Source organism: Acetobacter cibinongensis (assembly GCF_000963925.1).
GTDB lineage: Bacteria > Pseudomonadota > Alphaproteobacteria > Acetobacterales > Acetobacteraceae > Acetobacter > Acetobacter cibinongensis.
The window spans coordinates 57,672-169,795 of sequence record NZ_BAMV01000018.1 but is presented as its reverse complement, the minus strand read 5'-3'; the positions used below and the strand labels follow the sequence as shown (position 1 = coordinate 169,795).

118 protein-coding genes, 2 tRNA genes and 1 pseudogene (2 of these 121 cut by a window edge) are annotated in these 112,124 nt (G+C 54.1%); 69 read left to right on the top strand and 52 right to left on the bottom strand.

Annotated features, from left to right (window positions below):
• A protein-coding gene (locus tag Abci_RS11675) for a molybdopterin molybdotransferase MoeA (protein ID WP_048839335.1) crosses the window boundary here: on the bottom strand, positions 1–7 show its 5' portion. It extends 1,193 nt beyond the left edge of the window; the window shows 7 of its 1,200 coding nt (coding positions 1–7); its start codon is at positions 5–7; its stop codon lies beyond the left edge, outside the window.
• A 141-nt stretch (positions 8–148) separates the two neighbouring features.
• Here Abci_RS11675 and rpmG point away from each other — a divergent pair, with 141 nt between their 5' ends.
• Positions 149–316, top strand: coding sequence for a 50S ribosomal protein L33 (gene rpmG / locus Abci_RS11670; protein WP_003623017.1), 168 nt, complete (start codon positions 149–151; stop codon positions 314–316).
• A 232-nt stretch (positions 317–548) separates the two neighbouring features.
• On the opposite strand, the gene Abci_RS11665 is transcribed toward rpmG, so the two are convergent.
• The gene (locus tag Abci_RS11665) at positions 549–878 is read right to left on the bottom strand and encodes an FtsB family cell division protein (RefSeq protein ID WP_048839334.1); all 330 of its coding nucleotides are present in this window, start codon (positions 876–878) and stop codon (positions 549–551) included.
• 159 nt (positions 879–1,037) lie between these two features.
• Positions 1,038–2,315: a phosphopyruvate hydratase gene (gene eno, locus Abci_RS11660; RefSeq protein ID WP_048839333.1), complete on the bottom strand. Its 1,278-nt coding sequence runs from the start codon at positions 2,313–2,315 to the stop codon at positions 1,038–1,040.
• Between the two features lie 102 nt (positions 2,316–2,417).
• On the opposite strand from eno, the gene Abci_RS11655 reads away from it, so the two are divergent.
• The 5 genes from Abci_RS11655 (at position 2,418) to Abci_RS11635 (ending at position 5,713) form a co-directional block, all read left to right on the top strand.
• The gene (locus Abci_RS11655) at positions 2,418–2,981 is read left to right on the top strand and encodes a DUF3429 domain-containing protein (RefSeq protein WP_244877663.1); all 564 of its coding nucleotides are present in this window, start codon (positions 2,418–2,420) and stop codon (positions 2,979–2,981) included.
• A gap of 113 nt (positions 2,982–3,094) precedes the next feature.
• Complete coding sequence (thiO, locus tag Abci_RS11650) at positions 3,095–4,069, top strand: glycine oxidase ThiO (RefSeq protein WP_048839332.1); 975 nt, start codon at positions 3,095–3,097, stop codon at positions 4,067–4,069.
• Between the two features lie 61 nt (positions 4,070–4,130).
• On the top strand, positions 4,131–4,328 hold the full coding sequence (thiS, locus tag Abci_RS11645) for a sulfur carrier protein ThiS (RefSeq protein ID WP_048839331.1): 198 nt from the start codon (positions 4,131–4,133) through the stop codon (positions 4,326–4,328).
• A 3-nt stretch (positions 4,329–4,331) separates the two neighbouring features.
• Positions 4,332–5,108 carry a thiazole synthase gene (locus Abci_RS11640; protein WP_048839330.1) on the top strand — a complete coding sequence of 259 codons (777 nt, stop codon included), beginning with the start codon at positions 4,332–4,334 and terminating at the stop codon, positions 5,106–5,108.
• On the top strand, positions 5,105–5,713 hold the full coding sequence (locus Abci_RS11635; RefSeq protein ID WP_048839329.1) for a thiamine phosphate synthase: 609 nt from the start codon (positions 5,105–5,107) through the stop codon (positions 5,711–5,713). Before Abci_RS11640 ends, Abci_RS11635 begins: the two co-directional genes overlap by 4 nt.
• A gap of 66 nt (positions 5,714–5,779) precedes the next feature.
• Here Abci_RS11635 and recG read toward each other — a convergent pair whose 3' ends face one another.
• A complete protein-coding gene (recG, locus tag Abci_RS11630; RefSeq protein WP_048839328.1) occupies positions 5,780–7,921 on the bottom strand; it encodes an ATP-dependent DNA helicase RecG in 2,142 nt (713 codons plus the stop codon).
• Positions 7,922–7,988: 67 nt separating this feature from the next.
• On the opposite strand from recG, the gene Abci_RS11625 reads away from it, so the two are divergent.
• Positions 7,989–8,300: an FAD assembly factor SdhE gene (locus Abci_RS11625; protein ID WP_084597658.1), complete on the top strand. Its 312-nt coding sequence runs from the start codon at positions 7,989–7,991 to the stop codon at positions 8,298–8,300.
• On the top strand, positions 8,297–11,788 hold the full coding sequence (mfd, locus tag Abci_RS11620) for a transcription-repair coupling factor (protein ID WP_048839326.1): 3,492 nt from the start codon (positions 8,297–8,299) through the stop codon (positions 11,786–11,788). Before Abci_RS11625 ends, mfd begins: the two co-directional genes overlap by 4 nt.
• A gap of 145 nt (positions 11,789–11,933) precedes the next feature.
• On the opposite strand, the gene Abci_RS11615 is transcribed toward mfd, so the two are convergent.
• Complete coding sequence (locus Abci_RS11615) at positions 11,934–12,902, bottom strand: hypothetical protein (protein ID WP_244877662.1); 969 nt, start codon at positions 12,900–12,902, stop codon at positions 11,934–11,936.
• Positions 12,903–12,983: 81 nt separating this feature from the next.
• Between Abci_RS11615 and Abci_RS11610 the strand changes: the two genes are divergently transcribed.
• Positions 12,984–13,955 carry a bile acid:sodium symporter family protein gene (locus Abci_RS11610; RefSeq protein WP_048839325.1) on the top strand — a complete coding sequence of 324 codons (972 nt, stop codon included), beginning with the start codon at positions 12,984–12,986 and terminating at the stop codon, positions 13,953–13,955.
• 3 nt (positions 13,956–13,958) lie between these two features.
• A complete protein-coding gene (locus tag Abci_RS11605) occupies positions 13,959–15,425 on the top strand; it encodes a pyridoxal phosphate-dependent decarboxylase family protein (protein ID WP_048839324.1) in 1,467 nt (488 codons plus the stop codon).
• On the opposite strand, the gene cobT is transcribed toward Abci_RS11605, so the two are convergent.
• From cobT to Abci_RS11590, 3 genes are all read right to left on the bottom strand, one after another.
• A complete protein-coding gene (gene cobT, locus Abci_RS11600; protein WP_048839323.1) occupies positions 15,414–17,351 on the bottom strand; it encodes a cobaltochelatase subunit CobT in 1,938 nt (645 codons plus the stop codon). The genes Abci_RS11605 and cobT overlap by 12 nt on opposite strands.
• 26 nt (positions 17,352–17,377) lie before the next feature.
• Positions 17,378–18,385, bottom strand: a complete 1,008-nt coding sequence (locus tag Abci_RS11595) for an AAA family ATPase (RefSeq protein ID WP_048839322.1) — start codon at positions 18,383–18,385, stop codon at positions 17,378–17,380.
• A 97-nt stretch (positions 18,386–18,482) separates the two neighbouring features.
• On the bottom strand, positions 18,483–19,094 hold the full coding sequence (locus tag Abci_RS11590; RefSeq protein ID WP_084597645.1) for a J domain-containing protein: 612 nt from the start codon (positions 19,092–19,094) through the stop codon (positions 18,483–18,485).
• 44 nt (positions 19,095–19,138) lie between these two features.
• Between Abci_RS11590 and Abci_RS11585 the strand changes: the two genes are divergently transcribed.
• Both Abci_RS11585 and Abci_RS11580 read left to right on the top strand, forming a co-directional pair.
• Entirely contained in the window at positions 19,139–19,477 is a 339-nt protein-coding gene (locus tag Abci_RS11585; RefSeq protein ID WP_048839420.1) for a BolA family protein, read from the top strand.
• A complete protein-coding gene (locus tag Abci_RS11580) occupies positions 19,474–20,070 on the top strand; it encodes a LolA family protein (RefSeq protein WP_244877661.1) in 597 nt (198 codons plus the stop codon). Before Abci_RS11585 ends, Abci_RS11580 begins: the two co-directional genes overlap by 4 nt.
• Here the strand turns inward: Abci_RS11580 and lipB are convergent.
• Positions 20,042–20,737: a lipoyl(octanoyl) transferase LipB gene (gene lipB / locus Abci_RS11575; protein ID WP_048839321.1), complete on the bottom strand. Its 696-nt coding sequence runs from the start codon at positions 20,735–20,737 to the stop codon at positions 20,042–20,044. The genes Abci_RS11580 and lipB overlap by 29 nt on opposite strands.
• A 74-nt stretch (positions 20,738–20,811) precedes the next feature.
• Here lipB and Abci_RS11570 point away from each other — a divergent pair.
• From Abci_RS11570 to moaA, 3 genes are all read left to right on the top strand, one after another.
• A tRNA-Leu gene (locus Abci_RS11570) sits at positions 20,812–20,898 on the top strand.
• A gap of 295 nt (positions 20,899–21,193) precedes the next feature.
• Positions 21,194–22,078, top strand: a complete 885-nt coding sequence (gene galU / locus Abci_RS11565) for a UTP--glucose-1-phosphate uridylyltransferase GalU (protein WP_048839320.1) — start codon at positions 21,194–21,196, stop codon at positions 22,076–22,078.
• 163 nt (positions 22,079–22,241) lie between these two features.
• Positions 22,242–23,258: a GTP 3',8-cyclase MoaA gene (moaA, locus tag Abci_RS11560; RefSeq protein ID WP_048839319.1), complete on the top strand. Its 1,017-nt coding sequence runs from the start codon at positions 22,242–22,244 to the stop codon at positions 23,256–23,258.
• A 9-nt stretch (positions 23,259–23,267) separates the two neighbouring features.
• Here moaA and Abci_RS11555 read toward each other — a convergent pair whose 3' ends face one another.
• The gene (locus Abci_RS11555; protein ID WP_048839318.1) at positions 23,268–24,143 is read right to left on the bottom strand and encodes a methyltransferase domain-containing protein; all 876 of its coding nucleotides are present in this window, start codon (positions 24,141–24,143) and stop codon (positions 23,268–23,270) included.
• A gap of 50 nt (positions 24,144–24,193) precedes the next feature.
• Between Abci_RS11555 and Abci_RS14190 the strand changes: the two are divergent.
• The 6 genes and pseudogenes from Abci_RS14190 to Abci_RS11530 form a co-directional block, all read left to right on the top strand.
• Positions 24,194–24,427, top strand: a pseudogene (locus Abci_RS14190) (double zinc ribbon domain-containing protein); the annotation flags it as partial.
• Positions 24,428–24,565: 138 nt separating this feature from the next.
• Complete coding sequence (locus Abci_RS14185; RefSeq protein ID WP_244877669.1) at positions 24,566–25,003, top strand: ComF family protein; 438 nt, start codon at positions 24,566–24,568, stop codon at positions 25,001–25,003.
• Between the two features lie 65 nt (positions 25,004–25,068).
• Positions 25,069–25,329, top strand: coding sequence for a glutaredoxin 3 (grxC, locus tag Abci_RS11545; protein WP_048839316.1), 261 nt, complete (start codon positions 25,069–25,071; stop codon positions 25,327–25,329).
• A gap of 25 nt (positions 25,330–25,354) precedes the next feature.
• Positions 25,355–25,822 carry a DUF1178 family protein gene (locus tag Abci_RS11540; protein ID WP_048839315.1) on the top strand — a complete coding sequence of 156 codons (468 nt, stop codon included), beginning with the start codon at positions 25,355–25,357 and terminating at the stop codon, positions 25,820–25,822.
• 65 nt (positions 25,823–25,887) lie between these two features.
• Positions 25,888–26,364 (top strand): DUF2147 domain-containing protein, encoded by a 477-nt coding sequence (locus tag Abci_RS11535; protein WP_244877660.1) that lies wholly within the window; start codon positions 25,888–25,890, stop codon positions 26,362–26,364.
• 38 nt (positions 26,365–26,402) lie between these two features.
• A complete protein-coding gene (locus tag Abci_RS11530; protein WP_048839418.1) occupies positions 26,403–27,665 on the top strand; it encodes a lactonase family protein in 1,263 nt (420 codons plus the stop codon).
• 2 nt (positions 27,666–27,667) lie between these two features.
• On the opposite strand, the gene ubiG is transcribed toward Abci_RS11530, so the two are convergent.
• Positions 27,668–28,408, bottom strand: a complete 741-nt coding sequence (ubiG, locus tag Abci_RS11525; RefSeq protein WP_048839313.1) for a bifunctional 2-polyprenyl-6-hydroxyphenol methylase/3-demethylubiquinol 3-O-methyltransferase UbiG — start codon at positions 28,406–28,408, stop codon at positions 27,668–27,670.
• Between the two features lie 174 nt (positions 28,409–28,582).
• Between ubiG and Abci_RS11520 the strand changes: the two genes are divergently transcribed.
• The 6 genes from Abci_RS11520 (at position 28,583) to prfA (ending at position 35,938) form a co-directional block, all read left to right on the top strand.
• Complete coding sequence (locus tag Abci_RS11520; protein ID WP_048839312.1) at positions 28,583–29,836, top strand: aspartate kinase; 1,254 nt, start codon at positions 28,583–28,585, stop codon at positions 29,834–29,836.
• 4 nt (positions 29,837–29,840) lie between these two features.
• A complete protein-coding gene (locus tag Abci_RS11515) occupies positions 29,841–30,914 on the top strand; it encodes an NAD(P)H-dependent flavin oxidoreductase (RefSeq protein ID WP_048839417.1) in 1,074 nt (357 codons plus the stop codon).
• Positions 30,907–32,190: a helix-turn-helix domain-containing protein gene (locus tag Abci_RS11510; protein WP_244877659.1), complete on the top strand. Its 1,284-nt coding sequence runs from the start codon at positions 30,907–30,909 to the stop codon at positions 32,188–32,190. Before Abci_RS11515 ends, Abci_RS11510 begins: the two co-directional genes overlap by 8 nt.
• A gap of 132 nt (positions 32,191–32,322) precedes the next feature.
• Positions 32,323–33,483: a flavodoxin-dependent (E)-4-hydroxy-3-methylbut-2-enyl-diphosphate synthase gene (ispG, locus tag Abci_RS11505; protein WP_048839311.1), complete on the top strand. Its 1,161-nt coding sequence runs from the start codon at positions 32,323–32,325 to the stop codon at positions 33,481–33,483.
• 134 nt (positions 33,484–33,617) lie between these two features.
• Complete coding sequence (gene hisS / locus Abci_RS11500; RefSeq protein ID WP_048839310.1) at positions 33,618–34,883, top strand: histidine--tRNA ligase; 1,266 nt, start codon at positions 33,618–33,620, stop codon at positions 34,881–34,883.
• On the top strand, positions 34,880–35,938 hold the full coding sequence (gene prfA, locus Abci_RS11495; protein WP_048839309.1) for a peptide chain release factor 1: 1,059 nt from the start codon (positions 34,880–34,882) through the stop codon (positions 35,936–35,938). The genes hisS and prfA overlap by 4 nt, the downstream gene beginning before the upstream one ends.
• 21 nt (positions 35,939–35,959) lie before the next feature.
• On the opposite strand, the gene Abci_RS11490 is transcribed toward prfA, so the two are convergent.
• Positions 35,960–36,418 (bottom strand): hypothetical protein, encoded by a 459-nt coding sequence (locus Abci_RS11490; RefSeq protein WP_048839308.1) that lies wholly within the window; start codon positions 36,416–36,418, stop codon positions 35,960–35,962.
• Positions 36,419–36,451: 33 nt separating this feature from the next.
• Between Abci_RS11490 and prmC the strand changes: the two genes are divergently transcribed.
• Both prmC and Abci_RS11480 read left to right on the top strand, forming a co-directional pair.
• Entirely contained in the window at positions 36,452–37,327 is an 876-nt protein-coding gene (gene prmC, locus Abci_RS11485) for a peptide chain release factor N(5)-glutamine methyltransferase (protein ID WP_048839307.1), read from the top strand.
• Between the two features lie 253 nt (positions 37,328–37,580).
• Positions 37,581–38,036, top strand: a complete 456-nt coding sequence (locus Abci_RS11480; protein WP_048839306.1) for a DUF4167 domain-containing protein — start codon at positions 37,581–37,583, stop codon at positions 38,034–38,036.
• A 142-nt stretch (positions 38,037–38,178) separates the two neighbouring features.
• Here the strand turns inward: Abci_RS11480 and Abci_RS11475 are convergent.
• A tRNA-Met gene (locus tag Abci_RS11475) sits at positions 38,179–38,253 on the bottom strand.
• Between the two features lie 103 nt (positions 38,254–38,356).
• The gene (locus Abci_RS11470; RefSeq protein WP_048839305.1) at positions 38,357–38,815 is read right to left on the bottom strand and encodes an MlaD family protein; all 459 of its coding nucleotides are present in this window, start codon (positions 38,813–38,815) and stop codon (positions 38,357–38,359) included.
• 121 nt (positions 38,816–38,936) lie between these two features.
• Between Abci_RS11470 and Abci_RS11465 the strand changes: the two genes are divergently transcribed.
• Together Abci_RS11465 and Abci_RS11460 are read left to right on the top strand one after the other, a co-directional pair.
• On the top strand, positions 38,937–39,785 hold the full coding sequence (locus Abci_RS11465; protein ID WP_048839415.1) for an undecaprenyl-diphosphate phosphatase: 849 nt from the start codon (positions 38,937–38,939) through the stop codon (positions 39,783–39,785).
• A gap of 116 nt (positions 39,786–39,901) precedes the next feature.
• Positions 39,902–41,443, top strand: coding sequence for an amino acid permease (locus Abci_RS11460; protein ID WP_048839414.1), 1,542 nt, complete (start codon positions 39,902–39,904; stop codon positions 41,441–41,443).
• Positions 41,444–41,454: 11 nt separating this feature from the next.
• Here Abci_RS11460 and Abci_RS11455 read toward each other — a convergent pair whose 3' ends face one another.
• Complete coding sequence (locus tag Abci_RS11455; RefSeq protein ID WP_048839304.1) at positions 41,455–42,543, bottom strand: ATP-grasp domain-containing protein; 1,089 nt, start codon at positions 42,541–42,543, stop codon at positions 41,455–41,457.
• The gene (locus Abci_RS11450) at positions 42,540–43,115 is read right to left on the bottom strand and encodes a DedA family protein (protein WP_371861369.1); all 576 of its coding nucleotides are present in this window, start codon (positions 43,113–43,115) and stop codon (positions 42,540–42,542) included. The genes Abci_RS11455 and Abci_RS11450 overlap by 4 nt, the downstream gene beginning before the upstream one ends.
• Positions 43,116–43,333: 218 nt before the next feature.
• Between Abci_RS11450 and Abci_RS11445 the strand changes: the two genes are divergently transcribed.
• From Abci_RS11445 to Abci_RS11410, 8 genes are read left to right on the top strand one after another with little or no spacing between them, the layout of a single operon-like run.
• On the top strand, positions 43,334–44,344 hold the full coding sequence (locus Abci_RS11445) for a lytic murein transglycosylase (RefSeq protein WP_048839412.1): 1,011 nt from the start codon (positions 43,334–43,336) through the stop codon (positions 44,342–44,344).
• Positions 44,341–45,225 carry a septal ring lytic transglycosylase RlpA family protein gene (locus Abci_RS11440; RefSeq protein WP_048839303.1) on the top strand — a complete coding sequence of 295 codons (885 nt, stop codon included), beginning with the start codon at positions 44,341–44,343 and terminating at the stop codon, positions 45,223–45,225. The genes Abci_RS11445 and Abci_RS11440 overlap by 4 nt, the downstream gene beginning before the upstream one ends.
• 8 nt (positions 45,226–45,233) lie before the next feature.
• Complete coding sequence (locus Abci_RS11435; RefSeq protein WP_048839302.1) at positions 45,234–46,454, top strand: D-alanyl-D-alanine carboxypeptidase family protein; 1,221 nt, start codon at positions 45,234–45,236, stop codon at positions 46,452–46,454.
• A gap of 3 nt (positions 46,455–46,457) precedes the next feature.
• Entirely contained in the window at positions 46,458–47,096 is a 639-nt protein-coding gene (gene tmk / locus Abci_RS11430) for a dTMP kinase (RefSeq protein ID WP_048839301.1), read from the top strand.
• A 3-nt stretch (positions 47,097–47,099) separates the two neighbouring features.
• On the top strand, positions 47,100–48,047 hold the full coding sequence (locus Abci_RS11425; protein WP_048839300.1) for a DNA polymerase III subunit delta': 948 nt from the start codon (positions 47,100–47,102) through the stop codon (positions 48,045–48,047).
• Complete coding sequence (gene metG / locus Abci_RS11420; protein ID WP_048839299.1) at positions 48,044–49,582, top strand: methionine--tRNA ligase; 1,539 nt, start codon at positions 48,044–48,046, stop codon at positions 49,580–49,582. The genes Abci_RS11425 and metG overlap by 4 nt, the downstream gene beginning before the upstream one ends.
• Before the next feature lie 17 nt (positions 49,583–49,599).
• Positions 49,600–50,394, top strand: coding sequence for a TatD family hydrolase (locus tag Abci_RS11415; RefSeq protein ID WP_048839298.1), 795 nt, complete (start codon positions 49,600–49,602; stop codon positions 50,392–50,394).
• A gap of 18 nt (positions 50,395–50,412) precedes the next feature.
• The gene (locus Abci_RS11410) at positions 50,413–51,198 is read left to right on the top strand and encodes an MBL fold metallo-hydrolase (RefSeq protein ID WP_048839297.1); all 786 of its coding nucleotides are present in this window, start codon (positions 50,413–50,415) and stop codon (positions 51,196–51,198) included.
• A 45-nt stretch (positions 51,199–51,243) separates the two neighbouring features.
• On the opposite strand, the gene Abci_RS11405 is transcribed toward Abci_RS11410, so the two are convergent.
• Positions 51,244–52,122: a universal stress protein gene (locus tag Abci_RS11405; protein ID WP_048839296.1), complete on the bottom strand. Its 879-nt coding sequence runs from the start codon at positions 52,120–52,122 to the stop codon at positions 51,244–51,246.
• Positions 52,123–52,165: 43 nt separating this feature from the next.
• Positions 52,166–52,804: a pyridoxamine 5'-phosphate oxidase gene (gene pdxH / locus Abci_RS11400; RefSeq protein WP_048839295.1), complete on the bottom strand. Its 639-nt coding sequence runs from the start codon at positions 52,802–52,804 to the stop codon at positions 52,166–52,168.
• Positions 52,805–53,086: 282 nt separating this feature from the next.
• On the opposite strand from pdxH, the gene fabI reads away from it, so the two are divergent.
• On the top strand, positions 53,087–53,926 hold the full coding sequence (gene fabI, locus Abci_RS11395) for an enoyl-ACP reductase FabI (protein WP_048839294.1): 840 nt from the start codon (positions 53,087–53,089) through the stop codon (positions 53,924–53,926).
• A gap of 10 nt (positions 53,927–53,936) precedes the next feature.
• Positions 53,937–55,007: a chorismate synthase gene (gene aroC / locus Abci_RS11390; RefSeq protein WP_048839293.1), complete on the top strand. Its 1,071-nt coding sequence runs from the start codon at positions 53,937–53,939 to the stop codon at positions 55,005–55,007.
• Position 55,008: 1 nt separating this feature from the next.
• On the opposite strand, the gene Abci_RS11385 is transcribed toward aroC, so the two are convergent.
• On the bottom strand, positions 55,009–55,440 hold the full coding sequence (locus Abci_RS11385; protein WP_048839292.1) for an OsmC family protein: 432 nt from the start codon (positions 55,438–55,440) through the stop codon (positions 55,009–55,011).
• Between the two features lie 260 nt (positions 55,441–55,700).
• Between Abci_RS11385 and Abci_RS11380 the strand changes: the two genes are divergently transcribed.
• Positions 55,701–57,200 (top strand): malate:quinone oxidoreductase, encoded by a 1,500-nt coding sequence (locus Abci_RS11380; protein WP_048839291.1) that lies wholly within the window; start codon positions 55,701–55,703, stop codon positions 57,198–57,200.
• Positions 57,201–57,256: 56 nt separating this feature from the next.
• On the opposite strand, the gene Abci_RS11375 is transcribed toward Abci_RS11380, so the two are convergent.
• From Abci_RS11375 to bioB, 4 genes are read right to left on the bottom strand one after another with little or no spacing between them, the layout of a single operon-like run.
• On the bottom strand, positions 57,257–57,790 hold the full coding sequence (locus tag Abci_RS11375) for a 6-pyruvoyl trahydropterin synthase family protein (RefSeq protein WP_048839290.1): 534 nt from the start codon (positions 57,788–57,790) through the stop codon (positions 57,257–57,259).
• Positions 57,783–58,520: a 7-cyano-7-deazaguanine synthase QueC gene (queC, locus tag Abci_RS11370; protein ID WP_048839289.1), complete on the bottom strand. Its 738-nt coding sequence runs from the start codon at positions 58,518–58,520 to the stop codon at positions 57,783–57,785. Before queC ends, Abci_RS11375 begins: the two co-directional genes overlap by 8 nt.
• Positions 58,521–58,523: 3 nt before the next feature.
• Positions 58,524–59,159 carry a 7-carboxy-7-deazaguanine synthase gene (gene queE, locus Abci_RS11365; protein ID WP_048839288.1) on the bottom strand — a complete coding sequence of 212 codons (636 nt, stop codon included), beginning with the start codon at positions 59,157–59,159 and terminating at the stop codon, positions 58,524–58,526.
• A gap of 28 nt (positions 59,160–59,187) precedes the next feature.
• A complete protein-coding gene (bioB, locus tag Abci_RS11360) occupies positions 59,188–60,198 on the bottom strand; it encodes a biotin synthase BioB (RefSeq protein ID WP_048839287.1) in 1,011 nt (336 codons plus the stop codon).
• A 174-nt stretch (positions 60,199–60,372) separates the two neighbouring features.
• Between bioB and Abci_RS11355 the strand changes: the two genes are divergently transcribed.
• The 15 genes from Abci_RS11355 to Abci_RS11285 all read left to right on the top strand — a co-directional run bounded on the left by Abci_RS11355 (position 60,373) and on the right by Abci_RS11285 (position 75,896).
• Complete coding sequence (locus Abci_RS11355; protein ID WP_084597644.1) at positions 60,373–60,657, top strand: putative hemolysin; 285 nt, start codon at positions 60,373–60,375, stop codon at positions 60,655–60,657.
• Positions 60,658–61,178: 521 nt separating this feature from the next.
• Entirely contained in the window at positions 61,179–61,865 is a 687-nt protein-coding gene (locus tag Abci_RS11350) for a phosphoadenylyl-sulfate reductase (protein ID WP_048839286.1), read from the top strand.
• A 49-nt stretch (positions 61,866–61,914) separates the two neighbouring features.
• Positions 61,915–62,709, top strand: coding sequence for a sulfate adenylyltransferase subunit CysD (gene cysD, locus Abci_RS11345; RefSeq protein ID WP_048839285.1), 795 nt, complete (start codon positions 61,915–61,917; stop codon positions 62,707–62,709).
• 25 nt (positions 62,710–62,734) lie between these two features.
• Positions 62,735–64,615, top strand: coding sequence for an adenylyl-sulfate kinase (gene cysC / locus Abci_RS11340; RefSeq protein WP_048839284.1), 1,881 nt, complete (start codon positions 62,735–62,737; stop codon positions 64,613–64,615).
• 100 nt (positions 64,616–64,715) lie between these two features.
• Positions 64,716–65,567: a sulfate ABC transporter permease subunit CysT gene (gene cysT / locus Abci_RS11335; RefSeq protein WP_048839410.1), complete on the top strand. Its 852-nt coding sequence runs from the start codon at positions 64,716–64,718 to the stop codon at positions 65,565–65,567.
• Positions 65,564–66,367, top strand: coding sequence for a sulfate ABC transporter permease (locus Abci_RS11330; protein ID WP_084597643.1), 804 nt, complete (start codon positions 65,564–65,566; stop codon positions 66,365–66,367). The genes cysT and Abci_RS11330 overlap by 4 nt, the downstream gene beginning before the upstream one ends.
• Entirely contained in the window at positions 66,364–67,416 is a 1,053-nt protein-coding gene (locus Abci_RS11325; RefSeq protein ID WP_048839282.1) for a sulfate/molybdate ABC transporter ATP-binding protein, read from the top strand. The genes Abci_RS11330 and Abci_RS11325 overlap by 4 nt, the downstream gene beginning before the upstream one ends.
• Before the next feature lie 127 nt (positions 67,417–67,543).
• The gene (locus Abci_RS11320; RefSeq protein ID WP_048839281.1) at positions 67,544–67,888 is read left to right on the top strand and encodes a DUF2849 domain-containing protein; all 345 of its coding nucleotides are present in this window, start codon (positions 67,544–67,546) and stop codon (positions 67,886–67,888) included.
• A 21-nt stretch (positions 67,889–67,909) separates the two neighbouring features.
• The gene (locus Abci_RS11315) at positions 67,910–69,604 is read left to right on the top strand and encodes a nitrite/sulfite reductase (RefSeq protein WP_048839280.1); all 1,695 of its coding nucleotides are present in this window, start codon (positions 67,910–67,912) and stop codon (positions 69,602–69,604) included.
• Positions 69,591–70,082, top strand: a complete 492-nt coding sequence (locus Abci_RS11310; protein ID WP_048839279.1) for a DUF934 domain-containing protein — start codon at positions 69,591–69,593, stop codon at positions 70,080–70,082. Before Abci_RS11315 ends, Abci_RS11310 begins: the two co-directional genes overlap by 14 nt.
• Positions 70,083–70,100: 18 nt before the next feature.
• Positions 70,101–72,113 carry a glycosyltransferase N-terminal domain-containing protein gene (locus Abci_RS11305; RefSeq protein WP_048839278.1) on the top strand — a complete coding sequence of 671 codons (2,013 nt, stop codon included), beginning with the start codon at positions 70,101–70,103 and terminating at the stop codon, positions 72,111–72,113.
• On the top strand, positions 72,110–73,105 hold the full coding sequence (gene lpxK, locus Abci_RS11300; RefSeq protein WP_048839277.1) for a tetraacyldisaccharide 4'-kinase: 996 nt from the start codon (positions 72,110–72,112) through the stop codon (positions 73,103–73,105). Before Abci_RS11305 ends, lpxK begins: the two co-directional genes overlap by 4 nt.
• Positions 73,102–74,022 (top strand): lysophospholipid acyltransferase family protein, encoded by a 921-nt coding sequence (locus Abci_RS11295; RefSeq protein WP_048839276.1) that lies wholly within the window; start codon positions 73,102–73,104, stop codon positions 74,020–74,022. Before lpxK ends, Abci_RS11295 begins: the two co-directional genes overlap by 4 nt.
• A 127-nt stretch (positions 74,023–74,149) precedes the next feature.
• On the top strand, positions 74,150–74,947 hold the full coding sequence (locus Abci_RS11290; RefSeq protein WP_048839275.1) for an inositol monophosphatase family protein: 798 nt from the start codon (positions 74,150–74,152) through the stop codon (positions 74,945–74,947).
• 94 nt (positions 74,948–75,041) lie between these two features.
• Positions 75,042–75,896 carry a lipid-binding SYLF domain-containing protein gene (locus tag Abci_RS11285; RefSeq protein WP_048839274.1) on the top strand — a complete coding sequence of 285 codons (855 nt, stop codon included), beginning with the start codon at positions 75,042–75,044 and terminating at the stop codon, positions 75,894–75,896.
• A gap of 40 nt (positions 75,897–75,936) precedes the next feature.
• Here Abci_RS11285 and mltG read toward each other — a convergent pair whose 3' ends face one another.
• The 10 genes from mltG to Abci_RS11235 form a co-directional block, all read right to left on the bottom strand.
• Positions 75,937–76,920 carry an endolytic transglycosylase MltG gene (mltG, locus tag Abci_RS11280; RefSeq protein WP_084597642.1) on the bottom strand — a complete coding sequence of 328 codons (984 nt, stop codon included), beginning with the start codon at positions 76,918–76,920 and terminating at the stop codon, positions 75,937–75,939.
• 42 nt (positions 76,921–76,962) lie between these two features.
• Entirely contained in the window at positions 76,963–78,249 is a 1,287-nt protein-coding gene (gene fabF / locus Abci_RS11275) for a beta-ketoacyl-ACP synthase II (protein WP_084597641.1), read from the bottom strand.
• Positions 78,250–78,335: 86 nt separating this feature from the next.
• Positions 78,336–78,575, bottom strand: a complete 240-nt coding sequence (locus Abci_RS11270) for an acyl carrier protein (protein ID WP_006557907.1) — start codon at positions 78,573–78,575, stop codon at positions 78,336–78,338.
• A 271-nt stretch (positions 78,576–78,846) separates the two neighbouring features.
• Complete coding sequence (fabG, locus tag Abci_RS11265) at positions 78,847–79,590, bottom strand: 3-oxoacyl-[acyl-carrier-protein] reductase (protein WP_048839272.1); 744 nt, start codon at positions 79,588–79,590, stop codon at positions 78,847–78,849.
• 20 nt (positions 79,591–79,610) lie between these two features.
• Positions 79,611–80,555, bottom strand: coding sequence for an ACP S-malonyltransferase (gene fabD / locus Abci_RS11260; RefSeq protein ID WP_048839271.1), 945 nt, complete (start codon positions 80,553–80,555; stop codon positions 79,611–79,613).
• Positions 80,556–80,760: 205 nt separating this feature from the next.
• Positions 80,761–81,252, bottom strand: a complete 492-nt coding sequence (locus Abci_RS11255) for a YdcF family protein (protein ID WP_244877666.1) — start codon at positions 81,250–81,252, stop codon at positions 80,761–80,763.
• A 52-nt stretch (positions 81,253–81,304) separates the two neighbouring features.
• The gene (locus tag Abci_RS11250) at positions 81,305–82,564 is read right to left on the bottom strand and encodes a class I SAM-dependent methyltransferase (protein WP_048839269.1); all 1,260 of its coding nucleotides are present in this window, start codon (positions 82,562–82,564) and stop codon (positions 81,305–81,307) included.
• 25 nt (positions 82,565–82,589) lie between these two features.
• Entirely contained in the window at positions 82,590–83,339 is a 750-nt protein-coding gene (locus Abci_RS11245) for a glycine betaine ABC transporter substrate-binding protein (protein ID WP_048839268.1), read from the bottom strand.
• 205 nt (positions 83,340–83,544) lie between these two features.
• Entirely contained in the window at positions 83,545–83,901 is a 357-nt protein-coding gene (locus tag Abci_RS11240; protein WP_048839408.1) for a hypothetical protein, read from the bottom strand.
• Positions 83,902–84,112: 211 nt separating this feature from the next.
• Positions 84,113–85,099 (bottom strand): lipid A deacylase LpxR family protein, encoded by a 987-nt coding sequence (locus Abci_RS11235; protein WP_244877658.1) that lies wholly within the window; start codon positions 85,097–85,099, stop codon positions 84,113–84,115.
• 441 nt (positions 85,100–85,540) lie between these two features.
• On the opposite strand from Abci_RS11235, the gene Abci_RS14305 reads away from it, so the two are divergent.
• Entirely contained in the window at positions 85,541–86,257 is a 717-nt protein-coding gene (locus tag Abci_RS14305) for a cold-shock protein (protein ID WP_052944825.1), read from the top strand.
• Positions 86,258–86,369: 112 nt separating this feature from the next.
• Here the strand turns inward: Abci_RS14305 and smpB are convergent, their stop codons facing one another.
• The 4 genes from smpB to Abci_RS11210 are packed head-to-tail and all read right to left on the bottom strand — an operon-like array spanning position 86,370 to position 89,404.
• Positions 86,370–86,867: an SsrA-binding protein SmpB gene (gene smpB / locus Abci_RS11225; protein WP_048839265.1), complete on the bottom strand. Its 498-nt coding sequence runs from the start codon at positions 86,865–86,867 to the stop codon at positions 86,370–86,372.
• Complete coding sequence (gene dapA, locus Abci_RS11220; RefSeq protein ID WP_048839264.1) at positions 86,867–87,757, bottom strand: 4-hydroxy-tetrahydrodipicolinate synthase; 891 nt, start codon at positions 87,755–87,757, stop codon at positions 86,867–86,869. The genes smpB and dapA overlap by 1 nt, the downstream gene beginning before the upstream one ends.
• A gap of 10 nt (positions 87,758–87,767) precedes the next feature.
• Positions 87,768–88,664, bottom strand: a complete 897-nt coding sequence (locus Abci_RS11215; RefSeq protein WP_048839263.1) for a prephenate dehydratase — start codon at positions 88,662–88,664, stop codon at positions 87,768–87,770.
• Positions 88,661–89,404: a 3-deoxy-manno-octulosonate cytidylyltransferase gene (locus tag Abci_RS11210; protein ID WP_048839262.1), complete on the bottom strand. Its 744-nt coding sequence runs from the start codon at positions 89,402–89,404 to the stop codon at positions 88,661–88,663. The genes Abci_RS11215 and Abci_RS11210 overlap by 4 nt, the downstream gene beginning before the upstream one ends.
• Positions 89,405–89,553: 149 nt before the next feature.
• Here Abci_RS11210 and Abci_RS11205 point away from each other — a divergent pair, with 149 nt between their 5' ends.
• From Abci_RS11205 to Abci_RS11190, 4 genes are all read left to right on the top strand, one after another.
• The gene (locus tag Abci_RS11205; RefSeq protein WP_048839261.1) at positions 89,554–90,066 is read left to right on the top strand and encodes a c-type cytochrome; all 513 of its coding nucleotides are present in this window, start codon (positions 89,554–89,556) and stop codon (positions 90,064–90,066) included.
• Positions 90,063–90,869, top strand: coding sequence for an inositol monophosphatase family protein (locus tag Abci_RS11200; protein ID WP_048839260.1), 807 nt, complete (start codon positions 90,063–90,065; stop codon positions 90,867–90,869). Before Abci_RS11205 ends, Abci_RS11200 begins: the two co-directional genes overlap by 4 nt.
• Before the next feature lie 87 nt (positions 90,870–90,956).
• A complete protein-coding gene (gene serA, locus Abci_RS11195) occupies positions 90,957–92,210 on the top strand; it encodes a phosphoglycerate dehydrogenase (protein ID WP_048839259.1) in 1,254 nt (417 codons plus the stop codon).
• 27 nt (positions 92,211–92,237) lie between these two features.
• The gene (locus Abci_RS11190; RefSeq protein ID WP_048839258.1) at positions 92,238–93,740 is read left to right on the top strand and encodes a YifB family Mg chelatase-like AAA ATPase; all 1,503 of its coding nucleotides are present in this window, start codon (positions 92,238–92,240) and stop codon (positions 93,738–93,740) included.
• Between the two features lie 17 nt (positions 93,741–93,757).
• Here the strand turns inward: Abci_RS11190 and metC are convergent, their stop codons facing one another.
• Positions 93,758–94,972: a cystathionine beta-lyase gene (gene metC / locus Abci_RS11185; protein ID WP_048839257.1), complete on the bottom strand. Its 1,215-nt coding sequence runs from the start codon at positions 94,970–94,972 to the stop codon at positions 93,758–93,760.
• A gap of 7 nt (positions 94,973–94,979) precedes the next feature.
• Positions 94,980–95,825 (bottom strand): sulfurtransferase, encoded by an 846-nt coding sequence (locus Abci_RS11180; protein WP_048839256.1) that lies wholly within the window; start codon positions 95,823–95,825, stop codon positions 94,980–94,982.
• Positions 95,826–96,051: 226 nt separating this feature from the next.
• Between Abci_RS11180 and Abci_RS11175 the strand changes: the two genes are divergently transcribed.
• Together Abci_RS11175 and Abci_RS11170 are read left to right on the top strand one after the other, a co-directional pair.
• On the top strand, positions 96,052–97,143 hold the full coding sequence (locus Abci_RS11175; RefSeq protein ID WP_048839255.1) for an AI-2E family transporter: 1,092 nt from the start codon (positions 96,052–96,054) through the stop codon (positions 97,141–97,143).
• Positions 97,140–97,844 (top strand): endonuclease/exonuclease/phosphatase family protein, encoded by a 705-nt coding sequence (locus Abci_RS11170; RefSeq protein ID WP_048839254.1) that lies wholly within the window; start codon positions 97,140–97,142, stop codon positions 97,842–97,844. Before Abci_RS11175 ends, Abci_RS11170 begins: the two co-directional genes overlap by 4 nt.
• Here Abci_RS11170 and cls read toward each other — a convergent pair.
• Positions 97,835–99,259: a cardiolipin synthase gene (cls, locus tag Abci_RS11165; RefSeq protein WP_048839253.1), complete on the bottom strand. Its 1,425-nt coding sequence runs from the start codon at positions 99,257–99,259 to the stop codon at positions 97,835–97,837. The genes Abci_RS11170 and cls overlap by 10 nt on opposite strands.
• A gap of 33 nt (positions 99,260–99,292) precedes the next feature.
• Between cls and Abci_RS11160 the strand changes: the two genes are divergently transcribed.
• Entirely contained in the window at positions 99,293–99,709 is a 417-nt protein-coding gene (locus Abci_RS11160; protein WP_244877657.1) for a YraN family protein, read from the top strand.
• A gap of 99 nt (positions 99,710–99,808) precedes the next feature.
• On the opposite strand, the gene Abci_RS11155 is transcribed toward Abci_RS11160, so the two are convergent.
• From Abci_RS11155 to purB, 9 genes are all read right to left on the bottom strand, one after another.
• Positions 99,809–100,117: a hypothetical protein gene (locus tag Abci_RS11155; RefSeq protein ID WP_048839252.1), complete on the bottom strand. Its 309-nt coding sequence runs from the start codon at positions 100,115–100,117 to the stop codon at positions 99,809–99,811.
• 71 nt (positions 100,118–100,188) lie between these two features.
• Positions 100,189–100,527, bottom strand: coding sequence for a Grx4 family monothiol glutaredoxin (gene grxD / locus Abci_RS11150; protein ID WP_048839251.1), 339 nt, complete (start codon positions 100,525–100,527; stop codon positions 100,189–100,191).
• A gap of 26 nt (positions 100,528–100,553) precedes the next feature.
• The gene (locus Abci_RS11145) at positions 100,554–100,784 is read right to left on the bottom strand and encodes a BolA/IbaG family iron-sulfur metabolism protein (RefSeq protein ID WP_048839250.1); all 231 of its coding nucleotides are present in this window, start codon (positions 100,782–100,784) and stop codon (positions 100,554–100,556) included.
• Between the two features lie 24 nt (positions 100,785–100,808).
• On the bottom strand, positions 100,809–103,007 hold the full coding sequence (gene purL / locus Abci_RS11140) for a phosphoribosylformylglycinamidine synthase subunit PurL (protein ID WP_048839249.1): 2,199 nt from the start codon (positions 103,005–103,007) through the stop codon (positions 100,809–100,811).
• Positions 103,004–103,705: a phosphoribosylformylglycinamidine synthase subunit PurQ gene (gene purQ, locus Abci_RS11135; protein ID WP_048839248.1), complete on the bottom strand. Its 702-nt coding sequence runs from the start codon at positions 103,703–103,705 to the stop codon at positions 103,004–103,006. Before purQ ends, purL begins: the two co-directional genes overlap by 4 nt.
• The gene (locus Abci_RS11130; RefSeq protein ID WP_048839247.1) at positions 103,702–104,076 is read right to left on the bottom strand and encodes a Rap1a/Tai family immunity protein; all 375 of its coding nucleotides are present in this window, start codon (positions 104,074–104,076) and stop codon (positions 103,702–103,704) included. The genes purQ and Abci_RS11130 overlap by 4 nt, the downstream gene beginning before the upstream one ends.
• Positions 104,073–104,315, bottom strand: coding sequence for a phosphoribosylformylglycinamidine synthase subunit PurS (gene purS, locus Abci_RS11125; protein ID WP_048839246.1), 243 nt, complete (start codon positions 104,313–104,315; stop codon positions 104,073–104,075). Before purS ends, Abci_RS11130 begins: the two co-directional genes overlap by 4 nt.
• Before the next feature lie 37 nt (positions 104,316–104,352).
• Positions 104,353–105,120 (bottom strand): phosphoribosylaminoimidazolesuccinocarboxamide synthase, encoded by a 768-nt coding sequence (purC, locus tag Abci_RS11120; protein ID WP_048839405.1) that lies wholly within the window; start codon positions 105,118–105,120, stop codon positions 104,353–104,355.
• 126 nt (positions 105,121–105,246) lie between these two features.
• Complete coding sequence (gene purB / locus Abci_RS11115; protein ID WP_048839245.1) at positions 105,247–106,596, bottom strand: adenylosuccinate lyase; 1,350 nt, start codon at positions 106,594–106,596, stop codon at positions 105,247–105,249.
• 159 nt (positions 106,597–106,755) lie between these two features.
• Here purB and Abci_RS11110 point away from each other — a divergent pair, with 159 nt between their 5' ends.
• The 4 genes from Abci_RS11110 to Abci_RS11095 all read left to right on the top strand — a co-directional run bounded on the left by Abci_RS11110 (position 106,756) and on the right by Abci_RS11095 (position 110,469).
• Positions 106,756–107,367 carry a YjbE family putative metal transport protein gene (locus tag Abci_RS11110; protein WP_048839244.1) on the top strand — a complete coding sequence of 204 codons (612 nt, stop codon included), beginning with the start codon at positions 106,756–106,758 and terminating at the stop codon, positions 107,365–107,367.
• Positions 107,368–107,448: 81 nt separating this feature from the next.
• Positions 107,449–109,443 carry a lytic transglycosylase domain-containing protein gene (locus tag Abci_RS11105; RefSeq protein WP_048839404.1) on the top strand — a complete coding sequence of 665 codons (1,995 nt, stop codon included), beginning with the start codon at positions 107,449–107,451 and terminating at the stop codon, positions 109,441–109,443.
• Positions 109,440–109,895 (top strand): phosphatidylglycerophosphatase A family protein, encoded by a 456-nt coding sequence (locus Abci_RS11100; protein ID WP_048839243.1) that lies wholly within the window; start codon positions 109,440–109,442, stop codon positions 109,893–109,895. The genes Abci_RS11105 and Abci_RS11100 overlap by 4 nt, the downstream gene beginning before the upstream one ends.
• A gap of 37 nt (positions 109,896–109,932) precedes the next feature.
• Positions 109,933–110,469, top strand: coding sequence for a CinA family protein (locus Abci_RS11095; RefSeq protein WP_048839242.1), 537 nt, complete (start codon positions 109,933–109,935; stop codon positions 110,467–110,469).
• A gap of 39 nt (positions 110,470–110,508) precedes the next feature.
• On the opposite strand, the gene Abci_RS11090 is transcribed toward Abci_RS11095, so the two are convergent.
• The 3 genes from Abci_RS11090 to lipA all read right to left on the bottom strand — a co-directional run.
• Entirely contained in the window at positions 110,509–110,874 is a 366-nt protein-coding gene (locus Abci_RS11090) for a hypothetical protein (RefSeq protein WP_048839241.1), read from the bottom strand.
• A 110-nt stretch (positions 110,875–110,984) separates the two neighbouring features.
• On the bottom strand, positions 110,985–111,461 hold the full coding sequence (locus tag Abci_RS11085; protein ID WP_048839240.1) for a type II toxin-antitoxin system RatA family toxin: 477 nt from the start codon (positions 111,459–111,461) through the stop codon (positions 110,985–110,987).
• Between the two features lie 2 nt (positions 111,462–111,463).
• Positions 111,464–112,124: the 3' portion of a lipoyl synthase gene (gene lipA / locus Abci_RS11080; protein ID WP_048839239.1), read on the bottom strand. It continues 311 nt past the right edge of the window; the window shows 661 of its 972 coding nt (coding positions 312–972); its start codon lies off the right edge, out of view — the gene reads right to left on this strand; the stop codon is at positions 111,464–111,466.

The window sequence follows — 112,124 nt, the reverse complement described above, 5'->3', positions numbered from 1 at the left end:
CCAGCATGTTTTTTTACTCCTTTTGGCTATTCTCGCGCATAAACGCTGTAAGAATACTTGACCTTTGGCTCTTGTATGCGCATTTTGCCCGCACTTGAACACCACCCGGGCGTTGTGCCCGGTATAATCATGCTCTGCTGAGGAAGCCATGGCCAAGACCAATGTTATCAAGATCCGTCTCGTTTCCACGGCGGACACCGGTTACTTCTACGTCACGAAAAAGAACGCTCGTGCGCACACCGGTAAAATGGAACTGAAAAAATACGATCCTGTTGCACGCAAGCACGTTGTGTTCCGCGAAGCCAAGATCAAATAATTCAGCCTAATTTTTAGGGTGAATTAAAAAACGGCGCCTTCGGGTGCCGTTTTTTTGTTTGTGCTGAAGGATAGAGGGTGGCGCGCAACGGTGCGCGGAGGCACACGTGCTTAGCCCATAGGCTTGGTCCGGCTGGCAGCCTCATAGCCCGCAGTAAGCGCGGGCCATGATAAAAATATCAGTTAGGGGCTACGGCTTAACCTCAGACGGTACGCCGGGTTTGCGCCAAGACTTAGTAGAGCGGGTCGCGCCGGTCGTAGGGCACAACAATATCGTTTTTGTCTGCCAGGTTGAGCATGGCACGGGCACGCTCATCCAGTGTGTCACGGTCAAGGGAGTGGTCACGCAGGCCATTGACCCGGCGGCGCCATGCGGCTTGTTCGGCCGATGCGTCCTGCTGGGCCTGTTTGGCCTGATCCAGCAAACCAAGCTGCTGCTGGTAGGCTTTCATGCCGTGGTCGCCCTGTGTGGCGTTCCAGCCGAAATATCCAGCGATTCCCAGAAAAACGAGCGGGGGAACAACGGCCCGTACGGCGCGTCTGATCATGCGACCCAATTTCACGTTCGTTTAATCCCTTCGCTACACTCAGCCATATCTAGCACATTAAGCGTGTAAATTTGTTTAAACTATGCAGATGCGTGCGCGTAAAGAGCAAAAAAGGGCCGCAGGGTTGCCCCTACGGCCCTTTGCTCCACTCCGGCGTGCCGAAAAGGAGAGCTGTTAGCGCTTCAGAATGCTGCGCCCTGCGTACTGGGCTGCTGTCGCAAGTTCCTGCTCAATACGGATAAGCTGGTTGTACTTTGCCGTACGGTCAGAGCGGGAGAGAGACCCGGTTTTGATCTGACCGCAATTGGTGGCAACGGCCAGGTCAGCAATGGTGGAATCTTCTGTCTCACCTGAACGGTGGCTCATAACGGCCGTGTAACCAGCCTTGTGGGCCAGCTCGATAGCCTGAAGGGTTTCGGTCAGTGTGCCAATCTGGTTGACCTTGACCAGCAGGGAGTTACCAACGCCCGCTTCAATGCCACGGCGCAGGCGCTCAGGGTTGGTCACGAACAGATCATCCCCAACAAGCTGAACTGTCTTGCCAAGAGTCTGAGTCAGCAGGCTCCAACCTTCCCAGTCATCTTCTGCCAGGCCGTCTTCAATGGAGACGATCGGGTAACGCTTGGTCAGGTCTTCAAGGTAAGCCACCATCTGGCCTGCATCAAAAACCTTGCCTTCACCTTTCAGGTTGTATTTGCCGTCGCGGTAGAATTCACTGGATGCACAGTCGAGGGCAAAGGTCACGTCTTCACCCAGACGGTACCCTGCGGATTCTACAGCGCGGGAAATGAAGCCCAGCGCGTCATCTGCAGATTTAAGGGCAGGGGCGAAGCCGCCTTCATCCCCAACGTTGGTGTTGTGGCCTGCGTTCTTGAGGGCTTTTTTCAGGTGCGCGAAAATTTCAGCACCCCACCGGATGCCGTCCGACACTGTTGGAGCGCCAACAGGCTGGATCATGAATTCCTGAATATCAATCGGGTTGTCTGCGTGTTCCCCGCCGTTGACAATGTTCATCATCGGGACGGGCAGGGTGTGGGCAAACACGCCGCCAACATAGCGGTAGAGCGGTACCTGAAGTTCGGCTGCTGTGGCTTTGGCAACGGCGAGAGACACGCCCAGAATGGCGTTGGCACCCATACGGCTTTTGTTGGGTGTGCCGTCAAGGTCGATCATCGCGTTGTCGATGTCGATCTGGTCTGAGGATTCGGCACCCTGAAGAGTCGGGAGAATTTCGTTCTCGATATTTTCAATGGCGTTCAGCACGCCTTTGCCGCCGTAGCGCTTGGGGTCGTTGTCACGGAGTTCAACGGCTTCATGTGCGCCAGTGGATGCACCGGACGGAACAGCAGCCCGGCCTTTTGCGCCGGAAGCCAGCTCTACATCGACCTCAACCGTAGGGTTGCCGCGACTGTCGAGGATTTCACGCGCAATGATATCTACAATGGCACTCATGCTTTTTTCATTCCCGTTTATAGCGCCGGATAAGCGTGTATCCGGCAGCGGTGTCTTGCTTTTTGTTATCGTGCTTCACGAAACATGGACTCTGCCGTTTCCATGTTGTTGCCTAGTGGCATCGTGTTGGGCTTTTCTGTCAACCGATCAGATGCAGGAAAACGTGCTGAGGAGGCACTTCTACCGCTTATGAAAAAACTTCCCTTCCTTGCAGTTGTGCTGACCATTGCAGGCTTGCTGCCCTTTATTTTTGGTGCGTGCTGCATTGTGTTCTTCAACTCCGGCGTGCCTGTGCCCAATTTGCTCATGGCTTTTATTTTCTATGGGGCCATGTGCCTAAGCTTCTGGGGGGCGGTACAATGGGGGCTGGCACTGGAGCCTGAACCCAGCATTGTAACGGCAACTACCGGCCAACTGGACACAACGCGCCTGCTGCTGGGGGTGGTGCCAGCAGTATTGGGCTGGCTTGCAGCCTATCTTGCTTTTGCATGGCAGCCCATCGCAGGGCTGGTAACTCTGGCCGTTGCGATTCCCGCCATTGCACTGGTTGAGCGCGCAGGGTGGCGGCGTGGGGCCTTGCCCACAGGGTATATGGGCCTGCGCTGGATAGCGACAGCCATTATGGAATGCTGTGTCGTGATTGTTCTGCTGTTGCGGCTGGTGTGACATCTGACCATGGCAGGACGGGATGACGCTGCCCCGAGGAATGTTATAACACCTCAAGGGCCACACAAACCCGGTTGGCCTTACGGCAGAGCCGGCGTGAGAGGATATGAGAGATGCAAGGCACACCGCGCATTCTGGTAAAAGGGGCTGGTGTTGCGGGCATGACCGCGGCTGTAACGCTGGCTAAGCGCGGTGGGCGCGTAACACTGTATGATCCCGGTGGCAGGGTAGGTGCCGGTGCATCATGGATGGCAGGCGGTATGTTGGCCCCGTGGTGCGAGGCCGAGTCAGCGCCAGAAGACGTTACGGCACAATCGGTTGCGTCGGTGGACTGGTGGGCTGCTCATGTGCCTGACGTTGTGCGGGCAGGGAGTCTGGTTCTGGCTCCGCCGCGGGATGTGGGCGAGGTTGCGCGTTTTGGCCGCCGGACGTCTCATTTTCAAACTGTTGATGGAGAGCAGATCGCTGACCTGGAGCCTGATCTGGCGGGGCGCTTTCACAAGGGACTGTTCTTTGCGGAAGAAGGGCATGTTGACCCGCGCAAGGCCTTGGTGGCGCTGCTGGAGAGCCTCAAGACCATGGGCGGTCAGGCCATCTTTAATGAAGCAGATGAGCCTGATGCCGCGGGCTTTGACTGGGTTGTGGACTGTACGGGCCTGAATGTGCGCAAGGCTTTGCCTGCCCTGCGTGGTGTGCGCGGTGAAATGCTGCTGCTGCGCTGCCCGGATGTCGCCTTACACAGGCCGGTCAGAATGCTGCACCCGCGTATTCCCATCTACATTGTCCCGCGTGCGGACCATGTGTTTATGGTGGGCGCTACCATGATTGAGAGCGAAAACGCGGGCGGCATGACGGTACGGTCCATAACCGAGTTGTTGAATGCGGCATGGGTTTTACACCCGGCGTTTGCTGAAGCGGAAATACTGGAAATGGGAACCGGTGTGCGCCCCTCTTTCCCCGATAACATGCCCCGCGTGATACAAGACGGGCGGACAGTGTATGTTAATGGCATGTACCGGCATGGTTTTCTGCTGTCACCAACGCGTGCGCAGGAGGCTGCCGACATTGTGTTTGGTACGGCAGGCTAAAAGCTTGCGTTGACAGCATAGAGTGCTTAGGTGCCGCTGCATGAGCAAGGGAGAACGGCCCATGAAAATCGTGGTTAATGATGAAGTGCAGGACGTTTCAGCCACCACGCTGGCCACATTGCTGGATGAACTGGGTTATGGTGGCGCACGCGTTGCCACAGCACTTAATGGAGATTTTGTGCCGGTAGCGCAGCGCATTCAGGCCCCGCTACATGAAGGTGTAAAGGTTGAAATTGTTGCACCCATGCAGGGAGGTTAACCTATGAGCAGACATTTTTACGGCACTGAACTGACCTCTCCGCTGATGTTGGGAACAGCCCAATATCCATCCCCCGAAATTTTAGGTGACGCCGTTCGGGCTGCTCAGCCGGGTGTGGTCACGGTCTCTCTGCGCCGGGAATCAGCCGGGGAGAGAGCCGGGCAGGCCTTCTGGTCGCTCATTAAAGATCTGGGCGTTCCAGTTCTTCCCAACACGGCGGGCTGCCATACCGTGAAGGAAGCTGTGACCACTGCCCACATGGCGCGGGAAGTGTTCGGTACGGACTGGGTCAAGCTGGAAGTGATCGGTGAGCTGGATACGTTGCAACCTGACGTATTTGGCCTGGTAGAAGCTGCCCGCATTTTGTCTGACGATGGCTTCAAGGTGTTTCCCTACACAACTGAAGACCTTGTGGTGGCGGAGCGACTGCTGGCGGCGGGCTGTGAAGTGCTCATGCCGTGGGGGGCTCCCATTGGCTCTGGCAAAGGGCTGAACAACATATTCGGCCTGCGTGCGCTCCGGGCGCATTTTCCGGATGTGCCTCTGGTTGTTGATGCCGGGATTGGTGTGCCATCCCACGCCACACAGGCGCTGGAACTGGGCTATGACGCCGTGCTGATTAATACTGCCGTTGCCAAGGCAGGCGACCCGGCAATCATGGCCGAGGCCTTCCGGCTGGCTGTGCAGGCTGGGGCACTTGCCCGTAAGGCTGACCCCATGGAGGAGCGCGATATGGCTGTGCCCTCTACCCCTCTTATAGGAAAGGCCATGCTGGCATGAGCGCACTCCCTCAGAAAATTTATCCGGTTGTTGATACGGCTGTCTGGGTTGACCGGCTGGGAGCCGCTGGTGCCCGCTTCATTCAGCTTCGCGTCAAAAATCTGGAAGGGGACGCCCTGCTGGCGGAAATTCGCAAGGCGCATGATTTTGCCAAAAAGCATGGCGTCTGCCTTGTGCTCAATGACTACTGGCAAATCGCGATTGAGGAAGGGATAGACTATATCCACCTCGGTCAGGAAGACCTTGATACAGCCGACCTTGATGCTGTGCGGAAAGCTGGCATACGGTTTGGCCTGAGCACCCATAGCCACGAGGAACTGGACCGCGCCCTGTCTTTCAAGCCGGATTATGTGGCGCTGGGCCCTGTGTGGGAGACCCGGCTCAAGAAAATGGCTTTTGGTCCGCAAGGTGTGGAAAAGCTGACCGAATGGAAAAAACTGATAGGTGATCTGCCGTTAGTAGCCATCGGGGGCATTACCTTTGAGCGTCTGCGTGCCTGTCTGGATGCCGGAGCGGATGGTGTTGCCGCAGTGTCAGATTTTACCCTGAATGCAGACCCGGAGGGGCAGGTGCAGCGCTGGCTGGCGGAAGCCGAGCGCGCCTGATTTCCCTCGGGTTTTCTATTTGCCCTACAAGAAAGCCGCGCCTTTGGGTGCGGTTTTTTTGTAAAACTAACCCCCTGTAAAAATGCGGGCCGCGTCTGTTTTGTTGAACAGGCTTAACAACACTTCGGCTGACAGAGGAAGGGTTGGGTCGGTCAGGGGGGCTGTATCGGGCAAAATGCGTTTTGCTTCGTCATGTGCTGCGTCCAGCAGCATATCCACCAACAGTTCAGAAGACATGCGGTAGTCAGGCAGCCCGGATTGCCTGCGGCCAGTAACATCCCCTCCACCACGCAGGCGGAAGTCTTCATCGGCTATCAAAAAGCCGTCTTCAGTTTCTTTTAGGCAGGTCAGGCGGCGGCGCGCGGTCTGGCCCAACCCGTCATCATGCAGCATCAGGCAATAGGAGGCCTCAGCGCCACGCCCAACGCGCCCTCTGAGCTGGTGCAACTGGGCAAGGCCAAAGCGCTCGGCATGTTCTATCACCATGATGGTGGCGGTGGGGATATCGACCCCAACCTCAATCACGGTTGTGGCAACCAGAAGGCGTGTCTCTCCTTGGGCAAAGGCCTCTAACGCCTCTTGCCGCACGGCAGAGTCCTGCTGGCCGTGGGCCAGACCTGCAATGGGGCCAAAATAGGCTGTCAATTCTGCATGGCGCGCCTCTGCCGCAGCAACGTCCAGCGCTTCACTTTCCGAGACAAGGGGGCACACCCAGAAAATCTGTGCGCCTTTTGCCAAGGCTCGGCGCAGGCCACTCAGTACTTCATCCATCGCACCAATGCTGTGCAGGGATGTGTGGACAGGCTTACGGCCAGCGGGTTTGCCTTCCAGCCTGCTGGTTTGCATGTCCCCAAACCGGGTGAGCAGAAGGGTGCGGGGGATGGGGGTGGCTGTCATGACCAGCATGTCAGCATCGTGCCCTTTTTCCACCAAGGCCAAACGTTGCTCCACACCAAAGCGATGCTGCTCATCAATTACGGCAAGCGCGAGGTCAGCAAATTGCACGGCGTCCTGCACCAGTGCATGAGTGCCGACCACTAGCGGAGTGGTGCCCTCGGCAATGGCTTGCAGGGTCTGTTTCCGTGCCTTGCCTTTGACGGCGCTGGACAGATAAGCAACAGGCACGGGGGAAAGCCGCTCAAATGTTTTGGCGTGTTGTCTGGCCAGAATTTCAGTGGGGGCCATGAGGGCTGCTTGTGCCCCACTTTCTGCCGCACGCAGCATGGCCAGTAAGGCGACCAGTGTTTTGCCTGCGCCTACATCCCCCTGTAGCAGGCGGCTCATGCGGTAGGGGGCAGCCATATCGGCTTCTATGTCTCGTAGTGCCTTTTTCTGGCCGGGGGTTGGGGTGTGCCCAAAAGCGGTTAAGGCCTGCTGCTGCAAATGGCCATCGCCGGTAATGGAGCGCCCAGGTCTGCTGCGGGCGGCGCGCTGGGCTATGCGGGTGGCAAGCTGGTCTGCCAGCAGTTCATCGCAGGCCAGTCGGGCATGGGCGCGGGTCTGTTCACCGCGCCAGGCATCCCCCTGTTCACTGTCAGGAATGGTTGCCGGAAAATGCATCCAGTGCAGAGCTGTTGTGAAGTCAGGCCAGCGGCGGCGCTCCAGCAAGGTGGGCGTGTGCCATTCCGGTAGTGTTGTGGGCAGGCGTGCGAGTGCTGCTGTCATGGCCTGCCGGACCTGCCCGGTAAACAGCCCAGCGGTGAGCGGCCAGACAGGGTCCAGCAACGGGATGCGGTCTGCTGACCGTGCGGGCAGCAGGTAATCCGGACTGGTCATGGTAAGCCGCTCATGAAACCGCTCAACCTTGCCTGAAACGATCAGAGATTCGCCTTCTACAACATTTTGAGCCTGCCATTTTGAAAAAAAAGCCAGCTCCAGCGTGCCGGTTGTATCTTCCAGTGTGACCCGCCAGGGTTGCCGTGTACGTGGCGCGGGCGGACGAATGCCGCGCACAATGCCGGTGACTGTTGCAATGCTGTCCTGTTTGAGGTCAGCAATAAGGGGCCGTGCGCGGCGGTCTGTAATGCTTTCAGGCAGGCAGAACAGCAGGTCCAGCACGCGGTTGCCCCCTGCAATACGGCTGAAAAGCTTGGCCCGTGCAGTGCTGACACCGGGAAGACTGTCCAGAGGTGCCAGAACAGGGGCCAGCAGGCTTGGGTCAAATTGACCCGCACCCGAAGCGGTTGTGATGGAAAAGGGACTGGACACCAAAGAAACTCAGGCCTTTGTTTGCGGCTGACAGAAAGTCGTCTGAAGGCTATAGGACACCATGACCATGCAAGACAATTTTAGCGCGCCTCCATCAGAAGATGATCCGCTTGCCGCACGCCGCCGCAGGCTGATTTTCCGTGCCAATCATCGCGGAACATTCGAGACCGATATTCTGATTGGCGGATTTGTGGAAGCCAATGTTGCAACCATGACGGATGCTGAGCTGTCGGACATGGAAGCTATTATGGAAATGCCGGACCCGGAACTGACGGACTGGCTATTTGGGCGCCTGCCATTGCCAGAAGAAAAAGCCACACCCATGTTACGCCGCATGGTGGACGCCAGCCGTGCAAAAGGAGCCGGGAAGACCGTATGACAGCAGAAACAGGCGTGGACAGTCGCGCACAGGGGCGCGTTGTTCCGGTTTGGGGTGTAACGGAAGGGTATGATGCCTTTTTGCTGGCCCGCAGAGCACGCGAACATAGCGGCCCCGTTGTGCATGTTGCGCGGGATGAAGCCTCCACGGTACGGCTGGCGGAAATGCTGGCCTATATGGCCCCGGACGTGGAGACACTGCGCTTCCCCGCGTGGGACTGCCTGCCTTATGACCGTGTCTCTCCCAACCCTGCTCTGGTTGCGGAGCGTGTTGCAACGCTCACCCGGTTGCTGGAACCTGCGAATGGTAAACCAAGACTGGTTTTGACCACCGTTGGGGCCATTGTGCAGCGTGTTTCACCCCGCGCCACATTTAAAGGGCAGTCCCTTACCGTCAGGCAAGGGGAAAGCCTTGATCAGGAATTCCTGATCGAACTGCTGATCGCCAATGGCTACACGCGCACGGATACGGTGATGGAGGCGGGTGAGTTCGCTACCCGTGGCGGTATTTTTGACCTCTACCCCGCAGGTGCGCCAGAACCCCTGCGGCTTGATCTGTTTGGCGATGAAGTAGAGAATATTCGCGCCTTTGACCCCGGAACGCAGCGTTCTACGGGCAAACAGACAGAGCTTACTCTCCGCCCTGTTTCTGAACTGTCACTGGATGCGGACAGTATCTCGCGGTTTCGCACGGGCTGGCGCGATGTATTCGGTCCGGGCGCTGCGAGTGACCCGCTGTACGAGCATGTTTCAGACGGGCGGCGCTATCCGGGGCTGGAACACTGGTTGCCGCTCTTCCACACTGAACTTGAAACACTGTTCGATTATCTGCACGGAGCCTCGTTCTCGCTCGATTATCAGGCAGAAGACGTCCTGAAAGGGCGTCTGGAAATGATAGAGGACCACTATCAGGCCCGCCGTCAGCCTGTGCGGGAGGGGGAAACACCGTATCGCGCCCTGCCGCCACACCTGCTTTATCTTGACCAGAAAGGTTGGGATGCCGCTCTGGCACGGGCACCGGTTGTAGCGTTCAGCCCCTTCGCCAAGCCAGATGGCGCGCAGGGGATGGATGTGGGTGGCCGCCCCGGTAAAATGTTCTCTAAAATTGTGCCTAATGGAGAGCGTGAGCAGGTTTTCCGCCTTTTGGGAGACCAAGTGCGGGAATGGGGTGAAGTTAACCGGAGGGCCTATATCGCCGCGTGGTCTCGCGGGTCGCGTGAGCGTATTGGCACGCTGCTGCGTGAGCACGGCGTTGCGACCCAGAGCTATGAGAACTGGAAAGATGCACAAAAAGCAAAACCCGGTACCGTTGCCCTTTTAACGCTGGAACTTGAGCGCGGCTTTGTTGCGGAAAATCTTGCTTTTGTGTCCGAGCAGGACCTTCTGGGCGAGCGTATTGGCCGCCCCCCGCGTCGTCGTCGCAGAGCGGATGAACTGATTGCCGAAGCCGGAGAAATTACCGCCGGGGATCTGGTCGTGCATCAGGATTACGGGATCGGGCGGTATGACGGGCTGGAGACAGTGAGTGTAGGCGTAGCCCCCCATGACTGCTTGCGCCTGTTATACGATGGCAATGAAAAGCTGTATCTGCCCGTTGAGAACATAGAGCTTCTGAGCCGCTTTGGTTCCGACCAATCTGGCGTACCGTTGGACAAGCTTGGCGGTGTTGCATGGCAGGGCCGCAAGGCGAGGATGAAGCAACGCATCCGGGATATGGCGTCTGACCTTATCCGGACAGCAGCAGCACGCGCCATGAAAGAGGCCCCGGTTCTGACCCCCGCAGAAGGATTGTGGGATGAGTTCTGTGCCCGCTTCCCGTTTGTAGAGACGGACGATCAGGCCCGTGCCATTGCCGATGTGCTGGATGACATGACATCCGGCAGGCCCATGGATCGTCTGGTGTGTGGGGATGTCGGGTTTGGCAAGACCGAGGTTGCCTTGCGCGCCGCGTTTGTGGCGGCAATGTCGGGCGGGCAGGTTGCTGTTGTGGTGCCAACCACTTTGTTGGCCCGCCAGCATTATCGCACCTTTGCCGCACGGTTTGAAGGCTTTCCGCTCAAGGTGGCACAACTCTCACGCATGGTCACAGGCAAGGAGGCAACGGCAGTCCGGAAAGGTCTGACGGATGGCTCCATAAACGTGGTGATTGGCACCCACGCCTTGCTGGCCAAAACAGTGCAGTTTGCGGCCCTTGAACTGCTGATTATTGACGAAGAGCAGCATTTTGGCGTGGCGCATAAGGAAAAGCTGAAAGCCCTGCGTGACGACGTGCACGTGCTGACCCTTTCCGCCACGCCGCTGCCACGTACCTTGCAGCTTTCTCTGTCCGGTGTGCGGGAAATGAGCCTGATTGCCACACCGCCAACGGACCGTCTGGCGGTGCGGACCTTCATTATGCCGTTTGATAGCGTGGTTATTCGCGAGGCAATACAGCGTGAGCGTTTCCGTGGTGGTCAGATTTTCTGTGTCGCGCCGCGCATTGAAGACCTTGACCGTCTGGCAGAACGCCTGAGCACTATTGTACCGGATGCCAAGGTGGTGCAGGCGCATGGTAGACTGAGCCCTACCGAGCTTGAACGGGTGATGACCGAGTTCTCGGACGGGAAATATGACATTCTGCTTTCCACCAACATTGTGGAGAGTGGGCTGGATATGCCTGCTGTAAACACGCTGATTATTCACCGCGCAGATATGTTTGGCCTCGGCCAGCTATACCAGTTGCGCGGGCGGGTAGGGCGCGGGAAGCAGCGTGGCTACGCATACCTGACATGGCCGCAAACCCATGTTCTTTCTGCCGCAGCAGAAAAGCGGCTTGAGATTATGCAGACGCTGGACACATTGGGCGCTGGCTTTACGCTGGCTTCTCATGACCTTGACCTGCGCGGTGCGGGGAACCTTCTGGGTGACCAGCAGTCTGGCCATGTGCGTGAGGTGGGCATTGAACTGTACCAGCAGATGCTGGAAGATGCCGTGGCAGATCTACGCTCTGATGCTAACCGCCGGAGCGCGGAAGATCGGGACTGGACGCCTAACATTATCGTTGGCCTGCCTGTTCTTATCCCGGTCGAGTATGTGCCCGACCTGCCGGTGCGGTTGGGTCTATACCGGCGCATCAGCGGCATAGCGTCAGACGCTGAGCTGGAAGCTATGGAAGCCGAACTGGTTGACCGCTTTGGCCCTGTGCCGGAGGAGGTCAAGAACCTGCTGGATATTGTGGACTTGAAGCGCCTGTGCCGCGCTGCTGGAGTGGAGCGTCTGGAAGCCGGGCCAAAGGGAATGGTGCTGCAATTCCGGCATAATCACTTCCGCAACCCGCAAGGGCTGGTGCAGTGGATGGCCCGTTGGAAAGACGGCACAGTCCGCCTGCGAACGGACCATAAAATGGCCGTTGTGCGGGAGTTGACCAACGTGCAGCGCATAGATCTGGCACGCCGGGTTTTGCGAGACCTCTCCAAACTGGCCCAGAAAGTACCAGCGGAAGCCATATAGAAACGGTTTACGCCGCAACAGAGAAAGGCACGGAAAGCTTCCCGCTCTCCGTGCCTTTCTGTTTTTAGGGTGTCCGTAAAGATTTGATCATCTGACCCGCACTCAGCCAAGCCGACGGGTGGCCGAGTGTGGATGTTCAGGGTGGTTATTTCAGGGGAAGAGGAAAACCGTTGACGGTCAGAACACCGCTGGACCATGTGGCATCCCACACGCTTGCGCCGTTCTGCGCATGGCTGACAAGGCGGGCCAGCACCATGCCTGCGGCCAGCTTCATTTGATTGGCGGCGCGCACTTTTTCAATCAACGTCTCAATATTAACCACTTCCAGATGGCCGGATGCTGACGTGGCATTCACATTACCTGTCAGAGTGGCGGTGCCATTGCCTTTCAGGTGGACCGTGTCACGCTGGGCGTCAAAGTTGGAGATGGTGACATGCACGGCCGGAGCCTGTTCCGCCTTGCCACCCACGGCTGCCATCAGCGCCGGGATTTCAGACGCAGGCAGAGAAAATGCGGCGTGAGCAGCCGTTGGTAACAGGTCCTGATTAGGAATGTTCTGGAAAGTAAGGCCTGTCATACCCAGCGTTGCAGCAGCATTATGCGCGGCGGTATCTCCCGCCAGTTTAAGGCTGGCACTCCCTATCCCAACATGGGCAGAGGCGTGAGTAACGGCAGCTTTGTTCCAGACTATGGAGTACGTGTTGCCAGCTTTCAGGCCACTGGCAATGCTTTGGCCCTGCTTGTTCAGCCATGCGGAGCAGGCCGGGTTATGGCGCCCGGTTAGTGCTGAGACCAGCAGCAAAGACGCGGCGTCTGCCTGGTCCTGCACGGAGTCTGCCGTACTGCCGGACGCTGTGGTTGTGTAGGTCATTTGCTTGATGGTCAGGGAGGTGCTGCCATCAGGCGTGCGGATACTCGTCGTATCAAAACTGACGTTCTGGTCCGTTACATGCGTACCACCGTGGGAGATAACGGCACAACTGGCTGGCGGGGCCGCCAATGCAGGCCGGGCGAATGCAGCGCTCACGAGCATGAGAGATGCGAGAGGGAGAATGGTGTGTGCTTTCATTTGCGCATAAAGGTGGCGTAAGCAGAGGCCCTGCGCAACGAACATTTTAATGCTGTATGAGCAGAAGGCCGTAAGGTCTCGTAAGGCCTGTGTGCGGGCACATGAACCACGAAAGAGTTGAGCACGATGTTTGGTCTGGACCCATTCCTTTTAAGCCTGATTGGAACTGTGGTGCTGGCCACATTTGTGCCGTGCCACGGTGCTGCGGTTCCGGTGTTTCAATGGTTGGCTATTATTGTCATTGGCATCATGTTTTTCCTGCAGGGTGCCAGATTATCCCGCAAAGCGGTTGTGGACGGCCTTACAGCGTGGCGGCTGCATCTGCTTATTTTGTGCTGCACGTTTGTTCTGTTCCCGCTTCTGGGGCTGGCGTTGCATCTGGTCTTCCCGGCATTGTTGCAGGATGAGGTCTGGCTGGGGATATTGTTCCTCTGCTGCCTGCCTTCCACAGTTCAATCCTCCATTGCGTTCACGTCTATTGGTGGAGGCAATGTTCCTGCGGCTGTCTGTGCTGCCACCGCATCCAATATTTTTGGTATTTTCATAACACCGTTTCTGGTCGGTTTGGTTCTGGCGCGGCATGGGGCACAGGGCGGTGGTGTGATGGCTATTGTGCTGCAACTGCTTCTGCCTTTTGTGCTTGGGCAGATCTTGCAGCCCTGGATTGGCGCCTGGGCCGTGCGAAACAAGAAAATTCTGTCGCTTACGGACCGTGGTTCCATTCTTATTGTTGTCTATCTGGCGTTCAGTGATGCCGTAATGCAGGGCTTGTGGCACAAACTGCCCCCGAGCCAGCTTGGCCTGATAGCGCTGGTAGATTTTATGCTGCTGGCCTGCGTGCTTATTCTTACGGCTGTAACAAGCCGTGCAGCAGGCCTGCCGCTGCGGGATGAAATTGCAGTGGTCTTTTGCGGGTCTAAAAAAACATTGGCGTCTGGTGTGCCCATGGCCAACGTGCTGTTTCCACCGGGTAGCGTAGGGCTTATTGTCCTGCCGTTAATGATTTACCACCAGATCCAGCTTTTTGTCTGCGCTGTGTTGGCCCGGCGTTTTGCTGCTCGGACAGCGCAGGACAAAAGCATGAGTGCAGGAGACTGATATATGGCTGGCCTTGACCCCAAAAACTGGGACGAAATGCGGGCTCTCGGCCACCAGATGCTGGACGATATGTTTGATAACCTAGAGCATGTGGCGGAAGGGCCGGTCTGGCAGCCCATGCCCGATGCTGTCAGGCAAGGCTTTGCCAAACAACCGCTCCCGCAGACCGGCACAGCGTTACCGGACCTTTATGGGCAGTTTACCCAAAGCGTACTGCCTTATGCGGTTGGTAACCGGCACCCGCGCTTTATGGGGTGGGTGCATGGTGGCGGGACTGTTCAGGGCATGTTGGCGGAAATGCTGGCCGCAGGCCTGAACGCAAACCTTGGCGGCAGGGACCACGCGCCGGTTGAAGTGGAGCGCATGGTTATCCGCTGGGCAGCAACCATGCTTGGTTTTCCCGAAACGGCGACAGGTGTGCTGGTAACAGGGTCTTCTCTTGCCAATTTTATTGCTGTTTTAACAGCAAGCCGTGCGGTCAAGAAAGGTCTCACCCTCCGTGCGGAAGGGCTCCACGGGCGCAAACTGGTGGGTTATGCCGCCCAGACTGCCCATGGATGCCTTGCGCGTGCGTTCGATATGGCAGGCCTTGGTACGGACGCGCTGCGCCGTGTGCCTGTTGATGCCGCATTCAAGATGGATATGGCAGCCCTTCGGACGCAAGTGGACGCTGATCTCGCCGCCGGTCTGGAGCCATTTCTGGTTGTGGGGACTGCGGGGACTGTGGACACGGGGTCTGTCGATCCGTTGCCTGAGCTTGCCGCTTTTGCGCAGGCCTATGGCCTCTGGTTCCATGTGGATGGAGCTTTTGGAGCCTTGGCACGTCTCTCCTCAACTTACGCGCCGTTAGTGGCGGGTCTGGAGTTGGCAGACAGTATAGCGCTGGATTTTCATAAATGGGCACAGACCCCTTATGATGCTGGATGCGTATTGGTGCGGGAGGAGGGCAAGCAGGCGGCAACTTTCGCGCAGTCACTTGCTTACCTATCGAGAGAGGATAGGGGGACTGCTGCTGGCGCACCTTGGTTCTGTGATCTTGGGCCTGATCTTTCACGTGGGTTTAGGGCACTTAAAGTCTGGTTCACGCTGGCCGGGTTTGGCGTTGAAGGGCTGGGGAGCGTTGTTGACGGGTGCTGTCGTGTTGCCCGTCATCTGGCGGGGCGGGTTGAGGCCCATCCTGATCTGGAAATGCTGGCTCCCGTTACCCTGAATATTGTGTGTTTCAGGGTGAGTGTAGGGGCGGACAACCTGGATGCTCTCAATGGTGAGCTTGTAAAAGATATGCAGGAGAGCGGGGTGGCCGTGCCCTCCGCCACCGTTGTGCAGGGCAAGCGGGCTGTTCGGGTTGCTGTTGTGAACCACCGCACAACAGAACAGGACATGGACATCATGCTCGAATCTTTGCTGGCTCTCGCGGCCAAGCGCACAAACCTTGACGTGAGTGCGCTGGCCGACCCGTTACCGGCGTGACATAACCCTGCGGCGTCCCGCTTTTGCGCGTTTGTCATCAAACAGTGCAGAGAGGGATTGCAGCATGGTGCCCCCCAGTTCCTCTGCATCGGTAATGGTGACAGCCCGCTGATAGTAGCGTCCTACGTCATGACCAATACCAATGGCGGAAAGTTCCACAGGGCTGCGGTCTTCGATCATATGGATGGTCTCGCGCAGGTGATCTTCCAGATAAGAGGGCGGATTGACCGAAAGCGTACTGTCATCCACCGGGGCACCGTCAGAAATAACCATCAGGATCTTGCGGGATTCCGGGCGGCTTTTCAGGCGTTTGTAAGCCCAGAGCAGGGCTTCACCATCAATATTTTCTTTGAGCAGCCCCTCACGCAGCATGAGGCCCAGGTTGGTTTTTGCACGCCGCCAAGGCATGTCCGCTGCTTTGTACACGATATGGCGGAGGTCATTCAAACGGCCAGGGTTTGCGGGCTTACCCTCTTTCAACCATTTCTCGCGGCTCTGACCACCTTTCCACGCGCGTGTCGTAAAGCCCAGAATTTCCACTTTTACGCCACACCGCTCAAGGGTGCGGGCCAGAATATCTCCGCAGGACGCGGCCACAGATATGGGTCGCCCCCGCATGGAGCCTGAATTATCCACCAGCAGGGTGACAACCGTGTCCCGGAACTCCGTATCCCGCTCCTGTTTGTAGGACAGAGAGAGTGTGGGGTTAACCACAATACGGGAGAGGCGCCCTGCATCCAGCAGGCCTTCCTCCATGTCAAAATCCCACGACCGGGTTTGTTGTGCCATCAGTTTACGTTGCAGCTTGTTGGCTAGACGCGAGACAACCCCGTGTAGGGTGGCGAGTTGAAGGTCTAGCTGGTGGCGCAAACGGTTGAGTTCTTCAGAATCGCACAGCTCTTCTGCGCGAACTTCCTCATCAAATTGAGTGGTGTAGGCGTGGTAGGTTTTGGCTGTTTCACCCGGTGGGATGTCAGAGCGTTTTCCCGGCCCTGCGGCTTCACCAGTTCCTTCTGAGCCGCTGCCTTCTCCTTCTTCTTCCTGCATGTCTGGTGAAAAATCACCTGACCCTGCCATTATTTGCGGTTCAGGGGCGGAGGGAGTGGGTTCTGGTTCCGGGGGGCTGGCCTCATCCTGCTGCTCGGGCGGGGAGGCTGAGTTCTGATCTTCAGAGTCCGATGTGTCGGACCCGTTTTCGTCTTCTTCTGTATCGTCAGAGGCAGCGTCGTCTTCAGTCAGGGCGCAGGCGGCCAAAATTTTGCGCGTGGCACGGGCATAGTCTGCCTGACTGTCTTCATGCGCCTTCAGGTGTGCAAGCGCCTGTTGTGCCTTCGCTGGCAAGGTCTGCCGCCATTTTTCCAGAATGGCTTGGGCAGAAACCGGTGCAGATTTACCTGTTAACGCCTCACGCGCCAGCAATTCCAACGCGACTGCGGGAGAAAGCTGATCTGGCGTTGTCATCTGCGCCAGACCAGCTTCCCGGCATTCAGTTTCCAGCCGGTAACGCAGGTTGGCCGCAACCCCCTGCATGTGGCGTGCCCCTAACGATTCAATGCGAGCCTGTTCCAGCGCATCATAAACCTCCCGCGCGACGGCTTCGGCAGGCAGGCTGTTCTGGTGCAGGCTACTGTCATGATGTTTGAGGCGGAGGGCTTGTGCATCCGCAGCGCCACGGATGCGCAAAACCTCCTCATCCTTCAGGCGGCGGGAGGGGGTGGAAAGGCGCGCTTTGCCACCAAGACTGAGGGGGGCAACCGGCATATTGCCAGTATGGAACGACACGTCAGCATCGCGCTGGCCACCCATGGCACGCAGGGTTGCCGCCGTGGCCTGCTTAAAAACGTCAACGCGGTTTTCTTGCTCGGCAGCCGTTGGCTGGTTGTGCCCAGCCGGGGGTGCCTGCGTGCCTGTCCTGCTGTCTGCCATCAGTGAAGCGCCTTCCCTTTTAAACCTTAAGCGCCCTGTTTGGCGTATGGGCTGGAGTTGAAGCAGCGCTGGTAATATTCCGCCACCATGGTGCGCTCAGCTTCGTCACATTTGTTCAGGAACGTCACGCGGAAGGCAAAGGCAGTATCTTTGAAAATAAGTTCGTTTTCAGCCCAAGCAATGACCGAACGCGGAGACATGACGGTGGACAGATCACCCGCCATGAAGCCTGCACGCGTCAGGTTGGCCAGGGCCACCATGTTTTCAATCATGCCGCGTTTGGCTTTGTCATCCGGGTTAATGGCAAGGCGGGACAGTACAATGCCAACTTCCTGTGCATGCGGCAGGTAGTTAAGCGAGGTCACGATGTTCCAGCGGTCCATCTGGCCCTGGTTGATCTGCTGCGTGCCATGATACAGGCCCGTGGTGTCTCCCAGACCAATGGTGTTGGCGGTTGCAAACAGCCGGAACCACGGGTGCGGTTTGATAACGCGGTTCTGGTCCAGCAGGGTGAGCTGCCCTTCTACTTCCAGCACGCGCTGGATGACGAACATGACATCCGGGCGGCCTGCATCGTATTCGTCAAATACCAGAGCGCAGGGATGTTGCAGACACCAGGGCAACAGGCCTTCCTGAAATTCCGTCACCTGCTGGCCATCCCTCACGACAATGGCGTCTTTCCCCACCAGATCAATACGGGAGACGTGGCTATCAAGGTTGATGCGGATGCAAGGCCAGTTGAGACGGGAGGCTATCTGCTCGATATGAGAGGATTTACCTGTGCCGTGAAAGCCCTGAACCATAACGCGACGATTGAACGCAAAGCCTGCCAGAATGGACAGGGTGGTGTCATGATCAAACAGGTAAGCTGGGTCCTGCGCGGGTACGTGTTCTGTTCTGACAGAAAAGGCCGGTACGGTCAGGTCCGAATCAATGCCGAAAACGTCTCGCACTGAAACTTCAAGGTCCGGTGCTGAAAGAGCAGAGATCGGTGGGAGGTCACCGGTGGAGACCGGGTTTGAAGAATCAGTCATTCTTTATCCGTCTTTGTCTGGTTTGTACGTGCAGAGAGAAAAATAAAAGCAGCCATGGTGCGGCTGCCAGTGAAGAGCGATGGGCAGGATGGCACGATCACCCTGCTTTTTCGAGCCCCTCAGAGGTAAGGTGTGTCCTCACAATTGTGAAGGCTACATTAATGACTTTAAGCCGCTCTTCGGCTTTGCGGTCCCCGTTATTTGTGTCCGGGTGGTGTTTGCGTGCCAACTCGCGGTAGCGCGCTTTGGCGACGTCCAGCGTTACGGGCCAGTCCAGACCCAGCGTGGCCAGAGAGTCTCTTAACCCTTCAGGCGCACGGGGGGCTGCGGCCTGACGTTTGCGCTCCGCGCGTGCTTCCCGGCTGCGGCCCAGAATGTCCAGCGGGTCGAGAATTTCTTCTTCATTGAACGTCTTGCGTTTTGCCTGAGCTGCACTTTGGCCAAAAGCCCAGGACGGCCGGTCCCACGCAATATCGGCCCGCAAATGGGCTTCAATCTGGCCGGGGGACATGCCTTTGTAATAGTCCCAGCGTGCATTATACTCCCGCACATGCTCTAGACAGAACCAGTAATACTGGTTCAGCGTCTCGCGGGAGCGGGGGGCGCGATAGCCAGCAGACTTTGTACATTCAGGCATGTCACAGCAGCGCTGCGGGGCGTCCGGATCTGGGTCGAACGCCCTGTGACGGGTATTCCTTCGCTTCATCATCAGGGTTATGTGCGCCCTGAGTGCTTCTGTGCAAGGGGGAAGATATGGCAACGGTTCGGAATTCAGCATCAACACACGCACCGCAGGGGCCGCGTGCCACACGGGTCAGGGACGTGCTGACGCAGACATTTACACCACTGAAAATGGATATTCAGGATGAAAGCCACCGTCATGCGCACCATGTTGCCATGGTACGTGGCCCGGAAGCTGGAGCATCTGAAACACATTTTCGGATTCTGCTGGTGAGCGGCGCTTTTGACGGAGTGGGCAGGGTTGCCCGGCACCGCATGGTGAATGAGGCTCTGAAAGCTGAGTTTGATGCCGGACTGCACGCCTTGGCGCTCACTTTGCGGACGCCGGAAGAGGACGCAAAAATTTCATGAAAAAACGGACAGAGTACAAGAGTGGAGCAGCCACCATGCAACGGCGAAGTCTGTTTTTGGCAGGACCACTTTTGTTGGCATCCTGCGCTGGGGGTGGAAAAGGTCTGACCAGTTCAGGCCAGAGTGACGTGGCGCGGGTTGAGGCTTATATGCGGGACGTGCAGTTAAATGCTGTGCCCTTCCAGCAAACCTGGCCTAATGGTGCTACTGGCGGTGGCGTACTGACTTATCATGCGGGGTATCTGCATCTGGTCTATACAGCGCCTCATAGTATGGATCTTGAGGCATCCGGCACACATGCAGTGTTCAAGGACTCTCGTACGGGGTCAGAAACCCGCATGGGTCTGGCTCATAATCCGTTAGGGGTGCTGATGGGTAACCCGGTGCATCTGTCGGGGGATGTTACGGTTACGGATATCCAGAAGCCGCCCGGTATCCTGCAAATTTCTTTGACCAAAACAAACAATCCGTCCCAGGGGCTGGTTACGCTTGTTTTCAAGGATACAGGGCGTACGCTCCGTCTGTTTGAAATGCGGTTGGTGGATGAGCGGCGGCAAACGCTGTTTATTCGGCTTCCACTTCCACTTCAGTAAAATTTGACGGCAGGCTACCAAACACAGCCTGCCAGTTTTCTGCCAACGCTGCATCTAACTGGTCCTGAAACACTGTGAGCCCCAGCTTTTCAAAACTGGTGACGCCATAGTCCCGAATGCCGCAGGGCACGATGCCTTCAAAGTCACCCATGTTGGGCCGAAGGTTGATGGAAATGCCGTGCCAACTCACCCAGCGTGAAACACGAACCCCGATAGCCGCAATTTTTTCTTCCTGACCGGTTTTCGGGTCGATAACCCAGACTCCCACGCGCCCTTCACGGCATTCCCCTTTTAACCCGAAGGCGGCTAGGGTGCGGATAACCCAGCTTTCCAGTCCGTGTACGTAAGCGCGTAGATCTCGCGCGGGAATTAGTCCGTGTGGCTTATGTAGATCCAGCATGACATAAGCGATTCTCTGGCCTGGGCCGTGATAGGTCCACTGCCCGCCGCGCCCGGCATCATAGGTAGGGTAGTGGTGCGGATTGAATAAATCCTCAGCTTTGGCGGAAGTGCCCGCTGTATAAAGGGGCGGATGCTCCAGTAGCCAAACACGCTCCACCGCTTCAGCTTGACGAATTTTTTGGGAAATTTCCTGCATTCTGGCGAAGGCAAAGGGGTAGGGAACAGGTTTTTTACTGATTTCCCATAAAAAATGCGCGTTGGTCATTGCCGCCTGATGATGGTTCGGTTATAGGGCTTCTCACCAAACGGTATCGCACTTTTTGATACTGGTTGTCACGGGCGGCCGTGGCGGAATGGTAGACGCGCAAGCTTGAGGTGCTTGTGGGGGAATACCCCGTGGAAGTTCGAGTCTTCTCGGCCGCACCATATTCAGCTCCAAGAAAAATTTGTTATAGTACGAATTCTTCTTGGAGCTGAATTTTTGGTAAATCCTTCAATTTAAAAATCATCTAACTGCCATATTCAGGCCGTTGTTCTGCTGTTTAAAATCTTCGTGATTTGCGCTAGCGTTCCCGACTGCTTTGGTGTGGCCTATTGTCTTGTGGTTTAAAGGCAATGGTGCGCAGCAGATGCTCTCGATTTGACGAAACAAGCTGGCTGATATTAGCTGGCTGGTGCGCAATGTGTTGAAACTGAAATTTTTATTAAAGGTGTTGTATTCGTGTCCAAGCCCAAGCCTTTACGTAAAGCGGTCCTGCCAGTAGCGGGGCTGGGTACGCGTTTTCTGCCTGCCACAAAAGCTATGCCCAAGGAAATGCTGACGGTTGTTGACCGTCCGCTCATCCAGTACGCGATTGATGAGGCACGGGAAGCCGGCATCGAAGAATTCTGCCTTATCACGGGTCGCGGCAAAGACTCCCTGATTGACTATTTCGATATTGCTTATGAACTTGAAGCAACCTTGCGTGAGCGGAACAAGGTGGACGCCCTTGCTGCGCTGGAGCCAAGCTCCATTGAAGCTGGGTCTCTGGTTGCAGTGCGTCAGCAGGAACCGCTGGGGCTGGGTCATGCTATCTGGTGTGCGCGTAGCTTTATTGGCAATGATCCGTTTGCCATCTTGTTGCCAGATGACATTGTGCAGGGGAAAACAGGCTGCCTGAAGCAGTTGGCTGATGCCTACTATCAGACTGGCGGGAGCGTTGTTGCTGTTACGGAAGTGCCGCGCGAGCACACCAACCGTTACGGTATTCTGAAAACTGGCGCAGATGACGGCAAGCTTGTTGAGGTCAAGGGCCTTGTTGAAAAGCCGAAGCCAGAAGAGGCTCCGTCCAACCTGTCCATCATTGGCCGTTATATCCTGACACCTGATGTTATGCCGCACCTTGCGAAGCTTGAAAAAGGCGCTGGTGGTGAAGTTCAGTTGACGGACGCCATGGCCAAAACCATCGGGCATGTACCTTTCCACGGGCTGCGTTATGAGGGCCGCCGTTTTGACTGCGGTAATAAGGTTGGCTTCCTTGAAGCGCAGGTTGCGTTCTCTCTTGAGCGCCCGGACCTGGCAGATGAAGTCAAAAGCTTCCTCAAAGAGTATGCCTCAAAACTTTAAGCCTGCTTGACGGTAGTGGGGTTATAGTCAGGCCCCATCTGCACAAAAAGCTTGTCAAAACAGCCAGTGGTTCTTGCCATTGGCTGTTTTTGTTTGGCAGGCCTCTTTAATCTGTGTGGTAGAATTTCGACACGATGCTAACGTTTTGCTATATAGTGGACCTATGTTGTCCTCTTTAATTGACCCCACGGGTCGGCATATTTCCTATTTGCGTGTTTCTGTCACGGACCGGTGCGATATGCGCTGCGTTTACTGCATGGCAGAAAGTATGCAATTTCTGCCACGTGAGGACGTGCTTTCGTTCGAGGAATTGCTGCGCCTGTGCCAGGTGTTTGTAAAACAGGGCGTGCGTCGCCTGCGGATTACGGGCGGTGAGCCTCTGGTGCGGCGGGATATAGGCCCATTCTTTGAGGCACTGGGATCCTGGCTTCATCGCCCTGAGCAGATGGGTGCATTGGATGAATTGACCCTGACGACAAATGGTAGCCGCCTGTCACATTATGCGGAAACTCTGTTTAACGCGGGGGTTCGTAGGGTGAATGTGAGCCTCGATACGTTAAACCCGGAGCGGTTCGCTCAGATTACGCGGCGTGGAAAGCTGGCCGCTACCCTGGATGGAATTTACGCGGCACGTAAGGCTGGAATGGCGGTGCGCGTGAATGCTGTTGCCATGGCCGGTGTTAATGACGATGAATTCGATTCCATGCTGGCATGGTGCGGAGAGGCGGGCGTTGACCTCTGCCTGATTGAAACCATGCCTATGGGCGATACCGGGGAAGATCGGACGGCAACCTATCTGCCTTTGTCCAAAGTCAAAAAAGACCTGATGCAGCGTTGGACATTGACGCCCTTGCCAGACCGTACAGGCGGTCCGGCGCGATATATGCGGGTGGAGGAAACGGGGCAGAGAATAGGCTTCATTACGCCAATGAGCCATAATTTCTGCGATAGCTGCAACAGGGTCCGGCTGTCGTGCACGGGGCGTTTATATACGTGCCTGGGACAGGAAGACGGAATTGACCTGCGTGAAATTATGCGTGCTGGTGGAGACGATCAGGCGATATTGGCAGGCATACAGGATGCTATTGCGCGGAAGCCCACAGGTCATTCTTTCCTGCTGGGGGATGTTTCCGGACGTGTCGAAGGGCCAGCACGGCATATGAGTGTTACGGGCGGTTAGTCCGCTCTCTCATTCTGGATCAGGCAGGTTTGTAAGAGTGGACGCTAAAGACTGCGTAAAGGCACCGGGTTGGAGCGGCTGAGGCTGGGTCTTATCAGGTGCCCATGCTGTCAGGATCGCCATTTGTAATGGCATGGTAAAAGACCCATCTGATGCCGTGCGTATTTCCGCCCCGGCCGCCGGGAACAACATACGCGGGGGTGGTGTATGGCTGCGCAGGGCCAGCGCATTTGTCTCACCCGCTGCGCGTAGGTCCTGTAACAGTCCTGCCAGAGAGGTGTAGCGGAGGGGTAAAACCTCAGCATCCACTACTGGCAGCGCAAACCCTGCGCGTTGAAGCAGACCCGCACAGCTAGGCAGTGTAGGAAGGGGTGAGACCCGGGGAGAGAGGCCGTCTGATAACGCCAGTTCAGCCATCTCCAGAGCCTGCTTCAGGGTTCTGAGCGTTGGCAGGATAGGCAGTGCTGCCAGAAAAAGACCATCTGGCTTTAGAATTTGGCGTATCTGCGCAAAAGTGCCCGGCAGGTCATTCACCCAGTGCAGTGAGAGGTTTGCGACAACCAGATCGAAGCTATGAGGCGCAAAAGGTAGAAACTCCTCATCAGCGCAAACCGTTTCTATGTTGAAAAAATGCGTTTTGCGCGCAAGGCTAAAGGCGCTTTCACATTGTACGACATCAATCCCACGATCGAGCAGGCGAGGGGCCACAAAGCCCCTGCCGCCAATATCCAAAGCCGTGTCAAATGTGCGGGTAACGTCAGCCAGACGTTCCATCAGGATGTCTGCTGCCGCCTCAAAAATAGGGGCAACTTTGTGTTGCGTGTATGCTGCACGATTGCGATGCTGGCGGACCGCTGCACGGTCAAAGATAATGGGAGCGTCCATGCTTTCAAACCTGCGCTTCTCTCGCCTGTTTGCCAAGGGTCTATAATGTAATGGTGGGGCAAGGCGGGCAGAGCTGGGTTTTAGGGCGGTTGTTTAAACAGGGCTGGGGGGTGGTGCTTGACGCGTTATACCCTCCGTCCTGCCTGTTATGCGGTGCAGAAACGCACAAGGCAGGCCTTATCTGCTCAGACTGTTTTGTGCGTGTGACGCCTGTTAGTGCGCCATTTTGCAAAAAATGCGGCACGCCACAACCTTCTGCGGCTTATCTGAATAGTCAGGGGGCATGTGCAGTGTGTGAGCGGCATCCACTCATGTGGTCTCAAGCTCGTGCGGCGTTTGTTTATGACAAAGCAATCAGAGAGCTTATCCTTCAGTTAAAATATGCAGACCGACAGGAGAACGCCTCTTTTTTGGGAGAGCATATGGCCCGCGCTGGGCATGGTCTTATTCACTTGGAGAGTATTATTACTCCGGTACCTGCGCATAAACGCCGGTTGCGGCAGCGTAGATACAATCAGGCGGCTCTCTTGGCGCAGGTTATTGCACGTAAAAGCGCGGCACACTATGTCCCTGATATGTTGGAGCGCACACGGGCTACCACGCGTCTTTCCGGATTTTCCCGTCGAGAGAGATATGAGGAAATGAAGGAGGCGATACAGGTCAGGCCACATATGCTGCGCCGCGTAGCAGGGCGGCATATCGTGTTGGTGGATGATCTTTTGACGACCGGTGCCACCGCATCCGTAAGTGCTCAGGCGTTGCTGGAGAACGGAGCGGCTTCGGTTTGTCTGCTTGTGGCGGCCTTAGTGCCCATGCAAAAAGAGATTGACCTTGATTCTCCAATAGCGGAAACCGCCTGACATGTATTTCAGGCATCACGGACCACTCTTTGGTGCCGGATCATTCAGGAAAGAGGGGAAATTCCATGCCATCCATCGAAATTTATACCCAGCCCGGTTGCCCCTTTTGCGTGCGGGCTGTGCAGCTTTTGCGGAGCAAGAATGTTGATTTCAAGGAAATCAATGCGCCCCGCGGCACAGCTGAGCGCCAGCAGGCTTACGAGCGTTCAGGCGGTGGAACCACTGTGCCGCAGACTTTTGTGGACGGGGAGTGCCTTGGTGGGTGCGATAACCTGATGGCGCTTGAGCGGCAGGGCAAGCTGGACGCTGCGTTAGGGCTCGCCTAGGTTAAACGCAGGGAAATAACGTGCCATGATCTGCTACCGTTTGCGGTGTCAGCATGACCATCAGTTTGAAGGCTGGTATAAGGACAGTGCAACATTTGCCATGTTGCAACAGAAAGGCCTGCTGGCTTGTCCAGAGTGTGGGGATGCAGAGGTACAACAGGCGCTAATGGCGCCTGCTATTGCCAAAAGCGGGGTGGTGGCACCACAGGCTGAGCGACCAGCTCCTCCGCCGGAGCCGGGAGGGCAGATGCCTGATCTGGGTAAAGGCATATCTGACCAGGCAGTGGTCGCGTTGCAGAAGATGCGGCAGGCGGTAGAGCAAAACTGCGAAAATATGAAAGACCAGTTTGCGCGGGAAGCTTTACGTATCCATCATGGAGAAGCGCCAGAGCGTGGTATTTATGGCAGTGCTACAGAGCACGAGCAGGATATGCTGCGCGAAGAGGGAGTAAATGTGCTTGCCCTGCCGTGGGTAAGGCGTGCAGACAGCTGACAATTATGAGGATCTGCTTGGCGGAGAGGCTCCTTCGGCAGAAATAGACAATGGAGAAGGCCAGAGTGAGCAGAAACATAAAGCGTCTTGCAGCATTTCTGTGCCTGTTTCTGGGGTGTTATACGGTTCTGTTTCCCGGTGCAGCTCATGCAGAAACACACCCGGAAGCTGCGTTTATGGGATACTGGCTGAGCCAGGGCCATGACGGCGTGTTCAAAATTGATCGCTGCGGTGACACGGTCTGTGGCCATCTGGTCGGCTTACAGTACGATGGCACAAACGTGCCGCATGACAAAGCGGGTGACACAATGTGCAACCTGCTGATGTTGACGGATTTTAAGGCTTCCTCCGACGATGCTGGTCGATGGAATGGTAAAATCCTCGATCCTGATACAGGGCATATTTATCAGGCGCAGATCTGGTCACCACGGCAGGATGTGCTGAAGCTGCGCGGGTATATTGGCCTGCCACTGTTTGGGGAAACCCAGACATGGACACGGTATAACGGAACGCTGGGTCCTGTATGCAAAATGCCGCACTAGGCAAATCTGGAACCAAGAAGAACAAGGCAGTTTCCTGTATGACGCACTCTCTTTCTCGCCGTCTGTTTGGGTTGGGGGGCATGGCCGGTGCATTGGTTGTGACAACCAATGCTGCCAGTGCTGCCGATGATACAGCCAAAGCACCGACCCAAAGTGAAGGACAGCCTAAAGAGCGTACATTCTGCTATGTGGGCGGCTACACAAAACATGGCCCACCTGGCGGGAATGGAGACGGCATTACGGTTTTTGAGATGGACCGTAAAACAGGCGGCCTCACCAGCCTGATGACGTTTACGGATATCGCCAGCCCTTCTTACATTGTTCTTTCCCCTGACCGCCGTTTTTTATATGCGGTGAGTGAAATTGATGATTTTGATGCAACACACAGTGGCTCTGTGACGGCATTTTCAATCAATCACTCAACAGGTGCGCTAACAAAGCTCAATACTGTTGCGTCAGGCGGGGCCAATCCTGCGCATTTGAGTGTGCATCCTTCCGGGCGCTACGTGTTTGTGGCAAACTATACCGGCGGGACGGTGGGGGTTCTGCACGTTCTGGCAGATGGTTCCCTGGGGCGCATGACAGAGCTTGTTCATAATAGTGGCCCAAGAATGCCAGATCGTGCGGCAGATAACCCGCCCGGAAATTTTGCGATCAGTGACCACTCCTCAGCTCACCCTCATATGGTCAAAAGTGACCCGAGCGGAAAATATGTGCTGGTGATGGATGCTGGGCTAGACCGGGTTTATGTCTGGAACATCAACAGCAATACGGGAAAGCTGACGCCAGCGGCTGTTCCGTTTACGCCCATGACTCCGGGGTCAGCTCCACGGCATTTCGAATTCGGGGCGGACGGCAAAAAGCTCTATCTGCTGTGCGAGCAGGACTCAAAAGTGGTAGTGGCGGATTTTGACCCCAAAACAGGCAAAATTTCACCCCAGCAGAGTGTCAGCAGCCTGACAGCCCATTTTCATGGGAGTACGCTTGCCGCAGGCATTCTCCTCTCTCCTGACGAGCATTTTCTTTACGTATCAAACCGCTTGGGGGATTCTCTTGCTGTTTTTCAGGTTGCCCAGGATGGCAGCCTGACTTTGGTGGACGAGATCTGGACTCACGCTGATTACGGGCGCGCTCTCATGTTCGATCCGTCTGGCAGCTATTTGTATGTTGCAAACCAGAGGAGCGATTCCATCACGTCTTTCCGTGTGGATAAAACAACAGGAAAAATCAGTTTTACATGGGACTTTACACCAATTGGTAGCCCCACCTGTTTTGAATTTCTGACCCTTCCTGCTGCCTGAACTCAGAGTTTCCGGAATGCGGCAATATAGTTGACATCCAGATTCCGGCTTTCTTTCCAGCCTGATAAGGATGGCACCATGCCAGCAATGGCCTGTATGGACAGGTTGGCATGGCGGGCGTAGCGCCCGAGTTCTGCCGGGGTGATGAATTTGCGCCACGTGTGTGTGCCAACGGGCAGAAGACGCAGCAAATATTCGGCCCCGATCTTGCCAACGGCAAGGGATTTCAGGGTACGGTTCATGGTGGAAACGATCACAACGCCGCCTGGCTCTACCAGATCAGACAGCATGGCCATAAATTGTTCAGGATCAGTGACATGCTCGATAATTTCCAGAGCAATCACGGCATCAAACTTACGCTGCTCCGTTACCAGTTCTTCAGCACTGCCGACACGGTAGGCAAGCGGGCCGGAGCCATCGGGTAGCGGGTTGTTTTCCAAGTGTGCACGCCCGGCCTGAATACCGTTGGGTGATGCATCCAGCCCCAGTACATCATGTCCTGCTTTTGCCAGGGCCTCGCTTGCAAGGCCTGCTCCACACCCAATATCCAGCACTCTCACGCGTCTGCTGTGCTGCCCCTGAAGGGGCAGATGCCGACAGGCCCAGTCAATGCGCAATGCGTTCATGGCGTGCAGGGGGCGCATGGGGCCGGAGGGGTCCCACCATTTTTCTGCCAGAGCACCAAAACGCGCAATTTCTTCAGGTGAGACGGAGGATTCAGCGCCGTGGCTGGAGGGTTGCATGGAACAAAATTCCTTATCCACTGATCTCCCCCGCTGGACGAGAGGGGGCCGACAGGGCTATGTGACGCGCCTTGTGGAGCTTCGCAACCGTCCTTTTGTACCTTTCACACTTGCAGGTGGAGCGGTAGGAGCAAAAAGCGGTCTGTTTACGGCCTGTTCTGGTGGAGAAAAAATATGCCCGGTTCCGTACCTCGGATCGTCATGAAGTTTGGCGGAACGTCCGTGGGGGATATTGAGCGCATCAAGGCCGTGGCCGCGCGTGTCAAGAAACAGAAAGACGCTGGCTGTGATGTGCTGGTGGTTGTGTCCGCCATGGCAGGGGAAACCAACAAGCTGGTTGGCTTTTGCGATGCCCTGTCAGACCTGCATGACCCCTGCGAGTATGACTCCATTGTGTCCACCGGTGAAATGGTAACCAGCGGCCTGTTGGCTATTGCCCTTCAGAAGCTGGGCGTGAACTCCCGCTCTTTTGCCGGGTGGCAGGTTCCCATTCGTACCGACTCGGTGCATGGCAAGGCCAGCCTGGATACGATTGATGGTGCTCATCTGCTGGGGTGCATGGCTGAAGGCACTGTGCCCGTGGTGGCTGGCTTTCAGGGCGTAGGCCCAGATGGCCGCGTAACCACGCTGGGCCGGGGCGGGTCCGACACATCCGCAGTGGCCCTTGCTGCGGCTATTAAAGCAGACCGTTGTGACATTTATACGGATGTGGATGGAATTTACACGACCGACCCGCGCATTGTGAGCAAAGCGCGCAAGCTTGAAAAAATTACTTACGAAGAAATGCTGGAACTGGCCTCTGTCGGGGCTAAGGTGCTGCAGACACGCAGTGTCGGGCTTGCCATGCGCGAGGGCGTGCGTGTGCAGGTTCTTTCCAGTTTTGAAGATGGACCGGCTCTGGTTGAAGGTGAACTCCCAGGCTCTCTGGTAGTGGATGAGGACGAGATAGTGGAAAAGAAACTGGTGACCGGCATTGCGTATTCTCGTGATGAAGCCAAGCTGTCTGTACGGCGTATTCCTGACCGTCCGGGTATTGCTGCCGCCATTTTTGGCCCTTTGAGTGAAGCCAATGTGAATGTGGACATGATTGTGCAGAGCACCGGGGCGGATGGCACCACAAACATGACCTTCACAACCAGCAAGACAGACCTGCCAAGGGCTATCAGCACGCTGGAAAGTGTGCGTGGCGCCGTGCAGTACGAAGAACTGGCAACCGATGCGGACGTGGTGAAAATCAGTGTTGTAGGGACCGGTATGCGGTCTCACGCAGGGGTGGCAAGCACCATGTTCCGGACGCTGTCAGAGCGCTCCATCAATATTCAGGTTATCTCCACCAGCGAGATCAAGGTGTCTGTGCTGGTCTCCGCCGAGTACGCCGAGCTTGCGGTGCGTGCCCTGCACACTGCGTACGGACTGGATGAAGCCTGAGATTATGACACAGCCCCTTACCACTGCCCCAACTGACGCAGAGAAGCTTGCCGCCCGTAAACAGTGGGATCACCTCTGCAAGCGCGGCACAGATTTTCTGGGTACCCAATACGCTATTCTCGCCGGGGCCATGTCCTGGGTGAGTGAGCGTCATCTGGTTTCGGCTATTTCCAACGCGGGTGGCTTTGGGGTGATTGCCTGCGGTGCCATGCAACCTGAGCGTCTGGCTGAGGAAATTGCTGCTACCCGCGCCATGACCGACAAGCCCTTTGGCGTGAACCTTATCACCATGCATCCGCAGCTTCTTGAGTTGGTGGATGTCTGCTTGCAGGCAGGTGTCGGGCATATTGTTCTTGCCGGGGGTATTCCGCCAGGCGCAGCCATCAAGGCAGCCAAGGACGGTGGCGCAAAAGTGATTGCTTTTGCCCCAGCGCTTGTTCTGGCCAAGCGGCTGATAAAAATGGGCGTGGATGCATTGGTAATTGAAGGGGCTGAGGCTGGCGGTCACGTCGGCCCTGTGTCTCTGACCGTGCTGGCGCAGGAAATTCTGCCGCATATTGACCAGGTGCCGGTATTTGTGGCGGGTGGTTTGGGGCGTGGCGATGCCCTGCTGGCTTACCTTGAGCAGGGAGCCGCTGGTGGCCAGTTGGGCACCCGGTTTGCCGCGGCCGCAGAAAGCATCGCGCATGAAAAGTTCAAACATACTTTTGTGCGAGCCAATGCGCGTGATGCTGTGACATCTGTCCAGTTGGATGAGCGTTTTCCAGTTATTCCTGTGAGAGGCCTTGCCAATGAAGGAAGCCGCAAATTTCTGGTGCATCAGGCCGATGTAATCAACCGCTTTCAGAGTGGTGTGGTGTCAAAGGAAGAGGCGCAACTGGAAATTGAACATTTCTGGGCTGGTGCGCTACGCCGTGCTGTAATAGAGGGTGATGTTGAGAGCGGGTCTGTCATGGCCGGACAGTCCGTGGGTTTGGTGAAGGCCGTTCAGCCTGTGGCTGAAATTATTGCAGACCTTGTTGATCAAGCTGTTGAGGCGCTGGTGCGCCAGAAACGGCGTATGGATGCTGATGGCTGAAACCGGTTCTGGCCCCGAGCAGGAGATCCCTGCGGCTTCTTCCTCACTACCTGATGCAGTTAGCCTAGGGGTAGGCAATGCGCTGCGTAAGCGGCGCGAGCAACTGGGCTGGACTCTGCCTCAGGTTGCTGCGTGGCTACGCATTCGCGAATCCTATCTGGAAGCATTGGAGAGTGGGCGGAGTAACGTGTTCCCGGCCGAAGCCTATGCTCTGGGTTTTTTGCGGACCTATGCGGAAGCCATAGGGTTTGATGCGTCCTTCATGGTGGCGCGCTACAGGCTTGAAGGGAAAGGGCTTGTTCGCAAGCCTGAACTGACTTTTCCAGCCCCGCCACCAGACAAACATATACCACCTGCTTTGACGGTATCTTTAGGAATCGCGGTTGTCGTGGGGGCTTATATGGGGTGGTATCACTTCATGGGCCATGCGCCGCCGGTGCCTGAGCATGTGCCGCCTGTTGCGGAGATTATTCCCGGCGAAAAAACGGCAAATGCACCATCACCGCAAGTGGCTTCGCTTTTGCCGGGGGCAGGGTCTTCGCCTTTGCCTACGCCCAAGCCTGTAACGCCGCCTGAAGCCAAGCCGACCGATACCAACGCACCTGAAAAGCCCGGTACAACTGTTCCGGCTGAAGCGTTGTTAGCAGGCGTACAGCAGACACAGCCTACGCAGCCGGTAGAAGCGCCGCCCGCGGCTCCAACAACCGCTGAAGAGCGTGCGGCGAGTGCCCGCCAGATGGCGGTCAAGGCAGACGCGGCAAGCTGGGTGCAGGTTAAGGACTCGACTGGTCGTGTGGTGTATGATCACATCATGCAGTCGGGTGACGTCTGGCTGGTGCCGTCAGAAAGTGCGCCTTACAGCCTGACTGTAGGGAATGCTGGCGGTATTGTTGTGAGTGCTGGTACACAGGTTACGCCGCATCTGGGCCGTAATGGCGCGGTAAGACGCAATCTGGTGCTAACGCCGGAAGTTGTGCTGGATGGTAGTTTGGCGGGCCCTCCAACAACTGCCGCTCTGCCAGTTCCAGTGCCACCCAGTGAACCAACTACGCCCAAGCCGCCTGCTACGGCGCAGAGTGTGGCTCCTTCTGCGGCTACGCCTGAAGCCGGAGTATCTCCTGCGGTGGCCCCTGTTGCTTCTGACGGGAGCGGTCAAAATGCTGCGCCACCTGTTCCGGCCAAGCCTCGGGCTCGTAAGGTTGCGCCGAAACCGGCACCGGAAATGAGTACGGATGATCTGAACGCACGTCAGCTTCAGGGCATAACAGGGCACTGAATGCCTCCAGTGTGCGCTTTCATGTAGCCAACGCACGTTGATTTTGGCAGGAAGGCAACAAACGTAATGGGTGACCGTGCTGCACGGTGCGGTTTGCTCGACTAAACTGTCGTCTCGACAAAAGGATGTAAGATGAGTGGCTACCGGCCTTACCAGCATATCGAGCGTCGGAAATCACGGAAGATCCATGTCGGCAAGGTAGCCGTCGGTGGGGATGCGCCGATTTCCGTGCAGACAATGACCAACACCCTGACCAGCGATGCGCAGGCCACGATCGAACAGATCCGCCGTGCGGAACTGGCTGGTGTTAATATTGTCCGCGTGTCCTGCCCGGATGAAGAAAGCACCGCGGCACTCAAAGAAATTGTACAGGAAGTGAATGTGCCCATCGTGGCTGATATTCATTTCCACTACAAACGTGCCATTGAAGCTGCCAAGGCTGGTGCTGCGTGTCTGCGTATCAATCCCGGTAACATCGGCAGTGCCGAGCGCGTGAAGGAAGTTGTGAACGCAGCCAAGGATTATGGCTGCTCCATCCGCATTGGTGTGAATGCTGGTTCTCTGGAAAAACACCTGCTGGAAAAATATGGTGAGCCCAACCCGGAAGCGCTGGTTGAAAGCGCTCTGGAGCACGCCAAAATTCTGGAAGATCATGACTTCCGTGAGTTCAAGATCAGCGTAAAAGCATCAGACGTCTTTATGGCTGTGGCAGCATACCAGCAACTTGCTGATGCCTGCGACTATCCGCTCCATATCGGTATTACCGAAGCTGGCAGCAAGCGGGCAGGGACAGTGAAATCCTCCATTGGTCTTGGCAATCTGCTGTGGGCTGGTGTGGGTGACACAATGCGTGTTTCCCTCTCTGCCGCGCCGGAAGAAGAAGTGCTGGTCGGGTGGGATATCCTCAAGTCTCTCGGGCTGCGTCATCGTGGTGTGAAAATCATCTCCTGCCCGTCCTGCGCCCGTCAGGGTTTCAACGTGGTTGAAACCGTACAGACGCTGGAAGACCGGCTGGCCCATATTAAAACACCGCTCACGCTCTCCATCATCGGGTGCGTGGTTAATGGCCCGGGTGAAGCCCTGATGACCGATCTGGGGGTGACCGGCGGTGGGTCTGGCCGTCACATGGTCTATTCAGCAGGCAAGCAGGACCACACGATTCCGGGTGCTGACATGATCGAGCATGTGGTTGAACTGGTTGAAGCCCGTGTGGCCGCAATTCAGGAACAGGAAGCCAAGGAAAAAGCTGAAGGTAAAGCGCCTGAGCTTCCTGAGATGTCTTCCGCTAAATAAAAAGCCGGTTGGAGAGTGTGCGGAAGAGTTAAACCGCACACTCACTGCGTTGTCTGAATGTTTTAGAATTTGGGACAGTACCATGCCTGTTATTTTTGGAATGATGGGTGTGGCGTTTAATCAGGGAAAAATCTGTGAGCACCATTCAGTCTGTAAGAGGCACACACGACCTTATTGGTGAAGATCAGCGGCGTTACAGCCATGTGGTGACAACCGCGCGGCATCATGCTGGCCTTTACGGGTTTGAAGAATGGGCTACCCCAATATTTGAAGATACCCGCGTATTCTCTCGGTCTTTGGGGGATACATCGGATGTTGTGTCCAAGGAAATGTATTCCTTCAGTGACCGGGATGGCGATAGCCTTACTCTGCGGCCTGAAGGCACAGCCGCTATCTGCCGTGCGCTGGTGACAAACGGGCTGACGCAATCCCTGCCACAAAAGGCTTTTTATGCGGGCCCCATGTTCCGCTATGAGCGCCCACAGAAAGGCCGCTATCGGCAGTTTCACCAGATTGGTGCGGAACTCATGGGTGCGGCCGAGCCTCTGGCGGACGCTGAGGCTATAGCTCTTGGGTACCAGATTCTCACAGCGCTGGGCGTTGCGGACGATGTAACGCTTGAGCTGAATACCTTAGGGGATACAGCCAGCCGGGATGCGTGGCGTGCGGCATTGGTATCTTATTTCTCCGGGTATAAGGACAAATTATCAGAAGATAGTCTGGCGCGTCTGGAAAAGAACCCACTGCGCATTCTGGATAGCAAAGACGCTGGAGACCGCGCTTTGGTGGCCAATGCCCCAATGATGGCCGAGTACCTTACACCGGATGCAAAAGCGTTCTGGCAGGACTTGCAGGCGACGCTGGATGGGTTTGGTATTGCGTATCAGGTCAACACCAGCATTGTGCGCGGCCTGGACTATTATAACCATACCACCTTTGAGTTTGTGACCCGTAAGCTGGGGTCACAGGGCACGGTTATGGCCGGTGGTCGTTACGACGGTCTGGTACAACAGATGGGTGGGCCAGAAGTACCGTCCATCGGTTGGGCTGCGGGCGTTGAGCGCCTGTCCATGTTGCTCCAGGCGGCACCTGTTGCAGCGCAGTCTGTTGTAATTGTGCCGGTTGGGTCACCAGATCAGGCAGCTCTGTTCCAGATTTTGCAGGGTTTGCGGCAGCAGGGTGTATGCACAGAAATCGGGTATCGTGGTTCCCTGCGCAAACGTATGGAGCGTGCAGGCAAGCAGAACGCAAGCCATGTCCTCTTCGTTGGTGAAGATGAACTGGCGCGGGGTGCTTTCCGCGTTAAGGTCATGGCGACAGGACAGGAAGAAGAAATTTCGCACGCTCGCCTTCTATCTGATGCCAAGGCGGTTTTTGCGACTGGGTCCGTCTCTCCATGACACTTGACGAACGGTTGGACAGAATTGTCAGTCGGGCTCTTGAATTGGAAGCCCTGCTGGCAAGCGGTATTAGTGGAGATGACTTTACGCAGGCCTCACGCGAGTACGGTGAGATTGAACCGGTTGTAGCGCAGATCACCGCGCTCCGGCAGGCTGAGCAGGAAGCGGTCCAGGCTGAGCAGCTTCTCAACGATCCGGAAATGAAGGAACTGGCCGAGGCCGAACTCTATGATGTTCGGGCCCGTTTGCCAGAATTGCACCAGAATGTCCGTCTTGCCATGCTGCCTAAGGATGCTGCGGATGAACGAAGTGCTATTCTGGAAATCCGCCCGGCGGCAGGCGGCGATGAGGCTGCTTTGTTTGCGTCCGAATTGTTTGATCTGTATCGCCGCTACGCTGACCTGAGAGGCTGGCGTTTTTCAGTCATGGAATATGACGAGAGCGAGTTGGGCGGCTTGCGTGTGGGTATTGCAGAAATTACGGGCAAGGGCGTGTTTGCCCGGCTGAAATATGAGTCTGGCGTGCACAGGGTTCAGCGTGTGCCTGCTACGGAAAGCCAGGGGCGTATCCACACTTCAACCGTAACTGTCGCGGTTCTGCCTGAAGCAGAAGAAGTGGACGTTACTGTAGCGGACACGGATTTGCGGATCGATGTGTATCGTGCATCCGGCGCTGGTGGGCAGCACGTTAACAAGACCGAAAGTGCTGTACGTATTACCCACATACCCAGCGGTATTGTGGTGGCCATGCAGGAAGAGAAAAGCCAGCATAAGAACCGTGCAAAAGCCATGAAAATCCTGCGGGCGCGGCTATACGAGCAGGAACGTGCACAGGCCCACGCAACGCGGGCCGCTGACCGGAAGTCTCAGGTTGGTACGGGTGATCGGTCCGAACGCATCAGAACCTACAATTTTCCACAAGGGCGGGTGACGGACCATCGCGTGAATCTGACGCTCTATAAGATCGATAAGATCATGCTTGGCGAGATTGATGACTTTGTGGATGCTCTGACACAGGAAGAGCAGGCTGAACTGCTGGCCGCTGAAGGGTTCTAGTCAGTCTGCGTGCTTGTTGGCCTAACTGACTGGCAGTGCGCACACACCTGAATGGGCTGTGTGGTGCTCGGCAGCGGTGGGGTCATCCGGGTCGAGTAGAAAGAACTCGGTAAAGTTTTCTGAGCCAATACCGTAAAAATGGTGGTGGTCGGGGTTATGCAGTGTGCCATCACTGCTGACCTCATGCGTTTCTACGCGGCCTTCAGGTGTCCGGATGGTGATCTCACCGCACAGGGTATAGCTATGGTCAACACGACCAAGTGGTGTGGTGATTATAACGGTTTTCTCCTGATGACTGTCATCAAGCTTGAAAGAGGCAGCAAGCTTTCCGTCCACATACACTCTGGTCAGTTCGGAAATCTCGGACTCTGCTTTAGTGTCGGTCACAGTGAACTCCCCAGCCCATGCAGGGTTGGGCAGCAAAGCCAACGCTGTAAGGAACAGCGTGGCTAAAGTAGAAAAACTGGTAAAACGGCTCATTGCCTCAGTACCATTCCAAACAAAGGTCACGTCGTGAGTAGAGCAGAAAAACAGAGTGAGTTCCAGCCGTTCGGGGCGCTTCTGGCAGAAGGGGCACGACAACTCGCAGCGGCAGGAATTGACTCGCCACGCCGGGAGAGCCGACTGCTCATGGCACATGCTCTGCACGAAAGTTTGGAACGCCTTATTATGCGCTCTCCGCAGGACCCAGTGCCAGCACAGGCCTTCCTGTCCTATGTCAAACGGCGGGTACAGCGGGAACCTATGGCATTTATTACCGGGGTACAGGGCTTTTGGACGCTGGATATAGGCGTGTCCCCCGCCACGCTTATACCCAGAGCGGATAGTGAGACCGTTATTTCCTGTTTACTTGATCATATGCCTGACCGTGAAAAGCCGCTCTCCATACTTGATCTGGGGACCGGTACAGGATGTCTGCTCCTTGCAGCGCTAAGCGAGTACAGGAATGCTTGGGGGCTAGGGATAGACTTAAACCCGGCTGCTGCGGGTCTTGCTGCTGAAAATGCCAAGCGATGCAAGATGTCAGACCGTGCTTTTTTTATGGCGGGCAGGTGGGATAACGCATTGGCCACGTATCAGTTTGATATTGTGCTCAGCAATCCCCCCTATATCCCGACAGCAGATTTGGCGGAGTTAATGCCCGAGGTCAGGGAGCATGAACCTGTTGCAGCTCTTGACGGAGGAGAAGACGGGATGGAAGCGTACCGTTTTCTGTGTAGTCGACTGCCAGAGCGTTTGACGTCTGAAGGTCTGGCAATTTTTGAAATAGGTATTCACCAGGGGCCAGCACTCAGCCAGATAGCGGAAACCGCTGGTTTTGACACTCTTGAAACCAGAGCGGATTTTGGTGGAATTCCTCGTGCTGTTGTTTTGCAGGGCAGGGTGTAGCGCACGGCATATAAAACAGGTTGGCTTTATGGTGCGAGCTTGCTATGGTTAGGCAGGCTTTTTCCGGATGCAATTGTTTTTATTGCTTGGGTAAAGCCTTAAGGGCCACTGAGTTCAGCACTGGTTTTTCCTATGCTGCAAAGAAGCCCGTCCAGACAGAAAATTCGGCTTTTAATCAGGAAATATGTCTTTTGAAGCATAAGACAGTTTCTTCATGCAGAACGCCATGAACGTGAAAGTGCTGCGATAGCTCATGAATGTAAAACGGATGCGCACCCGCAATCATCGGTCCGGTAGTGGGAACGGCGGTTCTTCCCGGCATTTAAACGGCCAAATCCCGATGAACCGCAATCATGTGTTTGACAGCCATGGTCCTGATGTTCGTGTAAGAGGTACGGCTCAGCAGCTTTTTGAAAAATACCTACAACACGGGCGTGACGCGACAAGTGCAGGTGACCGTGTTGCCGCTGAAGCCTATTTTCAGCATGCGGAGCATTATTTCCGTATCATGAATGCCATGGCCCAGGCTGCGCAGCAGAGCCAGCAGGAGCGGGCCGAGCGTCAGGCATCACGCCAGCAGCGTGTGTCCGCGCAGGATGAAGATGGGGAAGGCGGGCAGTATGCTCGTGCTGAAGACGGAAATGTTTCCGTGCGGGGCGATGAGCCTCAGCCAGACATTCAGCCTCAGCCAGAACTTTCTGAGGGCTAAAAACGGCAAATGCGGCTCTCGTCTGAGCCGCATTTTTTATATTGAGAGAACTATTGTGCAAAATTATGCACGTAACTATTTTCAAATGGCAGCTACATAAAACTGTTTTGCTTTACGTAATTTATTTTTGGGAAACCGAAGATGGTAGCGGCGGACGGATTTGAACCGCCGACCAAGGGATTATGATTCCCCTGCTCTACCGCTGAGCTACGCCGCCATCGTTCGGTGGGGCTGATCTACCCCGACCGGGGGAGGGCGTCAAGGCGCTCAGCACATTTTTTGTCACAAAAATAGAGATGCACCTGAAAAGGCTAGCTTTTTCACTGCTCCAGCGTTCCGCCACCAAAAATATAATTGCTGACCTGCTGCTCCAGACTGGAGGGCTCTATGGTGTGCGTAATGAGTGTGCCCGGAGCCAGATGTGTTTTGGATGCTCCAGGCTCAATTTGTAAGGCGTTATCTGCGGACAAGGTGCTGCTACCAATAGTCAGCACGCTATCTTCTGGAAGCGAGAGATCCGCATTCACGCTGAACTTGACAATGGCCATTTGTGAAACCGGATCAAGCGTGATGGACGCTACTCTTCCAACAGTCACACCTGCCAAATTAACATCGGCGCCCCGTGCGAGGCCGTTGGCTGAAACAAAGCGTGCAGCAAGGTCATATTGGGCGTGGCCTGGCGCCGAGAGCGTTGTTTTTGCATACAGGCCAAACGCACATGTTCCTGCCAGAACGGCACAGCTAAAGAGAATGGCGCCTGCGCGGCCTCGGGTGGTCATAACTGCGTCTTCTCCGTTCAAGGCGGTTTGTTGTGTGCCTAAGTGTGCATGAATGCTTGCAGCATACCGGCTCTTGGTGCAAGGACAGGCTTGGTCTGGCCAGATCTTGGGTATGGTGAGTATGTCTTTTTTTCAGGCGATTTTCATAGCAGTTCTACAGGGTGCGACGGAACTCTTCCCCGTCAGCAGTTTAGGGCATGCTGTTTTGGTGCCAGCTTTGCTGCATTGGTCTTACGACCTGCATAGCCTGTCATTTCTGCCTTTTCTGGTCATGTTGCACTTGGGCACATCTGTTGCTCTGCTGGTCTTCTTCTGGAAAGACTGGCTTGCGCTCTTCAAAGGTGCCGCTGGTGTGTTGGGGCCGCGTATTCAGGCGGAAAGTCTGTATATTCTTTTTCTGCTTGTTGTGGCCACCATTCCTGCTGTCCTTATCGGCCTTTTGTTCGAGCACATGATCCGTGATTTTTTCGGGTCTGCAACGCCAGTCGCCATTTTTCTGTTCCTGAATGGCCTGATGCTTCTGCTTGTTGAAAAGCTGCGCGGTACCAGCCCACGCAGGGGTGTTGCCACAGTGGCAGACATGACAGTAGCGGACGCTCTTATTATTGGTGCTTTCCAGTGTTTTGCTTTTTTTCCTGGTTTGTCCCGTTCGGGCGCAACAATCTGTGCTGGTTTGCTGCGTGGCCTACAGAGTGAGACGGCTGCTCGGTTCTCTTTTCTTATGGCGGAGCCTGTTATTCTGGCCGCAACAGTGAAGTCAGCATACAAAATGCGCACCGTACCGCTGGCGCCGGGCGAACTGCATCTTGCTATAGTAGGGGCTATTGTGTCCGGCGTTGTTGCCTTGGCCAGCACGGCCTTTCTGATGCGCTATTTCCGGAATCACGATAAATGGGCGCTTTCTCCCTTTGCATATTACTGCATGGGGGCAGGGGTAATATCACTTATCCTGCTTCATTTCTCACTCTAAAATCCGAAGTATTTTTGTGCCGCCACAGAGTGTGTGGCGGCTTATCTGCTTGAAGTTATATGAGCCGGTATCGTAATAATTACGCTGGCATCAGTTTGGAGGTTACACATACTCTCATGGGGATTTCATCCTGCCCGGAGAAGGGGCGGTCTCGTCGTAAATCACTTGAGAGAATCGAGCAGGAAAATGGTGCTCAACGTCTTTCTCGCTCGCTTGGCCCTCTTCAACTGACAATGCTTGGTGTTGGCTCCACTATTGGGGCAGGCATTTACGTCATGACCGGTACGGCTGCGGCCAATTACGCCGGGCCATCTATTCTGCTTTCATTTATTGTAGCGGGCTTGGCCTGCCTTTTTACAGCTCTGTCTTATGGAGAGCTGGCATCAGCAATGCCGGTATCCGGCTCAGCTTACACTTATGCTTATGTTTCCATGGGGGAAGCCTGGGCATGGGGGGTTGGCTGGCTTCTCTTGCTGGAATACGGCATTTCCTGTGCCGGGGTTGCCGCTGGTTTTTCCGGTTATGCCGTCAGTTTCTTGCAGGATTTTGGTGTTCATATTCCGCACGCACTCAGCACCACAGCCATGCAGGTCGTATTTGATGGCGCACATAGGCATGTGAGTATGCATTGGCAAGGGGATGCTGTCGGGGCGTTTTCAATCCTTGTCGTGACAGGGCTTCTTATTCTTGGTGTTAAAGAGTCTCTGCGCATCAACACCGCAATTGTGTTTCTAAAAGTTGGGGTGTTGGTTGTCTTTGTTGCGCTGGGATTATGGGCTATCCACCCCTCTTACTGGACACCGTTTATACCCAAGTATGAAGGTGGGTTCCGGTATGGACTGCCAGGAATTTTCCGTGCAGCCTCCATTATATTCTTTGCTTATGTGGGGTTTGAAGCCGTTTCCACAGCGTCTTCAGAGGCACGCAACCCACGCCGGGATGTTCCCATAGGCATTGTTGTGTCTCTGCTTATTTGCACAGTGGTCTATATTATTGTTGCTGCTGTATTGATTGGCGTTGTGCCATGGAAAACGCTTGACGTAGCTGACCCTCTGGCTATTGCCGTTAATGCAATGCAACAGCCTTGGCTGGCGGTTTTTGTAAAGATAGGGGCGGTTGTCGGTCTCTGTTCGGTTCTGTTTGGGCTTTTATATGCACAAAGCCGTATTTTTTTCGCTATGGCAGAAGATGGCCTGCTCATGCCTGTTTTCTGTAATTTGCACCCCAAGTTCAAGACGCCATGGATAGGGACTATTCTACTGGGAGCCGTGGTCGCGCTTGCAACGGCTTTGCTCCCTATTGATATCATTGGCGATTTGGTAAGCTTGGGCACGGCAACAGCTTTCGGTATTGTCTGTTTTACCGTGATATGGATACGCAACGTTGCGCCGGATAGCCCGCGGGCCTTTGCTGTGCCGGGTGGCGGTTTTTACATTAAAGGGTTTTGGGTAGGGTACGTGCCGCTGCTCGGCATGATATTTTGCCTGATAATGGCTGCTCCCCTCTTTATTGATATGGCCTTGGCACTCTTTGCAGGAGATCCGGTGCCTGCGCTTCTGCTGGCTACCTATATCGTTTGCGGATGGGCTTGCTACCGTTTTTACGGTCGCAAGCATTCCCGTTTGGGGCAAGAAGTCCAAGCCGGAGAGTCTGCCTGAAGGGCAGACTGTTAGTCATTCATGGGGTAGGACGCCAAAAGGCGCTTTTGTTGGCGCCATAGTCTGACCCCATGCCATAACCCGCTTGTTTTCCATCCGGCCTGACGTTTTTTTGCGCCAATACGAAACGTTTCTCCGTAGTGGAAAAACTGCGTTTTATAGGCTTCCTTAAGAGTGGTACGAGAATCCCAGATATGGATGGCTTCTGAGCCCACGCCATTAATTTCTATAATTTCGAATTTTTCGCCGTTCCTGAGTTCTTCAACGGATTCAAATTTCACATCCACCCTGCCAAAATGGAAATCAGGTATATCCTGCATAATTTCATCAATACGTTTGGTCAGGGCTGGTGTGATATCTGCCGCACCATTCCGGAATATTGCCCCCTTGCAGTGATTGCCCGTGAAAACCAAGTCAAGGGTTTGACCGTGTTCAAGAACTTCATGCAGTCGGTGCTCTAGGCGCGGAGTATATATGGAGAGGAGCAGGCTGGTCCGTGGGTCCTGTTTCAATAATTCCAGTACTGTACTGTGGCCATCCCCCACCAAGGCTGGAATATCTTTGAAAGTCAGAGAGGAAATAATGCCTGTGGCCTGATCTGGATGGCGGATGTAGAAAATGCCTGCTTCGTGCCGGTAGGGAATAAGCCTTTGCAGCATGAGCGTGGTGTTGCGCGGGAAAGCATCCAAAATTGCGCGGAGGTCATTCTCAGTATGGGCCAGCTTTACGCCCGTACCATTACAACCAACATCGGGTTTTACCACAATGGGAAGGCTCAAGCTCTTTTGAAGCAAGACTTCCTTTGCGCGTGCATAATCGTTCGAGCCAGTTTTAAGGAGCGCATAGGGCGCGATCCATTGGTTCGCAACCGGACCAGCCATATCCAGAATACTGCTTTTGCTTTCACCGCATAGCCCGCCTGTTTCAATGCGCGGGTTGGCGGCTGTTGGCAAGCTGAAATCCCGGTATCGGAGGCCTTGCAGAACCCAGTAAATGACAATTGGTGTGTAGAAAATCCACCCTGGCCAGAACTCGAAGCTTGAAAGAGGCGAGTTGTGTGTGGTGTGCGCGGAGTGTGGTGTGGTGGGCAGTTTGTTCATTGTCCCTGTTTCTGCATGCGGGCCGCCAGCCGACCCATGAGAATAATAACCACCACAAAACCGAGAATGCCAGCCCAGCGCCATGCACCCAGATGTGACAGGATAAAGCTTCCAATTTTCAGTGAGAGCACAAAAAGAGCTGTTGTCCAGATAAGCGTTGCGGCAATCGTGGCTAACGTAAAGGTACGCAGGCCTGCGTTGAAGAAGCCGCACGCAGTATAGAGCGGCAGCCGCGTGCCGGGAATGAACCGGCTGATAAACACAACCTTGAACAGTTTACCAGTTAGCCATTGGCGCTGTGCGTCCCGCTCTGGTGTTTGCACCCAGCGCCTTGCCTGTGGCCATCGAGCCGCCAGAAACCCCAGCCCGTATAGTCCGACATCACCCAGAACAATGCCGATATAAAGGGCGAGTAAGGCTTCAAGCGTGTTGAGAGTATGAAGTTTTACCTGAATGGCGGTCAGAACTGTTGCGGCATCTTCAAGGATGAATGTCGCAAGAATGACAATGAGCATCTGAGCGAGAGGCGATGAGGTGGTGGAGATAAGAAACTGCTCAAGAGAATGCATCATAGGTGTAAAAAACACTCCTTAAGCTCTACCGGAGGACGTGGGCGTAAGCATATGGGGTAAGGCTTACGCCTGTGTTGCGTGGGACACAACATGCGTGCCGGAGGGATAATCAAGAGCAGGTTAGGCGTAGAGAAACACTAAAATAGGTAGCGCGCCTTTTATAAAAGACGCTTATACAAGAAAGAAATGAACGCAAAAACCAACAGAACTGGTCCATGATGCTTAAAAGAAGAATGCTCGTCTGTGGTGCGGTGTCCAGCATGGCTTTGCCAGCGGTTGCCGGAAAAGCTGTTGCAAAGGCTCTTCAAAAAGCGCCTGCACCGGCTGCAACACAAAGCTATGAAACCTTTCTGGCTGGTGTACGGCGTGAGGCCATACAGAAGGGGATGAACGCCTCTATAGTGGACGACGCGTTGTCTTTGACCAGGCAGCCGAATGCATCTGTTATTAAGGCGGATCGGCACCAGCCTGAGTTCACCATGACATGGGCCAAGTACAAAGATCGCGTTATTACGAACAAAAAAATAACGGATGGTCAGGCCGCAGTTGCGAAACGGCGCTCCATTCTGCGTGCCATCAGTACTGAGTATGGGGTGGATGAAGCCGCTATTGCAGGAATATGGGGGCTGGAATCTGCTTACGGCGTGAAAACGGGCACATATCATGTGATCGATTCTCTTGCCACGCTGGCCTATGATGGTCGCCGCTCGGCGTTTTTCCGTTCAGAGTTGTTCAAAGCCCTCCATATTCTCAATCAGGGTGATATTACGCCAGCCGGTATGTTGGGCAGTTATGCTGGCGCTATGGGGCAGCCACAATTTATGCCCAGCGCTTATGAGCGGTACGCCGCCAGTTATCCCGCCGGTGGCCGTCGTGACATCTGGACAAACGAGCCTGATGTCTTTGCGTCTATCGCCAATTACCTTGCAAAGTGTGGGTGGCGTGCCGGAGAGCCATGGGGGGAGGCAGTTCGGGTTCCTGCGGCTCTGACTGTTGGGCAGATTGGGCGTACAGTTGTTAAGCCTGTGTCTTACTGGGCCGGGATTGGCGTTCAACCTGTTCTGGGTGGGCAGTTTGGTCATGCCGATATGGACGGCGCAGTGATATGCCCGGATGGCATAGACGGTGAGGCCTATCTTGTTTACCACAATTTTAACGTGATCCGTCGTTACAATCCCTCCGATTTCTACGCGTTGGGTGTGGGTCTTCTGGGAAGTGCCATAGTGTGAAAAAGGCTGTTCTTTTCTGCTGCCTGGGGGTTGCTGCGTGCTCCCCTCCTGCGCCCAATAAAGTTAAGCCTGCACCGCATTATGTGGTGGGGCAGGCGTGGCAACAGAGCGATGGCATCTGGGTCTATCCCCGCGAGGATTTTTCTTACCAGGCAACAGGCCTTGCAGTCAGGCAGCCGCCAATAAAGAAGGCTGCGCCTCTCACGACTGACGGAGAGGTACGTAGTGCTCTCAGCATGACGGCAAGCCATCCCACACTTCAATTGCCTGCCCTTGTAACAGTGACCAACCTTGAAAACGGTCGGGAGGTCAGGCTGCGCATAAATGACCGTGGCCCATCCCAGTCTGGTCGTATTCTTGGCGTGACCCCCAAAGTGGCGGACTTGCTTGGAATGGGGGCTGGCCCGGCACGCGTCAGCATTGTCGTGGATGAGCTTGCGAGCCGACATCTGGCGGAATTGCTCCCCGGTGGCCCGGTATTGCAAATCAATACAGCGCCGCTGGAGCAGGTTCAGCAGACTCAATTGACCGGTCCGCAGGCGCATATGGCTGCGGGGCAAGGTGGCGCTTCAACCCCAGTGCAAGAAACCTCCGGCGCTACAGCCGATGCGTCCCAGTTGCTTGCGGATCTGCCAGCTACGTGGCGGCAGGGTATGCCAAGGCAGACCCATTTGTGGGTTGAAACGACAGATTTTACCTCACGCTATACAGCAGCAAGGGAAGCCGCGCGTGAGGGCGCCACGGTTGTGGCTGCTTTTGTTGGTCAAGAAAAAATGTGGGCTGTGCGGCACGGCCCTTTTGCGACTATAAGCGAGGCGGATGCGGCCCTGAAGCGTTCTCTTGCTGCTGGTTTGACCGGATCTCATATCGTCGTTGAATAGGAAAGAACGTGCACACTCGCCGGTTTCTTCTTGCAGGGGGCGCTGCCCTTGTTTCCAGTGGTTCTGCTCTGACAGCTTATGCCCGTAAAGGGCATAAAGCTCCGGCGCATCCTGTAGCTGCGGCTGCTGCTCCCCCTGCGGCAGCGTCCACCGTGGCAGACGCCCCGGCATCTACGCCGGTCGGTCCGGTTGATACTGTTGCACGCTGGGCATGCATCCTGGATTATAACAGCGGTGCCACATTGCTGGAAAAAGCAGCAGATGAGCGTATGCCTCCTTCATCGTTAACAAAGATGATGACGGCGTATGTCACCTTCTCAATGTTGCGTGCTGGCCGCCTGAAGCTGGATCAGGCTTTGCCGGTCAGTGAAAAAGCATGGCGTATGCAAGGGTCACGCATGTTTGTGCCCCTAGGGCAGAGTGTGCCGGTTCAGGACCTTATTCAGGGTACGGTTATCCAGTCCGGGAATGATGCCTGCATTGTTCTGGCCGAAGGTATTTCAGGGTCTGAAGAGCAGTTTGTTGCGGTCATGAATGACACGGCAGCCAAGCTAGGCCTGCATAATACACACTTCATGAATGCAACAGGCTGGCCTGCTGATAATCATTACATGAGCGCGCGGGACGTTGCTTATCTGGCGCTGCGTCTGGTTCATGACTTTCCAGAATATTACCACTACTTCTCTGAAAAAGAGTTTTTCTTTAACAAGATCCGTCAGGAAAACCGGAACTCTCTGGTTGTTAAAGGTCTGGCTGATGGCCTCAAGACTGGTCATACAGATGCGGGTGGGTTTGGCCTGTGTGCGTCTGCCCTGCGTGACGGGCGGCGTATTGTTATGGCGCTGAACGGCATGCCCTCCGACCACGTCCGTGCGCGTGAAAGTGAGCGTCTGCTTGGGTGGTCATTTGCCAATTTTGAATCTGCAAAAATTCTTAATAAGGGCGATGTCATAGAGCAGGCTCCCGTGTGGATGGGGCAAAGCCAGACAGTCCCTCTGGTGGTGTCACAGGACCTGACGATGCTGCTGCCACATGGCTGGCGGAGTGGCACACATGTTGCCCTCGATTATCAGGGGCCACTCGCGGCTCCTCTCAAGGCAGGTCAATCCGTGGGGCAGGTGACGGTGACATTGCCCGGAGGGCGGCAGGCGTCTCTGCCCGTTGTTGTAGGGCAGGATGTTCCAGCACTGGGCCTGCTTGGTCGGGCTGCGCGCCGGTTGCACCTCTAGACCATGCAGAAAAGTTTATTCGTTACGCTGGAAGGGGGAGAGGGGGTTGGAAAGTCCACTCAGCTCAAGCTCCTTCAGTCAGCATTGCAGTCTTTGGGTGTCACTGTTCTGACAACGCGGGAGCCAGGAGGCTCCCCCGGTGCTGAAGATCTGCGGCAGGTTTTGCTGTTTGGCAAACATCCGCTCTCTCAGCGGTCGGAAATCCTGACACATTTTGCTGCACGGTATGATCACATTGACCAGGTCATTAACCCCGCGCTGGAAGCAGGCACGGTTGTTATCTGTGATCGCTTTACAGACTCGACAATGGCTTACCAAGGCTACGGGCGTGCCAATGGGCACGCGGAGACACTGGATTTAATCAACGCCTTGCAGGCTCATCTGGGGCGCGACCCAGACCTTACCTTTCTGCTTGAGGCCCCACGAGATGTTGCCCGGCTGCGGTTGGCTGCACGCGGCGCACCGACAGACCGCTATGAGCAGTCAGATGAGGCGTTTCATGCACGTGTGCTGCATGGGTTTCAGACAATAGCCGAACAAAATCCACACCGTGTGAAGCGCATTAAGGCGCACGGGGTGTCTCCAGAAGAGATAAATAGCCTTATCGTAAAAGAGATTCGCCAGCGTCTTCAGTCGGGTTAGGTCATGCAGCAAGACCCAAGGATTGCTTCTCTTGCCCTCCGGGGGCATCAGGCCGCATCAGGTGTTTTTCGTGCCGCTTTGGCATCAGGGCGCTTGCCACATGCTTGGCTGATTACAGGCGCTCCGGGAATAGGAAAGGCAACTTTTGCCTTTCGTCTTGCGCGAGCAGTTTTGGGCGGAGAAGACCCTTCAAGCCCAGAAGGGCGGCGCATTTCGGCTGCAACTCATGCCGATCTTCTGGTGGTTCAACGCAGTTACGATGAAAAAAGACAGCGCTACAGAGGGGAGATTGTGGCCGACGATGTTCGGCCTATCACGGCTTTCCTGCACCGGACTGCGGCTGAAGGCGGGTGGCGCGTTGTCATAATTGATGGTGCAGAATGGCTTAACCGCAGCGCCGCCAATGCGTTGTTGAAAATTCTGGAAGAACCACCGCCCAAGGCCGTATTGTTGCTGACGTCTTCCGCCCCCGGCCGCCTGCTGCCAACGATCAGAAGCCGCTGCCGCCGATTGGAACTTGCTCCCCTGAGTACGGAAGATGTTCGGCATATTGTAAGGCAGGCTGTCCCAGATATCGCGGACGATGAGTTGCAACGGAGTGTAGCCGGAGCACACGGTGCGGTCGGGAGAGCTTTGGCTCTGTTAGCGGACGAGGGAGGCCGTATGGCCGCACTGGTCGAGAAAATTCTTTCCGGTGTTTCTGTCGGCCAGTCTTACGATATTGCTGAAACTGTTTTGCGTAAGGAAGACGGTTTTAATTTATTTTTCAGCCTGTTATCAGACACACTTCAAGAGTGTGCTCGAACTGCGGCCCGAAGGGGCAACGCTGAAGCTGCCCGTTTTGCTCAGGCATGGGAGGCCATTATGCGCCTTCAGAGCGAGACGGAACGCTTCAATCTCGATAAACAGGAAACTCTTCTCGAAGCCATGACCATCGCGAGTAAAGCATGACCGCCCGTTTTTATGTTACGACCCCCATCTATTATGTGAATGGTGCGCCCCATATCGGGCATGCTTACACGTCTATCGCCGCGGATGTTCTGGCACGTTTCCATCGCCTGTCAGGGCATGATGTATTTTTTCTGACCGGTACGGATGAGCACGGTCAGAAAGTAGAACAGGCTGCCCAGACAGCAGGTGTTGAGCCAAAGGCTTTTGTTGACACCATCTCTGCCAATTTCCGGGATATGGCAGACAGCATGGCCATATCCTACGATGACTTCATTCGTACGACCGAGCCACGGCATATCAAATCAGCCCAAGCCCTCTGGGAAAAAGTTGCAGAAAGCGGCGCAATTTATCTGGGGGCCTATGAAGGCTGGTATGCACTGCGCGATGAGTGTTTCTACGGTGAAGATGAACTTGTTTCCGATGCGCAGGGTAATAAGGTCGCACCGACAGGTGCGCCTGTAGAGTGGGTGAAGGAGCCTTCCTACTTCTTTAAGCTGTCTGACTATCAGGACAAGCTGTTGGCTCTTTACGAGGCACACCCAGAATTTCTAGGCCCGACCGGGGCGCGACGGGAAATCATCAGTTTCGTCAAGCAGGGGCTGCGGGACCTTTCAGTCAGCCGCACCAGCTTCAAATGGGGCATCCCCGTTCCGGGTGACGAAGCACATGTGATGTATGTGTGGTTTGATGCTCTGGCAAACTATCTGAGTGCGCTGGACTACCCGAATACAGATGCACCCAAAGCCGCTTTTTGGCCCGCGAGCCTGCATCTGGTTGGTAAAGATATTGCGCGCTTCCATGCCGTGTATTGGCCAGCCTTCCTGATGGCTGCTGGCATTGAGGTGCCTAAAAAGATTTTTGCGAATGGCTGGTGGACCGTAGAGGGCCAGAAAATGAGCAAATCTTTGGGTAATGTTGTTGACCCGCGCGATCTTGTTAAAGAATTCGGGCTGGATGCCGTACGCTTCTTTCTGTTGCGTGAAGTGCCGTTTGGCGGGGATAGTGACCTGTCACGCAAGTCCCTGATCATGCGGAACAACGTTGAGTTGGCCAATGACCTTGGCAATCTTTGTCAGCGCACCCTGTCTCTGGTCGCGCGTAACTGTGGCGGTATCGTGCCAGAACGCCGCACCCTGACGGACGAAGACAGCCAGATACTCGGTCAGGTTGCCCTTCTGCCTTCCCTCATGGCCACGCAAATGGAGCGCTGTGCTCTGACAGACGCGCTGGAAGATGTCTGGAAGGTTATCCGTGCCGGGAATGCGTATATTGACCATCAGGCCCCCTGGGCCCTCAAGAAGACCGATCCAGAGCGCATGAACGATGTGCTACGTGTGTTGCTGGATGTTTTGCGGGGTATAGCAACTGTTCTGCAGCCGTTCATGCCGCATAGCATGGAGCGTATGCTCACTCAGCTTGGTGTGACGGACAGTGAACGCAGCTTTGCCGCACTGGAAACGCTCCTGCCTGCCGGGCGGGAACTCCCTGCGCCGCAGGGTATTTTCCCGCGTTATGTTGAAGAACAGACTGCCTGAGGCTTAAGGACGTGGTTATGCCAGAAAAGGGTCTGATCGACTCACACTGCCATCTTGATCATTTCACGGATGAAGAAATCCCTGCTCTGCTGGCAGCCGCGAAGGCGGGCGGGGTGACCGGTATGGTGACGATCGGCACCCGCTTGGCCCGTGCTCATCAGCAGAAAGCCTTGACGCGTTATTCCAGCCCGGATGTGCGTGTATGGTGTACGGTTGGTACACACCCAGATCATGTGGAAGAAGCGCCTCTCCCGTCAGTCGAAACTATTGCCGAGATCGCGCAAGCGCCTGAAGTGGTTGGGATAGGTGAGAGCGGTCTGGATTATTTCCATGGCGCTGAGGCCGTTCGTCCGCTTCAGCAGGACAGTTTTCGTCGGCATATTGATGCGGCGCGGGAACTGAATATCCCTATAATTATTCATGCGCGACAAGCAGATGAAGATGTAGCGCGTATCTTGCAGGAAGAGGTGGCCAGAGGGCCTTTCCCTATTCTTCTCCACTGTTTTGCATCAAGTGCCGCTTTGGCGCAGAGCGTGGTTGAACTGGGCGGATATGTCAGTTTTTCCGGCATTGCGACATTTCCTAAATGTGGTGAGTTTCGTGACGTTGCACGTGCGTTGCCGTTAGAACGCATTCTGGTGGAAACGGACTCGCCTTATCTTGCTCCGGTTCCAAAACGGGGTAAGCGTAACGAACCCTCTTATGTTGCCTATACGGCAGCCTGTCTTGCACAGGAGCGGGGGCAAAGTCTGGAAGACTTTACGCAAACGACAACAGACAATTTTTTCCGGTTATTCAGAAAGGCTGCCTGATAGCAGCACGGAGTGTTTATGAAAGTCACCATTCTTGGGTGCGGTGGGTCTGCTGGTGTGCCCATGCTTGGGGGCGAAGAAGGCCACGGTATTTGGGGAAATTGTGACCCGTCTGAACCAAGAAACCGGAGGAGCCGCGCCTCTATTTTTCTGGAAATGCCGAATGGTGAGAATATTCTGGTTGATACCGGGCCGGACATCCGTGCGCAGTTGTTGGCAAACGGTATAACTCAGTTCCGTTCTATTTTTTACACACATGCACACGCAGACCATATCGCTGGGCTTGATGAGGTAAGGGGTATTAATCGGATTATAAAAGGTCCGATCACTGCATACGGTTGCCCAGATGTTCTCGCTGAAATACAGACCAGATTTGATTATGTGTTCAAGCCATGGACCGGGCCGAGCTTTTTTAGAGCTATAGTTGAAGCCTCTCCTTTACCGCAGGTCGGGCAGTTCGAAATGGCGGGCTATACGTTCACCATATTCCAGCAAGGGCATGGACGTATCATGTCAAGTGGGCTGCGGTACGGTAATTTTGCCTACAGCACTGACGCCGTTGAGTTGGATGACACGGCATTAAACGCCCTGTCCGGCGTAGAAACTTGGATAGTTGACTGTTTTCAGAGAGCCCCCCATTGCGCCCATGCCTGGCTTGATCGTGTGCTGGAATGGAAGCAAAGGCTCCAACCCAAACGTATTATTCTCACCCATATGGGTACAGATATGGACTGGCAATGGATGATCGATCATTTGCCAGAAGGTGTTGAGCCCGCATGGGACGGAATGACGTTCACTCTATAAGCTAGGAGAAGATGGCCGCAGGATGCTACGGCCATTTCTGTAAAATCAACGGCTCATCAGAACAGTCAGATCGGCGTGTTCGAGCACATGGCGTGTCACACCACCCAGAATAAGCTGACGTAGGCGGGAATGGGAGTAAGCGCCCATTGCTAGCATGTCCGCATCAAAATCCTTACAGGCAGTAATCAGCCCTTTGCCGACATCGCGGTCAACGGGGCTGAATGCAACGGCGTCAGCCTTGATACCGTGTAAAGCAAGATAATCCACAACATCGCGCGCTTTCGGCCCACGGCGCTGATAATCCTCACAATGCAGAACACGGACTGCTTCCGCAGTCAGCGCCCAGGCAAGTGCGCCACGGAGGGCGGAAGAAGACTCTGCTGTGCCGTTCCACCCGATACACACGCGCTTGATAAGCCCCTTGGGGAGGGTTTGCGGAGCAATGACCACAGGCCGCCCACTATCAAACAAAACTGCATGCAGGGTTTCGGAAGAAGACACGTCTTCACCTGAGTCGGGGTGAGGAACGAGGGTGAAGTCAGACAGACGTGCGTGAGACGGAATGATCTCACTTTCAGCGCCGGAGAGAATGTTAAAGCTCATGCTTGCCGTGTCCCATGGGAAAGGCGCACGCGGCGGCACAACTTCTATGTCTGTATGAGTTGCGGCAAAGCGCTCAAACAGCTTGCGGACTTCATGCGCATGGTGAGCGCTTTCATGTTCTGCGGAGCGCATAAGGTCTTCCACCATGGCGCCAGACAGGCCTTCTCCGGCCATGGGAGCAATATCCCGACCATCTGGGCGTACATGCAGCACGGCAAGATGTGCCCCAAAGCGCTTTGCAAAATTATATCCCCGTGTCAGGGCCGCTTCAGCATTGGAAACGCTGGGCAAGGGAAGCAGAATTTTTCTTACGTCTTTCATTGTATTTTTCCCTTAATCAATAACGATACGCTGAGATAAACTTTTACGGATACAGGCGGGTTGCTGACCATGATTCCTGGTCAGCCGTCCATCGTGCCCGATCATGCAGGCGGTACGGCCGCTCCTGCCAGAATTCAAAAGCAGCAGGGGTCACACGGTAGCCGGACCAATTGGCCGGACGTGGTATCTCGCCGTGGGGGTAACGTTCTTCCGCCTCCTTAACGCGTGCTTCAAATATCGCTCGGTCAGGCAAAGGGCGTGACTGGTCTGAAGCAATGGCTCCAAGACGGGATACGCGGCTACGACTCGCAAAATAAGCATCCGCTTCTTCTGGCGTCACCGGACTAACCGTGCCTTCAATACGAATTTGGCGGCGCAGGCTTTTCCAGTGAAAAAGGAGGGCAACATGAGGGTTTTGAGCCAGTTCCTCGCCCTTGCGGCTATGTTGGTTCGTGTAGAAAACAAAGCCGTTACGATCAGCACCCTTTAAAAGCACAATCCGTGCAGACGGATGACCTTCAGGTGTGCTGGTTGCCAGCGTCATGGCGTTGGGGTCGGAGGGCTCGCTTTTTTCCGCTTCGCTCATCCAGACGGAGAACAGAACAAAAGGATCTGCCGCCAGATCAATCAGGGTCTTGTTGTGGTCCATCTCATGCAGGTGGGAAGGGGAATGCTCAGTCATGCCTCAGGTCTTTCCAACGTCCGAGCTGCCGTTAGGAGCAGCCCATTGCCCATGCAGCATATCCCTAACACCTGACAAAGGGGAGTGGTTGCCTGAACGCGGTTTCACAAATTGTGGGAAGTGCAACTCCATCATGCCTGCACTGTGGCGATGAATGGCGTAAATCTGTCAGTTTTCCGCGGTAAAGGGGGGAGGGGTCTTGTCTCAATCGCTGTGGTATGCGACCAACCCCTGAAGTTCTTTATATTCATGTTTCATGTCAGATCAGCGCGAGGTTCGCACATGTCGTCTCAGGACACCACATTACCAGTCCGTGGAACACTCATGCAGGGCAAAAAAGGCTTGGTAATGGGTGTTGCCAATGACCGGTCTATCGCGTGGGGTATTGCCAGTGCCGTTGCTGCTCAGGGTGGTGAGTTAGCGTTTACTTATCAAGGAGAGGCCTTGGGTAAACGGGTAAAGCCTTTGGCAGAGAGCGTTGGCTCATCTCTCGTCCTCCCCTGTGATGTATCCAACGATGCTAAAATTGACGCAGTGTTCGAGCGCCTTGAGCAGGAATGGGGTGAGATAGATTTTGTTGTGCACGCTATTGGGTGGGCAGACAAAAAATACCTGCGCGGACGGTACGTTGACACCCCGCGTGATGCCTTTCTGACGGCCCTTGATATTTCCTGCTATTCTTTCACAGCCGTAGCCCAGCGCGCTGCAAAGTTGATGAAAAAAGGTGGCTCACTCCTGACCTTGAGCTATCTTGGCGCAGAGCGTGTTATGCCGCATTACAATGTGATGGGTGTCGCAAAAGCTGCTCTGGAAGCTTCAGTGCGCTATATGGCTGCTGACCTTGGTAAAGATTCTATCCGCGTGAATGCTATTTCAGCCGGGCCTATCAAGACCCTTGCTGCAAGCGGTATTGGGGATTTCCGGTATATTCTGAAATGGAACCAGTATAACGCGCCGCTGGAGCGCAATGTGGCGTTGGAAGAAGTGGGCGGTGCCGGGCTGTACATGCTGTCTGACCTCTCGACCGGTGTAACGGGTGAGGTGCATCACGTGGATAGCGGGTACCATACAGTTGGTATGAAAAACCCGACAGCGCCTGATATTTCCGTCGTCGGGGAATAAAGGAACTACCGTGTCGTACAACAGCTTTGGTCACCTGTTTCGTGTAACCACTTGGGGAGAAAGCCACGGGCCTGCTATCGGCTGTGTAGTTGATGGCTGCCCACCGCGCCTCCCGCTGACCGAAGCTGATATTCAACCATTCCTTGACCGCCGTCGTCCGGGGCAATCTGCTTTTACCACGCAACGGAGAGAGCCAGATGCAGTACGCATTCTCTCCGGTGTCTTTGAAGGGCAAACAACCGGCACTCCTATCTCCCTCGTTATCGAAAATACGGATCAGAGATCCCGCGATTACGGGGATATCGCCCAGACTTACAGACCGGGTCATGCTGACCTGACATATGACCTGAAATACGGCATTCGTGATTACCGGGGCGGAGGGCGTTCCTCCGCACGGGAGACCGCTTGTCGGGTTGCTGCTGGAGCTGTTGCGCGCAAAATACTGGGTGAGGGCATCGTTATTCGTGGTGCGCTGGTTCAGCTTGGCCCGCATAAAATTGATCGTGCGCAGTGGGATTGGGATGAGGTGGAGCGTAACCCCTTTTTCTGCCCAGATGCCAAAAGCGTGCCTATGTGGGAGGACTATCTTGCCGGTATTCGGAAAGATGGTCTTTCTATTGGCGCAGTCATCGAATTGGTTGCGGAAAATGTGCCAGCAGGGCTGGGGGCACCTATTTATGGCAAGCTGGACTCAGACCTCGCAGCCGCTCTTATGAGCATCAATGCTGTCAAAGGTGTTGAAATTGGTGATGGTTTTGCTTCAGCAGAACTGACTGGTGTGCAAAACGCAGACCCGCTTTTTATGCGGGATGGTCATGTGGCTTTTGGCGCTAATCATGCTGGCGGTATTTTAGGTGGTATTTCAAGTGGGCAACCAGTTGTAGCCCGCTTTGCTGTTAAGCCGACCAGTTCAATGTTGACGCCCGTGCCTTCCATCACCAGCGCCGGTGAAGAAAAGGACGTTATTACCAAAGGTCGGCATGACCCATGCGTAGGGATACGTGCCGTGCCTGTAGGGGAAGCAATGATGGCCTGCGTATTGGCAGACCATCTTTTGCGTCACAGAGGGCAGGTGGGCTAGTTCAGCCCACAAGCTGTGCATCGAGCGTGATTGTTGCCTTGAACAGTTTAGAAACAGGGCAGCCCGTCTTGGCTTTGTTTGCCAGTTCAAGAAACTGCTCCTGAGTTGCACCTGGTACGTTGGCTTTTAGTGTCAGGGCAACAGCGCTTATTTCAAAACCGCCATCTGTTTTATCAAGGCTGACCACCGCTTTGGTATCTATGGACTGGGCTGTCAGCTTGGCTTCTCCCAAGATGAGCGACAGAGCCATGGAAAAGCAGGCCGCATGTGCAGCGCCCAGAAGTTCTTCAGGGTTTGTGCCCGGCTTCCCTTCAAAGCGGGTGTTGAAGCCATAAGGTTGATTGTCCAGAGCATGGCTTTCTGTTGAAACCGTGCCTTTGCCTTCCTTTATGCTGCCTTCCCAATGTGCTGTTCCGTATTTATGAATGGTCATACTCTCTTCCTCTCTATCGCTCGTCAGGTTGGACTGTGCAAAATAACGCTGCTTTTCGATAAGAGTTCAGTGCATTGCTGCTGCGCTCTCGGAGAGATGAGGAGAACGTGCCCGCAAAGCTGTGTCATAAGAGGACTTCTACAGGCAGTTCTCCCATTTTGGCAGCTTGCATGTATGTGTGAAGCGGGGCATGGCTCCAGTCAGCCATGCACAGTCTTTGCCTGAGCAACGGGGCGGAATTGAATATTCGGAGACCAAGAATGAGTTCCATTACTACCGGTACCGCTTCTTCTGCTGATGTCGTGCTAATTGGCGGCGGCGTTATGAGTGCCACATTAGGCGCTTTTTTGCGGCAGCTTCAGCCTGACTGGAGCATCAGCATTTTTGAGCGCCTTGATAACGTAGCGGAAGAAAGTTCGGATGCGTGGAACAATGCTGGAACAGGCCATTCCGCCTTATGTGAACTGAATTACACGCCCCAACAAGCCGACGGCCACGTTGATATCAGCAAGGCCGTTGTGGTTAACGAAGCCTTTCAGGTCTCCCGTCAGTTCTGGAGTTATCTCGCTGAAACCGGGATTGTTGCTAACCCCCGTGACTTCATTACTCCTGTCCCGCATATGAGCTTTGTATGGGGGGACGCGAATACTGAGTTTCTGCGTAAGCGCTATGAAGCGTTAAGCCAGCATCCGCTGTTTGAAGGAATGGAGTATTCGGAAGATCCTGCTCAGTTAGCCCAATGGATGCCTCTGGTTATGAAGGCGCGCAAACCCGGCCAAAAATTGGCTGTGACGCGTAGCCTGAATGGAACAGATGTTAATTTTGGGGCTTTGACGCGCTTACTGTTTGGATATTTGGCCAGCACGCCAGCCTGTACACTCCATACACGCCATGAAGTGCTGGACCTTAAAAAGGAGCCTGACGGTTTATGGCACGTTAAAGTGCAGGATTTACGCCAGAATACGCAGCGTACCGTGAAAGCAAAATTTGTTTTTGTTGGTGGTGGCGGTGGCGCTCTTCCCCTTTTACAGAAAAGCGGTATTCCCGAAGCACGCGGTGTTGGAGGTTTCCCTGTAAGCGGCCAGTTCCTGCGGTGCAAAAACCCGGACATTATTTCTCAACACCATGCCAAGGTGTACGGCAAGGCCTCAGTTGGTGCGCCGCCCATGTCCGTTCCTCATTTGGATACGCGCGTTATCAATGGTCAACGGGCTCTACTGTTCGGTCCGTATGCAGGGTTCTCTACGCGCTTCCTGAAGCAGGGATCATTGATGGACCTGCCTAAGTCCATCAATGGTGGAAACCTGGGGGCAATGCTGGCCGTTGCAAAAGACAACTGGCCGCTCACGCGCTATCTGATTCAACAGGTGATGCAGTCCAATGATGAGCGCATGAATGCCCTGCGAGATTTTGTACCAGATGCCAAATCGGAAGACTGGGAACTGGTAACTGCCGGTCAGCGCGTTCAGGTTATCAAGAAAGATGCCAAAAAGGGTGGCGTCCTGCAATTTGGGACTGAAGTGGTCGCCAGCAAAGATGGCTCTATTGCCGCATTGCTGGGAGCGTCACCGGGCGCCTCCACCGCAGCCCCAATTATGCTGACAGTTCTAGAGAAATGCTTTGCCAGCAAACTGGCTGAGTGGGAGCCAAAGCTGAAAGCTATGGTCCCGTCATATGGTCAAAAACTGTCGGATAATCTGGATTTGTGTAAGACGCTGCGCGACAAAACGACGCAGACTTTGAAACTGCAAGATCTGTAAGCAGTCTCATTAAAGGTAATGTGCGGCGAATAAAGCGCCGCACAAACAACCAAGTGTTATTGTGTAAAGTCAGAGATCGACATGTCTGGGCGATACCACCAGCACAGTGCGGATGGCCGCGGGCTAGGCAGGAAGTCCTGAGGATTTCCGCTAAAAGTTACAGTGTTTGTCGGGGTTTCCTGCAAAGAAACTTCTACGCATTTCAGTAGGTTTTCATCCGCCAGCAAAAATGCGTTTATTTTTGCCATAAGCAGGCAGACCATGAGCTCGGTTGTAGGGTCACCTGGCGTTACCACAATGCGGCGCGCACGCTCGGGTTCATGCTGTCTAAACCACTCCAGCAGAGGATCATCCTCGGCAAGTTGCAGTGCATGGTCCAGTTTTTCATCTACAAAACGGTGCCAGGTCGACTTTGCCCGCTGGAAAGATACCGGCATGTTGCCATGCCCATCCAACCGTACGGGGTTTGTCGCAGACAGTTTAACAGTTACAAATTCGTTGTGGCCATGGGGCAGGGCGCAGGTCTCGCTCGCGCCATGAATCAAGCGGTGGCCCATGGAAAAGCGCCGGGTAAAAACCAGGTCAGGCATGCTGGCCAGCCTTTTTGGCGCAATAATCTTCCCAGCCAGCCCGCCGCAGCTCACAGGCTGGGCAGTGGCCGCATCCATGGCCCCATGGGTGAACAGGCGTTGTGCGGTCCCCAAGATAACAGGTGTGGCTTTCCCGGTTAACTAGGGTCACAAGATCATCCCCGCCCAGTTCTTCCGCTAACGCCCATGTTTCAGCCTTATTGATCCACATAAGAGGGGTATGCAGGACAAACCGTGTATCCATGCCAAGGTTGAGAGCAACCTGTACCGCTTTTATTGTGTCATCCCGACAATCTGGGTAACCGGAATAATCTGTCTCACACACACCCGTCACGATGTGCCGAATACCCCGCCTGGCAGCCAGCGCTGCGGCAAAGGTGAGAAAAATAATGTTCCGGCCGGGTACAAACGTATTGGGTAACCCTCCGTCTGCCATCGCAATTTCAGCATCACGGGTCAGTGCTGTTTCCGAAACTTGCCCAAGAGCATCCAGAGCAAGCGTGTGGTCCATGCCCAGCTTGTCGGCCCATAGTGCATTCTGAGTCTTCAAACCCTCTCGTAGCGTTTCCCGGCAGGTCAACTCTATGCCGTGGCGTTGCCCATAATCAAAACCCAAGGTCTCAACCCGACCAAACCGAGCAAGTGCCCAAGCAAGACATGTCGCGGAATCCTGCCCACCAGAGAAGAGAACAAGAGCTGATTCCGTTTGTGCGTGTTCTGGAAAGGCCATAACTTAGGGAATACCAGTGAGTTTATGTGTCTGGAGCGAGAGGCCCCATTTAGGGTGCTTTAAGCAGTAACGAATGGCGGCCTGCAGATTATCTGCCTGATTGGGACCATCCATAGGTTGTAGCCAGAACTGCTGAAAATCCAGAGTTTCGAGTGAGGCCGGGTCTATGCCGCTTTGAGGATAGACCAATTTAAGTTCCGTGCCCTGAGTTTGAACAAGCTCTCCACCCGCTTTGGGGCTGATACAAAGCCAGTCAATACCCTCTGGCGCCTGAACGGTCCCGTTGCTTTCAACCGCGATTTTGAAGCCAGCCTGATGCATGGCTTGAATGAGCGTGTCGTCAAGCTGGAGCAGGGGTTCACCACCCGTAAAAACAACCAACTTATGGTCTATGTCTGACTGCGGCCATAACGCATTGATGTGGGCGGCCAGATCATCAGCCGTCGGAAACTTGCCGCCACCGTCACCATCTGTCCCGATAAAATCAGTGTCACAGAATTGGCATATGGCGGTAGCGCGATCAGCCTCACGACCGGACCAGAGGTTACACCCTGTAAAACGGCAGAATATAGCGGCGCGGCCAGCTTGTCCCCCTTCACCCTGAAGCGTGAGGAACACTTCCTTAACAGAATATGTCATGTGTCAGGTTGTTATTTGCAGGAGTGTCTCAGGCCTGAACAGCGTCAAGCCCAATACCTGTCGTATGCATTCCCAAACGATCGAGCAAGTTACGGTCCCGCTGCGCCTGCGGGTTGGGGGTGGTCAGAAGGCGTTCCCCATAGAAAATGGAATTTGCACCAGCCAGGAAGCAAAGAGCCTGGGTTTCGTCACTCATGTTCTCGCGCCCTGCGGCCAGACGAACGCGGCTTTTTGGCATGGTAATACGTGCCGCTGCGATCATGCGAACGAAGTCAAGCGGGTCAATTTCTTCCGCATCGCCCAAAGGTGTACCTTTTACGCGCACCAGAAGATTTATGGGAACGCTCTCCGGGTGAGTAGGCAGCGTGGCCAATGCAGCAATCAAGCCAGCACGGTCTGTTTCATTTTCACCCATTCCGACAATGCCACCACAGCAAACATTGATACCAGCATCGCGAACATTGGAGAGGGTATCCAGTCGGTCTTGGTATGTCCGTGTGGTGATAATCTCGCCGTAATATTCGGGGGAGGTATCAAGATTGTGATTATAGTAATCCAGACCGGCGTCCTTCAGGCGGCCAGCCTGACCGGCGTCCAGCATGCCTAACGTGACACAGGTTTCCAGCCCCAGTCCCTTGACGCCTTCCACCATGGCACAGACCGTCTCCAGGTCATGGTCTTTCGGAGAGCGCCAGGCGGCACCCATGCAGAAACGGCTAGCGCCTGCATCACGAGCCTTTTTTGCTTCCGTAAGAACTTTTTCCACGGCCATCAGGCGGTCAGCTTTAACGCTATCTTCATGGCGTGCGCTTTGCGGGCAATAAGCGCAGTCTTCCGGGCAGCCACCTGTTTTGATGGAAAGCAGGGTGGAGATCTGAATATCTGTCGGGTCAAAGGACAAACGATGAAGAGATTGAGCCCGGAACATCAGTTCAGGAAAAGGCAGATCAAGAAGCGCCTGAATTTCAGGAACGGTCCAGTCATTACGGACTTCGACACTGGAAGAGGGGCGAGCGACAGGAGATGAACCATCAGGCATGGGGCGGGACCGAACTTTTGATGAAAACAGGAATACTATGAGCATACGTCTTTTGCAGCATAAATGCCAGACAGTATGCGTCATCTACGCTCGCTATAGGACAAGATGACATTGAACGTAAAATAAGATTACACTGAGCAGAGAAAAATAGACTGAATTTAAGGAGTAAGCCTGATGGCGAAAATAGTAACTCGATTTGCTCAGGGAGCTATGATGCTCACTTTGCTCGGGACGGCGGCTGCATGTAGCCACACGCAAGAAGATCGCTCTACACAGCGTGTAAGGCCGATCCGTATGCCCAATCCCGCAACATTATATTGCGTCAAAAAGGGCGGGAAAATAGAGACGCGCTATGAGGACAAAAAGGGGCAGGTCAATTTCTGCCGCTTGCCGGATGGGTCTGTTAGCGAAGAATGGGCGCTCTTTCGCAGAGACAACCCCAAACCATCAAACGGATAAGACAGCCGAGCGCATGCAGGGAGCTTTAAGGTTCCCTGCACTGGCTGCAATAAAAATCCCATAATATATATTATGCCAACTAAATAACGTGACGCCGGGATTTGCCATTCCTTGCGCAGCCTGGATGTTGGCTTGGAGTTTTCTACTGGCGCGCCGCTAAGACAGTCGAACAATAATTGTAAACGCATATCAGAATTCAGGCCGAGTTGTTTGTTTGGGCGGACGGATTGGAGCGCGTAGCTGCGTAACGGCCCATAACGGTGCCGCGTAAGTTCACCAGATTTGAACCAGCAACCGGGATGCAGCCCTGCACTCTACTGCGCGTATATGTAATTTTTGATATAATTGCGCAAAGATATCGTAGAAAATATGAAGGCATGCCACTTTCTTATTTCGTGCTGTTTGGGGTGTATTCTGACCGGAATAACAATTTTTGTGATATTTAGTGCTATTGAAATAATTATATCACGCTTATATGTGTGGCTTAGAAAGTTTCTGTTTTCCACGGCTATGGGTCGTAAATGTCTAGTAACGAGAAAATCATAGTACAGTTACGGTCTGTAGAAAATGATCCAGTAAGCCTTCTGGAGCGCGCATCTAGGCTGTTGCCTGATGACATCGCCGTGCTGTCTTCTTTTGGCGCTGAGTCAGCGCTGTTGCTGGCGCTTGTTGCAGAAGCCAATGCTGATCTTCCTGTGCTGTTTTTGGAAACTGGAAAGCATTTTCCCGAAACCTTGCTGTATCGTGCTGAACTGGCCCGTTTTCTTGGCTTGCGACACGTCATTGATGTGGCCCCCGAACCCTCACAACTTGCAGACCGGGACCCAATGGGTGAACTCTGGGCGTTTGACCCGGATGCATGCTGTGCTCTGCGCAAGGTGGAGCCCCTGAAGGCCGCAACGCAACCTTTTTCGACCCTTGTCACAGGCCGGAAGCGTGTTCAGGCATCAACCCGGACAACGCTGCAAGTTGTAGAAGAAAAACCCGACGGGCAACTTCGTTTGAACCCCCTTGCTCATTGGACGGCTGATCAGATTACGGCTGAAATGAAGCGTAGAGGCCTACCGCCGCACCCCTTGGTGGAACATGGCTATCCTTCCATAGGCTGCGCGGTGTGCACCCGGCCCGTGGAAAACGGTCAGGATGCCCGGTCAGGCCGCTGGACGGGTTTGTCCAAAACAGAATGTGGCATTCATACCGCAGGCTGACCTTGCATAACGACTATCACTGATTACCAACACAGGTTTGAAATATACCATGGACCATCTTGATCAGCTTGAAGCGCAAAGTATTTTCATTCTGCGCGAGGCCTATCGCAAGCTCCGCCCACTGGCCATGCTGTGGTCCTTGGGGAAAGATTCAAACGTGATGGTCTGGCTGGCTAAAAAGGCGTTTCTTGGCCGCGTACCCTTCCCCGTCATGCATGTGGATACCGGCAAGAAGTTTCCGGAAATGTACCAGTTCCGTGACGAATACACCAAGAAATGGGATCTTGAGTTGTTGCTTGGCGATTGCCCGCCCGTAGAGGAAATGGACCCGTCTCTGCCACCCGCTGCCCGGTCCGCAGCCCGTAAGACAGCAGGCCTTGCTGCCATGATCGAGAAGCATCGCTTGCAAGGTGTTATCGCCGGTATTCGACGGGATGAGCAAGGAACACGGGCGAAAGAGCGTGTTTTCAGCCCTCGCGGAGCCAGCCATAAATGGGATATCCGAAATCAGCCGCCCGAATTTTGGGACCAGTACGCAACGCCTCACGAAGAAGGTATGCATATTCGTGTGCACCCGCTCCTTTCATGGCGTGAAATTGATATCTGGCGCTACATAGAGCGCGAGGGTATTCCGCTGGTTGACCTGTATTTTGCCAAAAATGGCAAGCGCTACCGCTCTTTGGGCGATCAGGACATTACAAACCCTGTTGAGAGTAATGCCGCAACGCTCGCTGAAGTGATTGCGGAACTCGAAACCACACGTACATCTGAGCGGTCTGGTCGGGCCATGGACCATGAGTCTGAAGATGCGTTCGAACGCTTGCGCGTTGCTGGCTACCTCTGAGATTTGCGGACTGGGAAAAGAGACAATGACACAAAGTTCTTTAAAATCTCACGAGGCCGCCACTCCTATCGTGATTGTCGGGCATGTGGACCATGGTAAGTCGACCCTCATAGGGCGTCTGCTGCACGACACGGACAATCTTCAGGACGGCAAAGTTGCCCAGATTATTGAGTCCTCCAAAAAACGTGGTTTGAAAATAGAGTGGAGCTTCCTGCTCGATTCATTGCAGATTGAGCGTGATCAAGGCGTTACGGTTGATTCCACCCGTATCCCTTTCCAGCTTGGCCAGCGTGAGTTCGTGATTGTAGACGCTCCCGGGCATCGGCAGTTTTTACGGAATATGATCACCGGTGCTGCAGATGCGGAAGCCGCCGTTTTGGTCGTCGATGCTGCTGAGGGTGCGCGTGAGCAGACGCGCCGCCACGCCATGCTGCTGCATTTGATTGGTATTCGGCACGTTATTGTTCTGCTCAATAAGGTGGACCTGCTGGACTTTGACCAGCAAAAGATTGAGGCCGTGCAAGATTCTGTCGGGGAGCTTCTGGCAAAGCTTGATCTTAAGGCGGCTGTATTTGTTCCAGCCTCTGCGCGGGATGGCGATAATATTGCAACGCGCTCTGAGCGGACAGCTTGGTATAAAGGGCCGACCCTGACGGAAGTTCTGGCACAGGTCCCCTCACCTGAATCCCGCACAGAACTGCCGCTGCGCCTGCCAGTGCAAGATGTCTATCGTTTTGGTGACAAGCGTTATGTCGCCGGGCGCATAGAGCGCGGGTGTGTCCGTGTTGGAGACACTATCGTTATAGGCACACAGAAAACCCGTGCCCGTATTGCATCTGTCGAAAGCTGGCATACAGCACCGCAGATCTCGGCTGTTGCGGGCCAGTCTGTTGCCATCACTCTGGAGCCAGACGTCATTCCTGACCGGGGGGACATTTTGTATCTTCCGGACAACGCACCTGTTGAAGCGGCTCGGGTTAAAACACGGTTGTTCTGGTTGCGTCAGGAACCCTTGCGCGTTGGGGAGACATTCAAGCTCCGTCTGGCAACGGCAGAACATACGGTAACCGTTGCGTCCATTGATACTGTGCTGGACCTTGAAAACCTGACAGCCCATCAGGGAGACGAAGTGGCGGCTGAAGGCTTTGCTGAAATTACGCTGGCTGCTTCCGAAACCATACAATTTGATGCTTTTGCACCCGGCACTGCGGATGGTCGCGGTGTGCTTGTTGACCGGCACCAGCGTATTGTAGGTGGCGCACCGCTTATTGGTGCGGCTCTAACGCAAGCGGGAGAGACCGTTATCCACCCCACTGGCAGCCATGTCAGTGCCGTAGACCGCACACGGTCTCATGGGCACAAAGGGGCTGTATTCTGGCTTACAGGGCTGTCTGGCGCCGGGAAAAGCACAGTGGCACGGAGCGCTGAGTCGCAGCTTTTTGCGCAAGGGCTCAATGTGAGTGTGCTGGATGGTGACACACTTCGCGCCGGTCTGTGCAAGGATCTTGGCTTTAGCGAAGCAGACCGTACCGAAAACGTCCGTCGTGCCGCAGAAGTCGCGCGGATTCTGCAAGACGCTGGGCAGGTTGTGTTGGTGGCTCTGATTTCACCCCTCCAGTCAGACCGTTTGCTTGCAAAGCAGATCATAGGCGAAGGCTTTCAGGAAGTGTTTGTCGATGCCGATCTTTCTGTGTGTGAGCAACGCGACCCCAAAGGGCTTTATGCTGCGGCACGGCAGGGAAAGATTGCGAACTTTACGGGAATTGATGCGCCTTACGAAGCACCGCATGCTCCTGCCCTGCATCTGAAAACCAGTGCGAATAATGTTGATTCGGCAACGAACAGTCTGGCAGATTTTGTTAAGGGCTTTGTCCGATTTGCTCGTCCGGCGCGGCTACAGTCTTAATCTGCGCTTTCGGGAATAGCGAGATACTGCCTGTGTGCGTGCTTTCAACGGTGCCGCCGGGCAGTATCACGCGTTCTGCATTCTGGTGGTCGATGGTAGCATGAAGCGAGCTTTTACACAGTTCTGGCGTGGCGGATATTCTGCCTTGCCCGGCTACCGTTTTTCACTCTTGTTTACAGTCTTCTGGACAGGTTTTTTTATTATTCTGCCGCTCTGTGCCCTCATCATCCGCCCCTGGCAGGATGGTGTTGGTCCTGTGGTGGCAGAACTGCATGATGCCCGCATGTTTGCGGCACTCTGGACCAGTTTTTCCACTGCTGCCGTTGCTGCATTTCTCAATATTCCACTCGGGCTTTTTCTTGCGTGGATGCTGGTGCGGGGCGACCTTCCTGGCCGACATATTGCCAATGCCCTCATAGATATCCCTTTAGCACTGCCCACGGCAGTGTCTGGCATTACGCTTGCCACATTATACAGCCCTCAGGGGTGGCTGGGTTATCCTCTATCCAAACTGGGTATATCAGTTGCCTATACGCGTTCTGGTATCGTTCTGGCCCTTATGTTTGTAGGGCTGCCGTTTATGGTGAGAACGGTGGAACCGGTCTTGAAAAACTTGCCGCAGGAGCTGGAGGAAGCCGCCAAACTTTTGGGGGCACGGCCACGGCAGATTATAACCCGTGTGATTATTGCGCCCTTGCGCCCTGCTCTTCTCACTGGTTTTGGTCTGGCCTTTGCCCGCGGCGTTGGGGAATATGGCTCTGTTATTTTCATTGCAGGCAACCAGCCTTTTAAAAGTGAAATTGCCCCTTTGCTGATTGTTGTAAGGCTACAGGAGTTTGATTACCCCGGAGCGACAGCAATTGCCCTGATCTTGCTGTTGGCTTCTCTTTCCGTTCTGGTTTGTCTTGGTGTTCTGAGAAGAAGAATTTCGGCATGGAGTGTCGGGGCATGATGAGGCGTGGCCTTTGGGTGGCCGCATGGGCGCTCATTATTCTTGTGCTCATCATGCCGCTTGCCGTGGTTCTGGCAGAGGCACTGAAAAATGGTTTCGGTCCGGCTCTCGAGACGCTCAAGGACCCGGACGGCATTGCAGCACTCTGGCTTACAGTTGAAGTAACCACCATTGCGGTCATTGCCAACACGCTGTTTGGCATTGCGGCTGCCTGGCTGCTGACCAAATACCGCTTTCCGGGGCGTACCTCTCTGCTCGTTCTGGTTGAATTGCCGCTCAGTATTTCTCCGGTTGTGTCCGGTCTGGTCTGGCTTCTGCTGTTTGGAGCACAGGGGTGGTGGGGGCCTGCGTTGGAAGAGGCAGGCATTCATATAGCCTTCGCTATTCCGGGTATTATATTGGCAACGGTCTTTGTTACGCTGCCCTACGTTGTGCGTACTTTGGTGCCACTCATGGAGCAACAAGGGCGGGATACAGAGGAAGCAGCAGCTCTGGCAGGTGCCGGGTTTTGGCAAATACTCTGGCGGGTTACTTTGCCGGGAGCCCGGATTGCCCTGGTATCTGGTATTTTGCTGACAACGGCCCGTGCAATGGGGGAGTTTGGCGCAGTGTCGGTCGTCTCCGGACATATTCCCGGCCTGACCGAAACCATGCCGTTGCATATAGAAAGCCTCTATAACGGTTACCAGACTGTAGCGGCTTTCACTATGGCTGCTCTTCTGGCCTGCATGGCGTTGGCCACGGTTTTATTACGTTATGCGCCAGCCTTTTTATGGCGTAGTCGGGAAGTGCCTAAATGAGCGTGCATGTTGAAAATCTGACCCGTTATGCCCCGGCAAGTCAGCGTAAACTGCTGGATGACATTACTCTTACTTTCCCCACCGGTGCGTTTGTGGCGTTGGTTGGCCCTTCAGGCGCTGGGAAAACTACGCTTTTAAGGGCGATTGCCGGGCTGGACCAGTGTGAGGAAGGCACCCTGACGCTGAACGGTAACAGCCTGAAAACCTTACAGGATAGAGCCGGTAAAATAGGGTTTGTGTTTCAAAACTACGCGTTATTCCCACACATGACCGTGGCGCGGAATATCAGTTTTGGTTTGGATGTTCTCCCACGAGGGAAACGTCCTTCCCCTACAGAGATTGCCAATCGCGTCAAAGAGTTATTGGAGTTAATGCAAATACCCGCTTTGGCAGAGGCATACCCTGCCCGCCTGTCTGGCGGACAACGGCAACGGGTGGCTTTGGCACGCGCCTTGGCAACAGGCCCGACACTCCTTCTGCTGGATGAGCCCTTTGGCGCACTCGACCCCATTGTACGACGTACAATTCGGACATGGTTGCGTACACTGCACGATCAATTGGGCCTGACGACTATTCTGGTGACTCATGATCAGGAGGAAGCTCTGGAAGTCGCGGACCGCATTGTGGTGATGCAGAATGGTCGTGTTGTGCAGGATGCGTCTCCCACTGATTTGGATGAGAAGCCCCAAACCTCTTTTGTCATGGAATTTTTAGGAGAAGCCGTGACCTTCAAGGGGCAGGTAAAAAACGGGTATTTTGTGCCGGACGAGGCGCACGTTGCGTCCTTTCCCACCCACATATCGGAAGGTCGTGCAGACGCGATGATTCGTCCGTTTGAGATTATGCTGCAGGATGAGGGAGAGGCAGCGGTCCCCCTTGCTACTCATGGTAAAAGTAACGGTTACAGGCATTATTCCGCCACTTTGGCTGGCCGTGCTGTTCCCGTTTTTGTCCCTGAAACGTCTGGTGGCGCGCATATCAAGACCGGTTGTGCGCATTTAAATATTCAGAATGCCCGTATTTTCAGGAATGGAACTCGTGCAAATTAAACTACAAGAAATCGTTAAATTAAGGTGACGCGCAAGTTCTCTGATTGAATTATAATGACGTTGTGTTGATTATACCGTAATTTTATGAGAAAATACGTTAAGTAAATGTGCTTTGCGAGGTGGAAATATGGACCGCAGAAATAGCCGCCGGGATACAGAAGGCCACAGCGTTCTGACGGCAAACCGTTTGCTGGATGGTCGTATTGTCTGGCTGGCAGCTGACAACACATGGCAAATACTCCTCAGCCACGCGCAGGTTTTTCCTAATACAGAAATAGAGGAAAAACTTTCTGAGCACGCAGCCAAAGCACAGCAGGAGGGACTGGTGGGGGTTTATGGTGTACAGGTACACACTGATGCAGGCCGCATTACACCCGTAACCAGCCGGGAGCAGATTCGTGCGCAGGGGCCCAGCATACACCCTGACTTTGTCCCGACATGGCAGAAAACTGGCTCAACGGTCACAGCTTAAATTTCACGTAAGGTCGCCCCCATGCCTCACACCTCTCAGCACATATTGCCTGTCGGGCGTTACGCGTACGATGCCGTGGACAAAACATTCCTCAAGCAGCGCGTGGCGCAATTTAAAGATCAGGTTGAACGCCGAATTTCTGGCTCCCTGACGGAAGAAGAGTTTAAGCCGCTACGGCTGATGAACGGCCTGTACCTCCAGTTGCACGCTTACATGCTGCGTGTTGCCATTCCGTACGGCATAGTAAGTGCCAGCCAGATGCGCACCCTGGCGTTAATTGCGCAACGATATGACCGTGGGTACGGGCATTTCACAACCCGCCAGAACATACAGTTCAACTGGATCAAGCTGGAAGATACTCCTGATATTCTTGACCTTCTGGCCGAAGCAGAGATGCACGCCATTCAGACGAGTGGTAACTGCATCCGGAACGTGACGGCAGACCAGTTTGCTGGCGCTGCGGCGGATGAAGTGCTTGACCCGCGTGTCTATGCAGAAATTTTGCGCCAATGGTCTACCCTGCATCCTGAGTTCACGTTTTTGCCACGTAAATTCAAGATTGCAATTTCAGGTAGCCCCAAGGATCGCGTAGCAGCCCGCTTTCATGACATTGGGCTTATGGCACGCATGGGCCCCCATGGGCGTCCGGTGTTTGAGGTCTATGTTGGTGGCGGGTTGGGCCGCACACCAATTGTCGGGACCAGCATACAGAAAGACCTGCCGGAATCTGACCTGATTGCGTATCTGGAAGCGATTTTGCGTGTCTATAACGCTTATGGTCGGCGGGATAACATCTATAAAGCGCGGATCAAGATACTGGTTCAGGCTTTGGGAATTGAGAGTTTCCGGGAGCAAGTGGACGCAGAGTTTGCCGCCATGGATCGTGCCAAATATCAACTGCCACACCAAATTGTAGAAGAAATTAGAGCCCGCTTTGGGCAGCCTGATTTTCTGCCTGCTGACGAGGCCGCAGAAAAGCTGGCGCAACAGCGGTTGGCGGATCCGGCTTTCAATTACTGGGTGCAAACCAACACCCATGCGCACAAACAGGCTGGCTACTCATCTGTTACGATCTCCTGCAAGCCTGTAGGCGGCATACCGGGGGATGTAACAACAGAGCAGATGCATGTTCTGGCTGATCTGGCTGAAAAATATAGTTTTGGTGAGTTGCGGGTTACGCACTTACAAAATGTTGTCCTGGGTCATGTTCGGCAAGATGCCTTGTACGCTGTGTGGCAGGTTCTGGAGCAGTACGATCTGGCCACGGCAAATGTGGGCTTTATTACAGATATTATTGCCTGCCCTGGGTTGGACTACTGTGCATTAGCCAATGCACGCTCGCTGCCCATTGCGCAAAAATTAAGCGAGCGTTTTGGCAGCGCTGACCTGCAACGGGAAATTGGCCCTTTACGCCTGAATATTTCCGGCTGCATCAATGCCTGCGGTCACCATCATGCGGGGCATATTGGTATTCTGGGGGTGGACAAGCGCGGGGAAGAAGCGTTCCAGATTACGCTTGGTGGTGCATCTGACCAAGATACGGTATCTGTAGGTCAAATTATCGGCTCAGCACTTTCGGAGAATGAGACTGTTGACGCCGTTGCTCGTATTATCGACACTTATCTTGCAAGACGGGATCAGGGCGAGCATTTTATACAGACCTGCCGCCGGATAGGCACAACACCCTTCAAGGAAGCCGCATATGCCACTGCTTGAGAACGGCCAGATTAAGAACGATACATGGCTGGTCGTACAAGACGGAGGTGCCGTACCTGCCGGAGATGTTCTGCTACCACTTTCCCGGCTGGCGGAAGGCTTTGCCCGGAATACAGAAGGCCGGGTCGGTGTTGTTCTGGCCCCGGACGAGGCGGTGGATGGCCTGAGTGACGTGTTGGACAGACTGGAGGCCGTGCAACTGACGCTTCCTATTTTTCGGGATGGACGGGCGTTCACACAGGCCCGCGCCTTGCGTGAACATCTGAAATTTGACGGTATTATACGTGTTGGTGGTCATGTTTTGCCTGACCAGTATGAGTTTTTGCTGCGGTGTGGTGTAACAGACATTGTGGTTCCCGAAGGCACAGATGTGTCCGTCTGGGAGCGCGCGCATAAAGCCTTTACCGTTGCCTATCAGCCTTCTGTGCAGAATGAAGCCAAGGAAGGATTTGCGCTAAGGCGGCGTTTGTTCTCGTAATTTAGGCATTATTGCCTCATGGCACGTTTGGGCCTATCTCCCCGCTCTTCTTTGCAACGGGCTTGCGTCAGTTTGGTGCGGTCCTATTTGCGGTTCGCGCTGCGTACAACACGCTGGACATTTTATATAACCCCTGAGGCTTTTCCCCTTCTTATCGGCCGGAATGGTACAAATGGGATTATGGCGTTCTGGCATGAAATCTTGCCAGCCACGCCTGTGCTCTGCTTATGGGCCAAGAACGCTACCCCCAGTTTGCGCGTGAAAGTCCTGATAAGCCGCAACCGGGATGGGCGGATGATTGCCGATATTATTGCGCCATGGGGTATTGGCACCATTGCGGGATCTTCGAATACACGAGGTAAAAATAAAGGGGGAGCTGCGGCTTTCCGTCAAATGTGCAAGGCCCTGCTTGCAGGGGAGCAGGTTGTCATTACGCCTGATGGGCCGCGGGGCCCAAGACGCATGGCGCAGCCTGGAATGGCGGCCCTTGCTGCTGCCGTGCGCAAACCCGTTGTTCCTGTGGGCGCCTATTACTCAGGTTTACAGCTCAATTCATGGGACAAAATGGTCATCCCGCTTCCCTTCGGTAAAGGACGGTTTGTATGCGGAAACCCCATTGAGATTCGAAAAAATAATCCAGACAGCACGGTGCTTTTGGCTGAGACGCTGACACAGCAAATGCGGGAAGCAACTGATGGTCCGGATACCACAACGGATGCCTATCACGTATTCCAGTGGGCGATGCCATCGCAGAGCATTGCGCCGTCAAAAATTTGGGCATGCGTAGCCACTCTTATAGCGCCATCCCTGCCCTTTTTATTGCGGTCCCGCCAACGTCAGGGAAAGGAACTACCGGACAGAGTGCGTGAAAAAATGGGGTTCGCGTCTCGTACGCGGCCTAGGGGCAAACTTGTCTGGTTTCATGCTGCCAGTGTTGGTGAGGTTCTGTCCATTTTGCCACTCATCACAGCTTGGTTGGAGAAAGACGCAGGGAGTACCGCGTTGGTCACGACAGGATCTGTAACGGGTGCTCGCATTGTGGCTCAGTATCAGGCTAATCATGCTGAAAACACGCGTCTTATTCATCAGTTTGTACCGCTTGATGTGCCGCGCTGGGGTAAACGGTTTCTGGAATACTGGTCTCCCCACGCCGCTGTTTTTACCGAGAGCGAACTCTGGCCCAACCTTATTGGCCAGTGTCGTGCGCACCAAATTCCTGTGGCCTTGGTGAATGGTAGAATGTCGGCATCCTCTTTCAAGGCGTGGCAGAAAGCACCCCGAGTAGCGAAGCGGCTTATGGCTTCCTTTAGTTGGATTGCGCCTCGTTCTGAAGCTGATGCGGGCCATTTCAAAGCCTTGGGCTGCAATAGTTTGGAGCCCACAGGGGATATCAAGGCCTATGCGCAACCTTTGCCTGTTAATGAACAGAGTTTAAAAGCGCTACAGCGGCATATTGGTCAGCGGCCGGTTTTTCTGGCGGCTTCCACGCATTCGGGTGAAGACGAAACCATAGTGCAGGCAGCAGCTCTTGCGCGTAAAAGAGTGCCTGACTTGCTCACACTCATCGTGCCACGGCATCCGGAGCGCGGTGCAGATATTTCCGCGCTTGCGTCAGGCGCACCGCGGCGCTCTTTGAATGAGTGGCCACAGGGTTCAGACACATTATGGATTTGTGACACACTGGGAGAGCTCGGGCTGTTTTATACGCTCGCCACTTGCACGTTTATTGGGAACAGTTTGCCGTCAGCACAGAATGGCGGTGGCGGGCACAATCCGTTTGAGCCAATAAAGCTAGGGTGCGCTGCCTCCACCGGCCCGTGCACACATAATTTTTCCGAGATTTTTAAACAGTTGGAAACCGTAGTACCTGTTCTCACTACAAAAAAGGACATTGCAGAGTGGGTGGTGTCTCAGGTGGCGGAACCTGGCAGAAGCGCAGAGCAGGTTAAACGTGCGCAGGACATTATCCAACAACACGCTAATCAGTTGGATAGTCTGGCAAAAAAAATCATGATGCTTGGCACAGCATGAGTTTGCCTCCCCGTTTCTGGCTTAGGCCGGATGCACGTTTTCTGCCCTTGTTGCTAACCCCTCTTGCTAAAGTGGTTGCTAACTGTGCTGCCAAACGTCAGCAGCGTGCAGGATGGTTAGCGCCTATTCCGGTACTCTGTTGCGGCAACCTGACCACAGGCGGGACAGGCAAGACCACAGTTGTGTTGGATCTTATGACAAGGCTTCAGGCGCAAGATATTGATGTGCATGTGCTGACCCGTGGCTATAAGGGCCGGTTGAAGGGGCCTGTCAGAGTAACACCCCACCATACCGCTCGGGATGTAGGAGATGAAGCACTCCTTCTAGCCCATCAGGGCCCAACATGGGTGGGCGGAGACCGTGCTGCAACTGCCCAAGCGGCTGTTAAGTCTGGTGCTCAATGCCTGATTATGGATGATGGCTTTCAGAATCCCACGCTACACAAAACGCTCTCCTTGCTTGTTGTGGATGGCGCTGTCGGACTGGGTAATGGACATGTCATGCCGGCTGGACCCTTGCGTGAGGGGATAACAGCAGGCTTGAAGAGTGCCTCAGCAGTGCTGGTTATTGGCAAAGACCAGACAGGATTTCTGGAACGTTATGCAGACCACCTCCCCCCAAAGAGTGTGTATACGGCAACCCTTGAAACCATGGTGTCAGACTTGCTGCCCAACAAAGCCGGTCCTTATATTGCGTTTGCCGGCCTAGGGCGACCAAGCAAATTTTTTGACGGCTTACGCGGCGCTGGTATTCAGGTGTTAAAGGCAATAGCGTTCCCGGACCACTATCGTTACCGGTCAAAGGACATGAAATACCTGCTCTCTCTTGCTGAGACGCATCATGCTGAGTTGGTGACCACACCTAAGGATGCTGTTCGCCTGCCAAACTGGTTTAGGCAACGTGTGAAGGTTGTTAATGTGGCTTTGAGCTGGGATGATCTGTCTGCGCCAGAAAACTTGCTTCATACTCTTATGAGCAAACCGAGAATATGACACAGTCTCTTGTAAAATGGCCCATGCGCGTTGAGGCATTTGCTGCCAAAAAGCTACTAGGGTTTTTCAAGCGTTTAGGCCCTGTAAAAGCCTCAAATCTGGGTGGGCGCTTTTGCAGGACGGCGGGTCCGCTCTTGCCTGTCTCCAAAACGGCTGACCGCAACCTGCAAATAGCCCTCCCTCACCTCACGCGCCTCCAGCGCCGAGCTATCGTAAAAGGAGTGTGGGAAAACCTTGGGCGCACAGTCGGCGAATTGCCCCATTTGGCGAATTTGCAGGAAAACACACCCAGCGGTCCGGGTTTTGAGGTGCAGGGGGCTGACTACCTGCGTGATCAGGTGGAACAAGGCGGTCCCGTTCTTTTCCTGTCCGGGCATATTGGCAATTGGGAAATGCTTCCGCCCGCTGTTGCCCGTCATGGTGCTCCTTTTGCCTCTTTCTACCGGGCTGCTGCCAATCCGTTGATTGATGCCATGATCCGGCGTCTGCGTGATGATGCTATGGCACCCACGCCTATGCCTCTTTTTGCGAAGGGAGCGAGGGGGGCCCGGGAAGCACTCTCTTACGTGGCCAAAGGTGGCCGGTTAGGTATGCTTGTTGACCAGAAAATGAATGACGGTGTTGAAGCAACGTTTTTTGGCCTCCCCGCCATGACAGCCCCTGCCCTTGCGGCTATGGCTTTAAAATATCGCTGTACGGTCATTCCTGGGCATGTTGAGCGTTTGGGGCCAGCTCGTTTGCGGATTATCGTGGAGCCACCTCTCATTTTGCCACAAACGGGCAACAAGCAGCAGGATATGGCGCGTCTTGTTCAGATGGTGAATGACCAACTGGAAGTGTGGATTAGACAAAAACCGGAAAGCTGGCTGTGGCTTCATAAAAGATGGCCCAAGTCTTTCTATAAAAGCGATCAATAACACCATAGTTCATTAAAGCTTATGCAGAATGGTTTGCTACTTTATGAATGCTGAGTGTCGCCTTCGGGCTGCCTTGTGACTATGGTAGCGACATTCTGAATGTGATCTGAGTATTGGAGCAAGCCGCATGTCATCTCACAGTTCTGCTATTGCCTATCGTCTGGAAGCAGCGCGGTCTGTGGTGCGGGATGCCGGGCAACTTGCCATGGCTATGCGCCCGGCACCAGGCGGTCCGGCAGGTACGCAAAAATCCGCACAGGACTGGCTGACAGAAACTGACGGTGCTGTTGAGGCTTTCATAGCCGACCGAATGAAAACGCTTTTTCCTGAAGATGGCTTTCAGGGTGAAGAAGGCGGCGTAGCGCGGGATGGACAACTCCGTTGGGTTGTGGACCCTATAGACGGAACATCCAACTATGCTCGCGGCCGTAACAGGTGGTGTGTGTCTTTAGGGCTGCTGGATGGAGATAAGCCTGTTGCAGGCGTTATAGAAGCTCCTGCACTAGGCGAGGTTTATACGGCGCACGTTGGCCATGGTGCTTTTCTCAATGGCAAACCTATTCAGGTATCCCCCGTCAAAGAACCTGCCAGCGCCATGATTGAAATGGGGTGGAGCAACAGAGTGCCCCGTGAAGTCTTCATGGAAAAAATGGATGCCATTATGCGGCTTGGTGCCATGCCACGCTCTGGTGGATCAGGTGCGTTGGCTTTGGCAGATGTTGCCTGCGGCCGGCTGGATGGTTACATCGAAATTGTTATTAACCTGTGGGATGTGGCGGCAGCCCTCCCCTTGCTGGCAGAGGTCGGAGCGAGCGTATCGCCTTTTCTGGCAAATGGCGGACTGACGGGACCAGCAACTATTCTGGCAGCAAACCCACATATTGCAGAGGCGCTGTCTGCGGCAGTCTCCATTCCGTTGAAGTAAACGTTTTTAAGACGCAACCGGTCGTTGCCATTCTCTCATCATAAAGTTCTGTTTTGTTCTTACTTTGCCGCTCGGCTTACAGGGAGACCCAACCATGCGGTCAATTTACCGCTTTACTTCGTGTTCTCTTGCCCTGGGGGTGGCTGCAACCCTTTTGTGCACACCACAAAGCGCCAAGGCTGCTGACAGCGGGCAGACGATTGTTGATAAAGCAGCGCTCACCGTGCAGGACATGTTTGTAGGGGCAACAGCAACAAGCAAAGTCGCCGTTAATCTCGCCAAGGCGCGGGCTGTCATGGTGTGCCCATCCATCTTTCGGATGTCCATTGTGTTTGGTGGTGCCGGTGGTGGGTGCGTATTGCTCGCCCGGGATGCCCGTGGTTCATGGTCTGACCCGGCATTTTACACACTCAGCACGGCATCTTTTGGTATCCAGTTGGGTGTAGAAAGCTCGTCTGCCATGTTCTTTGTCATGACAGATCGTGGCTTGCAGGCCTTGCTGGATAGTCAGTTCCAGTTTGGAGCTAATGCTGGTGTGTCGTTCGCAACCTTGAGCAGCAGTGTGGAACGTGGAAATGCTGGTGCCAAGAATACTGACATTTTAGTTGCACAGAAGGCGCAGGGCTTGTTTGCCGGTGCTGCATTAGGTGGAACGAAATTAACGGTTAACAGCGACATTAACCGCAAATATTATTCTCAGACTGTTGGCCCGGAAGAAATTGTAGTGACAATGCGGGTTAACAATCCGGGGGCCGATCCGCTTAGAAGCGTGCTCATGCGGTATAGCAAGCTATCTGGCGCAACGCCCACCACAGCACACTCTACTAGTACAACGGCGGCATCCGTTCCGGCGTCTGATACGGTGCCCAATTATCAAGGCACAGCAACGTCTAATGCCGTGCAGCATGAAAGCTTGGCTCCTCTGACGTCCTCCACAGGAAAGCGATAATCTGTAGAGAAGGAAGAGCATTTCTGCTCTTCCTTTTGACTTACTTATCGTTGGAATTTTGCTGTGTCTTACGAAAATCTGAGACGTTTTTATTATGGTCGCCCAACGTTTTAGAAAATTTGTGACCACCCGTCCCGTCTGCAACAAAGTACAGAACATCCCCCTCTGCTGGATGAGCGGCAGCCGTGAGAGCACTGAGGCTTGGCGCGCATATAGGGCTTGGCGGTAACCCCGCATACATATAGGTGTTGTACGGGTTTGCGGTATGTAGGTCTGAATGCGTCAAGGGACGATCTAATGGGGTTGCCCCGTTTGTCAGGGCATAGATGACAGTCGGGTCCGTTTGTAGCTTCATCCCGCTCTGAAGGCGGTTAAGAAACACCCGTGCGACTAATGGCCGCTCATCAGGCAGTGCGGTTTCTTTTTCTATTAACGAGGCTAAGGTAACGAGCGCGTGCGGGTCAGGAATTTCAGGTGACGCGGCTCGTTCTTGCCAAATTTTTGCAACGGCCTGCTGCATGGCTGATTGTGTGCGTGTAAGAAAATCGGCACGCGATGTGTTGCGTATGTAGCTGTAGGTTTCCGGCATAACACTGCCCTCAGGAATGTGAGGGAGCGTACCGGTGAGCAGATCGTCTTCGTTGATGAGGGCTTCAATCTGTGCAGCAGACAACCCTTCCGGAATTGTCAGCTTATGCATGACCGGCTTGCCGTGGCGCAGCACAGTGAGTGCTTGTTCTATAGAAGCATGAGCGGGGAAATGGAGTTCCGCAGCATGGAGTTGACCATCTTTTCTGGTCAGACCAATGGCAAGTAGCGTAACGCGCTCTGCGTAATACCCTTTTGGAAGGACGTTCGCGTCCTGCAAAGTATGGATCGTACTGAGATAGTTACCGTGAGGGATGACTATGTCAGCAGAGGCTGAAAGTGGACCGGCTTTTGTATAGTCGGTCCACAATTTCAAGCTTGCGCCCCCTGCCCCAAAAAAGAGGAAAAGGAGCAGAAAAAAGAGTGTCTTGCGCATAGCCTCTATTTATTCCTTCATAAGAAGGAATAAAAGATTTTATCAGATGCCGCGCACAAGAAGGCTGGCGTTTGTGCCGCCAAACCCAAAGCTGTTGGACAATGCAACATTGATTTTACGCTGTTGCGCTGTATGCGCCACGCGGTCAATCACGCTTTCACGAGATGGGTTATCAAGGTTCAATGTGGGCGGTGCCACATTGTCCCGAATGGCGAGCATGCAGAACATAGCTTCAACAGCACCGGCAGCGCCGAGCAGGTGCCCGGTAGCAGATTTTGTAGAAGACATGGCCAGTTTCTTGGCGTCATCTGCAAAGAGGCGTTCCACAGCTTCCAACTCAAGGTCATCAGCCATGGTGGATGTGCCGTGCGCGTTGACATAGTCAATATCAGCAGGCGTCAGCCCCGCACTTTTCAGTGCAGCACCCATGGCACGATAGGCACCATAATGGCCTTCTGCGGGTGCCGTGATGTGGTAGGCATCACCGGACATACCGTAGCCGACAATTTCAGCATAAATTTTGGCACCGCGGGCTTTTGCGTGTTCGTACTCTTCCAACACGACTACGCCAGCACCTTCACCCATAACAAAGCCATCACGGTCTTTGTCCCAAGGGCGGGAGGCTTTACCGGGTGTATCATTAAAGCCGGTAGAGAGCGCACGAGCTGAGCAGAAGCCGGCAATACCCAAGGGGCATACTGTTGCTTCAGCACCGCCAGCAACCATCACGTCTGCATCGCCAAACATAATCAGGCGGGCTGCGTCACCAATGGCATGCACGCCGGTAGCGCAGGCTGTCACTACGGAATGATTGGGTCCCTGAAAGCCGTATTTGATTGATACATGCCCGGAGACAAGATTGATCAGGGCTGAGGGGATAAAGAACGGCGAGAGACGCTTTGCCCGGCCTTCATGCACGGTAATGGAGGCATCATAAATGGTCTGAAGACCACCAATGCCTGAGCCGATCATGACGCCTGTTGCGCATTTGTCTTCTTCAGTTTGGGGTTTCCAACCGGAATCCTCAACTGCTTCGGTTGCGGCAACCAGCCCCATGTGAATGAAGCGGTCCATCTTGCGTTGATCTTTGACCGGCACCCACTCAGAAAGCGTGAGCTTTCCTTCAGTCTTTGGGCCTTCTGGAACCTGTCCTGCTACCTGAGCAGGCAGATCACTCGGATCAAAGTGTGTAATTCGGCCAATCCCGCTTTCACCAGCGATCAGACGTGACCATACGTTTTCGACACCGAGGCCAAGCGGCCCCACCATGCCCATACCGGTGACGACAACGCGTCTCCGGCCCGAATTTGCTCCGGCCGACTGCAACAAACCAGCCCGCTCCCCGCTCTATGAGTCTGTTTGGTCCCTCATGAACGAGGGACCCGATAAAACTAACCTACAGGCATAAAGCCTGATTAGGCAGCTTTCTGCTTTTCGATGTAGTCGATCGCGTCTTTGACGGTTGCGATTTTTTCGGCTGCATCTTCCGGAATTTCTACGTTGAAAGCTTCTTCAAAAGCCATCACGAGTTCCACGGTGTCGAGGCTGTCTGCGCCCAGATCGTCGATGAACGACGCTTCGGGTGTGACCTTGCTTTCTTCAACGCCGAGATGCTCGACGACAATTTTCTTAACCTTATCAGCGATTTCGCTCATCTGTCTCTGCTTCCTGTATGCCCGGTAAAAAGAGGGGCAAGTTATCTAGGCGCTCCATTCGCCAGCGTTCTTGGTGCAGGCATGAAATGAGCTATCAGCTCTTGTACATGCAACAAGACTGTGGGCGCATAGCACGTTTTTTTAGTCCAAGCCAACACCAGCCGCCCATGGATATGTCCTGCGCGGCCGGATTGAGGCTTGTGATGCAGTTTATCTGCCACATCTGCAAGTATTTTGCACGACCTGTTGTGCGTTATCGGACCGTAACCGGTCAGATCATAGCCATGCCGCCATTAACGTGCAGCGTTGAACCGGTTACCCACCCTGCTTCTTCCGAGCAGAGATACAGGACCGCAGCGGCAATATCTTCTGGCTTGCCAAGGCGGCCCAGAGGGATTTGGCTTTGCAGTTTTTCTTTCTGCGCATCGGGGAGCACGTCTGTCATGGGTGTGACAATAAAGCCTGGTGCAACAACGTTTACCGTCACGCCGCGTGAGCCTGCTTCCTGCGCCAGAGACTTGCTCATACCGACCATGCCAGCTTTGGCGGCTGAATAGTTAGCCTGCCCAGCATTGCCTGTAGCACCAACGACAGAGGCAATATTAACAATACGGCCAGCACGACGACGAAGCATGCCTTTGAGCGCTGCACGGCAGAGTCTGAACGGGGATGAGAGGTCAACATTCAGAACCTGATCCCAGTCCTCGTCTTTCATGCGCAGGGCAAGCATGTCGCGTGTCAGGCCGGCATTATTGACAAGAATATCAACCGGGGCACCGGCTTTTTCTTCTGCTTTTGCAATAAGAGCATCAGCTTCTGCCGGGTTGGAGAGGTTGGCGACAACGTAATCGACGCGTTCTCCGCCCAGAGCCTTTACCTGCTCCTGAAGTGCATTTTCACGCGTACCTGAGAGAACGACATGAGCGCCTTGAGCATGCAGTGTGGCGGCAATTGCCCCGCCAATACCGCCTGAAGCTCCGGTAACCAGAGCGACCTTACCATCAAGTTTGAACATAGTGATGAATCCAGATGATTTTATAGAGTTTTCAGAAAGGCTTCGATGTCTGCTGGTGTGTTGATGGAAAGCGTTGCCACTTCACCGTCAATCCGTTTGACAAGGCCGGAGAGTACTTTCCCTGCGCCAATTTCAACGAAGGTATCTACCCCCATGCCAGACATGGCCTGCACGCTTTCACGCCAGCGTACACGACCTGTGATCTGACGCGTCAGGTTTAACCGAATCGCATCAGCGTCCGTTTCTTTCTCGGCGGTTACGTTCGCAATAACGGGCACGATGGGCGCCGCAATATCCGCCTTTTCCAGCGCCTCAGCCATGATATCTTCGGCGGGACGCATCAGAGAGCAATGGAACGGTGCAGATACGGGAAGCTTAAGCGCCCGTTTGATCTTCATTTCTTTTGCAAGCGCAATGGCTTGATCAATCGCGTCCATCTTGCCGGAAATGACAATCTGACCACCGCCATTATCATTGGCTATCTCCAGCACACTTCCTTTGCCTGCCGTGGCACAGATTTCTTCAACCTGAGCAAGGGTGCCACCAATTATGGCGGCCATGCCACCTTCGCCAGCTGGAACGGCTTTCTGCATAGCCTGCCCGCGTAAGCGTAGCAGTCGCGCTGCTTCTGTAATGCCGAAGGAGCGACCAGCAGCGAGGGCTGCGTATTCACCCAGGGAGTGGCCGGCAAGCAGTGTTGCCTTTGCGCCCAGATCAAGGCCTCCATCCGTTTCAAGTACACGCAGTACTGCCATGGAAACGGCCATCAGGGCTGGCTGAGCGTTTTCTGTGCTGGTTAATGTATCAAGTGGTCCTTCAAAAATGATTTTTGAAAGATGCTCGCCAAGGGCGTCGTCAACTTCTTGAAACACAGCACGGGCTGCCGGGAATGCCTGAGCGAGGTCTGCTCCCATACCAACGGACTGACTGCCTTGTCCGGGGAAAACAAAAGCGTAAACTGCCATTTTACCTACTGTTTCTAAAAGTTTTAGCACGAGGTTGCGCCCGCACTATCAAAAACTGCTGGAGTTAAGGTGTTAAGCAGACACATGCCTAGTGAGAGCTGTCAGAGTGTCTAAAGCCCTTGGCGAGTACATGCGTCACAGTGTTCACCCGCATAAGAGCGGGGTAAATTCCAGCAAGGAGGCGCAAAAGATACGCTGCCCTGCTCTAGCGCACAATACGCCAGATAAGCACGAGCAGCCCATCCCATAGGCTGGCGATGGCTTCGTGACCTACAATAAGCATGTTGCGGAAAATGTTCCGTGAAGGAAATATGGAAAAAGGATAGGGAATTTTTTCAGGCACCCACCCTGCAAGGCGTAACAGCAAGGCACAACGCGGAATATGGTAAGTGCTGGTGCAAAAATGAATGGGCGAGCTCTTGTCGTGCCCGATCTGCCGCAGGACAACGGAGCAAGCTTTAATAGATGCGGCTGTATCTGACGCAGTAGGTTCCAGAAGGATGTTTTTGCTCTCTACTCCTGCCTGAAGGAGGAGGTCGGCCATGACAGAGGCTTCTGTCTGGCCGTTTTTTGGCACCCCACCCGTAACAAGATAGAGGGGCCGAGCCGCGTTCTGGCCGAAAGATACCGCAGCGCTCACCCGATTGCATAACGAAGGGCTGGGTGTCCCATCCGGTCTAAGTGCCGCACCAAAAATAAGAATAATGCTGGAGTTTTCCGTCTGATGCTGAATAGCTCCCTCTCCTTATTTACGCTGGAGATTGCAGGAGGACGCGGTTCAGTTGTTCCAGGGTAGAAAAAGTTTCTTTCCAGATGCCCCAGAATTTATCCTTGGGAACGCCTCTGCTGCTCAGAATATCAGCCAGTTCTCCTACCGTACGACTCCCATCTATAAGCGGCAAAAGGCCACGGGCTTGCGCTGGCAACGGAATGGGCACAACCAAAGTGCCAAAAGAAAACGGCAGTGTGTGGTTTGGCAGCATTTGTTTGGCTAATTCTATACCCGGTATCTCGCGCATTACGGGAATTGCGGCTTCGTCCATGAAGTCTGGTGGCGTTTGCTCCTCACCTTTTTTCACAACGTAAGCGACATGCGTGGCCATATTTCCCGTTAAGGACTCTGCAATTGCTGCTTTTTCCTTCCAGTCCAATACATCCAGTCGTGCGCGGAGTTTGGGATCAGGAAGAAAAAGCGATGGATTGTAGCGTGCTGGTTCCATCAGGCACGAAGCCTCCAGCCCCGCAGCATCCAGCAGTTCCAAAAAATCTGGCACGGTGTAGGCACGATCTCTTGGGTTTAGGAGCAGATCGTAAAGGCCCGCATCCCCGCCACTCAAATGGTCACCAAAATTACCATTCATGCGGAGCCAGGCCGTGGCTGGCAGTGTACGCATGACACGTTTGGCAATATCCAGCCGGGATGTTGGAGAGTCCTGCAGTGGTGCTAGATGCTGAAGGGCCTCCTGCACCATGTAAACACCTGTTCGTCCGTATGGGGCGTAGACCATGAGCCCCATACCCCCACCCGGTGCAAGATGGTTTACAAGATCACGCAATGTTGCCAGCGGATCTGGCAAGTGGTGCAGCACACCGCAGCAGTCAATATAGTCAAATGAGCCAAGGTTAAGAGCTGTCAGATTATTCAGTGAGCCTTCAACATACTGAATATTTGTCAGATTACGCACGGCTGCCCGCTCTTTCACAATGGAAAGCGCTTTTGAAGAGCGATCAAGGCAGATAACCTCGCCGACGCGTTCTGATCGGGCCATATGCGTGGCCAGCATGATGGCACCATCACCTGTACCGCATCCAGCAACAAGCACCCGTAAAGGCAGATGTCTTGGCCGCTTGGCTTTGAACACCCAGTAATCGATTTCGCGCAAATGGCTTGGGCTGCCTATCAGCAGCCGTTTGCTTTCGTCCTGAGGTGTGCGTTCAGGGTACGGGAAAGTTTCGTACTGGGCGGCAAGGCCAGCATCGTGCCGGTCAAGCTCAGATGATGGAGACATGCTGCAAGCCTTCCTCAGATACGTGTCAGCGAGGGAGCAGCTTGCCGCGCTGCCAGGACTCTGCGGCATCATCTGCGCTTAATCCTTCTGCCCGCATGGCGTAGTCCATAGCACTGATCACTTTGGTGCTGAGCATGAGTTCATCCAGCTCATCATACAAGTCCCGATCCATCTCGTCCGCTAGACCGGGCCGGAGGAGGATGTGTGCAGTCATTTCCAGCCCTAGTGTTTCCTTCGGATCTTGCAGGATGCGGAACCCTCCCTGATGAAAAAGGTAGCAAGGCTGTGCCAACACGGTCAGAACGAGCTGCTCTTTTGCAAGTGATGCGCTAAAAGTAGCTAAAGCTTCCTCGTCAGGAAGGGCGCGCAGAGTAAAACCTGCTTCTTGCAGAGCGTAAGCTGAAAACATTGCTTCTGCGTGGTGCAGCAGAGTTTCCGGCACGATAACGTCACGTGATAGTTCTGAGCCTGCTTGCGCCAGATTGGACAGAGATGTCAGGGTAGCGTTGTGTTCCTGAGAAAGACAGCAGCTTACACTGGGGTTAAACAGAACGCCCAATGACGTCACCCCGGGTGTAAGAAACGCTGCATCTTCCGGAAGCCAGGCAGAAACGTAAAGATCAACCTCTCCGGCGCTAAGCATGTCACGTAGGGCGCCTTTGGGACCAATCGTAATTTCTGGCTCAACGTCATTTGCTTCAAGAACGCGTATAATTGCCGCAGCGGTTGCCTCGTGAATGGTTGTGTCTGGATGGGCAATTGTGAGTGTCGTCATCTTTTCTTCCTAACCGGCAAGGCTGCGCAATATGAGCCCTTGCAGCAGGAGATAGACGAAGATGCAATCCCAGAAATGCATAATAGCTGCGTAGACGCGGCAGCTATTATGGGAAAACACAGCCTGCCTGGAAGAGCATTTAGGCTATGAAGCAGTGCTATAAGGCTGCGTGGGCCTAGTGTGGGCTGTTATATAAAGTAATCCGTTAGGCGGCTACAATTTTGCCGGGAAGTGGCAGCACGGGACGCACCATGTTCAGGGCATCGGCAAAAGAAGCAAAAAGCCCGAGCTGATTTTCGCGGATGGCATCCATAACGACCCATTTATTACCACGGGAATAAATTTTGTATGCGGGGTCTGCCGTTTCCCGCACCCAGATCACAACATATTCAGAAGACAGGCCAGACTGGCGCTCTGGAGCTGAAAAAACGTCTGCGTCGCACACTCCCATGGGGTGCCCGGCTTCAACCCAGCGAGACAGATATTCCCGGTGGCGAGACAGCAGTTCCATCTGGAACGGAATGATCTTGCAGGTCGGCAGTGCTTCGTTCAGGTGGGGCATCGGGTCTTCCATTCCCTTCAGACATCAGAGGGGCTCTCTGGTGCTGACTGTAAAATGGTCATTTCCCGTATGCCAAGACGCAATGTTCAATTTAAGCCTCAGAAAGAGGCACAAACTTTACCAAGTTGCTAAAAAAACACAAAAACAGGCCATGTGGCAAAAATATAAGCCTGTTTTTTGTGCAACTGAACAAATTTTAGCAGGATTAAAGTTAGAACTTTGCTGAAACCATGAGCGAACCGTAATTGAAGAGGCCGGACTTCGCGCCTTTGAATTGCTGAGTCTGCCAAACCTGACTGTAGGAAACGCGTAGCCCGTAGAACATGATGGCAAGGCCCGCATGGATTTCGCCTACATCCCACCGCTTATCAACGTGCAGGGAGTTGGTGCGCATTGTGTTGCCTTGCAGGGAGGCATCATAGCCAACGGCCTGGCCAGTCACGCCACCAAACAGATACCAGGCGAACGGACGGGTCGCTTTATAAGCGTCCGTGCCATCCGTACCTGCTGCGTTAATGGTGGGGGTGCCGAAGTCACTGTTCAGCCCCTGCCCTATGCGGATCATGTCCCCGATGCGGCCATAGATCTGGTAGTCACCGGCGGCGGCTGCCACAGATGGCAGCATGTCCATTTCAATGCCAGCGACGTTGACCAGTGGGAGGCGCCATGTGCGGCCACCCTGAACCTGAAAGATGGGTTGGTTCTGCAACTGGTGGCCCCAGCCCAGATTCTTTGTATCCCCAATAGCGCCGTGGAAGCCGTTTTGGAGTTGGCGGCCCAGTGCTGCTGGCCCCATAACACCAACCTGAATACCCAGAACGCTGCGTGACAGGTCTGTATCGTTAATCAGGTTGATCGTGCCAAGCAGAACGCCAGCATACGGGCGGTCACGCAAAAGGCTCGATTTCTGCGGGCCAGGCCCCCACGGGCTGGCTGACTGTGTATCCCTCGGCGTGAAAATCATCTGCTGCAAGCCCATGCTTATGCGCTGCACGCCTTCGCCCCAGATGGCTTTATTAATGGCCGCGATGGGCGTTGGCAGCGTATCTGTCCCGGATGTCCAGTTCAGGCGCAAGCCGCTGGTATAATATTGGTCTGACGTGCTCTTGAGGGTTGAAACCGCATCGTTTTCGCCCTGAAGTGTCCAGGTCCCTTGCTTGTCTTGCAGAGGAGTTGCGTGCGCAGTTGAAAGCGCCATACATAATCCTCCCGTTACGAGAAGAGCTTTGGCAGTCTTGTGCCGAACGCGTGGTGAGTTAACGACAGCAGACATATTTATCCTCTCATTCTGCAACGGGCAGGTTTGAGCTCTTCTTTACTGGAACAGGGCCTGACAAGAAAGCCTCATTTGGCGCAGGCTCTCTAGGTGCTGAGCGAATACCAGCCTGACGTATTTATACGTTTATCACAAAATAGTTATTGAGATGAAAAAAGATGAAAAGCGGTCAGGTTTCGTGCTTTTCTATAGCGACACTACACCCGGTGTGCTACTGAAAACACATGGGCGTGGTTGCAGCTCTAGAGGAGGTGGCAGGATTTTGTTTCAAAGTGAGCAAAAAAACCTGTTAGCTTCGCAATCTGCCCATTTTTTAATATCTGGAGAAGGCATAACCTTCTCCATGCTTCAGGATCAAGACCGTTGAGAAGTAACAGGACCGACCGCAGCTCTCGTTCTCCGCGCCGCGGCGGATTTGACGACGATTTTATGTCAACGCCCTCTTATGGCGAACGTCCCTCTTTTGGTGACCGTGGCGGTTTTGCACCGCGTAGACCTGCTGGTGGTGCTCCCGCTGGTGGGCCGCAGGTTATTGCTTCCGGTCCGGAAATCGGGGCGACAGTCAAATGGTTCAACGGTGAAAAAGGCTACGGCTTTGTTGAACTCGCTGATGGGTCTGGTGACGTATTCCTGCATGCCAACGCTCTCTCCCAGATCGGTCAGGATGGCGTAAGCCCCGGCGCGACACTGGTTGTGCGCATTGGCCAGGGCCCAAAAGGCCGTCAGGTTGCAGAAGTCATCTCCGTAGACGAAAGCACTGCTCAGCCAGAACGTCCTCGTTCTTCTGGCGGGTTTAATTCTGCTCCACGTGGTGGTGCTGGTGGCTTTGGTGGCGGTCGCGCTCCTCGCCCTGCTCCTGACATGTCTGGCGCTGAAGAAATTCGCGGTACTGTCAAATGGTACAATGCAACCAAAGGCTTTGGTTTCATTACGCCAGATGGTGGCGGCAAGGACATTTTCGTTCACGCATCAGCTCTGGAACGTTCCGGTCTGTCCAGCCTCAACGAAGGTCAGTCAACCAACGTGAAAGTTGTTCAGGGCCAGAAAGGTCCAGAAGCAGCTCAGGTTGACCCTGCCTGATTAAGTTATTGCTACGGCAGTAACGAAAAGCCCCGCCTTATAAAGGCGGGGCTTTTTTTTTATGCACTTTCTTGGAAAAATAAAAAAACAATAGCGGCTAGGCTTGTAATTCTTAGTAGTCGCCGCGCCCCTTATCTCGCATAAGGCGGGCTTTGTCCCTTTGCCAGTCTCGTTCGGCAATGGCGTGCCGTTTATCAACGTTTCTCTTGCCTTCGCCCAGACCTAACGTAATTTTGGCAACGCCCCGAGGGTTAAAGTGAATATCCAGCGGCACAAGGGTTGCGCCTTCTTTAGCAATGGCACCCAGATATTTTTCTATCTGTTTGCGATGCATGAGAAGTTTACGGGGTGCGCGGGAGTCAAAGCGAGACAGAACACCTCCCTGATATTCAGGAATGTAGCTGTTAAAAAGCCACAGCTCTCCATCTCGTTCGCCAGCATAGGCCTCTGTAATCATGGCACGGCCAAGACGCAGGCTTTTTACTTCAGCGCCTTTGAGGACAATCCCGGCTTCAACCGTTTCTTTGATGCTGTAATTAAACCGGCCCTTACGATTTTGTGCAGCAATACCATGAGAAATCATGGTTGTTTTGCGTGGTTTTTGGGCCATTAATTTAACAATCCAGTATCAACAAGTGCCTGACGTACCTTTGCGCGAGAGACATCAGACAAGGGAGCAAGTGGAAGGCGTGTGGTCTCCCCTGCCAAGCCTAACAAGCTTGCAGCATATTTGACTGGCGCAGGGTTGCTCTCGCAAAAAAGCGCGTCATGCAAGGGTAACAGTCGGTCCTGTAGTGCAATGGCTTCAGAGGCTTGGCCTCTTTGCCACGCGGTTTGTACCGCCGCACACAGAGCAGGTGCAACATTAGCAGTCACACTAATGCAACCATCACCACCAGCGGCCAGAAAGGCAACAGCTGTACCATCCTCGCCTGAAAGCTGGTTGAAGTGTTTGCTGACTGCTCGCCGTACCTGAAGAGGGCGTAAAAGGTTTGCTGTGGCATCTTTTACGCCAATAATATTGCCATGTTTGGCCAAGCGCGCCGTGGTATCCACACTAATGTCGACTACGGAACGCCCTGGAATATTATAAAGAATAACGGGAATAGTAATGGCATCCGCAATAGCCATGAAGTGCCGATACAGGCCTTCCTGCGTTGGCTTGTTGTAGTAAGGCGTGACAACAAGAACTGCGGATGCACCAGCTTTTTCCGCATGTTTGGCAAGGTCGATGGCTTCTGATGTGCTGTTTGAGCCCGCACCGGCTATCACTGGCACACGGCCAGCAGACACTTTGATGGCCCGTTCAACGACAGCATGGTGCTCAGTGTGGGACAGAGTCGGACTTTCCCCCGTGGTGCCCATGGCGCAGAGCGCGGATGTCCCTTCCTCTATTTGCCAGCCTACCAGCTTTTCAAAAGACTCAAAATCCAGACTGCCGTCATGGTTCATGGGGGTAATGAGGGCCGTGATGGATCCGGTAAAACGTGTATCAGACATGAGCTGTCGTCTATCCTGCAAGGGCATCTGTAGGGGCTGAAGGAAGAGCTTCAGCGCATGAGCCGGTCATTTGCCGCCTGAAGGGCGACTGTTTGTAAACACCAAGAATAGTGGCGTCTTCGGAAAAAAATTCAAGTTCCGCAAGCGCCTTGCCAAGTTGCGTATTTTCTGGGTGGCCTTCAACATCCATAAGAAAGCGGGTGGCAGCAAAACCACCGCCCGTCATATAGCTTTCAAGGCGTGTCATGTTAACGCCGTTTGTCGCAAAGCCGCCAAGCACTTTGTAGAGTGCACCAGGACTGTTTTTGACGCTGAAAATAACCGTTGTCATGACATCGGGTGTATCACGCTCAGGACGTTCAGCCGTTTGCGATGCGATATAGAAGCGCGTTGTATTATGTTTTGCGTCTTCCACATTCCGTTTGAGTATGGTCAGGCCGTTTAATTCTGCAGCAAGTTCGGAGGCAACGGCTGCCTCTTCATGGCTTTTCCAGAGCGCCACCAACTCGGCTGCTCCTGCTGTATCGAACTCAACGACCGGCGCAAAATTGTAGGTAGCCAACAACGTGCTGATTTGCCCCATGGCAACGGGGTGGGTATGAACCCGCTTGATCTGCTCTATGCGCGTGCCGGGAATGGCAAGAAGGCAATGCTCAACCCGCTGGAAATGCTCACCAACAATATGCAAACCTGCATTTGGTAAAAGTGTATGAATATCCGGCACTCGGCCTGCCAAACTATTTTCGCAGGCCAGCATGGCTTGGTCCGCCTTGCCTTGATGAACAGCCTCTATGGCTCCGGCAAAAGTTTTGCACGGCAATGTCTGCCAGCCGGGTCGAGCCGTTCTGCAAGCAAGGTCAGAATACGCCCCCGGCATTCCCTGAAAGGCTATGATTTTCTGGCTCATAACGATGCCCTCCCTACTGCCTGACGCGCACGTTCTAGATCTTCAGGTGTATCCACACCGAAGGGCGCAGTTTTAATATGGGCGCAGCCAATACGCAGGCCTGCTTCAAGAGCGCGTAACTGCTCAAGTTTTTCGCGTTGCTCAAGCCCGGATTCGGGAAGACTGACGAACTTTCGGAGCGCGTCCCGTCTCCAGCCATAGATTCCGACATGATGCCATGTGAGGCCCTCCCCCCACGGGATGACGGATCTTGAAAAATAAAGGGCCGGGGTAGTCGGAGCGTTTCCGTAAAAATGACACGCGACCTTTACTACAGAAGCCGCGTGCTTTTCCGCGTCCGTTGTGACGGGCGCAACAAGGGTGCCAATGTCGAAGGATGTGTCTTCCATCGTCTGCATAAGTGTATGCAGATAGTCTGGGGGGAATGTTGGAAGGTCTCCTTGCAGGTTAATCAGCACATCATGCTTTTCTGTCGGGTCAAGATGGTGCGCTGCCTGCCAAACCCTGTCTGAACCGGACGCCAGATTAGGGTCGGTCAAGACAGCTTCTCCCCCGGCGTTTTTGACAACGTCGCAAATTTCCTGATCAGCAGCGGCGACAACTACCCTGCCTATCTGCGCAGCCTGTGCGGCATGAAGCACATGCACAATCATGGGCTTGCCTGCGATGTCAGCAAGAGGTTTGCCTGGCAGGCGGGTAGAGGCCAGTCTGGCGGGGATAATGACTAAAGGGGCAGTCATCGACTTGCTCGGCAATCAGGCACGGAATATAGCCTTGGAAACGCAGTGGATACAAAAACCGATGTGCGGTGGTCGTTTGCTTCAGGGGAAGCGGCGTGCAGTCTAGGAAAGCTGTAACTTAAACGCAACAGGGGGAACAGGCTGGTAGTATGAATAGCGTGTTTCTCAATAAAGCGGCTTTGGCAATTGTCATGAGCGTAGGTGTTGCGTGGTTCAGTCATGTCGTGAGTGACGTTGTGGTGCCACATACTGCGCCTGCAAAACCGGCTTTTTCGTTGCCCGGTTTGGAGAATGTATCAATACAGCCTTATCTCGCTCAAGCGAGTGTGAGCCGTGGTGCTGAACTGGCACGGCAAATTTGTGCCAGTTGCCATGCTTTCAAACGGGGTGCGTCAAACGGGGTTGGCCCAAATCTGTCTGGTGTTGTGGGCCGTCCTATCGCCTCAGTCACCTCCTATTCTTATTCGGCCTCTCTTCGTTCTTTGCAGAACCATTCTTGGACAGATCAAAATTTATCTGACTGGCTGACGGCACCGGCACATTTCGCACCGGGTACACGCATGTCCCTCATGGGCATACCCGTTGTGACGCAGAGAGCAGATATTATAGCGTATCTTCACACGCTTACCGCACCCTTACCCGCAGGAAAAAACTCCCAATGAATCAAGAAGACCTGAACCTGTGTCTGAGCGTTGCAACCATGATGGCGGACGCTGCACGTTGCGTCATCAGGCCTTGGTTCAGGGCTCCTTTGGCCGTGGTGGATAAAGAGGACCAAAGCCCCGTAACCTTGGCGGACCGAACAGCAGAGCGTGTTATGCGGGCTATTCTGGCGGAGCGTTTGCCCGAACATGGTATTTTTGGAGAAGAGTTTGGCATCCAGAACGAACAGTCCCGCTATCGCTGGCTCCTGGACCCGGTAGACGGAACCCGTGCCTTTGTAACGGGTCGTCCAACGTTCGGGACGCTGATTGCGTTGCTTGAAGACGGTGTTCCTGTCCTTGGGATTATTGATCAGGCCGTGACTCAGGAAAGATGGGTTGGTGTGGCCGGTCGTTTGACAAGCCTTACGTCTCCTCTGAGTGGAGAGGCAAAAACGCGGGCCTGCCCGGCCTTGGCTCAGGCAGAGCTCTCCTGCACTTCTCCCGAAATGCTTGAAATGGCTCCTCATGACGGTTGGAAGGCGCTCAAAAAGCATACCAAACGTATGACGTGGGGTGGAGACTGTTATGCGTATGGTCTGCTCGCGGCAGGCCAGATAGATATTATCGCCGAATGCGACATGAACCCATGGGACTGGGCTGCTCTTGTGCCTATCATTGAAGGCGCAGGGGGCAGAATAACGGCATGGGATGGCAGTCCCTTACGCGCAGACGGAGACCGTACAGTGCTTGCTGTGGGCGATGCCGCGCTACATGCTGAAGCCGTTGCAACCTTGCAATCCGGCAAGGCTCAGGCCCTCTAAAACCGAGATTATTGTGTGCAAGATCTAGGAATTTTCTGTTTTTTGCGATAGGCCTGCGCTTCGGCACAACAGGTATGGTCATCCGATATGAGCACGCAACTGTCTCTCCCCAAGGACAAGATCCGCATTCTGCTGCTGGAGGGCATTCACGACAGTGCCGTCGCACTGCTCAAAGCCAGCGGTTACGAAAACGTAGTTCGCCACAGGGGAGCGCTGGAAGGCGATGCCCTCAAAAAGGCGCTTGAAGGTGTTCATATCGTTGGTATCCGGTCTCGCACCCAATTGACCAAAGAGGTTATTGAGGCAGCAGACCGCTTGGTTGCTATTGGCTGCTTCTGCATTGGTACAAACCAGGTAGACCTTGAAGCCGCCCGCATGAACGGCATTCCGGTATTCAACGCACCTTACAGCAACACGCGGTCTGTCGCTGAGCTTGTGATGGGCGAAATTGTGATGCTGATGCGTCGTATTTTCCCACGTTCCGTTGCATGCCACGCTGGGGAGTGGAACAAGTCTGCAACCAACAGTTGGGAAGTACGCGGTAAGACGCTGGGGATTGTGGGTTACGGCTCAATTGGCTCCCAGCTTTCTGTGTTGGCAGAAGCGTTTGGGATGCGTGTGGTGTATTTTGACGTGGTCGATAAGCTGGGCCACGGAAATGCCGGGTCAATTGATACGCTCGAAGAACTGCTGGCCGAGAGTGATGTTGTCAGCTTGCATGTGCCGCAGCTCCCAACCACCGAAAACTTGATGGGTCCTGCGCAGATCAGGGCAATGAAAAAGGGCTCCTTCCTGATCAATAACGCCCGTGGCAACGTGGTGGATCTGGATGCGCTGGCTGAAGCCCTGAAGGACGGCCACCTTCTTGGCGCTGCTATTGACGTGTTCCCCAAGGAACCAAAAGGTGCGGGAGACAAGCTTGAAACGCCTCTGAAGGGTTTGGACAATGTTATCCTGACCCCCCATATCGGTGGTTCCACAGCGGAAGCTCAGGAACGTATTGGTGTTGAGGTAGCACGGAAACTGGTGGAATATTCAGATGTTGGTTCAACATTTGGGTCTGTCAATTTCCCAGGTGTGCAGCTTCCGCAAAGCCCGCGTGGTACACGTTTCATGCATGTGCATCATAACGTGCCAGGCATGATGATGCGGCTGAACGAGATTTTCCTTCAGGAAACCTGCAACGTGACCGCGCAGTTTCTCCAGACTGATGGTGAAATTGGGTACGTGGTTGTGGAAGCAGATACAGGCCACAGCGTTGAGGCTGATGACCGTATCCTTGCAGCCCTGCGTAATCTGGAAGGGACTGTTCGTGCCCGCCTGATTTATAAGGGTAAATAAGACGGGTTGATTTAGGATACGAGAGAGATGATTAACGCTCGTATCCGCAGTTTTGCCTTTGCAGGGATTGAGGCGCGGCCTGTATGGGTTGAAGTTCAGATCTCTTCAGGCTTACCGGCGTTTCTTATCGTTGGTTTGCCGGATAAGGCGGTGGGTGAAGCCCGTGAGCGTGTAAGGGCGTCTTTTACGTCTATCGGGCTCGCTCTCCCGGCCAAAAGAATAGTCGTCAACCTGGTTCCTGCCGATATTCCCAAGGAAGGTTCTCATTTTGACCTTCCGATAGCGCTGGCCCTCTTGGCTGCTATGGCGGTCATTCCGTTTGAGGCGGTGGCGCGCTTTGCCGCAGTCGGTGAACTCTCGCTGGATGGTCGCCTCAACCCGGTCGCTGGTGTGCTCTCATGCGCTATTGAGGCAGCCACTATGAAGATGGGCCTCGTCTGCCCTCAAGCGCAGGGAGAAGAAGCCCTGTGTGGCGGTGACATTGCCATTTTGGCCAGCCCAGATTTGCTATCGCTTATCAACCACTTCAACGGTGTACAGATTCTAACACCGCCTGACTTTTCGGCGGTGGATACAAGCTCTGTGCCCCTCGTGGCAACTCCTGATCTTGCTGATATTAAAGGTATGGAAACAGGACGCCGAGTTCTGGAACTGGCAGCAGCAGGAGGGCACTCCCTTTTGCTGTCCGGGCCTCCCGGTACCGGTAAATCCATGCTTGCCGCACGCCTTCCCGGTCTCTTGCCTGACCTTACTCACCGTGAAAGCTTGGAGGTATCGCGCATATATAGCGCAGCCGGTTTGCTCAAGGATGGTAAGCCGCTCCGCAGACCGCCGTATCGTGAGCCTCATCATTCAGCCAGTCAGGCTGCTTTGATAGGGGGCGGCGCCAAGGCACGGCCAGGTGAAATCAGTCTTGCAGACCACGGGGTTTTGTTTCTGGATGAATTGCCTGAATTTTCAAAGGCAGCCTTGGAGGCTTTGCGCCAGCCTTTGGAAACTGGCCAGGTCAGTATAGCCCGCGCCATGGCGCGGGTAACCTACCCTGCCCGTTTCCAGTTTGTGGCTGCCATGAACCCCTGTCGGTGTGGATATTTAGGCGATGCTACAAGGGAGTGTAAAAAAGCCCCTCGATGCGGTGAAGACTATGCGGCACGGATCTCTGGGCCGTTGTTGGATAGAATAGATATCAGCCTTGCCATGCAACCCTTCACGCCTTTGAGCTATATGACCGAGGCGGGCGGAGAGCCAAGCGCGCCTGTTGCCCAGCGTGTGCAAGAGGCACGTAGCCGACAATATGCCCGGCAAAATGGCATTAGGAATGCCGAGGCCTCGTTAGACGTTTTGCGGATATCACAGGCAGCAGAAGAGATGGCGCAGAAAATAGCCACGCGCTTTCGTTTTTCTGCCCGAGGCTACACGCGGTTGTTACGCGTAGCACGTACCATAGCTGATCTTGCTGCAAGCGACCATATTGACTCGGCACATGTAGCGGAGGCGGCTACTTACCGCCTCCGTGCAGGGCAGGCCTAACGTACAGGCTGTGGGTTTTACCGTTTTAAAGACAGGTGACTGAAGGCCTTCTCCAAGTCGGCTTGTAGATCTTCCAGATTTTCAAGACCAATCTGTAGGCGGAATGAAGGCCCGGCTCCGTCTGTCGAGGCTTCGTGGGTCCGCGTCAGGCTGCCGGATGTTGGCAAAATCAGGCTTTCATACCCGCCCCAGGACGCACCGATGCCAAAGAACTGGAGCGCATCAATCATTGTCTCCATGCTTTCCTGAGTATATCCGGCTTTGAGCACGACCCCAAACAGGCTCCCTGCTCCGGTAAAGTCACGTTTCCAGAGTTCATGGCCCGGACATGTGGGCAGGGCTGGGTGTAAAACCGTTTCTACTTCCGGGCGGGTTTGCAGCCATTCAGCAAGTTGAAGTGCAGCTTGGGACTGATGTGCCAACCGTACTCCCATTGTGCGGAGGCCTCGTAGAGTAAGCCAGCAGTCATCTGGGCCCGCTAGCTGGCCAAGTTCTATCGCGGCATCTCTCAACACATGCCAATGTTCTGTCGTATTTACGGTGATGGCCCCTGCAATCACGTCCGAATGGCCGGAGGCATATTTTGTCAGCGCCTGAATGGAAACATCAACCCCGTGCTCAAATGGGGCGAAAATGCCAAAACCCCACGTATTGTCGAGCATCAGTAAAGCATCATTTTCATGCGCCAGACGCGCCAGCATAGGAATGTCCTGAACCTCAAAAGTATGGCTACCAGGACTTTCGGTAAACAGGATACGTGTGGTGGGCTTAAACAAAGCCTGAAGAGTTTTGCTGTCAGCTTGAGGCGGGTAAAAGGTTGTTTCAACACCAAAGCGTTTCAGGGTGTTTTCTGCAAAACGGCGCGTAGGGCTATAAACACTATCGGGTAGCAGAAGGTGGTCACCTGCTTTCATGAATGCCAGTAATGGAACGGTACAGGCTGCTAAACCGGAGCTGACGACCTGACAGTCTTTTCCCCCTTCAAGCGTTGCTATGGCTTTTTCAAGCTCATGCTGGGTTGGCGTGCCCATAGCGCCATAAATATATTCATGGTTGTAGCGCTCCCTGCCCTTATGGCGAAAATCTTCCAAAGTGGGGAAAACTACAGTTGAGCCACGGGTGAGCGGGTAATTGATGGATGTGCCACCTTTTTGGCCAGCAGGCCGCGCCTGACTGACGAGAGTGGAAGACAGTTTTTGCCAACCGCGGGCGACCTGATTGCCTGATGTCATAATAGTTCTAGTCTTCCTTCGTAACAGGAGTATTGGGTTGGGCACCCCATTCTGCCCAGGATCCGTCATACAATGCGCCTTCCGGGAAGCCAGCATGACAAAGCCCGACATTGAGAACACTCGCGGTCATACCTGAGCCGCATGTGGTAATGGCATGTTTTGTTGACGTAATTCCATGACTTTCAAAAATCTGTCTTACAGTGTCTGCGCTCAAAAAACGCCCAGAAGGGTCTAGCAAACGTTTGAAGGGAATATTGACGGCGCCTGGCATGTGTCCAGACGCAAGGCCTGGGCGTGGCTCTGGAACGCGTCCATAAAATCTGTCTGCCGAGCGGGCATCGATAATCGGATTTGAACCACTCTGAACGCAGGCGAGCATATCCCCCAAACCTTTGAGGCGGGCATAATAGGGGTGGCTGACATAGAGCACTGCCGGAGCGCTGACACCGTCTCCCTGCTCTACGCTGCCCTCTTGGCGCAGCCACTCCGGCAGCCCACCATCCAGAACGTAAACATTTTCATGGCCAAACAGGCGCGCAAGCCACCAACCGCGGCATGATGAGGCACTGTTCCCCTGATCGTAAAATACGACCGTGTCTGAATTGGCAATACCCAGTGCCCCAAAGAGGCGCTCAAAGCGGGCGGGTGTGGGTACAGTATGAGGTTTGCTGCTTTCCGGGTCGGAAAAAACATCAATATCAAAGTACGCGCTGGTGGGAATATGGCCGCGTTGGAAACCGAGCTTGGGGTTGGTACTTTCGCCCGGAAGTAGGGCTGTTGCATCCAGAATACGTACAGTGTCCGTATGTGAGAGAAGCTTTTTAAGGCCGGGAACGGATAGCAGGGGAGACATGCGCAAACTTCTCCAATACGAAACGAATAGAAGCACTATTCTAAGTCAGAGTAAGATGACCCGACATCGGGTAGCCAACAAGAAAAAATATTTGATGCGCTAATGAACCAGCATTGGCGGGAGTGAGGCAGCCTCAACCAAGAGTAAGACATTCAACGAGAGAGGGAGCCTGTAAAAAGTCTTATAGTAGCCAGACAAAACAAAAAAATCGTGGTTAAGTGACAGTATGAAAAACCAGAGCGGTATCACGACTGAGCGTATTCTACTGGGCCTATTGCTGTGTGGCATAGCCTACGGATGTGTTGTGGTTCTGGCCCCATTTTACTCAGCCCTGATGTGGGCGGCTGTGGTGACTTACACGACCTGGCCTGTTTTTCTGCATCTACGCAGGCGTATGCGCGCCGTGACCGCCAGTATGATCATGACGATGCTCTGTGCGGTGGGCTTTGTGATCCCTCTGGCGTTTCTGGCGTCAGCAACTGTGTCTGCAGGGCCGCGCTGGGCTGTACGACTCAATGCGCTCCTTAGTATGCCGCATGACCTGCCTCCCCCACCTCACTGGCTGGTTGCTTTACCAATGTTCGGTCAGGAACTTGCCTCAAAATGGGACCATGTGCTCCATAATGTGGATCACATCGGGACAGAAATACGGCCCTATGCAGGTGATATTGCACAATCTCTCCTTGTATTGGTGATGCAGATAGCCAACGGCGCTCTCCACCTTGTTATGGCGCTGTTCATTGCTTTTTTCTTCTGGCTGAGCGGGTCTTCTTTGGTGGACACACTGACAGCCGTGATCACGCGCATTGCCGGTCCTCATGCAGGGCGGCATCTGCATCTGATTGGTGGAACTGTTCGTGGCACGGTGTATGGCATTTTAGGAACCGCAATTATCCAAGGGCTTCTGACAGGCTTGGGCTTCTGGTTTACTCACCTTTCAGAACCAGTTCTTTTTGGGGTACTTGCATCATTTCTTGCTGTTCTGCCTGTGGGCGCACCGCTCGTTTGGGTTCCTGCAGCACTATGGTTGCTGGTTGATCATCAGATCTGGCGTGGAATAGCTTTGCTGCTGTACGGCATTATTTTCATTTCAGGGGCGGACCATATCATCAGGCCTTTATTTATTGCGCGTGGTAGTAAGCTTCCTTACTTACTGACGGTACTGGGTGTTATTGGTGGTGTGCTGGCATTTGGTGGTTTAGGTATTTTCCTCGGACCTATTTTGCTGGCCGTTGGCTTTACCTTGACTGTCGAGTACGCCGGACGCGGGCAGTCTGACCTGCTGCAAACAGAAAACAACAGAAGCATATCCTCATGAAACGTCACGTTCTGCGCATTTTTAACGAGGCGGTAGCCAGAAAGAAAAAGCCTGTTCTTGTTCGTGACGTTGAAAGCACAAAGATCATCAGTTGGAACCTGCTCCGCAGGACAGGGGCCACAGTGCATGATGTGGTTGCGCTTATGGAAGCTGAGCAACCGGATATTCTCCTGATGCAGGAGGCAACGGAGGAAATAGATTTACTGCCGGAACTGATGGGGGGATATTACGCACGAGCCCCTCTTCCCGGCCGTATTCACGGGGTTGCCTGCTGGAGCCGTTACGAATTTGCGCGGCCGCCACGCGCATGCACTATTCCTTCGGGCGCGGTCGTGAAACGACATGTGCAGATTATTGAGAGTGGAACATTTTCACTCGCCAATGTGCATTTGTCACATGGGCAAATGCTGAACAGGCGGCAGTTGCGCCGTATTGCGGCACTTATTCCAACTCCCTGTGCCATTCTGGGCGACTTCAATCTTGTTGGGCCAGCGTTTGTACCGGGTTTTCAGGATGTCGGGCCAAAAGGTACTACGCACAAAATGGTAGATGTCGTGCCTATTCGTCTTGATCGCTGCCTTGTACGCGGTATGCGCTGCGTAGAAGCCCGTGTGCTACCGATTTTTGCCTCAGATCATCGTCCTATTCTGGTCCGTCTTATTCCTGATCTGACGGCTATAGGGTCAAAACGTCACAGATAAGGCATGCACAAACGCGCTGCGGCATCCCTGATTTTTATGAGCAGGTTACGTTTATCAAGGTCATGATGTGTGAGGCGGCTATTACGCTTTTCACTCATGAAATCATCCAGTCTGCCTGCAAACGTGGTGTCGTAGGCTTCCAGATTAATTTCAAAATTCAGACGTAAGCTACGAATATCAAGGTTTGAACTGCCAACGAAAGACCATGCCCGATCAACAACCATAAGCTTGGAGTGGTTAAATGGTGGTGCAACCAACCAGACCCGTACCCCTGCGTCCAGCAATGGTGAGATGTTGGCAGCGCAGGCCCAGTCGAGTGGTGGGTGATTACTTTTTTGGGGGATAATCAGATCAACCTGAACGCCCCGTAAAGCGGCCAGAGCGAGTTCTGACATGACGCGAGACCCCGGTATAAAATAAGGCGTCATAATGCGGATTTGTCTGCGCGCCAGAGTAATGGCCTGCAGCATGGTGAATTCTATTTTCTCCAGATCTGTGTCGGGGCCGGCAGTTACAATGCGTGCCACAGAATTGCCTGACGAATCATGTTCCTGAAAATACTCAGAACCAGCCAGCAACTCCCGTGTCGCAAAATACCAATCCCATGCCATTGCTTCAGCTAACTGGCGGACAACTGGACCTTGTAGTTTGAAATGCGTGTCTGACACAGGGTGGGAAGGGTGTTGGGCGACGCGGTTTTCGTCCGCAATATTAAGGCCACCCATAAACCCTATAGTGCCATCCGTAACGAGAATTTTCTTGTGGTTACGGAGGTTTATGAAGGGCATGCGCCACGGAAGCATGGAGTGCATAAAACGCGCACAAGGTACCCCTGCCCGTTTAAGCTGACGGTATACGCCGGAAACAAAATAACCGCTTCCAATACCATCGACCAGCACATGTACTTTTACGCCCCTCTTATGGGCCGCAATTAAAGCCCTAATAAAATCCTGACCGATTTCATCGTTTCTGAAAATATAGGAGCATAATAAAATCGTTTTTTCGGCATTCTTGATGGCCTCCAACATCAACGGATAAGCGCCATCCCCATCATGCAGGCAAGTCAGTTCATTACCGCCGACCAATGGACGGCTTGTTAGTTTACTCACCATCAAAGCAAGGGGAGCAAACTGCCCCTCCAGCTCACGGTTCCAGGAGGAATCATGTGTTGCGGGTCTGTGAGGCGACCGCCCGCTAACAAGGCGCTTTGCCAGACGCCGTACACGGTTGATACCAAACATCAGGTACAAAATTGTACCCAGAGCAGGCATGAGGAAACAGGCCCCAATCCAGCCAATAGCGGAAGCCGTATTTCTTTTTGTAAGGAGGATATGCAAAGAAACTGTTGTGACCAGAATAAAGCGGATAACTGTTACTGTCAGAACAGGAAGATGCGGCAAAATATCAAATGGCATGATTTGCCTTTATCCGGGAGAGGAATAGAGATCTTGTACACGCTACCGGACAAAAATACCAAGCAAAGAGAGAGGATCCTGCAGCTCCGTGAAATGAGAGGATCTCAAGCTTATCAGGTGGGTGTAGATGCTGAGACGCGTGTAAAAACCATGCTTTTAAAAAGCGGTTGGCAAATTTTATTGGAGAGAGCCCGGACAAAGCGGGGCGAAATAGACTTGGTCGCGTCTAAGGAATCAATCTTATGCTTTATTGAGGTCAAAAGCAGACAAACAACATCTGAGGCCCTGTTTGCGCTAAGGCCTGCGCAACAAAAGCGCCTGTACAACGCGGCAGAGTGCCTTCTGGCTCAGCACCCCACTTGGTCCTACGACCAAATGCGCTTTGATTTAGTAACCGTGGACGCGGCAGGAAAAACTACGTGGCTGGAAGACATCTTAAGGCAGATGTAAAATGTGCAGAGTTTCTTGGACGTTTTGAGAGCTTTTAAGACATTCTACCCAATGAGCATAAAGTCTTAAAAACTCTAACTGCGCTTATACCAGACCAGATTAGGTACGGTGACGCTTTACGGCATGTGGCAGAGCACTATGTTTGCTTGGGTAAGAAACAAGATGCACCAAACCATGAGTTGGCTTGATTTTTGCACTGGCAATTTGGCGGTGCATGGATGTGACATGCGCTACATGATGAACATGCACAACTGGAGGCGGTGCTGCAGTCAAGGAGGCAAAAGTCAGCTTGCTTGCTTCAAGGTCAGAAATGATACGTTCTGCATGAGCAGAAGCACCAGTGGTCATAACACCAGCACTCATGCCAACGAGAGCAAAAGCACAACGCATGAACGGAAGCCGCATCATTTAAAGTCCTTGCCGCATTTCAACACTCAGGCAGACTACACAGCCCACCTGAGTATTGACAACCGAAAAAATCAGGATTCAGCGGTTGTTGGAATATTTTTTTCCTTTAGGAGGTTTTGCAGCTCTCCTGACTGGAACATTTCCATCACGATGTCACAGCCACCAATGAATTCACCCTTGACGTAAAGCTGGGGGATGGTTGGCCAGTTGGAAAAATCCTTGATGCCCTGACGGATATTGGCATCTGCCAGCACATTGATGGCTTTGAAAGGCACGCCAATGTGGGAAAGGATTTGGACAACGCGGGCAGAGAAGCCGCACTGGGGGAAATCAGCATCACCCTTCATGAACAAAACGACAGCGTTATTGTCAATTTCGGCCTGAATGTGCTGTTTGATTGTGTCAGACATTGAGTTGGTCCTTTAAAAACTGAAGTTCAGGGAGCGGAAGTCTGAAGGGCTAAGGCATGAAGCTTACCCCCCATATGACCCTGCAACGCCTGATAGACAAGTTGATGCTGCTTGACCCGAGAAAGGCCCCGGAAGGCCTCGCTCGTTATGGCGCAAGAGTAATGGTCACCGTCTCCGGCCAGATCAGTGATGTTGATCTGAGCATCAGGAAACGCTTCCCGCAGGTAGGTTTCAAGCTCAGAAACAGACATGGCCATGTAGTAGAACTCCGGTTTGGTTTTTCAGTTTGCCATCAGGCTGGGGAAGAAAGCTTCGTTCGTGGTGACGAGGCGCGCTGTAGATATGGTAACGCCGCTTGGCAAAATCAAATCACGCCCACCTGAACGCCCCAATAGTCTGGCTGGTACGCCGGATTGCTCCGCACGGGCACAGAAATCCGCAGCATTGGGCACGCAGACAATATACCGGGCCTGATCTTCCCCAAACCAGAATGCTTCCGGACGAATGCCAGAAGTCGGGCTTTCAAGCTCACAGCCAATACGGCTGGCCATGACCATTTCTGCCACAGCAACAAGAATGCCGCCATCAGCAACGTCATGGCAAGCTTTGACAGTGCCAGTCTGAATTTCGTTCCGTACAAAGTCACCGTTGCGTTTTTCAACACTCAGATCAACGCGTGGCGGTGCGCCTTCTTCCCGGCCAAGAATTTCACGGAGCCAGATAGACTGCCCAAGTTCTCCTTTGGTTTCACCAATCAGTACGATGTCGGCATTATCAACCATACTCAGGCCAACAGCTTTTGACACATCGTCCAGAACACCAAGGGCACCAATAGCGGGTGTTGGCAGAATAGCCATGGTGGTTCCATCAGGCTGGCGTGTCTCATTATACAGAGACACATTGCCGCTCACGACCGGGAAGTCCAGAACGCGGCAGGCTTCGCCCATGCCTTCAATGGCGGCAACAAATTGCCCCATGATTTCCGGTTTTTCAGGATTGCCGAAATTGAGGTTGTCCGTCACGGCGAGAGGACGGGCGCCCGTTGCCGTGATGTTGCGCCATGCTTCCGCAACGGCCTGTGCCCCGCCTGTTCTTGGGTCAGCCTGACAGTAGCGTGGCGTGCAGTCTGTAGTCAGGGCGAGGCCAAGGGTCGTATCTTCAATTTTTACAATCGCGGCATCGGCAGCGCCTGGGCGGCGTACGGTCTGCCCACCAACCGTGCTGTCATACTGGTTCCAGACCCATGCACGGGAGGCAAGGTCAGGTGAACCAACCAGTTTAAGCAGCATGGCATCGAGGGAAAGCGGTGCATGCACGTTTTCAAGTGCTGGCGGCACGACTGGGGCGCTGGCAGGACGATCATAGATCGGAGCCTGTTCTGCCAATGGGTCGAGCGGAATATCGGCTTCCACCTGCCCTTTGTGCTTAACAACAATATGCCCGGTCTCGGTCAAGTGCCCGATGATTGCGAAATCGAGTTCCCACTTCTCAAAAATGGCACGAGCCACTTCCGTCCGTTCAGGCTTCAGTACCATGAGCATGCGCTCCTGGCTTTCAGACAGCATCATTTCATAAGCTGTCATGCCGGGTTCGCGCTGAGGAACTGCATCCAGATCCAATTCGATCCCAACGCCGCCTTTGCCTGCCATTTCAACGGAAGAAGACGTCAGGCCAGCCGCGCCCATATCCTGAATGGCAACAATGGCATCCGTCGCCATCAGTTCAAGGCAAGCTTCAATCAGAAGCTTTTCAATGAAGGGGTCGCCAACCTGTACGGTTGGGCGTTTGGCGAGAGCATTCTCGTCAAACTCGGCGGACGACATTGTCGCCCCGTGAATGCCGTCACGACCCGTGCGGGAGCCAACATAGACAACCGGATTACCAATGCCCGCGGCTGCGGACAGGAAAATGCGGTCTTTGCGGGCAATACCAACAGTCATGGCGTTGACAAGCGGGTTGCCATCATAGGCTGGGTGAAAGTTAATTTCCCCCCCAACAGTGGGAACGCCAACACAGTTGCCATATCCGCCAATACCACGAACAACACCATCAATAATCTGACGGGTTCTCGGCGTTTCCGGGCTGCCAAAACGCAGGGCGTTCAGGTTGGCAACGGGGCGGGCACCCATGGTGAATACGTCACGCAGGATACCGCCAACGCCTGTAGCGGCCCCCTGATATGGCTCAATAAAAGATGGGTGGTTGTGGCTTTCCATCTTGAAGATGGCAGCATAGCCCTCACCAACGTCCACAACACCGGCGTTTTCACCGGGGCCGTGAATAACCCAGGGTGCCTTTGTCGGCAGGGTTCTGAGCCATTTGCGGGACGACTTGTAAGAGCAGTGTTCCGACCACATAACGGAGAAAACGCCAAGTTCTGTCAGGCTGGGCGTGCGGCCCATAATGCTGAGAACGCGGGCATATTCTTCAGATGTCAGGCCAAATTCGCGGGCCAGTGCTTCATCTACGGTTTTTTTCACCGGACTATTGCCTCCACAAGGCCTTCAAACAACGGCAGCCCGTCTTCCCCACCCATAAGTGGATCGACCAGGTCTTCCGGGTGAGGCATCATACCGCAGATACGGGCGTTTTCGCTCAGGATGCCGGCAATGCTATTTACGCTGCCGTTCGGGTTTGTTGCAAAATCATCGTTCTGCACTTTTCCGTCCGGGGATGCGTACCGGAACGCCACACGTCCCTCACCTTCCAGGCGCGCCAATGTCTCTGCATCCGCAGTATAGTTGCCATCGCCATGGGCTAATGGTGTGCGGAAAACATCACCCTTTTTCCATTTATGGGTATAGGGGGTGTCATCGCGCTCAACACGCAAAGTGCAGTCCTGAGACAGAAAGCGCAGATTAGCATTCCGGAGCAGTGCGCCGGGTAGCATTCCCGTTTCTGTCAAAATCTGGAAACCGTTACAGACCCCCAGAATATGGCCACCTTTCTGTGCAAAAGCACGAATTTCCGCCATAATGGGGGAATGGGCAGCCATGGCCCCACAGCGCAGATAGTCGCCGTAGCTAAAGCCGCCGGGAAGAACAATCAGGTCAGCATCGGGCAGTTGCGTGTCCCGATGCCAGACCATGGTGGGAGCTTTTCCGGTAACACGCTTGAGCGCAATAGCCATATCACGCTCACGATTGGTGCCCGGAAAAACGACAATCGCTGATTTCATTTGCTGGCACTACACGGGTAAGAGTCATGTAAGGCCCGGAAGACGCTCTCGCCAACCGGCTTGGACAGGCTGTCTGAGTGGCCTTTCAGCCACGCCAGAACTTTGCCACGCATGGAGGCTGCGTTTTCCGTTGCCGGAATACAGAACCCAGCCGGTGCAGAAGCATCGCCTTCATTTTTGTCATTGATTTTGGCAAGGGCGCCCGCATCAGCCATGCCGGTGATATAAGCATCACACACACTGGTTCCTGCTGGACGACTGCAAATCCGCGCGAAGTTTCCCGTCTGGAGGGTTGAGACGCGCTGTGCATGGGCTAAACCTGCGGGGGCAAGAATGGCTGCGCCAAGCACAAGGCAGGCAACACGTTTCATGCCACGACCTCAACGCTGAAGTCTTCAATAACCAGATTGGCCAGAAGATCCCGCGCCATGGCTTCAGCCTGTTTTTCAACAGCAGCGCGGTCTGTTCCGTCCACGTCCAGTTCAATGATCTTGCCAACACGAACGTCCCCAACGCCGGGGAAGTTCAGGGTCTGCAAAGCGTGGCCGATGGCTTTACCCTGCGGGTCAAGCACACCTTCTTTTAACATGACGGTTACGCGCACCTTCATCGGATTATAGTCCTGTTTTTTGCGTGTGGGCAGATAATTACTGAACAGCCTCTGGACCCTTAAGGTCAGAGCCATTGCCTTCTTCCGGCAGAATACCAAGACGACGGGCGACTTCCTGATAAGCCTCCTTCACGCTTCCCATGTCACGGCGGAAACGGTCCTTGTCCAGTTTTTCACTGGTGTGGGTATCCCACAGGCGGCAGTTATCAGGCGATATTTCATCGGCCAGCACAATGTGGCTGTCATCACCATCCCACTGACGTCCAAACTCAAGCTTGAAGTCAACAAGCTGGATGCCAATGCCAGCGAAAAGGCCGCAGAGAAAGTCATTCACCCGCATGGCATGACCGGTCATTTCCTCAAGGTCATGTGGGCAGGCCCAGCCAAAGGCGATAATGTGATCTTCAGAGACCAGTGGGTCACCCAGCGCATCGTTTTTGTAGTAGAATTCTACAATGGCACGCGGTAGGCGTGTGCCTTCCTCAATATTGAACCTTTTGGCAATGCTGCCAGCCGCAATATTACGAACGACCACTTCAAGGGGGATAATTTCCACTTCCTTGACCAACTGCTCACGCATGTTGATGCGGCGTATGAAATGCGTGGGGATGCCGATTTCCTGCAACCGGAGCATCAGGTGCTCACTGATACGGTTGTTCAGCACACCCTTGCCGGTGATCACACCACTTTTGGCGCCGTTACCTGCGGTAGCGTCATCCTTGAAATACTGGACAATGGTGCCCGGTTCGGGACCTTCAAAAAGGATTTTAGCCTTACCTTCGTAAAGCTGGCGACGACGGGCCATGGTCATCCTTACCTGTCTTGCTGGAAGCCGGTTACTGCGTTCGGCCTGATGAGAAGGGAGTATACAGCCCTTCCCACCAAAATGCCGTCATAGCAGGGTTAAGAAATTGAAGAAATAGCGACCCACTTACTGTGCTGGGCCGGCTTCCCCGAATACTTTTTCGTACAGTGCGTCAATTGCCTTCAGGTGCTGGCGGCTATCCATGGCAGCATCAAGCACGTCAGCAGGAATGCGGCCGGAAATTTCCGGGTCAATAGCCAGATTTTCCCGGAAGGTTTTCCCTTCTGGTGTGCCCAGCTTGGTCCATGTGGCCATCGCATTTTTCTGCACAATCCGGTACGCGTCCTCACGGGACATGCCAGCACGCGCCAGTGCCAGAAGCACTTCGCCCGAGTGCACAACCCCACCAAGGCTTTCAATGTTGGCAGCCATCCGCTCGGGGTAGACAACAAGCTTGCTGATCATGCCTGAGAGGCGCGCCAGAGCAAAGTCCAGCCCAATTGTGGCATCCGGGCAAATGTTCCGTTCTACAGAGGAGTGGCTGATGTCGCGCTCATGCCACAGGGCCACGTTCTCAAGAGCAGGAATGGCGGCGGAGCGTACAAGGCGCGCCAGACCCGTCAGGTTTTCGGTCAGCACAGGGTTGCGTTTATGCGGCATGGCAGATGACCCCTTCTGTCCGGGGTGGAAAAACTCTTCTGCTTCACGCACTTCAGAACGCTGAAGATGGCGGACTTCAATAGCTAGCCGCTCAATGCCACTGGCAATAACAGCCAGTGTGCAGAAATAGGCTGCATGACGGTCACGGGGAATAACCTGCGTGGATACAGGCTCAGGCTTCAGGCCAAGGCGCTCTGCCACAAAACTCTCAACCCGAATATCCAGGTGAGCGTAGGTGCCCACTGCTCCTGAAATGGCACAGGTTGCAATTTCAGCGCGTGCTGCTTCTAGGCGTGCTTTATTCCGCGCAAACTCTGCGTAATGCCCTGCCAGCTTGAGGCCGAAGGATGTTGGCTCAGCATGAATGGCGTGGCTGCGGCCAATGGTCAGCGTGTGTTTATGCTCAAAAGCACGGGCACGCAGCGCGGCCAGAACATCGTCCAGATCTTTCAAAAGCAGGTCTGTGGCCTGAACAAGCTGTACAGCAAGGCAGGTGTCCAGAATGTCTGAAGAGGTCATGCCCAGATGAACGAAACGGCTTTCCGGCCCGACTTTTTCCGCAAGCCAGGTCAGGAAGGCAATAACATCGTGGCGCGTTTCGGCTTCAATTTCATCAATGCGCGCGAGGTCGGCATCGGAGAATGCAGCAAGGGCGGCGTCGCCTTTTTCGCGCACAATTTTAGCGGCTTCTTTTGGAACATCGCCATACTCGGCCATGGCTTCGCAGGCTAAGGCCTCGATCTCAAACCAGATACGATAGCGGTTTTCAGGGGACCAGATAGCGGCCATAACGGGACGAGTATAGCGCGGCACCATAACGCGGCATTCCTCCAGAAAGCGGGATAATGCGGGCTTCTCTAGCTGATTTCAGGGGCGGCGTCTGCCCGTGAACGAATAAAACTTTGACTTGGCCCCTACTTTGGGGAAGTTCGGTCTGCGTTCCTTTCATTTTCAGACAGTCGAATCGGAGTTTTTGTGAACGGTTTGCTTGACGGTTTTAGTGTGCAGGCGGTTATTGCGTTTTTGCAGGTCGTTCTGATTGACGTAACATTGGCAGGCGATAACGCTGTTGTCATCGGGCTTGTCGTCAAATCGCTTTCTCCACAGGATCGTAAGAAGGCTATTTTTACCGGCATTGGTATTGCTGCCGTTCTGCGTATTCTGTTGGCGCTGGTTGCCGTTAAGCTGCTGGCCATAGTGGGTCTGACACTGGCTGGCGGCCTGTTACTGTTATGGGTCTGCTGGCGCATGTACCGCGAAATGCGGGATGAGCATAATGCTCCTGAAGGTGCTCAGCCGACACCGGGCAGCTTTGGTAAGGCCGTTTTGCGTATTCTGCTGGCTGATATTTCCATGAGCCTTGATAACGTGCTTGCTGTGGCTGGTGCAGCATCAGAACATCCCGGCATTCTTGTCATGGGGCTGGTCTTGTCCGTTTTGCTCATGGGTATAGCTGCATCGTTCATTGCCCGTTTGCTTGAGCGGTATAAATGGATCTCATGGGTAGGATTGTTGATAGTTCTGGCTGTTGCCATTGAGCTGATTGTTAAAGGCGGTGGAGAAATCTGGGGGCACCTGCCACATTAATGGCAGGGAGATAACCGACAGTATTTTCCTGACGGCATAAGACGGCTTGTCAGGCGGTGACGGATGGCTAAAGCTTATTTTATGGCTAAGCATTTTTCCTCGTCCGTGAGCCGCTTGAACGGTGCCTTACTGTCCTCCGTACTCTTTTTGAGTGCCTGCTCATCCCCACCGGATGCCTCACAATCCTCCATAAGTTCCCCTGAGCAGACGGTTGCGGGAACCCAACCCTCAGGGGTGACTATGCCTGTGTCACAGGCTGGCGGGTCCGTTCAGGACCGACTGGCTGTATGGCTCAAGCTTGTTGGTACAAGCCATGCCCCAGCACAGGACTATGCTGACTTTCTTAACTCGCGTCCGGTGTGGCCCCGGTGGCAGCTTATCAAGCTGCGTATGCAGCAGGCTTTGGCTCAAGAAAATGACCCGGCTGTACTAAAGCAGCTTTGTGCCCAGCAGGCCCTTACATACGGTCCGGCCTTGGCACATTGTTCTACACAGGTTGGCAATAATGTCGCAGGCCTCCCTGCCCGTTTGAATACGCAGGCACGCCAGGCCTGGATGAATGGTAACGATACGGCTCAGGCCGCAGCGGCGCTTACCAATAATTTTTCGCAATTCCTTACACCTGAAGCATCTTGGTTACGCTTTAACCGGCAGGAAAAAAGCGGTTTGCTGTCTGCGGCTCGGCAGACTGTGCCCTATCTAAGTAGCGCTCGTCAGAAGGTGGCTATGGCACGGCTTGCACTCCGTGCAGGTGATGCTTCTGCTGAGTCACAGATTGCAGGTCTCTCCAGTGCCGATTTAGCGGATCCCCTTTTCGTGCTGGACCGTGCGCGGTGGCTGCGTACACAAAAGCGCTATGATGACGCTATTGCCTTTTGGAAAAGTGATGCGGCAAGAGCTGAAGCGGCTACCGCCCTCGCCGCTTTCTGGCACGAGCGAGATGCTCTGGCTCGTGAGTTGCTGGAGGCCAACCGGGACGCAGATGCATTTTTCATAGCCCACGACACAAGCGTGACCGGCGCAAATAAGCTGGAAGCTGCGTTTCTGTGCGGGTGGATTGCACTGGAAAAACAGAAAAATCCAACTGTCGCAGAACCCTTTTTTAAAGAGCTTGCTGACTCGCCTGCATTAATAACCCGTAGCCGCGGCTATTATTGGCTGGGTCGTGCCCATGCTCTTTCCCAGAACACGGAAAGTGCGAAGGCAGATTATCTGAGAGCGGCAAATGATGCAGGAACATTTTACGGGCAAATGGCTGCTGCTGAACTTGATGGTCAGCGCCCTACCCTCTCTTCTCAGCAAGAGATACCCACGATAACAACACGCGCGTTAAAAGCAGCAAGTGCTCCGCATACAGCTTCAACTTCAGCTGGGCGTCTCTCCCAAAGTGACCTGGTGCAAGCTGCGCAGATTTTGGTGTCCCAAGGTGATACTACGCATGCACGGGACTTCCTGAACCTTCTGGCCCAGCAGGTCGTAACCATGTCGGACAAACTGGCGCTTGTCAGTGTATCCACACAGCTACAGGTGCCAGATATCGGCGTGGCGCTGTCCCGGCAGTTAGGGAAAAACGGTATTTTTCTCCTGCATGAAGGTTGGCCTGCTCCATATTCCCTGCCTGCCAACACCCTGCCAGCGGGTCTGGCATTAGGGCTTATGCGGCAGGAAAGTAGCTTTAACCCCGATGCAGTCAGCTCTTCCAACGCTATTGGACTAATGCAGCTTAAGCCATCAACCGCCGGTGATATGCTCCGTAAGGCTGGCTTACCAGCATCAGCAGCAACAGCATCTGGCCTTCACAATCCGGATAACAACATCAGGTTGGGCGTGGCTTATCTTGAGCATATGCAGGAACGCTTTGGCCCTGTCTTGCCTTATATTGCAGCAGCATATAATGGCGGCCCAGGTCGACTTGGCCGGTGGCTGGCTTCTTCTGGTGATCCAGTAGCCAACAATGCAACTCAGTTTGAAATGATCGACTGGATTGAAAGCATTCCTTTCAGCGAAACACGAAATTATGTGCAACGTGTCTGGGAAAATATGACAATTTACAGAGTAATGGAGCAGCCGAAATGACCCTGGCACGATTTATAGCAACGTTTGGGGGCTGTGGCCTTGCTCCTAAAGCGCCCGGTACTGTTGGCTCACTCGCTGCTCTGGTCGTAGGTCTCCCGCTCCTTAAAAGACCCAAAGGCTTACTTCTAAGTGCGGTTGCGGCTTCAGTGATCGGTGTTTGGGCATCCAAACATGCTGGAGATGGAGAAGATCACAGTTGGATTGTGATTGATGAAGTGGCTGGCATGTGGATTAGCCTTCTAGCCTGTTTGCCCACCCAGAAGGATGAAAAGCCTTCTCTCGTCTGGCCGCTTATTGCTTTTGGACTGTTTCGGCTGTTCGACATCAAAAAGCCCGGCCCAGTTGGCGTGCTAGACCGCCGTCATGATGCTATTGGCATTATGGGGGACGATGTGGTTGCCGGTTTTATGGCTGCTGGTTGTGTCAAACTGCTCAGAAAGCTGAAGCGTTAAAAACGCTTTGGGGCAAGAATAACGGAGAGAGGGTATTATGGTCCTTGGTACACCGAATTTACTCGATGGCTCTCTGGCATCCCATCTTCTCTCCCAATCAGCAGAGATTCTTGCACTGTTGCGCAGTAACCATGCCAAGCTGGTCACGGCTGAAAGTTGCACAGGGGGACTGTTAGCTGCCCTTCTGACACATCATGCCGGGTCTTCAGATGTCTTGGAGGGTGGTTTAGTGACCTACTCTAACGGATTGAAGATGTCCGTATTGGGTGTCAGATCCACAACGCTCTCTGATTGCGGTGCGGTTAGTGCCGAGACTGTCAAGGAGATGGTGGCAGGGGCGCTGAGAGTTTCTCCAGATGCCTCTGTCGCAATTTCCGTTTCAGGTATTGCGGGCCCATCTGGTGGGTCTGAGGAAAAACCAGTCGGCCTTGTGTGGTTTGGTATTATGGTCCGTGGAAAGCCAGCCGAAGCGTACCATAAAATATTTTCGGGGGATCGAACCGCTGTTCGGTCCCAAGCTGCGGCTTATGCTTTTACGCTGATAAGTGCCAGCCTAGCATCGGGAACACCCTGACCAAGAAAGAGTGGTCAGGGTGCCTGAGTAAACTAAAGCTTACTGGCCAGCGCTCGGTGCGTTCTGGGCATCAGTTGCGGATGGGATTTTGGGGGTGCTTGGGAGGGATGGTGCGGTTACGCCTGTCCCTGGAGCAACCACGGCAGGAGCATGGGATGGAACGGACTGTGCGCCGTTGATCAGGCCTCGTTCAGGGACTGTTTCATGCAGGCCGGGTGGAGCTGCAACGGGGGTTTGTGCCGCGACCAGACTTTTGCTGTTGAGATCCTCTGTTGAAGGGCTTGCTTTATCAACAGAACTGGCATGAGCCTTATGATGCACACCGTGGTGTGTTGCCGCAAATACGGGCGCACTGCTCAGAACAGCAAGAGCTGAGGCGACGATAAGGCTGGAAGCTTTTTTCATAATACTCTCCATCAAACCTGAATGGCGTTAGCGGTAGAAATTGACACCGTAACAAACAGGATTGCTCTTGAACGCACGGAAACTCAAAAAGTCTCAAAAAATAACGTGCGTTATCGGGCCGTTTGGCTGTTTTCGGCGTTCACGCTTCCAATTTGCGGTGGACCATAGACATCGCGGGCACGCTTTATAAAAGCGGAGACCATCAAACGCACAGCCTCACCGAAAACGACCCCGATAGCTGCCTGCAGAATGCGCGAACGAAATTCAAAATCTACATAGAACTCAACCAGACATCCTTTGGAATCTGGCGTGAATTTCCAAATGTTTTTCAGATACTTGAACGGCCCTCGTTCATAATGAACCGTGATCTGAGAAAAGCGATCGAGCGTTACACGAGACGTAAAGCTTTCCCGAAACGGGCCAAAACCGACTGTCAGGTCCGCAACAAGCTCAGTAGCGGTCCGAGACCGGATGGTAGCCGAGGTGCACCAAGGTAGAAATTCCGGATACCGGTTTACATCAGCAACAAGATCAAAAATCTGTTCTGGCTGGTAAGCTAGGACACGCTTTTCTGCGTGTTTTGGCATTCTTAAGCCCCTTTCAGTCGTGCGGCGCGCGCTGCTCTTAATTCTGCAAAGTCAGAATCAGCATGATAAGATGACCGCGTAAGTGGGCTTGCACTCACTTGAAGAAAACCCTTAACACGGGCCATTTTCCCGTAATCCTCAAACTCCAGCGGTGTGACAAACCTGTCAACAGCAGCATGTTTCACTGTTGGCTGGAGATACTGTCCCATGGTGATAAAATCTACATCTGCTATGCGCAGATCATCCATGACCTGAGCTAATTCCATCTTCTCCTCGCCTAAGCCCAGCATGAGCCCAGACTTGGTGAATATAGCGGGGTCCATTTCTTTGACCCGGTCAAGAAGACGGAGGGACTGGTAATAGCGCGCACCCGGCCGGATGGTGGGGTAGAGTCGTGGCACAGTCTCGAGATTGTGGTTGAAGACATCAGGTTTTGCTTTAACAACGACCTCTAGAGCCTTGTCTTTACGCAAAAAATCCGGGGTGAGAATTTCTATTGTCGTCTCAGGAGAGGCCGCACGGATCGCCCCGATTACCTGTGCGAAGTGACGGGCTCCACCATCGGCCAAGTCATCACGATCTACAGAGGTGATAACAACGTGGCGCAGGCCAAGTTTTGCTACGGCTTCTGCTACGCGTGCAGGTTCATCAGCGTCCAGAGCA

Coding starts and splice junctions, on each gene's coding strand:
- Abci_RS11285 (WP_048839274.1), top strand. CDS start 75,042: ATGCGGTCAATTTACCGCTTTACTTCGTGTTCTCTTGCCCTGGGGGTG.
- Abci_RS11405 (WP_048839296.1), bottom strand. CDS start 52,122: ATGAAAGACGTAAGAAAAATTCTGCTTCCCTTGCCCAGCGTTTCCAAT.
- grxD (WP_048839251.1), bottom strand. CDS start 100,527: ATGTCTGACACAATCAAACAGCACATTCAGGCCGAAATTGACAATAAC.
- tmk (WP_048839301.1), top strand. CDS start 46,458: ATGCAGAAAAGTTTATTCGTTACGCTGGAAGGGGGAGAGGGGGTTGGA.
- Abci_RS11380 (WP_048839291.1), top strand. CDS start 55,701: ATGAGTTCCATTACTACCGGTACCGCTTCTTCTGCTGATGTCGTGCTA.
- Abci_RS11095 (WP_048839242.1), top strand. CDS start 109,933: ATGGTCCTTGGTACACCGAATTTACTCGATGGCTCTCTGGCATCCCAT.
- Abci_RS11105 (WP_048839404.1), top strand. CDS start 107,449: ATGGCTAAGCATTTTTCCTCGTCCGTGAGCCGCTTGAACGGTGCCTTA.
- metC (WP_048839257.1), bottom strand. CDS start 94,972: ATGACATCAGGCAATCAGGTCGCCCGCGGTTGGCAAAAACTGTCTTCC.
- Abci_RS11480 (WP_048839306.1), top strand. CDS start 37,581: ATGAATGTAAAACGGATGCGCACCCGCAATCATCGGTCCGGTAGTGGG.
- Abci_RS11200 (WP_048839260.1), top strand. CDS start 90,063: ATGAATCAAGAAGACCTGAACCTGTGTCTGAGCGTTGCAACCATGATG.
- Abci_RS11615 (WP_244877662.1), bottom strand. CDS start 12,902: ATGTTCGTTGCGCAGGGCCTCTGCTTACGCCACCTTTATGCGCAAATG.
- Abci_RS11355 (WP_084597644.1), top strand. CDS start 60,373: ATGGCGAAAATAGTAACTCGATTTGCTCAGGGAGCTATGATGCTCACT.
- Abci_RS11655 (WP_244877663.1), top strand. CDS start 2,418: ATGTTGTTGCCTAGTGGCATCGTGTTGGGCTTTTCTGTCAACCGATCA.
- cls (WP_048839253.1), bottom strand. CDS start 99,259: ATGCCATTTGATATTTTGCCGCATCTTCCTGTTCTGACAGTAACAGTT.
- Abci_RS11580 (WP_244877661.1), top strand. CDS start 19,474: ATGAAAAAACGGACAGAGTACAAGAGTGGAGCAGCCACCATGCAACGG.
- cysD (WP_048839285.1), top strand. CDS start 61,915: ATGGACCATCTTGATCAGCTTGAAGCGCAAAGTATTTTCATTCTGCGC.
- Abci_RS11240 (WP_048839408.1), bottom strand. CDS start 83,901: ATGCCCCACCTGAACGAAGCACTGCCGACCTGCAAGATCATTCCGTTC.
- fabI (WP_048839294.1), top strand. CDS start 53,087: ATGTCGTCTCAGGACACCACATTACCAGTCCGTGGAACACTCATGCAG.
- Abci_RS11610 (WP_048839325.1), top strand. CDS start 12,984: ATGTTTGGTCTGGACCCATTCCTTTTAAGCCTGATTGGAACTGTGGTG.
- pdxH (WP_048839295.1), bottom strand. CDS start 52,804: ATGACTGAGCATTCCCCTTCCCACCTGCATGAGATGGACCACAACAAG.
- purB (WP_048839245.1), bottom strand. CDS start 106,596: ATGGTGCCGCGCTATACTCGTCCCGTTATGGCCGCTATCTGGTCCCCT.
- Abci_RS11415 (WP_048839298.1), top strand. CDS start 49,600: ATGCCAGAAAAGGGTCTGATCGACTCACACTGCCATCTTGATCATTTC.
- Abci_RS11530 (WP_048839418.1), top strand. CDS start 26,403: ATGACGCACTCTCTTTCTCGCCGTCTGTTTGGGTTGGGGGGCATGGCC.
- eno (WP_048839333.1), bottom strand. CDS start 2,315: ATGAGTGCCATTGTAGATATCATTGCGCGTGAAATCCTCGACAGTCGC.
- fabD (WP_048839271.1), bottom strand. CDS start 80,555: ATGGCAGTTTACGCTTTTGTTTTCCCCGGACAAGGCAGTCAGTCCGTT.
- cysT (WP_048839410.1), top strand. CDS start 64,716: ATGAAGCGAGCTTTTACACAGTTCTGGCGTGGCGGATATTCTGCCTTG.
- Abci_RS11295 (WP_048839276.1), top strand. CDS start 73,102: ATGACACAGTCTCTTGTAAAATGGCCCATGCGCGTTGAGGCATTTGCT.
- purQ (WP_048839248.1), bottom strand. CDS start 103,705: ATGAAATCAGCGATTGTCGTTTTTCCGGGCACCAATCGTGAGCGTGAT.
- Abci_RS11170 (WP_048839254.1), top strand. CDS start 97,140: ATGAAACGTCACGTTCTGCGCATTTTTAACGAGGCGGTAGCCAGAAAG.
- Abci_RS11210 (WP_048839262.1), bottom strand. CDS start 89,404: ATGACTGCCCCTTTAGTCATTATCCCCGCCAGACTGGCCTCTACCCGC.
- Abci_RS11245 (WP_048839268.1), bottom strand. CDS start 83,339: ATGACGACACTCACAATTGCCCATCCAGACACAACCATTCACGAGGCA.
- purS (WP_048839246.1), bottom strand. CDS start 104,315: ATGAAGGTGCGCGTAACCGTCATGTTAAAAGAAGGTGTGCTTGACCCG.
- Abci_RS11350 (WP_048839286.1), top strand. CDS start 61,179: ATGTCTAGTAACGAGAAAATCATAGTACAGTTACGGTCTGTAGAAAAT.
- Abci_RS11555 (WP_048839318.1), bottom strand. CDS start 24,143: ATGGACGCTCCCATTATCTTTGACCGTGCAGCGGTCCGCCAGCATCGC.
- Abci_RS11640 (WP_048839330.1), top strand. CDS start 4,332: ATGAGCAGACATTTTTACGGCACTGAACTGACCTCTCCGCTGATGTTG.
- Abci_RS11320 (WP_048839281.1), top strand. CDS start 67,544: ATGGACCGCAGAAATAGCCGCCGGGATACAGAAGGCCACAGCGTTCTG.
- lpxK (WP_048839277.1), top strand. CDS start 72,110: ATGAGTTTGCCTCCCCGTTTCTGGCTTAGGCCGGATGCACGTTTTCTG.
- Abci_RS11090 (WP_048839241.1), bottom strand. CDS start 110,874: ATGAAAAAAGCTTCCAGCCTTATCGTCGCCTCAGCTCTTGCTGTTCTG.
- moaA (WP_048839319.1), top strand. CDS start 22,242: ATGTTGTCCTCTTTAATTGACCCCACGGGTCGGCATATTTCCTATTTG.
- Abci_RS11155 (WP_048839252.1), bottom strand. CDS start 100,117: ATGATGCGGCTTCCGTTCATGCGTTGTGCTTTTGCTCTCGTTGGCATG.
- mltG (WP_084597642.1), bottom strand. CDS start 76,920: ATGCGCAAGACACTCTTTTTTCTGCTCCTTTTCCTCTTTTTTGGGGCA.
- Abci_RS11445 (WP_048839412.1), top strand. CDS start 43,334: ATGCTTAAAAGAAGAATGCTCGTCTGTGGTGCGGTGTCCAGCATGGCT.
- Abci_RS11410 (WP_048839297.1), top strand. CDS start 50,413: ATGAAAGTCACCATTCTTGGGTGCGGTGGGTCTGCTGGTGTGCCCATG.
- fabG (WP_048839272.1), bottom strand. CDS start 79,590: ATGTTCAAACTTGATGGTAAGGTCGCTCTGGTTACCGGAGCTTCAGGC.
- Abci_RS11145 (WP_048839250.1), bottom strand. CDS start 100,784: ATGGCCATGTCTGTTTCTGAGCTTGAAACCTACCTGCGGGAAGCGTTT.
- bioB (WP_048839287.1), bottom strand. CDS start 60,198: ATGCCTGATGGTTCATCTCCTGTCGCTCGCCCCTCTTCCAGTGTCGAA.
- Abci_RS11450 (WP_371861369.1), bottom strand. CDS start 43,115: ATGATGCATTCTCTTGAGCAGTTTCTTATCTCCACCACCTCATCGCCT.
- Abci_RS11425 (WP_048839300.1), top strand. CDS start 47,100: ATGCAGCAAGACCCAAGGATTGCTTCTCTTGCCCTCCGGGGGCATCAG.
- Abci_RS11605 (WP_048839324.1), top strand. CDS start 13,959: ATGGCTGGCCTTGACCCCAAAAACTGGGACGAAATGCGGGCTCTCGGC.
- ubiG (WP_048839313.1), bottom strand. CDS start 28,408: ATGCAACCCTCCAGCCACGGCGCTGAATCCTCCGTCTCACCTGAAGAA.
- purC (WP_048839405.1), bottom strand. CDS start 105,120: ATGGCCCGTCGTCGCCAGCTTTACGAAGGTAAGGCTAAAATCCTTTTT.
- Abci_RS11385 (WP_048839292.1), bottom strand. CDS start 55,440: ATGACCATTCATAAATACGGAACAGCACATTGGGAAGGCAGCATAAAG.
- Abci_RS11290 (WP_048839275.1), top strand. CDS start 74,150: ATGTCATCTCACAGTTCTGCTATTGCCTATCGTCTGGAAGCAGCGCGG.
- Abci_RS11585 (WP_048839420.1), top strand. CDS start 19,139: ATGGCAACGGTTCGGAATTCAGCATCAACACACGCACCGCAGGGGCCG.
- thiO (WP_048839332.1), top strand. CDS start 3,095: ATGCAAGGCACACCGCGCATTCTGGTAAAAGGGGCTGGTGTTGCGGGC.
- Abci_RS11465 (WP_048839415.1), top strand. CDS start 38,937: ATGTCTTTTTTTCAGGCGATTTTCATAGCAGTTCTACAGGGTGCGACG.
- Abci_RS11330 (WP_084597643.1), top strand. CDS start 65,564: ATGATGAGGCGTGGCCTTTGGGTGGCCGCATGGGCGCTCATTATTCTT.
- Abci_RS11515 (WP_048839417.1), top strand. CDS start 29,841: ATGACACAGCCCCTTACCACTGCCCCAACTGACGCAGAGAAGCTTGCC.
- Abci_RS11085 (WP_048839240.1), bottom strand. CDS start 111,461: ATGCCAAAACACGCAGAAAAGCGTGTCCTAGCTTACCAGCCAGAACAG.
- lipB (WP_048839321.1), bottom strand. CDS start 20,737: ATGACCAACGCGCATTTTTTATGGGAAATCAGTAAAAAACCTGTTCCC.
- Abci_RS11470 (WP_048839305.1), bottom strand. CDS start 38,815: ATGACCACCCGAGGCCGCGCAGGCGCCATTCTCTTTAGCTGTGCCGTT.
- grxC (WP_048839316.1), top strand. CDS start 25,069: ATGCCATCCATCGAAATTTATACCCAGCCCGGTTGCCCCTTTTGCGTG.
- dapA (WP_048839264.1), bottom strand. CDS start 87,757: ATGTCTGATACACGTTTTACCGGATCCATCACGGCCCTCATTACCCCC.
- Abci_RS11635 (WP_048839329.1), top strand. CDS start 5,105: ATGAGCGCACTCCCTCAGAAAATTTATCCGGTTGTTGATACGGCTGTC.
- serA (WP_048839259.1), top strand. CDS start 90,957: ATGAGCACGCAACTGTCTCTCCCCAAGGACAAGATCCGCATTCTGCTG.
- cysC (WP_048839284.1), top strand. CDS start 62,735: ATGACACAAAGTTCTTTAAAATCTCACGAGGCCGCCACTCCTATCGTG.
- Abci_RS11305 (WP_048839278.1), top strand. CDS start 70,101: ATGGCACGTTTGGGCCTATCTCCCCGCTCTTCTTTGCAACGGGCTTGC.
- Abci_RS11100 (WP_048839243.1), top strand. CDS start 109,440: ATGACCCTGGCACGATTTATAGCAACGTTTGGGGGCTGTGGCCTTGCT.
- Abci_RS11250 (WP_048839269.1), bottom strand. CDS start 82,564: ATGTCTCCATCATCTGAGCTTGACCGGCACGATGCTGGCCTTGCCGCC.
- smpB (WP_048839265.1), bottom strand. CDS start 86,867: ATGGCCCAAAAACCACGCAAAACAACCATGATTTCTCATGGTATTGCT.
- cobT (WP_048839323.1), bottom strand. CDS start 17,351: ATGGCAGACAGCAGGACAGGCACGCAGGCACCCCCGGCTGGGCACAAC.
- Abci_RS11270 (WP_006557907.1), bottom strand. CDS start 78,575: ATGAGCGAAATCGCTGATAAGGTTAAGAAAATTGTCGTCGAGCATCTC.
- Abci_RS11325 (WP_048839282.1), top strand. CDS start 66,364: ATGAGCGTGCATGTTGAAAATCTGACCCGTTATGCCCCGGCAAGTCAG.
- Abci_RS11540 (WP_048839315.1), top strand. CDS start 25,355: ATGATCTGCTACCGTTTGCGGTGTCAGCATGACCATCAGTTTGAAGGC.
- Abci_RS11235 (WP_244877658.1), bottom strand. CDS start 85,099: ATGGCGCTTTCAACTGCGCACGCAACTCCTCTGCAAGACAAGCAAGGG.
- Abci_RS14185 (WP_244877669.1), top strand. CDS start 24,566: ATGGCCCGCGCTGGGCATGGTCTTATTCACTTGGAGAGTATTATTACT.
- Abci_RS11215 (WP_048839263.1), bottom strand. CDS start 88,664: ATGAGCCAGAAAATCATAGCCTTTCAGGGAATGCCGGGGGCGTATTCT.
- rpmG (WP_003623017.1), top strand. CDS start 149: ATGGCCAAGACCAATGTTATCAAGATCCGTCTCGTTTCCACGGCGGAC.
- Abci_RS11520 (WP_048839312.1), top strand. CDS start 28,583: ATGCCCGGTTCCGTACCTCGGATCGTCATGAAGTTTGGCGGAACGTCC.
- Abci_RS11455 (WP_048839304.1), bottom strand. CDS start 42,543: ATGAACAAACTGCCCACCACACCACACTCCGCGCACACCACACACAAC.
- metG (WP_048839299.1), top strand. CDS start 48,044: ATGACCGCCCGTTTTTATGTTACGACCCCCATCTATTATGTGAATGGT.
- Abci_RS11625 (WP_084597658.1), top strand. CDS start 7,989: ATGCAAGACAATTTTAGCGCGCCTCCATCAGAAGATGATCCGCTTGCC.
- Abci_RS11180 (WP_048839256.1), bottom strand. CDS start 95,825: ATGTCTCCCCTGCTATCCGTTCCCGGCCTTAAAAAGCTTCTCTCACAT.
- Abci_RS11510 (WP_244877659.1), top strand. CDS start 30,907: ATGGCTGAAACCGGTTCTGGCCCCGAGCAGGAGATCCCTGCGGCTTCT.
- Abci_RS11590 (WP_084597645.1), bottom strand. CDS start 19,094: ATGATGAAGCGAAGGAATACCCGTCACAGGGCGTTCGACCCAGATCCG.
- Abci_RS11490 (WP_048839308.1), bottom strand. CDS start 36,418: ATGAGCCGTTTTACCAGTTTTTCTACTTTAGCCACGCTGTTCCTTACA.
- Abci_RS11130 (WP_048839247.1), bottom strand. CDS start 104,076: ATGAAACGTGTTGCCTGCCTTGTGCTTGGCGCAGCCATTCTTGCCCCC.
- Abci_RS11190 (WP_048839258.1), top strand. CDS start 92,238: ATGATTAACGCTCGTATCCGCAGTTTTGCCTTTGCAGGGATTGAGGCG.
- thiS (WP_048839331.1), top strand. CDS start 4,131: ATGAAAATCGTGGTTAATGATGAAGTGCAGGACGTTTCAGCCACCACG.
- Abci_RS11595 (WP_048839322.1), bottom strand. CDS start 18,385: ATGACTGATTCTTCAAACCCGGTCTCCACCGGTGACCTCCCACCGATC.
- queE (WP_048839288.1), bottom strand. CDS start 59,159: ATGACATATTCTGTTAAGGAAGTGTTCCTCACGCTTCAGGGTGAAGGG.
- Abci_RS11375 (WP_048839290.1), bottom strand. CDS start 57,790: ATGCCTGACCTGGTTTTTACCCGGCGCTTTTCCATGGGCCACCGCTTG.
- Abci_RS11205 (WP_048839261.1), top strand. CDS start 89,554: ATGAATAGCGTGTTTCTCAATAAAGCGGCTTTGGCAATTGTCATGAGC.
- queC (WP_048839289.1), bottom strand. CDS start 58,520: ATGGCCTTTCCAGAACACGCACAAACGGAATCAGCTCTTGTTCTCTTC.
- Abci_RS11315 (WP_048839280.1), top strand. CDS start 67,910: ATGCCTCACACCTCTCAGCACATATTGCCTGTCGGGCGTTACGCGTAC.
- mfd (WP_048839326.1), top strand. CDS start 8,297: ATGACAGCAGAAACAGGCGTGGACAGTCGCGCACAGGGGCGCGTTGTT.
- prfA (WP_048839309.1), top strand. CDS start 34,880: ATGACACTTGACGAACGGTTGGACAGAATTGTCAGTCGGGCTCTTGAA.
- ispG (WP_048839311.1), top strand. CDS start 32,323: ATGAGTGGCTACCGGCCTTACCAGCATATCGAGCGTCGGAAATCACGG.
- Abci_RS11310 (WP_048839279.1), top strand. CDS start 69,591: ATGCCACTGCTTGAGAACGGCCAGATTAAGAACGATACATGGCTGGTC.
- Abci_RS11460 (WP_048839414.1), top strand. CDS start 39,902: ATGGGGATTTCATCCTGCCCGGAGAAGGGGCGGTCTCGTCGTAAATCA.
- Abci_RS11175 (WP_048839255.1), top strand. CDS start 96,052: ATGAAAAACCAGAGCGGTATCACGACTGAGCGTATTCTACTGGGCCTA.